Raw genomic sequence first — 111,931 nt, 5'->3', positions numbered from 1 at the left:
GGCTCGCCCTCGCGGTACTCGCCACCCGCCCCGATCCCGACGCGATCACCGGGACCGTGCACGCGGTGCTGCCGGTCTTCGAGGCCGCGGACGACGCGACCGGACAGGCCAGGGCCCATCTGCGACTGGCCCAGCAGCGGCAGCGGGCGGGCCGCCACGACGAGGCGTACCGCTACCTCGGCCGCGCCCTGCGGCACGCCGTGCGCGCCGAGGCCGAACCCGAACGCGCCGCCGCGCTCGGCGCGATGGGCGTCTCGCTGTGGCGCGGCCCCGAACCCGTACCGACCGCGGTCGCCCGCTGCCGGACCCTGCTCGCCGAACACGGCGGCGGCAGACGGACCGTGCGCGTCACCCTCAACTGCCCGCTGGCCGTCCTGCTCGCCCTCCAGGACCGCGCCGACGAGGCCCGGGACTGCCTCGCGGAGGCCGACCGGCTCGCCGGTGAGCTGGGATACGCCGAGGCCGAGGTCTTCCTGCCCGTCTTCCGCGCCACGGTCGAGGCACTGCTCGGCCGCCGTCAGGAGGCGCTGGACCTGGTCCGCCGGGCGGACGAGGCGGCCCGCGCCCTCGGCGCCCCGGGGATGCTGGCCGCCGTCGGCCTGGACACCGCCCGTCTGCTGCTCGACGCGGGCCGCCCGGCACGGGCCCGGCAACGGCTGACCCTGGTCGGCCCGCCGGAGGCACTGCCGTACGCCGACACGATCGACCTCGACGGGCTGCTCGGCCGGCTGGCCGCCGCCGAGGGCGCCGCCGAACGGGCCCTGCGCCACGTGGAGTCGGCGGTGGCGGCCGCCGCGCGGACCGACTCCCCGCTGGTGCAGGCGGTCGCCGCACTGGACCGGGCGGAGACCCTGCTGCTGCTGGGCCGCCGCACGGAGGCCGCGGCTTCGGCCCGGGTGGCGGGCGCGCGGTTCTCGGACAAGGGCCATCTGCCGGGCGTACGACGGGCCGGACGGCTCGCCGCACGGGCGGCCGGGGCCACGGACACGGAAAGGAGCTGACGGATGAGGACAACCGGCACGGCGCCGGGCCACGGGCTCACCTGGAGTCTGCGTGGCCGCAGCCCAGACGACGTACCCGTCTCGGCCGACTACGGGCCGGTGCCACCGGCCCGTACATCGCCGGAGGCGACCGGGCGGGGCATTCGCGTCTGCGTGGTCGACTCCGGAGTCGAACGCGACCATCCGCTGGTCGGAACGGTCGACGGCTCCTGGGTCGTCGTCAAGGACCAGGACACCGGGACGATCACGGTCGAACCCGCCGGACCCGCCGACATCGGCGACACCTGCGGACACGGCACCGCCTGCGCGGGGATCATCCGCCGGACCGCCCCCGACTGCGAACTCCACAGCGTCCGGGTGCTCGGCGAGCGGTTCTCCGGCACCGGGGACGTACTCATCGGCGGCCTGCGCTGGGCCGTGGAACAGGGCTTCGACGTGGTGAACCTGAGCCTGTCCACCACCCGCGCGCGGTTCGTCGAGGAACTGCACTCCCTGGCCGACAGCGCGTACTTCGCCCGCACGGTGATCGTCGCGTCCGCGCACAACACCCCGGTCGAGAGCTTCCCCTGGCGGTTCGCCTCGGTCATCTCGGTGGGCAGCCACCAGGAGGACGACCCCGGCCTCCACCTCTACAACCCCGAACCGCCGGTGGAGTTCTTCGCCCCCGGCCAGAACGTCTCCGTGCCCTGGCTCGGCGGCACGACCATCCGCACCACCGGGAACAGCTTCGCCACGCCCTACATTTCCGGCCTCTGCGCCCGCATCCTCTCCGAACACCCGAGGATGACCAGTTTTCAGCTCAAGAACGCCCTCTATCTCTCCGCGGCCAATGTCCGATACGGCCCGCGGCAGTCCACGTCGGCAGGAGAGGTGTCCGATGACTCCGAGAAGTGAACCCGCCCTTGTCACCGAACCGCCCACGGCGGCGGAGCACCCCTGCCGGGAACTGCTCCAGTCGGTCGTCGACGTCGCCCGCGCCATCTTCGGCGCCCAGGCCAGCTCGGTGTTCCTGCTCGACGAGGAGGCCGACGAACTGGTCTTCCAGGCCGTGTCCGGCCAGGGCGAGGAGTTCCTGGTCGGCCGCAGGTTCCCGGCCGGACGCGGCATCGCGGGCTGGGTGGCGACCTCCGGCGAACCGATGGTCGTCGACGACCTCACCGCCAACACCTCCTTCGACCGCTCCCTCGCCGAGTCCACCGAGTTCGTACCCGACTCCCTGATGGCCGCCCCGCTCATCCACGGCTCCCGTGTGCTGGGCGTCCTGGAGGTGCTGGACCCGTCCCCGCAGGCGCGTTCCAGCCTCCAGGACCTCGATCTGCTGGCGCTGTTCGCCCGGCAGGCGGCCGCCGCGCTGCGGGTGGTGACCGACCGCGCCACCGATGTCCCCGCTCGCGGGACATCCTGGCGAACCGGCCCCTCACTCGGCCCTGACCAGCGGGCGGACGCGCTGCGACTGCTCGGAACCCTGGAGGAACTGCTCCGCGAACCGAGCTGAACCGCCCCGCTGCCGGAAGGTGGCCGGGCGAACCGGTCCGCGGGCGGCGGGTGCTCGCTATTCTTCCGAGCTATGACCCATCAGCGTGGGCACAGACGCGGCCGGGACGCGGCGGCCGGGAGGACACCGGGCACACCGCGCCCTCCCCGGTGCGACGCCCCAAAGGGCGGCCCCCCGCTCCGCCGGCCGGGGCCGGGGGCCGCCACCGGTACGGAACGGGTCCGCCCATGAGCGCGGACACAGCACCCGTACCGCCGGACGCCCGCACGTCCGAGCCCTGGCGCGAGTTCGGCGTCCGGCTGCGGCAGTGGCGCAGACGGGCCGGACTCACCCAGGCCCAGGTCGGAGCCAGGGTCGGATACGACCACACCGCCATCAGCAGGCTCGAACACGGGAGCCGGAAGGCGCCACCGAGGCTGGCGCGCAGGCTGGACGACCTGCTGACGGCGGGCGGCGAACTGCTGGCCGCCTGCGAGGCGGCCGACACCGCCGGGCGCACCGGCCCCGCCGAACCGGACCCCGCGCCACGGCCCCCGGCCGCCGTCGCGCCGCGCCCGCTGCCCGGTGAGCCCGAGGGCGACGCCTCGCTCTTCGCGCTGCCGCCCGGGGTCACCCTGCCCACGAGTCTGCCCGCGTACGGGCTGAGGTGCCCGGTGCACGGCGACAACGGCTGCTCGGTACCCCGCCTCACGGACGCCGTCGCCCTGCACTCCGCGTTCTGCGCCCTCGGCCCGGCCACCACGTCGAGCCCGGCCCTCGACGACGACACCGTGCACGCGCTGACCGCGCTGCTGGCCGCCTGTCTGCGGGCCGACGAGGAACGGGTCTGGCCGGACGCGGCCGCCCTCGTCGAACGCACCCTGCACGCGATCACCCGCTGGATGGCCGTGCCCTCCATGCCGTACCACCGCAGACTGGCGCCGCTGGCCGCCGAGTACGCCCAGTCGGCGGGCTGTCTTCGGCTGTTCTGGGGCCGCAACGGGACGGCCATGGCCTGGCTCGACACCTCCCTGGGCTGGGCCGCCATGGCGGGTGACGCCGGAGTGGAGGTGGCCGCCCTCGGTGACATGAGCACACTGGCCCGGCTGGAGGGGGACGGACCCTCGGCACTCGCGTACGCGCGGGCGATGGGGCGGGCCGCCGAGGGCCGGTACTGGGCGGGGGCGCTCAGCGAGCTGTACCAGGCACGCGGGCACGCCGTCCGGGGGGACGCCCCGGCCACCCTGAGCCACATCGACCGCGCCCGGTCCCTGACGGACCTGGCGGACGAGCGGGACGGGACGCGGGCACCCTGGCTGTCCGTCGCCTCGCTGCGGCTGCGCGTGGAGTCCGGTGCGGCCGGAGCGCTCCGGGACATCGCGGCGGCCATCGGCGACCGGCGGCTGGCCCTGCGCGCGGTCGAGTCCGGCCGGACCGCGCTGAGCCTGCTCGCGCCGGGGATGCACGCGTCGCGGGCGCTCTTCACGATACGGATGGCGGACAGCTACGCCTGCGCCGGTGACCCGCAGGCCGCCCTCGCCGTCGCCGAACCGGTACTGGCCGTCGCCACGGCGGGCGAGTCGACGCTGCTGGGGCAGGAGGTGCGCGGTCTGCGTCTGAGGCTGGCCCCGCGGTGGGCCGGCCGGGCCGAGACGGCCGACCTCGCCCGCCGGACCGGGGCCGGGGTCCGGCGACCGGCCGCCGCCCGGGACGCGTGACGGTGCGGGATCGGGGCACCGGACCGGAGGAGCGACGGTGCGCAACCGTCGGGCGCGCGGCCCGCGCGGCCCGCGCGACCGGCCGGGCCGTCCCGCCCACGACCGTCCCACGCCCTGGCCGCCGCCCTGCGGTCCGGTCGGACGATGGGATGATTGACACGCCGCTCACCCCGCACGGCACCTGTCCGCGCCCAGGCCCGGTTCCCCGGTGAGGGCGGCCGGCCGGGGCGGGACGACCGATGAGTATTGAGGAGAAGCGATGGTGCACGAACGGGCCGGGAAACCGGCGCAGTCCGGGGATCTGGTGGACGTGGCGCGACTGGTGACGGCGTACTACGCCGGCCACCCCGACCCGGCGGACCCGGACCAGCGAGTGGCCTTCGGCACGTCGGGGCACCGGGGCTCGTCCCTCGCCGCGGCCTTCAACGACGACCACATCGCGGCCACCACCCAGGCGATCTGCGAATACCGGACCCGGCAGGGCACCGACGGGCCGCTGTTCCTCGGAGCCGACACCCACGCCCTGTCCGAACCCGCCAGGGTCACCGCACTGGAGGTACTGGCCGCCAACGGCGTCACCGTCCTCATCGACTCCGACGACGGATACACCCCCACCCCCGCCGTCTCGCACGCGATCCTGACCCACAACCGGGACCGCTCCGGCAACGGCCGGGCCGACGGCATCGTGGTCACGCCCTCGCACAACCCGCCCGCGGACGGCGGCTTCAAGTACAACCCGCCGCACGGCGGGCCGGCCGGCTCGGACGCCACCTCCTGGATTCAGGACCGGGCGAACGCCCTGATCGAGGGCGGTCTGAAGGAAGTACGCCGGATCACGTACGCGAAGGCACTGGCCGCCCCGACGACCGCGCGCCACGACTTCCTCACGGCGTACGTGGACGATCTGCCCGCCGTCCTCGACCTGGACGCGGTCCGCGACGCCGGGGTGCGGATCGGCGCCGATCCGCTGGGCGGCGCCTCCGTCGCGTACTGGGGCAGGATCGCCGAACGCCACCGCCTCGACCTCACCGTGGTCAACCCGCTCGCCGACCCCACCTGGCGGTTCATGACGCTGGACTGGGACGGCCGGATCCGGATGGACTGTTCGTCGCCGCACGCCATGGCCTCGCTGATCGAGCGGCGTGACGCGTACACCATCGCCACCGGCAACGACGCCGACGCCGACCGGCACGGCATCGTCACCCCCGACGGCGGGCTGATGAACCCCAACCACTACCTGGCCGTGGCCATCCGGTACCTCTACTCGCACCGTGACGGCTGGCCGGGCGATGCCGGCATCGGCAAGACCCTGGTCTCCTCCTCCATGATCGACCGGGTCGCCGCGGACCTGGGACGCCGGCTGGTGGAGGTCCCGGTCGGCTTCAAGTGGTTCGTCGACGGCCTCTTCGACGGCGGCCTCGGTTTCGGTGGCGAGGAATCGGCCGGCGCGTCGTTCCTCCGCCGCGACGGGCGGGTGTGGACCACCGACAAGGACGGCATCCTCCTGGCCCTGCTGGCCTCCGAGATCACCGCCGTCACCGGCAGCACCCCCTCCCAGCACTACGGCGAACTCACCGCCCGCTTCGGTGACCCCGCCTACGCCCGGGTGGACGCCCCGGCGACCCGCGAGGAGAAGGCCGTCCTGGCCAGGCTCGCCCCGGACCAGGTCACCGCGGACACCCTGGCGGGCGAACCGATCACCGCGGTCCTCACGGAGGCCCCCGGGAACGGCGCGGCGATCGGCGGGCTCAAGGTCTGCACCGAGAGCGCCTGGTTCGCCGCCCGCCCCTCGGGCACCGAGGACGTCTACAAGGTGTACGCCGAGAGCTTCCAGGGCCCCGGCCATCTGGCCAGGGTCCAGGAGGAGGCCCGCACCCTGGTCTCGACCGCACTGGGCACGGCCGGCTGAGACACCGCCCGCCCCTGCCGGGCGGCCGGGCCCGCACGGTCCGGCCGCCCCACGGCGGCGCGCCCGGACACGGCCGTGAACGCGCCGCGCCGCTCACCTCGGGCGACGATGGGTCCATGACTGTACGAGGTATCGATCACGTGGGTCTCACCGTCCCCGACCTGGAGACGGCGACCCACTTTCTCGTCCGCGCGTTCGGTGCCAAGATCCTGTACGACACCCTGCGCCGTGAGGAGGAGCCCAGGAAGGGTCCCGACCTGGAGAAGCGGCTCGGTGTGCCGAAGGGCACCCGGCAGCGCGCCATCCGGATGCTGTCCCTGCCGAACGGACCCGGCGTCGAACTCTTCGAGTTCAGCGGCCCCAGGCAGGAACCCCCCGTACTGCCCTGCGACTTCGGTTGGCAGCACGTCGCGCTGTACACCGACGAACTGGACGAGGCCGTGGAGAACTGTGTGTCCGCCGGGGCCGCCCTCCTCGCCCCACCGCATCCGTTGCCCGGCCCGGAGGAGGGCGAGCGCAACAGGTTCGCCTATCTGCGCACTCCCTGGGGAAGCATCCTGGAGCTGGTGAGCTACCCCGATCCGCAACCGTACGAGCGGACGACGGCCGAACGGCGCTGGCGCCCCTGAGGACGACGGCCGACCGGCAGGGCACCGGCCGGAGCACATCCGCTCCCGGCGCCCGCGACCGTCCGGCTCAGGCGTGTTCGCGCACGTCGGTCACCACGTCCTTGTCCAGCGCCGCCCGCACCAGACCCGCCGCGAGGACGGCCGGCCCCCGGTCGCCCGCCAGGTCCGCCAGTTTCTCCGGCGCGGACGGCAGTCCCAGCCGCTCCGCGCCCTGAAGGGCCTTCCCGTCCAGGTAGGGCGCCGTCTCCGGCCATACGGCCTGTACCTCGCGGAGGAAGATGTCCGCCCCGGCCGGACCCATGCCCGGCGCCCGGCGCAGCCCCGCGCGCAGCGCGTCGAGGTCGCCGTCGGCCTCCTCGCGCAGGTGCCGCAGATCACCGCCGTACGCGTCGAGCACCAGATGGGCCCCGTCGCCGAGCTGGGTCGCGGTCCGTTCGTCGTAGCGCCGGTAGCCGCCCTCGCCGAGGGCGTCGACGCGCTGCTGCCAGGTCGCGTCCGCCATCTGCCGCGGACCGCGCATGCCGTGGCCGAACAGGGCGCGGGCGGCGGCGACGGCCACCGACGCCCGAATCCGGGCGCTGAGGAGGTCGCTCAGCACCAACAGCTGGTACAGCGGCTGCGGGGTGTCTCGCAGCCGGATGCCCGCCTCGGCGGCGTAGGTCTCACCGTGCCGGGTGAGCAGGGTGTCCACGGTCTCTCGGCTGGTCACGAAGAGCCTCCCGGGGCCTCGTGGGCGACTTGGCGCAGGGTGCGTCCGGTCCTGGCCGAACGCGCGTGGTGGGGGTCGGGCGTCCCGGGACGGTCGTGGACGGCCCGCTTGTCGTTGGCCTTGATCAGCAACCAGGCGTCCTCGCCCATTCCGGCGCCCTCGTGGCCGCCGCGGAACCGGGTGAGGGCGAACTCGCCGCGCAGTTTCGCACCGTCCAGCCAGAACGTGGCGTGGCCCTGTTCAAGGGATTCGTCGAACGGTACGGGCGCTCCGCGCCGGTCGTGGCTGAGCGGCCGGTAGGTGCCCTGGTCCCAGACGATGACCGTGCCGCCCCCGTACTCGCCCCGGGGGATGACGCCCTCGAATTCGCGGTACTCCAGCGGATGGTCCTCCGTCGGCACCGCCAGCCGTCTGTCGCGCGGATTCCCGGAGGGGCCGCGCGGTACCGCCCAGGACTTCAGTACGCCGTCGACCTCCAGCCGGAAGTCGAAGTGCATACGGCGGGCGTCATGGATCTGTACGACGAACCGTGGCGCGTCCCGCGCCGCGCCGCCCGATCCGCGCGGCTCCGCCGTCGTACCGAAGTGTCGTCTGCCGCGGTAGGTCCGCAGCGCGTCGTGGTCGCTCACGTCCGGTTCCTTCCTCCGACGCCCGTCCCGTGGCTCCTCGGTCCTCCCGCCTTCCGGTCTTCTCTCCTCCACTGTTCCCCACTGTGCCGCTGTCGGCCACGGACCGCACAACGGCACCGCGCGGCCCGCCCGTGCCGCGCGCCACGGCTCCCGCGATCACACCATCCGCATTGGTGCTGTTTGCGGCTTTCGTCATCGGGCACTCGGGGGCTGAGCGCGGAACCGGTAGTTCCGCCGTACGTTCCCACCACCCCTTGGAGTTCCGATGCCGGAGCAGCACACCAGCCCGTTCGCCACGGTCGACCCGTCCTCCGGGAAGACGCTCGCGGAGTTCCCCGTGATCGAGGGGGAGACGGTCGACGCCGTTGTCGAGGACGCCGACCGGGCCTTCGGCGAATGGCGGCGGAAGACGATCGGGGAGCGGGCCGCCGTGGTCGGCCGGGCCGCCGGGATCATGACCGAACGCAAGGAGGAGCTGGCCCAGCTCGTCACGCTCGAAATGGGCAAGCTGATCTCCGAGGCGCGCGGCGAGGTCGACCTCGCCGCGTCGATCCTCACCTACTACGCGGAGCACGGCCCCGGGTTCGCCGCCCCGGAGACCCTGGAGGTCGACGAGGGCGAGGCGTACCTGCTGCACGAACCGCTCGGGGTGCTCCTGGGCGTCATGCCGTGGAACTTCCCGCTGTACCAGGTGGTGCGCTTCGCGGGCCCGAACCTCGTCCTCGGCAACACCGTTCTCCTCAAGCACGCGGGCATCTGCCCGCAGTCCGCGCTGGCCGTGGAGGAGATCTTCCAGGACGCGGGCGCCCCCGGCGGCGTCTACACCAACCTCTTCGTCACCCACGACGAGATACCCCGCGTCATCGGGCACCCGGCGGTACGCGGCGCGTCGCTGACCGGCAGCGAGCGGGCCGGCTCCCAGGTCGCCGAGCAGGCGGGGCGGGCGATGAAGAAGAGCCTGCTGGAGCTGGGCGGCAGCGATGTGTTCATCGTGCTGGACGGGGAGAACCTGGAACGCACGATCGGCGCGGCGACGGCGGGCCGCATGTCCAACACGGGGCAGAGCTGCGTGGCCTCCAAGCGCTTCGTGGTGGTGGACGAGGTCTACGACCGGTTCGTCGACGGCATGCGGACCGCGTTCGCCGCGCTGCGGCCCGGCGACCCCGCCGACGAGAACACCACGCTCGGCCCGCTCTCCTCCGAACGGGCGGCCGTCGGCCTGGTCGAGCAGATCCGTGAAACCGTGGAGCAGGGAGCCGAACTCGTCATCGGCGGGAACCGGATCGACCGGCCGGGCGCCTACGTCGAACCGACCATCCTCACCGGGGTGAGGCCCGGGATGCGCGCGTACGCCGAGGAACTGTTCGGTCCCGCCGCCGTCATCCACCGGGTGGCCGACGAGGACGAGGCGGTGGCTCTGGCCAACGACAGCCAGTACGGCCTCGGCGGCTCGGTGTTCTGCGCGGACGTGGAGCGCGGCCGCGCGGTGGCGGAGCGTGTGGAGACGGGCATGGTGTGGGTGAACCACCCGACCTCCACCCAGGCCGACCTGCCGTTCGGCGGGATCAAGCGCTCGGGGTACGGGCGCGAGCTGGGCAAGCTGGGCATGCAGGAGTTCGTCAACAAGAAGCTGGTACGGGTCCTGCCGCCGGACGCCGAACTGCGCGCCATCGCGGGCTGACCCCGCGGCGCTCCCGGGCCCGCGACGGGCCCGTACCGACGCGGAACGCCGGATCGTCGGCCGTCGCGGCAGCATCCACAGTGGCGGCACGCCGTTCAGCCCGGTGTGCCGCCCGCCGCCCGGCCCACCGATTCGACCAGTGGAAGCAGCCGGTGCGGCACCCGCTCGCGCAGCGCCACGTCCGTCCGGGTCCTGACCACACCGGGCAACCGGATCAGCCGCTGGATCACGTCCTCCAGATGCCCGTTGTCCCGCGCCACGACCCGGGTCAGCAGATCCCCGTCCCCGGTGGTCGAGAACGCCTCCACGATCTCCGGGACGACGGTGAGCGCGTCACCCACCTCGTCCAGACGGCCCTGGGTCACCTCCAGACGGACGAACGCGAGCACCGGGTGACCGAGCGCCGCGGGTGACAGGACCGGGCCCGTACCGGTGATCACCCCGTCCCGCTCCAGCCGGTCGAGCCGGGCCTGGAGAGTGCCCCGGGCGATCCCGAGGAGACGTGCGTACTCGCGCACGCTGGTTCGCGGCCGCTCGATGAGCAACGTCAGGATGCGGGCGTCGAGGGCGTCCACCGCCATGATCCGTTGGCCTCTCCGTGGTCCGTCGAAAGGGATCGTCACTGTACCAATGGCGCAGTGCTGTCCCGTCGATTTGAGCCAGTGACCGGTGGGGTGCTTTGCTCTGTCCGACGATGGCGCCGCGCGGCGCCGGACGGCGACGAAGCCGCTTTCCGGAGACGCGGCGCCTTCGCTGTGCGAAGAGGTGTATGACGAGCCGGAGGGGGCGGTCGGACCGTCGTGAGGACCATGCGGAACGCGCGGACGGCGCGAGGGGCGCGGAGCGGGAACACCGGGACGGCCCGTACGTCCCGGACCGTCGCCACGGGAACGAAGAAGCTGTTCACGGCCCCCGATCCGGGCCGGCTGCGATTGCGCAGTGCCGGCCGCGCCGTTCTCGGCGTCGGTCTGGCCGTCGCTGTCTCCGGGGCGGCGGACCGGTCATTGATCATGGCTGTCACCGGGGGACTGGTGGCGCTCCTCGCGCTCTTCACCGTCACCGATCCCACGGTCAGGAACCAGGCGATCACCACGGCGCTGCTTCCCGTGGTGGGCTTTCCCGTGCTCGCGCTGGCGACCGCGCTCCATGACCGGCCGCTGTCGCGGGACGCCCTGTTCCTCGCCGTGATCGGTGCCGGGGTGCATGCCCGCCGGTGGGGCCCGCGTGGTCACGCCCTGGGGGTCTTCGCGTTCATGACGTTCTTCCTGGCGCAGTTCCTGCACGCGGTGCCGGCTCAGCTGCCCCAGCTGTACGCCGCCGTCGCGGTGGCCCTTCTCGCCTCGTCGTCGGTCCGCTTCGGGCTCTGGTGCTACGAGCGGGGCCTGCCGACGCCCCGCCCGCCGGCCCCGCCCGGTGGCCGTGGCATCGAGCGTCCCGCCACCCGCCAGGCCGTGCAGGCCACGGTCGCGTGCGCGTTCGCGCTGGCCGTCGGCCAGTTCCTGTCCCACGACCGCTGGTACTGGGCGGTCGGCGCCGCCTGGTGGATCTTCGTGAACACCGCCTCACGCGGCGAGACGCTTGTCCGCGGCTTCCGGCGGGTCCTCGGCACGGCCCTGGGCATCGTCGCCGGGCTCGCGATCGCGGTCCCGCTCCACGGCAACGCGGTCCTCACCTCCTGCCTGGTCGCCGTCTGCGTGGGAGGGATCTTCTACGCGGCCGCTGTCTCCTACAGCTGGATGATGTTCTTCGTGACCGTGCTGGCCGGGGTGCTCTACGGCCTGCTCGGGGTCCTCGACCCCGGACTCCTGGTCCTGCGGCTCGTCGAGACCGTCACGGGGGCCGTCGGCGCGGCACTGGCCGTGCTCCTCGTTCTGCCGCTCACCACCCATGCCACGACCGACGCCTGGATTCAGCGCGCGCTGCGTTGTGTCCATCTGTGCACGGCCGAGGCGGCCGCCCGGCTCGCGGGTTCTCCGTCCGCCGACCCCACAGACCGCATCGTCGAGCTCGACCTGCTGCTCGAACGCGTACGCGTCTCCGTCGCCCCTCTCGTGCACCCGCTGAACCCGTCGCGGGCCCGTAAGGCCCGCGCCCGACGAGTTCTCGCGCTGCTCGACGACTGCGCCGGCCAGGTGCGCGGGCTCGCCTCCGTCGCCGCGGACCCGGACGCCTCGCACGACGCCCGGCTGGCGGCTGCCTGCCGGCGCGTCGAATCCGCGCTGAAGGCCCTCACCACGCCGGCCCTCACGACACCGACCCGTACAGCACCGACGCTCACGGCGCCGGACGCGAATTCCGGGTCCACGGCCCCCGGTTCCGTTCCGCCTCCCCTGGGCGCCGGGCCCGCTCTGACCCACCTTCACGGCCTGGAACACGCCCTCGCGGAACTCGTCACCCCCCTGAGGAGTGCGCCGCGCGCTCCCCTCGTACCCTCGTAGTCGGTCGTGACAGGCACCCGAGCGGTGCTTCGTACGCCGGACGTACACGGGCGGTACGGGTGGGATGTCGGCAGGCCGACGCGGCGAGCGGGACCGACCGCCGTTCAGACCGCGCGCCGCGCCGGGGACACCGGGTCGGCCCTGTGCGGGACGGTCCCGGGCAGGCGTTCGCGCTGGGTCCCGGTGAGAGTACGGACGACGAGGACGCCGGCCACGGCCGCGCCGACGACGGCCGTGTCGGCCGTCAGCAGGAACGGGAGGTCCGTGTACGCGCGTGCGATGACGCCGTCGGCGCTCTCGGTGTACATCAGACCCACCCCGCTCAGGGAGCCGGCCAGCCACAGGCCCCACCACCAGTTCACGACGCGGGGCAGCCGTTCACCGGGGGCACTGGCGCGGTGGATGTCCACGACGATCCCACGGGGTACCCACAGATTGACGACAGGGACGATCCAGCCCGCGTAGACCCATGGCCAGGCACGGCGCGGGCGCTCTCCCGAGAGTGCCCGGGCGTTGTCCCGGGCACGCGACAGCCACATCAGGAAGGCGATCGCGCAGAGCACCGTGGCCGCGTCCCCCAGGGAACTCACGAAATGGTAGGTGTTCTCCAGCGCGGTCAGCGGGCGGTGCCGGCCGCCGCCCTGCTCCGGCGGCCCGGACGACGGCTGCCCCGCCGCGGCGAGCCGGATCTGCCATACGGCCCGAGCCGCCCAGGCCGCGCCGGCGAGAGCGAGGGTGGTGACGGCGCAGCGCGCCGGTCCCCGGACCGAGCGCACGGCGGACGGCTCTGTGTGATCCTTCATGCGGTCATCCTCCCGTACGGGAGGACACGTCCTCCGTACGCCGCCGGTTCCCAGCCCTCAACCCGGACCGGAAACCGGGAAGTCGGGCGAACGGCCGGCGTGCCCGACCGGATCAGCGGGCAGGAGCGGCCGGCCCGCGTGCGGGACGGCCGAGGCGGACCGGCACACCGGGGGAGTGGAGAACACTGACCGGAGCACCGCTCGGCGCCGGAAGGCCGGCGGACACGATCAGGTTCTCCTCGCACGTGATGAGTTCGGCGCGGTACAGGGGCCAGCGCGGGTGCTGGTTCGACAGGTACCCCGTTCTGCCGAAGAACCGGTTGTGCATGCCCCATCGCGCCGTGAGGAAGTGCTCAAGCTCAGTGGGCTCCCGAACGCGCTCCCCGGTCCGTACGCTGATCCGGCTGTACGCGCCCCGGGGGCCCGGCCACCGGCGGGAGCCGGCGTAGGTGACGGTGTCGCCGGCGGTGCGGACGCTCATACGGGACCACAGATACGGCAGCCGGAAGCAGATCCGGCCCATCACCACCGGAATCAGCCGCGAGGCGTCCATCGAACGGAAGACCACACCCCGCCGCCCGTGCCCGTCCACGGAGTACAGGCGCACGTTGGTCTCCGGAAAGGAGCCGAGGTAGGGCACTGCGGGCAGCCGGAGCCATCCGACCCGGTGCATCCGGAAGGCGACGAGCCCGATGTACGTGAGCCCGTCGTGGGTGTCGGGAACGGTCCCGCGCGGCAGCAGGCCCGCGACGACGTCCGGCTCGACCGCCCAGTGGATGAAGGTCAGGTCCAGCCACTGCTGGGTGAGGAGCGGGGCGGGTATCGCGACAGGAGGGTCGAGGGCGACAGCGGTCGGCTTCTGCACGGTCTCAGGATGCCAAAGGGAACAGCCCCCCGGCCGTTCACGGGGCCGCGCCACCGCGCTCGCCCGCCGTCCGCCCTCCCGGGGCACCGATCGCCGCCCCGGTGGGGGGACGGCGTCCTCGGCCATCGGTGCCGCGCGACGGATCGGGTATACGGCCCGCGTGAAAGAACCACGTGCCACGACAGAGGCGTCAGCCACTTCGGCACCCCTCAAGAAGACCCTCACGACATCGCTCCTGTACTTCTTCATCCTCGGGGACGTACTGGGCGCGGGCGTCTACGTGCTGGTGGGCCAGGTCGCGGCGGAATCGGGCGGCGCCGTCTGGGTACCGCTGGGTGTGGCGCTCTGCCTCGCTCTGCTGACCGCCGCCTCGTACGCCGAACTCGTCACGAAATACCCCCGCGCGGGCGGGGCGTCCCACTACGCGACCCTCGCCTACGGGCCCTTCACCGGATTCCTGGCGGGCTACTGCATGCTGGCCGCCGGTGTCGTCTCGGTCGCCGCGCTGACCCGCGGTTTCGGCGGGGACTACCTGACCGAGTTCGTCACCCTTCCGGTCGTCGTCGTCTCGATCGTCTTCCTGGCCGCTCTCGCCCTGCTCAACGCCCGCGGCATCAGTGAGTCGACCCGGGCCAACGTGGTGGCCACGGTGATCGAGGTGGGCGGGCTCCTGCTCGTCATCGGGCTCGGCGCCTGGGTCATCCTCCGCGGCGACGGCGAACTCGGCCGGCTGACGGATCTGGGCACCGGCGGGAAAGGACCGGCCGCGGCGGTCCTGAGCGGGGCCGTGCTGGCGTACTACTCGTTCGTCGGCTTCGAGACGTCCGTCAACGTGGCCGAGGAGACCCGTGACCCCCGCCGCTCCTACCCACGGGCGCTCTTCGGGGCCCTGATCACCGCGGGTGTCGTCTACGTCCTGGTCGGCATCGCGGCCTCGGCCGTCGTACCGACCAAAACCCTGGTGCGGTCCAGCGGCCCGCTGCTGGAGGTGGTCGACGCGGCCGGCGGGGTACCCACGTGGATCTTCAGCGCCGTCGCGCTCGTCGCCGTCGCCAACGGGGCACTGCTCACCGGCATCATGTCCTCACGCCTCGCCTACGGCATGGCACGCGACGGGCTGCTGCCGTCCTTCCTGGCCCGGGTCCTTCCCGGCCGCCGCACGCCCTGGGCGGCGATCGCCACCACCACGGCGCTCTCCCTGCTGCTGGCCCTGACCGGTGACGTGGCCGCCCTGGCCGCCACGCTCGTCCTGCTGCTGCTCGTGGTGTTCTTCATCGTCAACACCGCCGTTCTCGTGCTGCGCCGGGACCGGGGAACACGCGATCACTTCCGGGTGCCCGCCGTGCTCCCCGTGCTCGGCGCGGCGTCCTGCGTCCTGCTCGCGACCCGGATCGAGGCGGAGATCTGGCTGCGGGGGCTGCTCGTGCTGGCGGTCGGTGTCGCGCTGGGCGTGCCGGCCGCGCTACGCGAACGCCGCGAGCGGAGCTCCGGTCCCGAGGGAACGGGCGGCTCCGGTACCGGCTGAACCGAGCGGAACACCCGTCAGCTCTTGCGGCGCGACAAGTATTCTCACCTGTGGATGTTCCTTCCGCCCCGTGAGGCGGCCAGAGCGGAAGTAGGGAAGAGCGTGCGGCCCATCGGTCCTCCGTCCCCAAGAACAGGCGGCCTGCCACTGCCCGTACCGGACGAGGGAACACCCCCGGCCGGCACCGTCCTCACCATGCTGCTCGTGGAGGACGACGACGGGGACGCGCTGCTGGTGGAGGAGATGCTGACGGACACCGGGCTGGTCACCGAGCTGCGGCGGGCCCGGTCGCTGGCGGAGGCGGAGGCCGCCCTGCGGAGCACACACACGCCCCAGTGCGTACTGCTCGACCTTCACCTGCCCGACGCGCAGGGCCTGGACCTCGTCCGGGCGATCCTGCGGGCATCGCCCCGTGCCGCCGTCGTCGTCCTGACAGGGCTGGCCGAAGAGAGCACCGGGCTGTCCGCGGTCAGTGCCGGAGCCCAGGACTACCTCCTCAAAGGGCTCATCGAACCTTCCGCCCTCGGAAGGTCGATCCGCTACGCGGTCCAGCGCCGCCAGAGCGAGCGGGCCGCGTCCGCCATCCAGGCGAGCCGGCTGCGCGCCGAGGAGAACGCCCGCCTGGAGCGAGGGCTGCTCCCTTCCCCGCTCCTGCGTTCCGACACCATCCGCGTCCACGCCCGGTACGAACCAGGCCGCGAGCAGGCACTGCTCGGAGGCGACTTCTACGACGTGGTGGAATCGTCGGACGGCAGCGTCCGCGCCCTGATCGGCGACGTCTCCGGCCACGGCCCCGACGAGGCCGCCCTCGGCGTCTGCCTCCGTGTCGCCTGGCGCTCCTTCACCCTCGCTGGAGCGCGGGGCGACACCCTGATGCATCTGATGGAGGAGATCCTCAACGCCGAGCGCGCCCGGGAGGAGATCTTCGCCACGGTCACCAGCCTGACCTTCTCGCCCCGGCTGGACACCGTGACGTCACAGCGCGCGGGGCACCCGCCCGCGCTCCTCATCTCCCACACACGCGGCGCGGAACTGGTGGAGACCGAGGGCGGGCCGGCCCTCGGTCTGCTGCCCGCCGGGCTGGCCCGCTGGCCCGAGACCGAACTCGCCCTGCCCCCGTCAGGAGCCCTGGTCCTGTTCACCGACGGCCTGTTCGAGGGGCGCACCGGTCCCGGGGGGCAGCGCCTGGGCGAAGAGGGACTTCTGGCGCTGGCCCGGAAGCACGCAGGGCTGCTCGCCGGAAGCCTCGTGGACACGCTCATCACCGAGACGCAGGAGCTGTCGGCCGAGTACGGCGGGCACAAGGACGACCGGGCCGTCGTGCACCTGGAATGGGGCAGGTGAGCGAGCACCGCGCGGCTCCGCCCGCTACCGGTGGAGGACACCGCCCGGCCGGCCGGTCCTTCCCCGGCGGGCCGGCGGTTCGAGGAAGGGCCCACCGGGCCCTCGGAGTGATGGGGGACGGGCCGCCCCGGCGCTCCGGGGCGGTGTGGGATGATGCCCCGGTCCTGAGACAGGGGGAGGTCGGAGGGTGGACGACTCACACGGTGCGGACCCGTTCACGGCATCCGCGCCGCCGAGGGCGGCCGTGCTGGAACTGCGTTCGCTGACGGACCCGCCAGGGGTGCGCGCGGCCGGTGAGGTCACGCTGACCACACGCGCCGCGTGGGAGCACGCGCTGGAGAGCCTGGTGGGAGGGAGCGGCGATGTCTATCTGGACCTGTCGTCCGTGTCCTTCGTCGATGTCGCGGGCGCGTCCGCCGTGGCGGTCGCGGCCCAGCAGCTCGGCACCGGACGATCCATGGTCCTCAAGGCACCGCCACGCCCGCTGCGGCGCGCGTTGGAACTGTTCTGGCCCGACTTGTCAGCGATCGAGGTGACGACGTGACGCAGGTGTCCGAACCGTTCGTTCATCCGGCGCTGTTCTACCGGGACGACCAGGAATACCTCGCCGGGACGGTGCCGTTCGTCCAGGACGGTCTCGCCGCGGGCGAGCCGGTGGCGGTGGCGGTCCCGGGCAGCAGGCTCGGTCTGCTGCGCACCGAACTGGGCACGGACGCCGGGGCGGTGCGGTTCATCGACATGGCCGACGCGGGGCGCAACCCGGGTCGGATCATTCCCAAGGTGCTGCGGGCCTTCGCCGACGCCCATCCCGCCGGACGGGTGCGCATCATCGGGGAGCCGATCTGGCCCGGCCGTACCGAGGCCGAATACCCCGCCTGTGTGCAGCACGAGGCGCTGATCAACGCCGCGTTCCACGACCGGGACGTCACCATCGTCTGCCCGTACGACGCCGCGCGGCTGGACGAGGCGGTGCTCGCCGACGCGTACGCCACACATCCCGTGGTCGTCGACGCGGGACGTGAGGAGCGCAGCGGGACGTACGACCCCGACCATGTCGTCGCCGTCTACAACCAGCCGCTGGCCCGTCCGTCGCGTGCGGCCGCCTTCGCCTTCGGAGCCGAGCTCCTGCCCGGCGCGCGGGACTTCGCGGTCGACCGGGCCAGGCGTCTGGGCCTGACGGACGAGCGGCTGGAGGACTTCACCCTGGCCGTCGCCGAGCTGACCACGAACAGCGTGGTGCACGGTGGTGGATCGGGCACGGTACGCGTCTGGACACAGGACGGACAGGTCCTGTGCGAGGTCACGGACGCGGGGCACCTGGCCGACCCGCTCGCGGGCCGCCGCCCGCCGCCGCCCGAACAGATCGGCGGCCGGGGACTGCTGATAGTCCACTACCTCACCGACCTGGTCCGCGTGCACACCGGCCCCGAAGGCACCACGATCCGCTTCCACCTGGCGAACTGACGCCCGGCGCCCCTCCCGCGCACGCACCGCGGAGAGGGGAAGGGCGGGCGGGATCGCGGCACGCCGCTCCGCGCTCCAGCCGTGCCCGGCCGACGGCCGGACGACGCGTCCGGTGCGGACCGGACAGTGGTCAGGTCCGGACCAATACGGGCACGGCTGCTACCGTCTGCGCGGAAGAGCGCGGTTGTTCGAACGACCGCGGCCACTCGGCGAAAAGGGGATGCACGGTGGGCGGCAACGGTGTGGGGCGGCGGGCGTTCATCGGTTCCTTCACTTCGGCGGGCGGGAGCGGCATCACCGCCGCCGCGGTGGACCCGGAGACCGGCGCGCTGACCGTACTGGGTGCCACGGACACCGTCCCCGACCCCTCGTTCCTCGCCCCGGCCCCCGACGGCGCCGCGCTCTACGCGGTCAGCGAGACCGGCCACGGGGCCGCCGCCGCGTTCGACATCAGCGGCGAACTGCCCCGCCCGGCCGGTGAGGTCCGTCCGGTGGACGGCGAGGCACCCACCCATCTGGCCCTCGCGGGCGGCCACCTCGTCACCGCCAACTACGGCTCCGGAAGCGTCACCACGGTCCCGGTCCTGGCCGACGGCACCCTGGGCGCAGCCGTGTCCGTACTCCGGCACCAGGGCGGGGGCCCGGACCCCGACCGTCAGGAAGGTCCGCACGCCCACCAGGTGCTGCCCGACCCCTCCGGGAACTGGGTGCTGAGCGTCGACCTCGGCACCGACTCCGTACGGGTGTGCGCGCTCGACGCGCACACCGGCGCACTGCGCGTGCACAGCGAGACACCGCTGCGCCCCGGGACCGGGCCGCGTCATCTGGCCTTCCACCCCGGCGGCGGTCACGCGTACGTCGTCAACGAGCTGGAACCGACCGTCACGGTCTGCCACTGGGACTCCTCCGCCGGAACACTCGAACCGCTCGGCGAGACGGCCCTCCTGCCCGACGACGCGGTCACCGACCCCGAGGTACGTGTCTATCCGTCCGAGATCGTCGTCGCTCCCGGCGGACGGTTCGTCTGGACCGCCAACCGGGGCCACGACAGCATCTCGGTCCTCGCCCTCGACGCGACGGGCGAGCGGCTGTCCCTGGTCACGACCGTGGACTGCGGTGGCCACTGGCCGCGCGACCTGGCCCTCGACCCCACCGGCCGGTGGCTGTACGCGGCCAACGAGCGCTCCGGGGACGTCAGCTGGTTCGGCGTCGACCCGGCGACCGGAGTTCCTGCCCTCGCGGGCTCGGTCGACGTACCGGCCGCCTCCTGCGTCGTCTTCGTCTGAGGCCGTACGCGTCCGCGTACGCCTTCCACGACCGGCGCGGACACCCCGTCGGGCGCGGAACGCGACGGCGGGGCCGGTACCGGTTCATCCGATCGGTACCGACCCCGTCGCACACCGTGCTGACCGGCTGAAGCTCCCCCTCACCTGCCCGGCGGACCGGGGTCAGTGGACCTGTACTCCCTGCTGGACCGCCGGGGAGATGCCGAGCGCCGCCGTGTACTTGGACAGGACGAGCTTCCCGATCGCCGGATAGGCGCCGAGCGCGTCGGCCGTCGCGCAGCCTGCCTCCTTCGCCGCGGAGTCCAGCAGTCCGTCGGCGATCTCGGGACCGACCAGGTACGGCGCCAGCGCGAGCTGGGCGGAGCCCGAGTTCTTCAGCTGCTCGGCGATCGAGGCGACCGAACCGTCCACGTCGAGTGCGGCGGCCATGACCGGCACCGCGAGCCGGGCGGCCAGCAGCATCCCGGTGATCCCGGCGGCCCGCACGGCCTCCTCGCCGCCCACGGTGGCCAGCACGATGCCGTCGGCGGCGGTGGCCACGGTGAACAGCCTGGCACGGTCGGCGCGGGCCAGGCCCGCCTCCGCCAGCCGTACGTGAAGGGCTTCCGCGAGCAGCGGGTGCGGACCGAGCACATCGGTCAGTTCGACCGGCGCGCGGCTGTCCATGACGGCCTGCCGTATCCGCCGGATCAGCGCGCTGTCCGGACCGGCGAGCAGGGGCACGACCACACCGGCCGGACCCTCGGGTGCGGAGACCTCATGGCCCGCGGCCTTCGCCTGCTCGAAGCGCGTGACACGCTCGGCCGCGGCGTGCGCGAGCACGGACGTCAGCGTCGGGAACTCCTCGTCGTCGCCGTCGAGGTACCCGATCCGTGCGTTCAGGCCGGGCAGCTCGGAACGGGCGATGCTGATGACCTCTTCGGCGAGGCTACGAGTGGCCGGCGAAGGGGGGCCGGGAACGGCCAGGACGAGCGCGGCGGCGCCCTCGGGTGCGACCACGGGCTCCGGGCGGCGGTGCCGTCCGGACTGGCGAGGTCGCGGCATTCGTACAGGCAGGCCGGAAGCGGGCCCAGTGGGGGTGCTCATGGCGCCGCATGCTACTGGTTTTGGGTGGTCTGCCGCGCGGGGAGGGCCCGGTCAAACGTTATCTGTCCGCTTTTATCCGATGAGTGGCTTAACTTCCGAATGCCCCGCTCTGTCTCATGACTGTCTCCGTCTGTTCGACCCGCTGTGGGCGGTGTTCCTCACCCGCCCGGCTCCGGCCCGGTGTGGGCGCCCGGTATGTGAAGCAGTGTCGGATGGAGCGGCAGCCGCAGACCGTCCGTGGCCAGCGCCCGGGCGATCCGGAACGCCCCCGTGAGGGGACCGTCGGTGGCGGTCACCGGCGTCGCGTACGGGAGCTGCCGCGCCAGTTCCTCGCGCAGCGGTACCAGGAGCGGAGCGCCCATCCGGAACAGTCCACCGGTCAGCGCCACTTCGTACGGCCCGTGCCCCTCCCCGGCCTCGTACGGTCCGGCAGCCGCTCCGGTGTCCGGGCCGCTGTCCACGCCGGTCCCGGGTGCCGGTGGGCAGACCGCGACGGCGGCCTCCGCGATATGACGCGCCGCCTCCCGCAGGATGCCCGCCGCGACGGGATCGGCCGCCGCGCAGCGGGCCACCTCCGGGGCGAAGGAGGCGAGCAGGGCCGGCCGGTCGGTACGCGGATAGAGCAGACCGGGCAGTTCGGACGCCGGACCGAACACCGCTCGCAGCCGGGCCAGCAACGTGGCCGACCCGCCGCGCCGCCCGTCGTGGGCGCGCATCGCCGCTTCGAGCCCGGCCCGGCCGATCCACGCCCCGCCACCGCTGTCGCCCAGCAGATGACCCCAGCCGTCCGCCCGCCGCCAGCTCGTCAGATCCGTGCCCAGCGCGATCATGCCCGTGCCCGCGGCGACGACCGCCCCGGGCCGTTGGCCGACCGCTCCCGCGTACGCGGTCACCGCGTCGGCGGCCAGTGCGAGCCTTCGTACACCGAGGGCGTTCTCCAGCGCGGCGGGAAGTTCCGCGCGCAGCCGGTCACCCAGCGTCGCCATCCCGGCGGCCCCCACCGCAGCCGCCACGACCGGCACCTCGCCGTGTCCGGCCCCCCGGGCCTCCGTGCGCAGTTCCGCGACGGCGGGCAGCAGCTGTGCCAGCAGATGTCCGGCGTCGATCCCCGACGGACCCGTGCGTACCGGTTCGGCGCAGCCGGCCGTGACCACCGGCACGTCGCCGTCGCCGGAGCCGGCAACCGGCCCGAGGGCCACGCGCAGCCCCGAACCTCCCGAGTCGACCCCGAGCACCCATGGCACTCCGGCGCCCGCCGTGCCCTTCACGACGGCGGCCCGGCGGGGAGGAGGGCGCCCCGTGGTCCCGGAAGCCGGCGGCGCCCACCGCTGCCGTCCGAGGAGCCGCGCGACCTCATGGACCGTCCCCAGGAAGAAGTGACGAGTGACGACGGCAGCCTAAGGGCTGTCCCGAGACCCGCCTCTCCCGGGGCTCCTCCCGGGAGTCGCCCTCCGGGCCGGCGGACGGAGACAGGGGCAGGAGGAACACCCCCGCTACGCCGGTAGAGTGATCTTCCGTGACAGCACGACCGTTGAACGAAGTTGTCGAGCCCGGCTGGGCCGAGGCATTGCGCCCGGTGGCCGGACGTATCGCCGAGATGGGTGATTTCCTGCGTGCGGAAGTGGCGGCGGGACGCACCTATCTGCCGGCCGGGGCGAACGTCCTGCGTGCCTTCCAGCAGCCCTTCGACGAGGTACGCGTCCTGATCATGGGTCAGGACCCCTATCCGACACCGGGAATGGCCGTCGGGCTCAGCTTCTCGGTCGCCCCCGAGGTCACCCGGCTGCCCGGCAGCCTGGAGAACATCTTCCGGGAGCTGCACGCGGACCTGGGGCTGCCGCGCCCGTCGAACGGCGACCTGACGCCCTGGACCCGACAGGGTGTGCTGCTGCTCAACAGGGCGCTGACCACCGCGCCCCGCAGGCCGGCGGCGCACCGGGGCAAGGGCTGGGAGGAAGTGACCGAGCAGGCCATCCGCGCTCTGGTCGGGCGGGGAACGCCGCTGGTGTCCGTGCTGTGGGGGCGCGACGCCCGCAACCTGCGCCCCCTGCTGGGCGATCTGCCCGCCGTCGAGTCCGCCCATCCGTCCCCCATGTCGGCGGACCGGGGTTTCTTCGGTTCACGGCCCTTCAGCCGCACCAACGATCTGCTGGCCCGCCAGGGCGCCCTGCCCGTGGACTGGCGCCTGCCCTGACCGGCGGTGATCCCGGCGGCGCGGGTCACAATGGGCCCATGGACACCTGGGCGGAAGAGAGCGGTACGGCCGGGGACGGCACCGGGCACCGGCTGACACTGGAGGTCCGTCCCGGCGCGGAAGGCGGCGGGATTCTGATCGGGCTGCGAGGACGGGACGGGGAGGAGGACGTCACCCTGTCCCGTACTCCCGCGGCCGTACGGGAACTGGCCGCCGCCCTGGTCCGCGCCGCCGACGAGGCGGAGCGCGTGCGGTCGGCGGACCCGGTGACCGTCGAGGCGCGGGAACTGCGGCGCGGTGACGTGCGCGACGGTGAGCGTGTGATGACCGTGGAGCGGGTCAGGGTCGACGGGGACGACGCGCACATCACCTGGGTGTCGAACGGCGGACGCACCTGGACCCAGAGCTACGCCGCCGACGCGGGGATCGGTCTCCGGCGCCGGGGCTGAGCCCCGCGTCGGCGGCCCGGCCGGAGCGGTCAGCGCGACGACGTCTCCGGCCGGAACGGAACCGTCCGGAGCGGTGATCCGGGACGCGGACCGGTTCAGACCGATCGGTGGTACTGCTGGGGGACGCGCACGTCGCCGCCCAGTTCCCGCGCGGCGCGGTGCGCCCACGACGGGTCCCGCAGCAGTTCACGGCCGAGGAGCACCGCGTCCGCCTCGCCGTTGGCGAGGATCTTCCCGGCCTGCCCGGCCTCGGTGATCAGACCTACGGCGGCGACCGGCAACCCGGTCGCGCTCCTGACACGGGCCGCGAACGGCACCTGGTACCCGGGGCCTACCGGGATGCGTACCCCGGCGGCGTTGCCTCCGGTGGAGACGTCCAGGAGGTCCACGCCGTGCTCCTTGAGCAGGGCCGCGAACCGCACGGTGTCGTCACCGGTCCAGCCGTCCCCGTCCAGCCAGTCGGTGGCGGAGATCCGGAAGAACAGCGGCTTGTCCCGCGGCCACACGGCCCGCATGGCGTCGACGACCTCAAGGGCGAAGCGGACGCGGTTGTCGAAGGAGCCGCCGTAACCGTCGGTGCGGTGGTTGCTGTGCGGGGAAAGGAACTCGCCGATCAGATAGCCGTGCGCGCCGTGCACCTCGGCGACCTCGAAACCGGCGTCCAGCGCACGCCTGGCCGCGTCGGCGAACTGGCCCACGATCCGCTGGATCTGATTTGCCGACAGCTCTGTGGGTACCGGATGACGCTCGTCGAAGGGCACCGGGCTGGGACCCAGCGGCTGCCAGCCACCCTCCTCCGGGCCGAGCGGCGCGCCGCCCGTCCAGGGCGCCGCTGTCGACGCCTTGCGCCCGGCATGAGCGATCTGGATGCCCGGAACGGTGCCCTGCGACTTCAGGAAGTCGGTGATCCTGCGCAGCGCGGCGACCTGGGTGTCGTTCCAGATGCCGAGGTCCGAGGGGCTGATCCGGCCCTCCGGGCTGACGGCCGTCGCCTCGGTCAGGATCAGACCGGTCCCCCCGATGGCGCGCGCCGCGTAGTGGGCGAAGTGCCAGTCGGTGGCGACGCCCGTCCCGGGGCCGGAGGACGCGGCGGAGTACTGGCACATGGGTGCCATCCAGACCCGGTTCGGGAAGGTCAGCGACCGGAGGGTCAGAGGCTCGAACAACGCGCTCACGGGGGCTCCATTCTCGTGCGGGGGAGGGCAGGGAGCTGCCGCCCCGTCTTGTACGATAGACCTCGTAGTACGCTAAGTGTCAAACTACGATGGTTCTCGTACAACGGGGCCCGGACGAAGTGGAGTCACCGTGACCCTCGCACCCGCCGCCGCTGACGGTGCGGCCCCGGCGACCGGCGCTCGCGCGCTCGCGCACCCCGACCGCGGCGACATCAGGATCGAGGACGTGCTCCACGCGCTGTCCGACCCGACACGACTGCTCGTGGTCCGGGAACTGGCCCTCGCCGAGGGTGAGCTGAGCTGTTCCTGTTTCGGGCTCACGGTGTCGAAGTCGACGACCACGCACCACTTCCGGGTGCTGCGCGAGAGCGGCGTCATCCGGCAGACCTACCGGGGGACCGCCAAGATGAACGGGCTTCGCAGACACGACCTGGACGCCCTCTTCCCCGGACTGCTGGACAGCGTTCTCGATGCGGTCGAGCGCCAGGCCGGGCGGATCGACCGCGGCTGACCGGTGACGCCGTACGGTCCGTACCGCCGTCCGTACCTGGCCGCGTCCCGTACCGCCGTCCGTACCTGGCCGCGTCCCGTACCGCCGTCCGTACCTGGCCGCGTCCCGTACCGCCGCCCGTACCTGGCCGCGTCCCGTACCGCCGTACGTACTCCGGCCGCTTCCGCACGGCCGGTCAGCCGCGCCGGGGGCCATCGGTGATCAGGCCGCCTCGTACCGGTGCGCCCGGCCGCCGCGCCACTCCGTCCACTCGGGACTGTCCAGGACCCGCTCGGGGTCGTCGAGCCCCGCGGTCGCCAGGAACACGATCACATCATGGTCGGAATGGGCGAGGCCCAGGATCTGGACGCGTCCGTCGCGCTGCACGGTGACGCGTCGGCCACCCGAGGGGGACGGGCGGGATATCACGATCGGGGGAGTAGCCATGTCTCCATGGTGCGCCAGATCCGCTGTCCGGGCCGTGGGACCGGCTCAGGCTGCCGACCTGTCGCTCGAACCGGTCACCGCGGCCCACTCGACGAGCAGGCGCTGGTACTCGGCCTCGTCCTCGGGGGACAGAGAGCCGTCGGCGTGCTGCCACAGATCGCGAATCTCCTCATTGACCACGGTGGCGGAACGCACGGAACCGGACGAGGGCGGAGAAGAGGACATACGGACCAGGCTACGGCCCCGGCGCGGCAATCCCACCCCCGCTGCGACGGGATATCGCTCACACATCCCTCACATGGGTTCGTCCGTCCTCACCAGACCGAGGGACCGCAGTCCGTCCGGCCGTTCGGCCACCGGCAGATGGTCCACGAAGCGCACCGCACAGCCCAGTTTCGCCGCGCCGCCGTCCGCGCGACGGTCGTCGCCCACCATCACCACGTCCGCCGGAGCGAGGCCCAGCAGCGAGCACGCGGTGCGGAAGACGCGCGGATCGGGCTTCTGGACCCCGTGTTCGTACGACAGGACGTAGGCGTCGATCAGCGGGTCCAGTCCATGCGCGCGGAGCACCGGGCGCAGATCCCAGCCGATGTTGCTGACCACACCGACCCGGACACCGGCGCGGCGCAGCCCGGCCAGGACCTCGGCGGCGTCGGGGTAGGGCGTCCACGCGGCGGGCGACCTGTGGCGTTCGTACAGCGCGTCGTACAGCCCCGGATCGGGCAGCCCGGCCTCCCTGGCCAGCCCCGTGTACACGGCCCGGTGAAGCTCCGCGCTCTCGTCCCGGACCTCCCAGGCCGGGGCGAGCCGTGGGGGAACCCGTCGCGGCGGCGGCCCGCCGGGCAGAGCGCCCGCGGCCGTCAGCCGCGCGGTGTACCGGGCGAAGTCCGCCGGGTCGAGCACCAGCCCCCGCTCCCTGAGCGCCGCCCGCAGCCAGGACTCGACCGATTCGATGCGGAACAGGGTCCCGGAGAAGTCGAAGAGCGCGCCTTTGACCGCCATGCGGCGATCCTGCCCTCCTCAGGAGCGGGGCGGCAACAGGGCCCGTCCGTCCGAGGTGTACCTGGCGTGGGCCGCGACCGAGAACGCCACCAGCGCCGCTCCCAGCAGCCAGCCGCCCAGCACATCGCTCATCCAGTGCACCCCCAGGTACACCCGGGTCGCCCCCACCCCGGCCACCGAGACCGCGGCGGCCACAGCCGCGGCCCGCCACACCGGCGGTGTCACCGCGTGGCGGCGCAGCAGCCACAGCAGCAGCCCGCAGCTGACCGCCGCGGTCATGGCGTGCCCGGAGGGGAAGGCCGCGTAGTGCGCGGAGTCCACCGGGTCCGGCCACCGCGGACGGTCCCGGCCGACAGCGGACTTCAGCCCCTGCTGGACGACGGCGGCGAGCGCGCTCGTCACCGCCACCCAGAGGGCGAGCACACGGGCACCGCCCCTCCACAGGGCGATCACCGCGACCGCGATCAGCGCGCGCATGGTCCAGGGGTCCCACACCCAGTCCGTCAGCACCCGGCTGACCCCGACGAGACCGGGTTCCGCCACCGCCCGGCGGTGCAGGGCGTCGGCGACCGTACGGTCCAGTGACATCAGCGGCGACCAGCGCGCGGTGACCAGGACCGTGAGTGCCACCGCGAGGAAGGCGCAGACGGCGCCCGTCCGGAGGCCCGCCGGGGGCGGGGTCGCACGGTCCGGCGGGGAGAGCGTGGGGGAGTGCATAGGACGATCCTCGCGGATGGGCGCGGCGTCCGGGCAGGATCTTCCGCCCGGATCGGTGTGGATCGGGGTAGATCCGCGGGGGCCGGTGAGCGGTGGCCGGTGCCTGCGGGCCGGTGCCGCGGGCCGCGAAGCGGGAAACGGACCCACCGGGAGCGGTCGGTGGCCGGGGCCGGCACCAGCGGCGCGTGCCGGGGCGGTGAGCCCGGCGCGCACCAGGACGAGTGGCCCTGAGAGAGCCGCCCCATCAGGGAGAACGGGACAGCTGCCCTCAGCTCAGTGCGCTGAGTCCCGGAACGAAGGCGACCAGCAGGGGGACGACCGGCACCAGGGCGGCTGCCGCGGTGAGCCGCAGCCGACGGCCCGCCGTGAGCCGGTTCACCGGAGCGAGCAACCGGTTCACCCGCAGCGGTAGTTGTGCGCCCGGGGCCGGGCAGGGGCCGAACACGCCCCGGTCCTCGTTGAGTCCGACCAGCGCCAGCGCGGTGGTCAGCCGGCCGAAGCGGCGCGACGCCATGTCGTCGGCGGCCAGTTCGACGAGCCGGTGCATCTCGTCACGGAACGCGGCGAACACCGGCACCTGCGGAAAACCCGCGGCCAGCGCGCCGGAACAGTGCAGCAGCCAGTCGTGCCTGGCCTGCGCGTGGCCCTGCTCGTGCGCCAGGACCGCGTCCAGCTGGCGGCCCTTGAGACGACCCAGTGCCGCCGTCGTGATGACCAGCCGGGGCGCGGCGCCGGGCAGCCACCAGGCATCGGGGCGTTCGCCCTCCAGGACGACGAGCCGGCCCGCGCCCGGCTCCTCACCGGGCAGCAGCGGAGAACGCACCAGCAGCTCCGCCCGGCTGCGCCTGCGCCGTACCCGGGCGCGCCGGATCTCCCGGGTCAGCATCGCGGCGGTCCACACACCGCCGAGGGCCAGCAGCACGGCGATCACGGCCGACCACGGCCCGTACGCGGCCAGGGCGTACGCCTCGACGACGGCGCGCGGCGCGGGAGCGAAGACCTGGCCGCGCACCTCCTGCCAGGCGGCCGAGGCGCTGAACGTCATGGAGAGGCCGAACGACAGCAGTACCCCTGCCACCACGCACTGCCACACCCACAGCGCCACCACGGGCTCGCGCTCCGGCCACTGGGCCCGCGCCATGAGCCGTGGGGTCACGACGGCGGCCAGTGCGCCGAGCAGCAGCAGCGCGAGGGAGACCAACATGCCGTCAGCCTATGAGGGGTGTGGCCCCGCTGGTACGGCTGCGCCCGGCAAGTGACGTACGCCACGTCGCTGTGGCGTTTCCCGCGAGCCGCCCGCCGCACGGGCCGCCGCAGCTCAGCCCGCCAGGCGTCCCCGTCGCCGCGCCGCATTCCGCGACCGCGCTCACAGCGGCAGCAGCATCGCCAGCATCCCGATGCCCATCGTCAGCCGGCAGGCGGGGACGAGTTCGGGACGGGCGCCCCAGGCGCCCCACCCGTTCCCCCTCCCGGCCCCCGCACCGCCGCCGGCCTCCGCCCCCGGGGCGCCGGCCGGTATCAGCCGGGCCCCCGAGCGGAGCACGTAGACGGCGTAGTAGACGAGCAGCAGACCGGTCAGCAGCGGTATACCGCCCGCCGTCGGCGCGACCGCCCCGGAGCCGTGACCGGCGTGCGCACCACCCGCACCGTGCCCGGCCCCGCCGATGCCCGGCGCCATCGTCAGCGCCATGTAGACCATCGCCAGCGAGCCGACCAGATGGTGCAGATGGTGCCCGCCCCGCCGTGCGGTCCGCAGCGCGCGCAGCGCGGCCGCGCCGAACAGCACCGCGTACGCCACCCATGCCCAGGCCGGCGGGGGCACGACCGCCGCGGGTAACGCCATCGCGGCCATGCCGAAGCCCATCAGCGCCTCCGCGCGAGCCGTCCGGCGCTCCTCCGCCGCCTCGCACCGCGCCCGCAGCAGGCAGTACGCCCCCGTCGCGGCGCACAACGCCATCAGCAACCAGCCGGACATGGCCGAACCATGCACAACGCACCCCCCACCGTCGGACGTACGTCGCCGACAACCTCGACCAGTTCGATGCCCGGACCCCGGGGGACGTACGCGGCGCACACGTGTACGGCGGGGGTACGCCGGGAGCGCACGTGACACACGGAGGGGCACGGGGGGCGTGCGATGTGGTCCGGTCTGCCGCCGGGGCGCGGCGCGGCACCCCAGGACGCCCGGCGGGCCCGTCCGGCCCCGTCCAGGCCCGTCCAGGCCCGTGCGGGACCGGTGGCGCGGGGGGCCGGGGCCGACGGGCGCGGGGTTCAGGGCCGGTGGCGCAGCGGATGGTCGGCGGGTACCTCCACCACCGCCAGGCGCACTCCGTCCGGATCCGCGATCCACATCTCGATCAGCCCCCACGGCTCACGCACCGGCGCACGGAGGACCGGCACGCCCTGGGCCCCCAGTTCCTCGTGCGCCGCCCGTACGTCCGCGACCTGGAGCCACAGCTCCGTGCCGGGCGCGGGCGGCTCGGCCGATCGGCCGGAGACCTCCAGGAAGCCGCCGCCCAGGAAGTACACCGTGCCCCGCTCGGGACCGGTGCCGAACTCCCGGTAGACCGGCAGACCCAGGGCCTCTCCGTAGAATGCCCGCGATCGTTCGGGATCGGTCGGACGCAGCAGGACGCGACTGCTCAGTACATGAACCATGCCAGGACACTAGTGTCCTGGGCCCGCGCCGGGGCCGGCCGAAACGAGCCACGGTGCGACGGACCACGCGCCGCGGGAGGCCGCGGCGGAAGAACGGAGAGTTCCCCATGGACACCGCACTGCCCCGGGAGACCGGCCGAACCGCGTTCCGCGACGCGACGGACGCCGATGTGCCCGAACTCGTGGCGCTGATCGAATCGGCGTACCGCGGGGATTCCAGCCGCGCCGGCTGGACCACCGAGGCGGACATCCTGGAGGGACAGCGCACCGACCCGGACGGGGTGCGCGCGACACTGTCCGCGCCCGGCAGCCGCGTGCTCGTGGTCGAACGGGACGGCGCCATGGTCGCCTGCTGCCACCTGGAACACCGGGGTGAGGCCGCCTACTTCGGAATGTTCGCGGTCCGCCCCGGTCTCCAGGGCGCAGGACTCGGCAAGCTGACGATCGCGGAGGCCGAGCGCTCGGCCAGGGAGGACTGGGGGGTGTCCGAGATGCAGATGACCGTCATCTCGGTCCGCGAGGAGCTGATCGCCTGGTACGAGCGGCGTGGCTACCGCCGTACGGGAAGGATGAGCCCCTTCCCGTACGGCGACGAGCGTTTCGGTATTCCGCGACGCGACGATCTCGCCTTCGAGCTCCTGGTCAAGGATCTGGGTCAGGGCTGACGGCCGTCCGTCGGCCACGGGCCCGGTGACGCGACCGGCCGAGCCGTGCCGGCACGTTCCACCCGCCGGCCTCGCACCCGTACGTCTGCGCTCACAGGCACGCCACCTGCCCGGGGACGCCCCTCGGACGCGACCGCCTCCGCGGACCGGGGACGCCCCTCGGACGCGATCGCCTCCGTCCCCTTCGCCGGGGGTGACGCCATCCCGCCCCCGTTTCTCCGGCCGCCTCAGGCGGTGAAGCGGCCCGCCCGGCGGATCTCGGGGAAGTCGGTGGTCGCCCCGTCCAGCTCGAAGGCGCGCGCCAGCCGGAGGTGTTCCGGGGTGTTCACCACCCAGCCGATGACCCTCAGCCCCGCGCCATGCGCCTGTTCGACCACCTCCAGCGTGAGACGGCGGATGTTCAGCGCCAGCGTCGCCGCGCCCACGGCCTTGGCCCGGTCCACCACGTCCGCCCGCCAGCGGCTCGCGATGAGAACGGTCCGCACGTCGGGCAGCAGTTGTGCGATCTCGGCGACCGCCTCGTCGTGGAACGACGACACCTCGATCCGGTCGGCGAGGTCCCGCCGCCTGATCACCTCCGCGAGCGCCCGCGCCGCCGCGACGTCCTTGATCTCCGCCTGCACGGGGGAGCGGACGGCGTCGAGCACTTCCTCGAAGACGGGAACCCGTTCGCCCTGTCCGGCGTCGAGCTCACGCAACTCGGCCAGGGTCATCCCGGCGACGGCCCCCGTGCCGTCGGTCGTACGGTCCACGTCGGCGTCGTGCATGACGGCGAGTGCCCCGTCCTTGCTCAGATGCAGATCCAGCTCGATGGCGTCCATCCCGGCGCGCTCCGCGTGGACGAAGGAGCGCAGTGTGTTCTCGGGTTCGACTCCCATGACGCCGCGATGACCGATGGTGACAAAAGACAAGACGACTCCCGCTTCCGTGAGAAGGCTGACTCCCCGCGCGAGAGGGTTCCTACCCAGGCGTGGCCCCGCAACCGTGCTGAGGTGTCCCACTCGGAGGGCCTGGTCGCCACCGCGACGGAAGATGCCGTTTCATCGCCGAACAACCGGAAGAACTGCGGTGATATCAAGGTCGGACAGGATAACTTTCTGATCCGCACTTGTCTCAAGGAACCGCACATGGATACGGTGGCGTCACGGAAGGTTCTCCCGTGGAGGAAGTGTTATGACGGAAATTCTTGCGCACGACGCCCCGGCCGGCGGCGCGGCTGCCGCCCAGCGGGTGGTCGAGCACCCGGCCTGGCCCACGCTCAAGGATGCCGTCGAGGAGATCCGTCCCTGGCAGTCCGAGGACGGCTCCGTCGACTTCGCGGCGGACGGCGCGCCCTCCCGGACGGCCGTGGAGGCGGTTCTCGGCCGGATCACCGGCGCGGTCGAGGAGCTTTCCCCGCTGCTCCCGCACGACGCCGCGTACCACCGTGCCCTCGTCGCCGATCTGCGCCGCTGGGCGGCCGACGGATTCGGCGTGCCCGACTTCCTCGACTCGCTGCTCGCCTTCCAGCCCGCCAAGGAGCGCGCGGACGGCCTGCAGCACCTGGTCGTCTTCGCGATGTACACGCAGAACGGCAACCCGGACCGCAACCTGGAAGCGGTCGTGCTCCGCATGGTCTGGCCGGACTGGCTCGCCCACCTCGAAGCCACCCGCTACGACAACCCGCTCTTCTGCGGCATCACCTTCGAGGACTTCACCTCCGGCTACGACACCAACTCGGCGGTGCTCTTCCCGGAGACGATCGCCGTGCGCGAGGCCCCCGAGCGGTTCAGCTGGGGCGGCATCTTCTGCGACCGTGAGGCCGCCAGGTTCCGCCGTGTCACCGAGGCGTCCGTGGACCTCCTCGGGCTGGGACTCCCCGACGACATCCGTGCGATGGTCGGCGACCAGCGGCGCTGCGAGCAGGCCTTCGTGCTGTGGGACATGATCCACGACCGCACGCACAGCCACGGCGACCTGCCGTTCGACCCCTTCATGATCAAGCAGCGCCAGCCGTTCTGGATGTACGGACTGGAGGAACTGCGCTGCGACCTCACCGCCTTCAAGGAGGCCGTGAAGCTCGAAGCGGACGGTGTCGAGCAGGGGCGCGACGTGCAGTACGCCGTGCTGTTCGACCGGATGTTCCGCTTCCCGGTCACCGGCGAGCGCGTACGCAACTACGACGGACTCGGCGGCCAGCTCCTCTTCGCGTACCTCCACAGGCACGACGTGGTGCGCTGGACCGACAACACCCTCACGATCGACTGGGCGCGGGCCCCACAGGTCACCAACCAGCTCTGCGCCGAGATCGAGAAGCTCTACCGCGACGGCATCGACCGCCCCAAGCTGGTCCACTGGTTCGCCGCGTACGACCTGGTCGCGAGCTATCTCGCCCCGCACCCCGGGTCCCGCTGGGCCAAGGGCCCGGACGCGCTGGACCTGACGCAGCCGCCCCGCAAACTCGTCGACGACGTGCTTCCGGACGAGTTTCCGCTGAGCATGTTCTACGAGGCACTCGCCAAGAAGCTGAAGCACGTGATCGCCTCCACCAAGGGGATCACCGCGGCGGGCGCCGAAGGCGCGGCCGCGTGAACACCCATGACGAGGAGGCGGTGGCCATGAACGGCGACGACAGGCCCGATGTGAGCGGCACGCTCGAAGGCGCGGTGATCGCCGTGGCCGGAGCGGCCGGAGCGGCCGGCCGGGCCACCCTGCTCAGACTGGCCGAGGCGGGCGCGACCGTGGTCGCGTCCGACGCCGACGCCGCCCGTCTCGCCGAGGCCGTCGACGCCGCCCGGTACGCGCACGGCGGCGCCACGGTGACCGGCGACACCGTCGACCTGCTCGACATCGGCGCCGCCCGGGAGTGGGCGGAGAAGACCGAGCAGGAGTTCGGCGGGATCGACGGCATGGTCCATCTCGTCGGCGGTTGGCGCGGCAGCGCCACGTTCGCCGAGACCGACCTCGCGGACTGGGACCTCCTGGAGAAGCTGCTGATCCGCACCGTCCAGGCCACCTCGCTCGCCTTCCAGGAAGCCCTCCAGCGCAGCGACCGGGGCCGCTATCTGCTGATCAGCGCCGCCGGCGCGAGCAGGCCCACCGCGGGCAACGCCGCCTACGCGGCCTCCAAGGCCGCGGCCGAGGCGTGGACGCTGGCCCTCGCCGACGCCTTCCGCAAGGCGGGGGGCGAGGACGGGCCGAGGACCGCGGCTGCGATCCTGGTCGTCAAGGCACTGGTGCACGACGCGATGCGCGCCGAGCGCCCCCATGCGAAGTTCGCGGGTTTCACCGACGTCCGGGATCTGGCCGATGCCATCGCCGGCGTCTGGGAGCGGCCCGCCCCGGAAGTGAACGGAAAGCGCCTGTGGCTGACCCCGCAACCCTGAGGACCGACGCGCGGCGTCACCATGACCCGCTGGTACGAGGATTCGCCAGCGACAACTACGCGGGGGCCCACCCGGAGATCCTGGCCGCCCTCGCCCTGGCCAACGGCGGTCATCAGGTCGCGTACGGCGAGGACGACTACACCGGACACCTCCAGCGAGTCATGCACAGCCATTTCGGCCCCACGGCCGAGGCGTTCCCCGTCTTCAACGGAACCGGCGCGAACGTCGTCGCCCTCCAGGCGCTCACCGACCGCTGGGGCGCCGTGATCTGTGCCGACTCCGCACACGTCCATGTCGACGAGGGCGGCGCCCCGGAACGCGTGGGCGGCCTCAAACTGCTGACCGTGCCCACCCCGGACGGCAAGCTCACCCCCGAACTCATCGACCGGGAGGCGTACGGCTGGGACGACGAGCACCGCGCCATGCCGCAGATCGTGTCGATCACACAGAACACCGAGCTGGGCACCGTCTACACCCCCGACGAGATCCGCGCCATCTGCGAGCACGCCCACGGGCATGGCATGAAGGTCCATCTCGACGGGGCGAGGGTGGCCAACGCCGCCGCGTCGCTGGACGTACCGATGCGCGCCTTCACCAACGCGGCCGGCGTCGACGTCCTCTCCTTCGGCGGCACCAAGAACGGGGCGCTCTTCGGTGAGGCCGTCGTCGTGCTCGACCCGGACGCCGTGCGGGCGATGAAGCATCTGCGCAAGCTCTCGATGCAGCTCGCCTCCAAGATGCGCTTCGTGTCCGTGCAGTTGGAGGCACTGCTGGCGCGTGACCTCTGGCTGCGCAACGCCCGTCACGCCAACGCCATGGCGCAGCGGCTCGCCGAGGGCGTACGCGCGGTGGACGGGGTGGAGATCCTTCACCCCGTTCAGGCCAACGCGGTCTTCGCGCGGCTGCCGCACGCGGTCGGCGAACGTCTCCAGAAGCGCTTCCGCTTCTACTTCTGGGACGAGAAGGCCGGGGACGTCCGCTGGATGTGCGCCTTCGACACCACGGAGGACGACGTCGACGCGTTCGTCCAGGCGCTCAAGGAAGAAATGGCCGCCTGACAGCCCGGCCGCCTGACACTCCAAAGTGCATAGGTATGCGCTCGACCGGAAAATCATTGCACCGGCTCGCGCGCACACCTACGCTGGGCGGTCATGGAACTGATTCAGCGCGCCCCCGGTCTCGCGCCCTATCTCGCGGCCGACGAGGCCATCGACCATGAACACCCGCTGGTGCGGAGGACCGCCGCCCGCCTGGCAGCGGATGCCGGGGACGCATACGCATACGCCGAAGCCGCCTTCGAGTTCGTACGCGACACGATCGCGCACTCCGCGGACTCGGGCGACCTCCGGGTCACCTGGCGGGCCTCCGACGTCCTCGCCACCCGCACCGGCATCTGCCACGCCAAGGCGCACGCCCTCGCCGCGCTGCTGCGCGCCGAGGGCGTCCCCACCGCCCTCTGCTATCAGCGGCCGAGCACCGAGGAGGGCGAACGCCCGATGCTGCACGGACTCGTCGCCGTCCGGCTCCCCGGGCGTGACCGCTGGGACCGGCAGGACCCACGAGGCAACGGGCCGGGCGTCGACGCCCGGTTCTCACTGGACGGGGAACGACTGGCCTGGCCGGTGCTCCCGGGCACCGACGGGGTGGACCATCCCGGCCTCCACGCGGCGCCGCACCCGGGAGTGCTGCACGCCCTGCGCTCCGCCCGGGACCGCCCGCACCTCTGGCAGATCCTGCCCGCTGAGCTCTGACGGCCATGGGTGGCCGCCGCCCCGGCCCACCGCCGTCAGGCTTCAGGCCCCTTGTCAGGCACGCCCGCGCAGCTCGGCGGGCGTCGGAGCCGTACCGCCGAGGTGCGCGGGCACCCACCAGGTGTCGCCGGCGTCCTTCGGGCGTACGGGGTAGGCGCGCTGCGCCGCCTCCAAAAGTTCCTGCATCCGCCCCCGCAGCCGTCGGGTGATCGCGCCCGCGTACTGGTCCGTCGGTGCCTCCATGGGCTCGCCCACGCGGAGCGTCACGGGAATGTGGCTGCGCCTGAAATTGCGCGGCCGCCCCTTCGTCCACAGCCGCTGGGTCCCCCACAGGGCCATCGGGATCAGCGGAACGCCCGCCTCCTGCGCCAGCCGCGCCGCGCCGGACTTGAAACTCTTCAGCGTGAACGACTGCGAAATGGTCGCCTCGGGGAACACACCCACGATCTCACCGGAACGCAGCGACGCGAGCGCGTGCGCGTACGCGTCCTCGCCCTGCTCGCGGTCCACCGGGATGTGTTTCATGCCGCGCATCAGAGGCCCGGAGATCCTGTGCCGGAAAACGGATTCCTTCGCCATGAACCGGACCAGCCGCTTCTGCGGCAGCGCGGCGAGGCCGGTGAAGATGAAGTCCAGATAGCTGATGTGATTGCTCACCAGCACCGCGCCCCCGGTCCGCGGGATGTGCTCCGAACCCTGAGTGTCGATCTTCAGGTCCAGCGCCTTGAAAAGAGTGCGAGCGGCGCCGATGACCGGCCGATAGACGAGTTCTGCCATCTGGAGAGGACCCTTCTTCAGCGCCTGGGGAGGGGTCTCCCGGGCGGAAGTTACGCAGCCGTAGGTTTTCGGCATTGGGCCGATCGTGCCCCATGCGCGTCGCGGTCGCCAGTCTCGAAAGGCCCGGGGCGCGAGATTCTCGTCACGTGGAACCGTCGGGAATGTATGAGGTGCGCGCGGTGCTGACCTCTTACGAAGAGCTCTGAGGGGAGGCCGGAAGTGGACGGGCGGGCAGGTGCGGACAGACTGGACTCCGCCGAACTCGGCGCGGAACTGGGGGAAAAGGCGACACTGGTGCAGTTCTCCAGCGCCTTCTGCCAGCCCTGCCGCGCCACCCGGCGGACCCTCACGGAGGTGGCGGGGATGGTGGACGGGGTCGCCCATGTCGAGATCGACGCCGAGGCGCATCTCACTCTCGTACGGAAGCTGGGGATCAGCGGCACCCCGACCGTCCTGGTGCTCGACGCCACCGGCCTGATCGTGCGCCGCGCGGCCGGGCAGCCGCGCACGGCCGACGTCGTGGCGGCTCTGGGAAGGGTGATGTGACGGACCGTGACACATCTCCCACCTTGTGGAACGCTCTTGACCGCGCGGTCCTCGCCTCGTCAGCCTGACGCCATGCCGTCAGAACCCCTTCTGTACGGGCGCGTCCATGTGGACCTCGCCCGAAACGCGAGCGCGCGCTGTCCGGGTCCCCGAACGACCAAGGCCCCGTAGACACCCCTCACAGAAGGACAGTTCCATGACGGCTTCGCCCGACCTCGGCGCCCGGACGGCCTCACCCGACCTCCTCCGTTCCGTCTTCCGACAGCACGCCGCGGGCGTCGCGGTGATCACGGCGGCCGGTGACCACCCGGTCGGCTTCACCGCGACCTCGCTCAACTCCGTCGCCGCCGATCCGCCGCTCATCTCGTTCGGTGTGGGTGTCTCGTCCTCCAGCTGGCCGGTCCTGGCGGAGGCCGAGCACGTCGGTGTCCACATACTCGGCGAACACCAGCGGGAGCTGGCCACCACCTTCGCGCGCAGCGGCGCCGACCGGTTCGGCCCGTCCACCGACTGGCACGAGGGACCGCACGGGGTGCCGGTGCTGGCAGGCGTCCCGGCCTGGCTGGTGTGCCAGGTGGTGGCACGGGTACCGGCGGGCGACCACCGGATCGTCATCGCGCGCGCGGTGATCGGCGACCCCTCCGGGGGAGGACGGCCGCTCCTCTACCACCAGGGGCGCTTCAACGCTCTGCGCGACTGAGGGTTCCCGGTCGGTGTGGGGAGAACCGCGTTGGGAAGGTCACAGTTCGAAGCGCTTGCCGACGGGGAAGGCAATGGTTGTACTGGCGAGTAATATTTCGCCCGGTGCGCCGGTCGCCCCGACCGGAAACCGCCCCATCAGGCGCCTATGCTGCGTGCAACAAGGCAGCCCGGAAATGACGATGCAAGTAGGAGAGCCGGCGTGAGCTTGAGGATCGTTGTCTGTGTGAAGTACGTGCCCGACGCCACCGGCGACCGGCATTTCGCCGATGACCTGACCCTGGACCGTGACGACGTCGACGGTCTGCTGTCGGAGCTCGACGAGTACGCGGTCGAACAGGCGCTCCAGATCGCCGCCGAGGCGGACGACGCGGAGATCACCGTTCTGACGGTGGGCCCGGAGGACGCCAAGGACGCGCTGCGCAAGGCGCTGTCGATGGGCGCCGACAAGGCCGTCCACGTCGAGGACGACGACCTGCACGGCACCGATGTCATGGGCACCTCGCTGGTGCTCGCCAAGGCCGTCGAGAAGACCGGCTACGACCTGGTCGTCTGCGGCATGGCGTCGACCGACGGCAGCATGGGCGTGCTGCCGGCGATCCTCGCCGAGCGCCTCGGCGTCCCCCAGGTCACGCTGCTCTCCGAGGTCTCCGTCGAGGACGGCACCGTCAAGGGCCGCCGCGACGGAGACAGCGCGAGCGAGCGGCTGGAGGCGTCCCTGCCGGCCGTGGTGTCCGTGACCGACCAGTCGGGCGAAGCCCGCTACCCGTCCTTCAAGGGCATCATGGCGGCGAAGAAGAAGCCGGTCGAGTCGCTGGACCTGGAAGACCTGGAGATCGAGGCGGACGAGGTCGGCCTGGCGGGCTCCTGGACCGCGGTGGACTCCGCGACCGAGCGCCCGGCCCGCACCGCGGGCACGATCGTCAAGGACGAGGGCGAGGGCGGCAAGCAGCTGGCCGAGTTCCTCGTGGGCCAGAAGTTCATCTAGTGCCGCTCCCGGCAAGCTCTGCCCCGTCGCGTCGCCCAGCACCCGCGCTCGCGGCGTTGGCCGAAAGCCCTGGTGGTTCCTCCCCCAAGGTCTTGAGGACCAGGGGGACCCCCTCCAGGACTGCCGGCCGCCGTGCGATCGCACGCACCGGACGACGCTCCTTCCGGGTGGACATTGCCGGTCACGGCGCCAGTGCCGCTCCCGGCGGGCCCTGCCCTGTGGCGCCGCCCGGCACGCACGCCGGCGGCCTCGGCCGAAGCCCGGACAGCTCCTCCCTCACGGTCCTGAGGACCGGGGGGCCTCATCGAGGAGTTCCGGCCGGCCGGCGACCGCACGTACCGGGCGACGCCCCGTCCGGGCGGACACCTCCGGCCACGGCAGTGGTCGCGGACCTGTCCCGGCCTCCGGCCCGTCACCCTCATCGCCCCAGATCCCTCGCATCCGCAGGAGTGCATTCCCATGGCTGAAGTTCTCGTCTATGTCGACCACGTGGACGGCGCCGTCCGCAAGCCCACGCTGGAGCTGCTGACGCTGGCCCGCCGGATCGGCGAGCCCGTCGCCGTCGCCCTCGGTACCGGCGCCGAGGCCACCGCGCCCGCGCTCGCCGAGCACGGCGCGGTGAAGGTCCTCACGGCCGACGCCGCCGAGTTCGCCGATTACCTCGTCGTACCGAAGGTGGACGCGCTCCAGGCCGCCTACGACGCCGTGTCCCCGGCCGCTGTGCTGGTGCCGTCCTCCGCCGAGGGCAAGGAGATCGCCGCCCGCCTCGCGGTCCGTATCGGGGCCGGTCTCATCACCGACGCCATCGACCTGGAGGCCGGCGAACAGGGGCCGGTCGCCACGCAGTCGGCGTTCGCCGCCGCCTTCACGACCAGGTCCCGCGTCTCCAGGGGCACCCCGGTCATCACCGTCAAGCCGAACTCCGCCGCCGTCGAGGCCGCCCCGGCCGCGGGCGCCGTCGAGGCGCTGTCCGTCTCGTTCTCGAAGAGCGCCACGGGGACCAAGGTGGTCTCCCGCACCCCCCGCGAGTCGACCGGTCGTCCCGAACTGACCGAGGCCGCGATCGTCGTGTCCGGTGGCCGAGGTGTCAACGGCGCGGAGAACTTCCAGGTCATCGAGGCGCTCGCCGATTCGCTCGGTGCCGCCGTCGGTGCCTCCCGCGCCGCCGTCGACGCCGGCTGGTACCCGCACTCCAGCCAGGTGGGCCAGACCGGCAAGTCCATCTCGCCGCAGCTGTACATCGCGTCCGGCATCTCCGGCGCGATCCAGCACCGGGCGGGCATGCAGACCTCGAAGACGATCGTCGCGGTCAACAAGGACGCCGAGGCCCCGATCTTCGACCTCGTCGACTACGGCGTCGTCGGCGACCTCTTCGCCGTGGTGCCCCAGCTGACCGACGAGATCAAGACCCGCAAGGGCTGATCCCTTCTCCCGGGCGCCCGGCGTCCGACCGAAGGCCCGGGGCCGCGTGGTGTTCTCACCACGCGGCCCCGGATCGTTTCCGGGCACCACTGACCGGGCACGGCCGCGCGCCCGCTCCGCCACCCGGATCATCGCTTCCGGCCGGGCGGACCTGGACGCCTGTGCCCAGCCGTGGCGCGCCCTCCGGCCAGGGCCGAGACGGGGACGGGCGGCCGGGCAGGGAGGAGGGCGACTACCGGCCGGCGCCGGGCACGTATCAGTCGGCGGTGGGGCGGGCGCGTACATGCATCCGCTCGCCCTGCTGGCCGAACAGACTGAGGTACTCCACCGGCTCCGTCCCCGCGTTGGCCCACGCGTGCGGGGTACGGGTGTCGAATTCGGCGGCCTCCCCGGCCGTGAGGACCAGGTCGTGCTCGCCCAGGATCAGCCGCAGCCGGCCGGACAGCACGTACAGCCACTCGTACCCCTCGTGCACCCGCTGCTCCAGCCTCTGGCCGGAGCGGTCCCATCCCACGGGCATCACCTGCTTGTAGGCGTGCAGCCCGCCGAGGTGACGGGCCAGTGGAATGAAGGTCATCCCGTCGTGACGGGTGAAGGGGCGCGGGTGGATGCGCGGGTCACCGGTCGCGGGAGCCCCCACCAGTTCGTCCAGCGGCACACCGTACGCCTTCGCCAGCGGCAGCAGCAGCTCCAGCGTCGGCTTGCGCCCACCCGACTCCAGGCGCGAGAGGGTGCTGACGGAGATCCCGGTCGACTCGCTGAGCCCGGCCAGGGTCGTACCGCGCTCGCGGCGCAGCGCGCGCAACCGGGGACCCACGGAGGTCAGGACGGACGAGAGGGCGTCATCAGCGGTCATACCTCCATTTGCCATACCGGCAACGAAGTTTGTCAAGTGGTGAAGTGCTGACGGACCATCCCGGTGGATGGAGGTGCTTCACATGGACGAGCACACACGGAACACACGAGGCGGGGCGACAGCCGCTTACTCGACGGGGGAACGGCGTTACGACGTCGTCGTCCTGGGCGGCGGGGCCGCCGGGCTGAGCGGGGCGCTGACCCTGGCCAGGGCCCGCCGCTCGGTACTGGTGATCGACTCGGGAGAGCCACGCAACGCCCCGGCCGGTCACATCCACAACTATCTGGGCCGTGAGGGGGTTCCGCCCTCGGAGCTGCTGGCCACGGGGCGGGCCGAGGTGACCGGGTACGGCGGCGAGATCATGGCGGGCACGGTGGTGACCGTGGAGCGGTCGGCGGGCGGTGGCTTCCGTGTCGTCCTCGCCGACGGGAGCGCGGTCGAGGCGGCGCGGCTGCTGGTGACCACCGGTCTGGTCGACGAACTGCCGGAGGTGGCGGGGCTGGCCGAGCGATGGGGACGTGACGTGCTGCACTGCCCGTACTGCCACGGATGGGAGGTCCGCGACCTGCCGATCGGCATTCTCGGCGGCGGCCCCATGGCCGTGCACCAGGCGTTGCTGTGGCGGCAGTGGAGCCCGCGGGTGTCCCTGCTGTCGCACACCGGTCCCGAGCCGGCCGACGAGGAGTACGAGCGGCTCGCCGCTCGCGACATCGCTGTCGTGGACGGAGAGGTGGCCGGGCTGGAGATCACCGATGACCGGTTGACCGGGGTGATCCTCAGGGACGGCCACGTGATCGCGTGCCAGGCCGTCGTGGCCCCGCCGCGCTTCACCGCCCGAGGCGGCATGCTCGCGGATCTGGGTCTGAAGACCACCGGCCAGGAGTTCGCCGGGGAGGTCGTCGGCCGCTACCTGCCCACCGATCCGTCCGGAGCGACCGAGGTGCCGGGCGTGTGGGCGGCGGGCAACGTCGCGACCCCGTCGGACACCGTCGTCGGGGCCGCCGCGGCGGGAGTACGAGCGGCCGGGGCGATCAACGCCGACCTGGTCGCGGAGGACACCCGCCGGGCCGTCGCCGCCCGGCGCGCCCCGTTCTCGGCCCAGGCCGAACGGGACGTGTGCGGCAGAGTGCTCGGCGACAGCCGGCACGGCCTGTGACCGTGCCGCCCGGCGGCCACCACACCCGGTGTCCTGGCCGGGAGCGACAGCACGGCGCAGGCGGACACGGCACCCGTGACCGCGGTACGCGTTCACACCGCGGCACGGCCACGCGTGAACGCGGCACCACACACACCACGACACACACCGGCACACCAAGGAGGACACGTCGATGACCGATGACCGCACCGCCACGGAGGCGGAGTACTGGGACGGCCGCTACCTGGAGAGCGAGCGGATGTGGAGCGGCGAACCGAACACCGTCCTGGTCCGCGAGGTCACCGGCACGGAACCGGGCCGGGCGCTGGACCTCGGCTGCGGTGAGGGGGCCGACGCGATCTGGCTCGCCCACTAGGGGTGGCGGGTGACCGCGACCGACATCTCCAGGGTCGCCCTCGGCCGGGCGGCCGGGCACGCGGCGGCGGAAGGGGTCGCCGACCGTGTCGACTGGCAGCGCCACGACCTCGGAGTGACGTTCCCGGAGGGCCCCTTCGATCTCGTGTCCGCCCATTTCCTGCACTCCGTGGGTGACCTGCCGCGTGAGCGGATTCTGCGGACGGCCGCCTCGGCCGTCGCACCGGGCGGGGTGCTCCTGATCGTCGGGCACGCCGGGCACCCGGCCTGGGAGCAGCACGACCACCCCGAGGTGCGGCTCCCCACGCCGGACGAGGTCCTGGAGTCGCTGGAGCTGGCCGAAGGGGAGTGGGAGGTGCTGCTCAGTGAGGAGCACGAGCGGACCCGGACCGGTCCGGACGGGGCGCCGACCGTCCGCACGGACAACACGCTGAAGGTACGGCGGCTGCCTGCCTGAGAGAGGCGGGCGGGTCCCGGAACGGTCGCCCGGAAGCGGGCCCGCCCGCCGCTCGGCGCGGCACGAGTCGCCGGCCGCGGACGGTGAGCGCGGATACGCGACCGGCGTCCGCGCTCCGCGCGGTACCCACCCGTGGCCGGGCGCGAAGGCGGCCGGGCCCGCGTGCCCGGCCGCCTTCACACGGGCGGCAGTTCGCCCGAGCCCCGGGGGATGAGCGCCGTCGGGAGCTCCACCCGGGCGGGTGCGTCGTCCGCGCCGTCGAGGCGGCGGAAGAGGCGTTCGGCGGCGGTCCTGCCGACGGCCGCCGCGTCCTGAGACACCACGGTGATGCCGAGCAGATCGGCCAGCTCGATGTCGTCGAAGCCGACCAGGGCGACCGGGCGTTCGCGGTCGGCCAGGACCCGTACCGCCGTCACCGTCACCCGGTTGTTGCCCGCGAAGAGGGCGGTGACCGGTTCGGGACCCGCGAGGACGGACTCGACATCGGCCCGGACCCGCGCGGGGTCGGTGGGTCCGAGGGAGACCCAGGACGGTTCGACGGCTATCCCGGCGTCCGCCATGGCGGCGTGGTAGCCGCGCAGCCGTTCCGCCGCGGTGTGGATGCGCGGCCGGTCACCGATGAAGGCGATCCTGCGGTGGCCGTGCGCGATCAGATGGGCGACGCCGGCGCGAGCGCCGCCGAAGTTGTCGGAGAGGATCACGTCCGCGTCGATCCGGCCCGCCGGGCGGTCCACGAAGACCGTGGCGATCCCGGCCCGGATCTCCGGCTCCAGGTAGCGGTGGTCGTCACCGGCCGGGATCACGATCAGACCGTCCACCCGGCGGGCGCACAGCGCCAGGACGAGTTCCCGCTCACGCCCCGGGTCCTCCGCGCTCGACCCGTTGATGAGGAGGGCGCCGTGCGCGCGGGCCACCTCCTCGACCGCGCGGCTCAGCGGCCCGTAGAACGGGTCGGCCAGATCCTCCAGGACGAGACCGATCGAGGCGGTGCGGCCCTTGCGCAGCACGCGCGCGCTGTCGTTGCGGCGGAAGCCGAGCGAGTCGATCGCCTCCTGGACCCGGCGTTCGGTGTCGGGCGTGACACCCGGTTCGCTGTTCACCACCCGGGACACCGTCTTGAGACCCACTCCCGCCCGGGCCGCCACGTCCTTCATGGTCGGCCGATTGCCGTAGCGGGAGTCGGAATGACGAATGGTCTCGGCCACGTGCGCTGTCCTGTCGTCGAATGCGGGCGTCCCTGACGCTCCGGGTCCGCAGCCGGGGACGGCCGGGGACCGGGGAGGGAAGCCGAAGGCTGTGGCGTCGAGCATAGGCCCTGGACAACGTTGTCATGCGCAGGGAGACTGGGCGGACTGCTGACAGACTCCACAGGTCCCGTACTCCGCTTCCGTATTCTCCTCACATTGTCACCGCACCCCTTCGGAGAGCACACGCCGATGCATACCGACCTCGTCGCCGCGCTCGACATCGGCGGCACCAAGATCGCCGGTGCGCTGGTGGACGGGAGCGGTGGCATCCTGGTGAGGAACCAGCGGCCCACGCCCGCCCGCGAGCACGGCGAGGCGGTGATGGACGCGGTGACGGACGTACTGGTAGGACTCACCGCCTCCCCGTACTGGCCGCGGGTGGCGTCGCTCGGCATCGGCAGCGCGGGCCCGGTGGACGCGTCGACCGGCACGGTCAGCCCGGTCAACGTCCCCGGCTGGCGCGGTTTCCCGCTGGTGGACCGGGTACGCCGGACGATCGGCGGACTCCCCGTCGCGCTGGTCGGCGACGGGGTCGCGATGACGGCGGCCGAACACTGGCTGGGCGCCGCCCGGGGCCACGACGACGCGCTGTGCCTGGTCGTGTCGACCGGTGTCGGCGGTGGCCTGGTGCTCGGAGGGAAGCTCCACCCGGGAGTCACCGGGAACGCGGGTCACATCGGCCACATCAGCGTGGAACTGAACGGGGACCTGTGCCCGTGCGGGTCGCGCGGCTGCGTCGAACGCATCGCCAGCGGTCCGAACATCGCGCGCCGCGCGCTGCTGGGCGGCTGGCTGCCCGGTCCGGACGGAGACGTCACGGCGGCCGGAGTGGCCGCTGCCGCACGGAGCGGGCACCCGGTCGCGATCGCCTCGTTCGAGCGGGCCGCCCAGGCGCTGGCCGCCGCGATCGCCGCCACCGCCACCCTCGTGGAGATCGACATCGCGGTGGTCGGCGGCGGAGTCGCCGGAGCGGGCGACGTGCTGTTCACCCCGCTGCGGCGCGCTCTGCGGAACTACGCCACGCTCTCCTTCGTACGCGGCCTGACGGTGGTCCCCGCCGTCATGGGCACCGACGCCGGACTGGTCGGCGCCGCCGCCGCCGCGCCGGTCCGCCCGGCCGGAGCCGTGGCGCTCAGCACATGACGGCGAGACGGCCCCGCCGCCGCGTCCGTCGGCGCCGGGCTTCTCCACGCGCGGTTTCCACGCCTCCTTCCCGCCCGTCCCAACAGGCCGGCCGCGGGGGCTGGAGGCGGTTCCTGTCCCACATCGTCACCGAGGACGGGTTTTCGCGGCATGGTGTTGCGGGCAAGCCTCAGAGGGCTACGGAAGAGGGGGAACCGTGATCGTCTGGGTTAACGGCGCGTTCAGCGCGGGCAAGACCAGCGCCGCGCGCGAACTGGTCGATCTGCTCCCGAACAGCACTTTTTACGACCCCGAGCTGACCGGCGGGGGGCTGCGCCACCTGCTGCCGCGCAAGAGACTGGCAGAGGTGACGGACTTCCAGGACCTGCCGATCTGGCGGCGGCTCGTCGTGGACACCGCCGCCGCCATGCTCGCCGAGGTCGGCGGTGTGCTCGTGGTACCGATGACCCTGCTCCGGCAGGAGTACCGCGACGAGATCTTCGGCGGACTGGCGTCCCGGCGCATCTCCGTCCGGCATGTGCTGCTCGCCCCAGAGGAAACGATCCTGCGCCGAAGGATCGCGGACCGCGAGGAGACCGCCGACGACCCCGTCCGCAACGACCGGATTCGGCAGTGGGCGTACGAACACATCGAGCCCTACCGGGCGGCACTCGGCTGGATCACTCACGACGCCCACATCATCGACACCAGCGCGCTCACCCCGCACGAGACGGCGAAGCGCATCGTCGAGGCCGTGGACAGCGGGGCGGCGGCCGACTGCGAGATCGTCCAGACCCCCGAACCGACCGCCGAGACCCTGGCCGCCGGAGTGCTGCTCTTCGACGAACACGACCGGGTGCTGCTCGTCGACCCGACCTACAAACCCGGATGGGAGTTCCCCGGCGGTGTGGTCGAACCGGGTGAACCGCCCGCACGGGCGGGGATACGCGAAGTGGCGGAGGAGATAGGCATCCATCTCGACCGGGTGCCGAAACTGCTGCTGGTGGACTGGGAGCCGCCGAAGCCCCCGGGCTACGGCGGCCTGCGGATGCTGTTCGACGGCGGCCTGCTGAACTGCGAGGACGCGGGCCGGCTGCTGCTGCCCGGGTCGGAGCTGCGGGGCTGGCGGTTCGTCACCGAGCAGGAGGCGGCAGATCTCCTGCCGCCCGCCCGCTACCAGCGGCTGCGCTGGGCGTTGCGGGCGCGGGAGCGGTCAACCGTGCTCAACCTGGAGGCCGGAGTCCCGGTCGGCTGACGCGCGCAGGACCGCGGCGGAGACGTGGGTCAGTTCTTCCTCGACTCCGCGTAGTTGCGCAGGAACAGCGCCTCGGCGACCGAAAGGCGCTCCAGTTCCTCGGGCGACACGCTCTCGTTCACCGCGTGGATCTGCGCCTCCGGTTCGCTCAGGCCGATCAGCAGGATCTCCGCCTTCGGGTAGAGCGCGGCGAGGGTGTTGCACAGCGGGATCGAACCGCCCATGCCCGACGTCTGCATCTCCTCACCCGGGTAGGCGACACGCATCGCCTCCGCCATCGAGGTGTACGCCGGACTGGAGGTGTCCGCGCGGAACGCCTGGCCCTGGCCGACCTGTTCCACCGAGATCCGCGCACCCCAGGGGGTGTGCGCCTCCAGGTGCGCGGTCAGCAGCTTCGTCGCCTCGGCCGCGTCCTGGCCGGGCGGCACGCGCAGACTGATCTGGGCCCGCGCACTGGCCTGCAGCGACGGGGTCGCGCCGACCACCGGCGGGCAGTCGACACCGATCACGGTGACGGCGGGCCTGGCCCAGATCCGGTCGGCGACCGTACCCGTACCGATCAGTTCCACCCCGTCCAGGACCCGTGCGTCCTTGCGGAACTCGTCCTCGGGGTACTGAAGACCGTCCCAGTCCGCATCCGACACGAGTCCGTCGACCGTCGTCGTGCCGTCCTCGGCGCGCAGCGAGGCCAGCAGCTGGATCATCGCGGCGAGGGCGTCCGGCGCGGCGCCGCCGAACTGCCCCGAGTGCAGATTGCCCGCGAGCGTGTCCAGCCGCACCCGAAGCATCGTCATACCGCGCAGCGTCGCCGTGACGGTGGGCAGGCCGACCCGGAAGTTACCCGTGTCACCGATGACGATCGTGTCCGCGGCGAGCAGCTCCGGGTGCGCCTCGGCGTACCGCTCCAGACCGCCCGTGCCCTGCTCCTCGGAGCCCTCCGCGATCACCTTGACGGAGACCGGCACGCCGCCGTCGGCCCGAAGGGCGCGCAGCGCGAGCAGATGCATGATGAGGCCGCCCTTGCAGTCGGCCGCCCCACGCCCGTACCAGCGGCCGTCGCGCTCGGTCAGTTCGAACGGCGGGGAGAGCCAGGCGGACTCGTCGAGCGGCGGCTGCACGTCGTAGTGGGCGTAGAGCAGCACGGTCGGCGCACCGGCCGGGCCGGGCAGGAAGCCGTAGACCGATCGGGTGCCGTCAGGCGTGTCGAGCAGGGCGACGTCCTCGAAGCCCTCGGCGCGCAGCGCGTCGGCGACCCAGTCGGCGGCCGCTTCGCACTCGCTCCTCGGGAACTGCGCGGAATCCGCCACCGACCGGAAGGCCACCAGCTCGGCCAGCTCCGCCTTGGCCCGGGGCATCAGCGACGCGATGGTCTCGAATATCGGACGGGCGGTCATGGGCACGCTCCTCGTGGGTGCGACGTTGAATGGACGACTCGTCGTGCACCATGCCGTGTGTGTGGCGGCGGGCGCGCGGTCGGGCCGGCGGGAACCACCGCAGATCCTCCCACAGCGGGGGTCGGTCGCAACGCGCCGTAGGATGCCGTGAGCAGCTTGGGCCACTGGTCGGATCGGGAGCAGAAGCACATCGTGAGCAGCGAGAACGCAGACGCCGGACGTGAGCACGAAGAGTCGTCGGTGTGGGACGTCGTCGTAGTCGGCGCCGGACCGGCCGGAGCCTCCGCGGCGTACGCGGCGGCGGTCGCGGGCCGGCGGGTGTTGCTGCTGGAGAAGGCGGAACTGCCCCGGTACAAGACCTGCGGCGGCGGGATCATCGGATTTTCGCGCGATTCGCTGCCTCCCGGGTTCGAACTTCCCCTGAGGGAACGCGTCTACGCGGTCACCTTCTCGCTCAACGGCCGGCTGACCCGTACCCGGCGCTCGAAGCGGATGCTCTTCGGACTCATCAACCGGTCCGAGTTCGACGCGGGCCTGGTCGAGCAGGCGCAGAAGGCGGGCGCCGAACTCCGTACCGGCGCCGCGGTGACGCGGGTCGAGCAGCACGGGCCGGCCGTGCCGGACCGGCGCACGGTCGCGTTGGTGCTGTCCGACGGCGAGACCGTCCTCGCCCGCTCCGTGGTGGGCGCGGACGGCAGCGCGGGCCGGATAGGAGCCCATGTCGGGGTGAAGCTCGACCAGGTGGACCTCGGCCTGGAGGCGGAGATCCCGGTGCCGGAGACCGTCGCCGAGGACTGGGCGGGGAGGGTGCTCATCGACTGGGGCCCGATGCCCGGCAGTTACGGCTGGGTGTTCCCGAAGGGCGACACGCTGACCGTCGGTGTGATCTCGGCGCGCGGTGACGGAGCGGGGACCAAGCGGTATCTGGAGGACTTCATCGCCCGGCTGGGACTCGCCGGGTTCGAGCCGCGGATCTCGTCCGGGCACCTGACGCGGTGCCGCAGCGACGACTCGCCGCTGTCGCGCGGGCGGGTGCTGGTCTGCGGGGACGCGGCGGGACTGCTGGAGCCATGGACCCGGGAGGGCATCTCGTTCGCCCTGCGCTCCGGGCGGCTCGCCGGGGAGTGGGCGGTGCGGATCGCGGAGTCGCACGACGCGGTCGACGCGCGCCGTCAGGCCCTCAACTACGCCTTCGCCATCAAGGCCGGGCTGGGGGTCGAGATGGGTGTGGGACGACGGATGCTGAAGCTGTTCGAGCGTCGCCCCGGGATGCTGCACGCGGTGCTCACGGGGTTCCGTCCCGCATGGAAGGCGTTCGCGGGCATCACCCGTGGGACGACGTCACTGGCGGAGCTGGTCCGTACGCACCCGCTGGCCCAGCGGGCGATGTCGGCGATGGACCGCTAGGTACTCCCGTTCTCGTTCGGCCAGGCGGGAACGGAACGGCGAGTGGCCGGCCCGCGGTCAGCGGGCCGTGGTGCGGTGGGTGGTGGCGAGTGCCCGGTCGACGGCGGCGGACAGTGCGGTGTCGTCCTCATCGGCGCCGGCCCAGGCGACGTGTCCGTCGGGGCGGACGAGAGCGGCGCGCACGGTGGCCCATGCGTCCGGGGTCCGGTCGAGGGTTGAGGTGTGGACCACGAGCCCCGGCCGCGTCCGGTCCGTCAGGACGCCCGCCGTCAGGTCGAGCAGCAGGTAGCTGTCCGGGCGCGACCGGGAGAACAGGTGGTTCTCCGAGCCGGTGAAGGCCAGGTCGGGGGCGCGGGTGCCGACGAGGGGGTGAGCTGTCGGATCTGGCGTGGGGTAGCCGACGGCAAGCGCGGTGAGACGTTCGGACAGGGCCTTGTTGAGTGCCGGCTGGGTGGCGATCATCCCGCTGAACAGGGAGCGCAGGTCGAGGGCTTCCGGGGTGAAGCCGGTCATCAGTGCGGTCTGCGCGCGGCTGTGTTCCATCAACTGGGCGCCTACGGGGTGGCGCTCGGTGTGATAGGTGTCGAGCAGGTGGTCGGGTGCCCAGCCGCGGAGGGTGGCGGCGAGCTTCCAGCCGAGGTTGTGCGCGTCCTGGATGCCGACGTTCATTCCGACCCCACCCGCCGGGAAGTGCTGGTGGGCGGCGTCACCGGCGAGCACGATCCGGCCTCGCCGGTACCGGGCGGCCAGCCGGGTGGCGTTGCCGAATCGGGAGAGCCAGATCGGGTCGCGCATGCCGAAGTCCTCCCCCGTGATGGCGACGGTCCTGGCCCGCAGCTCCTCCAGCGTGAGGTCGCCGGGCCATTGCGTCGTGAGGCTGTCGGGGCTGGCACCGACCACGCGGTACCGACCACCGGGCAGCGGCGCGACCATCACCCCGCCCCGGAGCCCGAAGGTGCTGAACCCGGGACGCGGCGGGCTGTCAAGGGTGACGTCGCCGAGCCAGCCCAGGACGGTGGAGGGCGTACCGACGAAGTCGATGCCGGCGGCGGTGCGCACGGTGCTGCGGGAGCCGTCGCAGCCGATGATGAACGCCGCCTGGAGTTCGTACGGCCCGTCCGGCCCGTCGACCCGCACGGTCACCGACTCCGCGTGCTCGGTGAACCCGGTGACGCGGTGACCGCGCACGATCGTGGCGCCGAGTGCGAGCGCGTGCTCCTCCAGCAGTTCCTCGGTGCGGGCCTGGGGCAGGGCGAGGGTGTACGGGAACGGGGTCTCCAGCGCACGAAAGTCGAGCCGGTCGTCGAGCATGGCGAAATGGCCGCTCGGAATCGGCATCCCCTCGGTGAGGAAGGGCTTGTGCACGCCGCGCGAGGCCAGGATCTCGATGGTGCGTGGGTGGATGGTGAGGGCCTTGGAGCGCTGGTCGATGTCTGCACGCTCCTCGACGACGGTGACGGAAACCCCGCCCAGCCGTAGTTCGGCGGCGAGCCAGAGCCCGACCGGGCCCCCTCCGGCGATGACAACCTGCTGTTCCATGAACCCATCCTAGGTCGGTGACCAATAACGTGTCCCGTAGTAAACTAGGTCAATGACCAATAAGCAAGCGCGTGAGGACCGCGGCCCGCGGCTGGACCCTGGAACGGTGATTCGTGCAGCGCTTGAACTGCTGGACGAAAAGGGCCTGGACGGCCTGTCCACCCGGGCGGTCGCCGACCGGCTCGGCGTACGGATGAACACCGTGCTGTGGCATGTGAAGACCAAGGCCCGGATGCTGGAGCTGATGGCGGACGCCGTCGTCGGCGAAGCCCCGCTCGACGACCTTCCGGCCCCCTGGGACGAGCGCGTCCGCGAACTGGCCCGCCGGTACCGCCGCGCCCTGCTCGCCCACCGCGACGGCGCCACGCTCGTCGTCGGCACCTACGCCGCCGAACCGCATACCCTGCGTCTCGCTGATGCCCTGGTGGGCGCGTTGCTGGACGGTGGCCTGGACGAGCGTGAGACCGCCTGGACCACGTGGACGATCATCTACTTCGTCCTCGGCCTCACCCAGGAAGAACAGGCGGCGGCGGGCCGGCCCCTGAACGACCGTCTGGCCGACGCGGTTTCCGGGGCGGCCCACCCCGCACTCCACCGCGTCCTCGGCCATCTCGACGCGGAATCATTCGGCGAACGCTTCGAGTTCGGCCTGTCCGCGATCCTCGCGCGAGGGTGACCGAGGGCAAGGCTCGCCGGCCCGGCGGTGGCCGTCCGGCGGTGCACGGGCGCGGCGGGTGTGTCCGGCCGCGGGTCCGGAGCGGCGGCCGTCGTGGCGGGGACGGGCTTCACGGGCGCGGGCGTCAGGACGTGCAGGGAGGGGATGTTCGCGTCCGGTCCCTTCTCGTTGGCTGCGGAGATCGGCTCCGGCGCACTCCGGCGCGGCTTCGTGCCGCGACCGTCTTGTGTTCAGGTGCTTCTGAGGGCTCTTCAGCTGTGGATCGTGCGGTCGTGGAAGCGGTCGACGAGGTCACCGCGGGCGATCAGCCCTTCACCACGCCCGCCGCGACGACGTCCTTAGTCACGCGGTCGAGTTTGGACCTGGTCCGGGTCAGGTCCTGGATGTGTTCGGCGATGCGATCGCGTTCCGTGGTGAGCTGATCGAGCATGGTGGGGGTGGCGACTCCGGTGCTCACGCATGGCATGAGTTCGGCGACTGTACCGTTCGCCGAGCCGGGCCCGGAGGGCCGCGCGGGTGAGGGAACCACCCGTCGGCTGGATGCTGCCGTTCGGCGGAGAGTCCGGCTGGTTGGACATGCCGCGCCAGAGCCTGTCCCACGGTGGTGGATCACCGGTCGGTGACCTGCCCCGACCGATCCGGCTGTTCCGGTGTGAGGCGACGCCGGTAGGGGCCGGCTCCGGTCGTGACCGGGCGTCAGGCGCGTACCGTGATCCGGAACACGGGATGGTCCGCGCAGGCCGCGAGCAGTTCGGTGTCGGAGGACTTGGCGGTGACACCCCGGAAGTACTGGTCGACCTCCCAGCCCCACCGCTCCAGATAGGCGCGGATGACACGCGCCTTCCGCTCCTCGTCCGGGATCTCGGCCGCGTCGAAGGCGCGGACCTTGCGGCCGACGCGCAGTTCGCCGCCGCCCGCCACCCGCATGTTGCGCACCCACTGGGAGTGGCCGCGCGCCGAAACCAGGTACTGGACGTCCTCGTGCGTATGCGGGTTCACCGGCACGCGCTGGAGCTGCCCGCTCTTCCGGCCACGCACGGAGAGTTCGGCGGTACCGAGAAGGCTGACGCCGTGTCGGGCGAGCCGGCCGATCACGTTGTTCATCCGGGTGTTGAAGGTGCTGCTCTTGAGGTAATACGGCTGCTGCGACACGGTGACCCCCAGGTTCCGAGAGCGGCGCTCTCGCTTGAGATCAGTGTGTACGAAAGCGCCGCTCGAAAACAAGAGCGCCGCTCACATTGTCGATCGGCGCTCTGTTCGCATGGCAAACTGGGGCCATGAGTACGATCCGAGGGGCCCGCGAGCGCGCCCGTATCGAAGTGACCGCAGCCATCAAGGAAGAGGCGCGGAGGCAACTCATGGCCGAGGGCGCCGCGAAGCTCTCGCTCCGGGCCGTCGCCCGTGAGCTGGGCATGGTCTCCTCGGCGCTGTACCGCTACTTCCCCAGCCGGGACGAACTGCTCACCGCGCTCATCATCGACGCGTACGACGCCGTGGGGGAGGCCGCCGAAGCGGCCCGCGCCGGCGCGCGGAGCGGCGACTCGCACGCCGCCCGCTGGATCGCCGTCAGCCGTGCCGTCCGCGACTGGGCCCTCGCGCACCCCCATGAGTACGCCCTGATCTACGGCTCGCCCGTGCCCGGCTACATCGCGCCGCAGGACACCGTCGGTCCCGCCTCCCGGGTCGGCCTCGTCCTCATCGGCGTCCTCCGCGACGCCCACCGCGGTCACGGCCTCGCCGTGCCCCCGCTCGCGGCCGAGTTGCGTCCCGAGGCCGAACGCATCGCCGCGGACCTGGCCCCTGATCTGCCCCCGGCGGTGGCCGCGGCCCTCGTCGCCGCGTGGGCCCAGCTCTTCGGGCTGATCTCCTTCGAGCTGTTCGGTCAGTTCAACCGGGTCGTCGAGGCCCGTGACCTGCTGTTCGGGCAGGCGGCCGCTGAACTGGGCCGGTCCGTCGGGCTGATCGACGCCCGCCCCGGCCCGCGAGCGGGGGACTGAACCCGTAACCGGAAGGCGTGAGCGGTACGGCGCCGCCGACGGCGCGTGAATGAACTCAGGCGCCGCGCGCGGCCGTCGAGCGGTTCCGGTGGCCGCCGGTCAGCAGGCGTACGAACCAGCCGATGGCCAGCGACTGCACCAGTACCGACACGGTCAGCCCGAGCAGGAGGAACCACGTCGGCCCGCCCGATTCCGCACCGCCCAGGGAACTGCCGACGAGAAACACGAACACGGTGGGTGCGGCGAGGAAGAACAGCCAGACCCCCGCGAACGACGCGTCCTCGTGGTGGACGAACAGTGTGTCCACGGTGACGAACCCGGCTGTCGCCAGGACGATACCGAGATAGATCATCGAGGCCGGGTTGGCGAAGGTCAGCCGGACCAGCGTGCGCAGTCGCCGTCCCCCCGCGCTCCGCCCGCTCGTGCCACGCCCGCTCGTGCCATGCCCGTTCGTGCCATGCCCGCTTCTGCCCTGGCCGCGCGTGGCGTTCCCGTTCCGGCTGCCCGTACCGTGCCCGGCACCGTTCCGCTCGTTTCCGGCCGACTGGTTCACGGCGTTGCTCCCTCGGTTGTTCCCATGCCTCCAGCGTGCGTCAGGGGTGTCCGTTCCGCCTGAGTACATCTACTCACCCCGTCGTATGTACGAGATTCGACCATGTGGTCCCGTGTTCCTCTTCGGTCGGCGTGGCCCGGTCGGTGCGGCGCGGAGGGGAGAGGGGAAGGGGGAGCCGGTAGGGAGCGGTGCGCGGCACGGACTGCGGGGTCCGGCGCGCTGCCCCCTGGTAGGGTCGGCCCGGGTTTGTTTATTTGCGGCACAAAGGGAGTCCGGGTGCCATCGACGACGGGGCCGAAGTGAGGCCCGAACCCCTCGGACCTGGCGGGAACCGTGCCGGAGGACCGTCGGCGGCTCCTCGGGATCATGGGAGACTCGCCTCCATGAACGGCAAGGTGACGACCGCCCGGACGAAGCTGGAGAGAGGCCGCAGCGCGCTGGGGCCCGCCCTGGAACTGGTCCACACCGGACGCGCGCCCACCCGGGCCGTCCTCACGTCCGAGCTGGGCGTCACCCGCGCCACGGCCGGTGCGGTCGCCGCCGAACTGGAAGCACTCGGACTCATCCGCGTCGATTCCCGGCCGGGTTCCGCCGCCGGGTCGCAGGGCCGACCCTCCCACCGGTTGGCGATCAGTGAGACGGGGCCGGTCGCCCTTGCCGCCCAGGTGCACTCCGACGGGTTCCGCGCGGCGCTCGTCGGGCTGGGGGGCCGGATGGTCGCCACCGCGCCGGGATGCGTCGCCGTCACCGCCGACCCGGCGCAGGTCGTCGGCGAGGTCGTGGACGCGTGCGCCCGGCTGCTGCGGGACAGCGGACTGCGTTGCGTGGGCGCGGGTCTCGCCGTGCCCTCCGCGGTCGCCGAACCGGAGGGCACCGCCCTCAACCCGCTGCACATCGCCTGGCCGGCGGGTGCCCAGGTCCGTGAGATCTTCGCCGCCTGCGTACGGGACGCGGGTATCCCGGGGCCCGCGTTCACCGGTAACGACGTCAATCTGGCCGCGCTCGCCGAGCACCGGCACGGCGCGGGCCGCGGCGCCCAGCACCTGCTCTGCGTGGCCACCGGACACCGTGGCGTCGGCGGAGCCCTGGTCCTCGACGGCCGTCTGCACACCGGCAGTTCCGGACTGGCGCTCGAAGTGGGCCATCTGACCGTGCACCCGGAAGGCCGCCCCTGCCACTGTGGCGGACGCGGCTGCCTCGACGTCGAGACCGACCCGCTCGCCTTCCTGACCACCGCGGGACGCGCGCCCGGCCCCGAGGAGTCACTGCTCAAGCAGGCCGGTGATCTGCTCCGTACGGAGTACGAGGACGCGGCCGTCCGCAACGCCGCCGAAGCGCTCATCGACCGGCTCGGCCTCGGACTCGCCGGGCTCGTCAACATCCTGAACCCGGATCGCATCATCCTCGGCGGACTGCACCGGTCCCTCCTCGACGCCGACCCCGAGCGGTTGCGTGCCGTCGTCGCGGACCGCAGCCTGTGGGGGCGCAGCGGCAGTGTTCCGATCCTGCCCTGCACACTCGATCACAACAGCCTGGTCGGCGCGGCCGAACTGGCCTGGCAGCCGGTGCTCGACGACCCGCTCGCCGCGCTCGCCTGACCGAGGGGTCTCCCGTCCGCCCACCGATCCGGCCCGTTCCGGACGGACGACAAGGGATCAGCCGTCCCGTGGTGGCCCGAACGAGAAGGCGCGGCCCGGGTTGTCGATGAGTATCAGCTCCGACAGCTGTTGCCCCAGGGAGTGTTCAAGGCGGGGACGGAGCCGTCGCAGCAGATGTGGCATGCCCGGTGTCTCCGGCACGGTCCTGTCCCCGCCGAGGAGCAGCTGTCCGCCGTACCCGGCGTCGGCGAGCTCCGCCAGCTCCCGTGGCAGCCGCCAGTCCGTCGCATGGGTGGCCCGGGACGGCCCGTCGAACGCCAGGAACGCGCCCTCCCGCGCCACCTGGGCCTGCACGACACCGTCGGGCGACCGGCCGAGATGGCCGAGGATCACGCGGTGCGCGGGCACCCCCAACTCCCCGCAGAGCAGGTCCAGTACGTCGAGCGCACCGGTACCGAGCTCCAGATGGACGGCGATCGGCGCCCCGCCCGTGCGGTGGTGGGCCTCGGCGGCGGCCGTCATGGTGATCCGGGCGTGGTCGTCGACGCCGTGGAAGGCGCCCGCGACCTTGATCAGCCCGGCTCTCACCCCGGTCGTACCGATGCCCTCCGTCAGCTCCCGGACGAACAGACCGGCGAGCCCGCCGCTGACGCGACGGATCAACTCCGGTGCGTAATGCGCCGCTCGGTGCAGCCCGGTCGCGGCCACGATGTGTACGCCCGTGGTCCGCGCGAGCGCGGCCAACTCCCGGGCGCCGCGCCCCATTCCGTACGGCGTCCACTGCACCACCGATCGGCCGCCCAGCCGTTGGAAGTCCCGCAGGGTCCCGGCGGCACGCGCCGGGTCGTCCAGTGCCTGTCCCGGGAGCAGCGGACTGCGCAGGAACAGATGATCGTGCGCGTCGCACACGCCCAGCTCCGTGGCGGGTACGTCCCCCAGGACGGTCCGGACCGTGCTCACCACTGCCTGCCCCGGGGCAGCTCCGCCCGGTGCGGGGCGCACAGTCGCAGCACCTCGAAGCGGTCGCCGGGGGCGGTGGGGGACTCGTGGTCCCAGAGGGAGAAGCGCACCAGCTCCCAGTGGCGCGGATCCACGGCCAGCGCCGCGCACACCGCGCCGTCGAGCCCGGCCAGACGCTCCGTCTCCCGTACCGCCTCGTCCATCAGCTCGGGGAGCCCCGCTGACGGCGGCAGTCGCAGGATGTCGCGCACCGCCGTACGGGCGACGGACGCGGGCCCCTCCTCGTACGCGAGACCGGTCCAGTGCCGGACCTCGGGGCGCCCGAAGTCATCGACGATGCCCTGGAATCCGGGGCCCCAGAGGAAGGAGTTCATGCCCTCGGGCGCCGTCCAGAGGTAGAACGGGGCGTACTGGGCGACCGGTGACAGGGCGCCGCGTTCACGGATCAGATACGCCTTGAGGCCGAGGCCCGGGAAGCCGTCGAGGAGATGGCCCCTGGTCGCGACGCGCTTGCGGATGATCTCCATGTCGTAGTCGGCGGGAAGAGTGATGTCGTACTGCATGGCGTGCACCGGATGACTCCTCAGACGGACGGCGTGGCGCCGGCCGGTGCGCACCGGCCGGCGCCACGGGGGGCGAGCAGGGAGAGCAGCCCTCGGACGCCCGCGTCGAACGCGGCCGTCGAGCCCGACGCGCGGGCCAGCACATAGCCGCCCTGCACCGTCGCGACGATCGTCGACGCGACCTCCCCGGGCACCACGGCCCGGTCGAACTCGCCCCGGTCCACGCCCTCCCGGACGATCTCCGTGAGCCGCGAGCGCAGTCGGCCGATCGTCTCCTCCACCGGAGCGCGCAACTCGTCGCTGGCCATGACATCCGGGTCCATGGTCAGCCGGCCGACCGGACAGCCCCGCAACACCTCACGCTCGCGCAGCAGATACGCCGCGATCCGCTCGTAGGCCGTCCCGGGACCGTCCAGCGACCGGTCGGCGGCGGCGCGCAGTTCGTCGGCCGTGCGGCGGATGGCCGCGAGGGCCAGGCCGGACTTGCCGGGGAAGTGGTGGTACATGCTGCCCTGGCCCACGCCCGCGTGCTGCTGGATGGCCTTGGGACTCGTGCCCACGTAGCCACGCTCCCAGAGGAGTTCCCGGGTGGCCTCGATCAGACGGTCAGGGGTGCTCATGACGTCACTGTACATACCAGTAGGTACAGCAGTCGAGGGGCCGGGAGAGCGCGAGTACGGGGACGGGTGGCGGGCGGGCGGCACCACCACCGCCCACTCCGGGCTGGCGGGGGCGCCCCGCCCGGTCAGCCGACCACGGCCGACCGGGCCGAAGCCCCTGTCTCCCCTCGCGCGTGCCCGGACGCCTCACCGCCGAAGGGGCCCTCGGTCGTCGCGCCGTACACCGGATGCGGCGTCAGTATCCCGCTGTACGAGGCGGGGAGGGTGAACCACACGGCCTTGCCGGTACGGCCGTCGGGGCGCACCCCCCAGCTCTCGCTGACGGCGGCGATGAGGGCGAGCCCGCGCCCCGACGTGCTGGACGCGTCGGCGTCCCGCAGGGTCGGCAGCCGTGGGTCGCGGTCGTGGACGGAGACCGTCAGCCGGTCGAGCAGCAGCTCGACGTCGACGGTGCACGTCTTGTCCGGCCGGGCGTGCCGGTGGACATTGGTCAGGAGTTCGGTGACGCCGAGCGCGGCCGGATCGATCAGAAGATCGAGATGCCAGTAGCGCAGGTGCGCCGAGATGATCCTGCGGACCTGACCGATCCGCGACGGCAGGGCCTGGAGCTCCACCGTGCAGTGCCTGCTTGGCTCGCTGATCACGGCTGCGACTCCCCGAAATAGGTCCGGAAGAAGACGGAGGAACGCTCCCAGCAGATGGCCGGCTGATCTGCCGGGGCCGGCGGACCGGACCCCGATCGGTCACTACCGGTCAACGGCGGGTGACACAGGACCAGCGTCGCTCAGGGGGCGAGCCTCCGCAACTCGCGGCGGGCCCGCCCCGCCCCGTCGGCCCCCCTCGCCGGTCCTGCCCGTCGACCCGCTTGCCCGGCTCCGGTCTCGTGTCAGGCTCGGCTCCGGCGCCCCCTCCCCGGCCCCGGTCCTCGGTCGCGACCCCCGCCCGACCTCCGACCGTGGCGGCCGCCCTGACCCTCACGCACACCCGGACCCGGGCCTTCCCCCATCGGACCTCGGCAGGTCAGCCCCGGCGTCCGGCCGCGCCGCGCAGCGCCTCCAGGAAGCGCCGCGCGGGCGCCGCTCCGCTCGGCCGGCGTTCGCGCTGTCCCATCGTGAGCCGGTAGCGCCGCCCGTTGACCCGCGCCACCGCGGAGTCCGCGCCCGTGAACCACCATCCGCGGCCCGCGCTGACGGCTCCCAGCGGGGCACTGTCGATCTCTCGTCCGTAACTCGTCAGCAACGCCAGTCTGCCGTCCTTCACGATCACTTGTCCGGCTCTGGTGAGCGATCGCGCCCACCGTTCGATCCGGACCCCGGTCGCGCTGAACTCCGCTTCCTTCACCGTCACTTCGCCCCCTCGATTCCGGTCCCTGCTGGGAAGTCTGCACAAACGCGGCCCCGTGCACCAGAGGCCATCGGGGCCGAATGCCCAAAGACGGGGCCACAGAACACCAAAGTGAACGTTTGTGCAGGTAGGAGGAATATTGTTGGGAGCGGGCGAAGCCCGTGAACCGAGGAGGATGCGCTGATGGAAACCGGTGAGGACAGGCGTGTCGGCGGGGCGGCGGCGACGGTCGACGTCGATCGCAGCGACCCGGAGTACCGCGCCTGGCTGAAGGAATCCGTACGGAGGGTCCAGGCGGACGCCAACCGCTCCGCCGACACCCACCTGCTGCGCTTCCCGCTGCCCGAACAGTGGAACATCGACCTCTACCTCAAGGACGAGTCGACGCACCCCACCGGCAGCCTCAAGCACCGGCTGGCCCGTTCGCTCTTCCTCTACGGGCTCTGCAACGGCTGGATCCGGCCGGGCAAGCCGGTGATCGAGGCGTCCAGCGGCTCCACGGCCGTCTCGGAGGCGTACTTCGCGAAGCTGATCGGCGTGCCGTTCATCGCCGTCATGCCACGCACCACCAGCCCGGAGAAGTGCCGGCTGATCGAATTCCACGGCGGACGCTGTCATTTCGTGGACGACGCGCGGAAGATCTACCAGGAGTCGGCGGCTCTCGCCGCGGACAGCGGCGGTCACTACATGGACCAGTTCACCTACGCGGAACGGGCCACGGACTGGCGCGGCAACAACAACATCGCGGAGTCCATCTACCAGCAGTTGAGGCTGGAGCGCTACCCCGAGCCCACCTGGATCGTCGCCACCGCGGGGACGGGCGGCACCTCTGCGACCATCGCCCGCTACGTGCGCTACACGCAGCACGACACCCGGATCTGTGTGCCCGATCCGGAGAACTCCTGTTTCTTCGACGGCTGGACCCGCCACGACCCGCTCGCCACCAGCGACCGGGGCTCCCGTATCGAGGGGATCGGACGGCCCCGGATGGAGCCCAGCTTCGTACCCGGCGCCATCGACCGGATGATGAAGGTGCCCGACGGGGCCAGCGTCGCCGCCGTACGGGCCCTGGAGCGGTCCATCGGGCGCAAGGCGGGCGGCTCCACCGGCACCGGGCTGTGGAGCGCGTTCAAGCTGATCGCCGAGATGCTGCGGCAGGGCCACGGCGGCAGCGTCGTCACCCTGATCTGCGACCCGGGCGACCGCTACCTCGACAAGTACTACTCCGACGGGTGGCTGGCGGAACAGAGCCTGGACATCACCCCGTACACCGCCACGATCAACCAGTTCCTCGCGACCGGGGAGTGGACGGGCTGACCTCACCCGCTGAACGCGCCCGCACGGGCCACCGGGCCACGGACGCCTGAGCCACCGGCCGTAGGGCCGTACGGGGGATGGAGGCGTCCTGGTCGCCGATCCGTACCGGCCGCGCCCGTCACGCGAACCGATGCGCGGGCCACGCGAGCAGATCGTCGAGCACCCGTCCGAAGACCTTCCGGCCCGCCGTCGCCAGCAACGGATCACCCCATCGCGGCAGCCGGCGCACCCGCAGCTCCTCCACCCACACCACATGCGCTCCGGACTCCGTCGGGTACACGTCGATCGACGCCCGCCCGCGCACCACCCGGCCGCGCTTCTCCAGCCGGCACAGCCCCGCCCGGCCCACCGACGGGGGTGTCCACCGCACCACTTCCATCGGGTCGTCGAACCCCAGCGGACCTATACCGGTGCGGGCCACGAAGACGGTCCCGGTCCGCGTGGGCGGGGCCGTCGTGACGGTGATCGACGTCAGTGGCACCCGCGTGGCGTGCCGCTCCCAGTCCGTCACCCGGTGCCATGCGTCGGTGACGGACAGGGCGGTGAAACGCTCGATCCGGAAGACGGCCACAGCCCGATCCTAGTGCCGTGACCGGCGATGTTCGCCCGGAAGGGCCGCGCGCGACCGGCTGCGCGACGTGACAGAGCCTGCCTGGAGCACCACCGGACCGCCCCGGCCCTGCGGCCCGCCGAGCGGAACCGCACACCTGTCCGAGGTCAGTTCTCGGCGGACTCGTCGTGCGCGCCGCCGCCCGCGACCACCAGACCGGGCAGCCACTCCTCGATCTCCTCGCGTGCCCCGGCCGACAGACCCGCGTCGGTGACGAAGGTGTCCACCTGCCCCAGCGTCGCGAACGAACTCAGGCCCACCGTCCCCCACTTGGTGTGATCCGCGACCACCACCACCCGCCGCGCCGACCGGACGAAACGGCGATTGGTCTCCGCCTCCGCGAGATTCGGTGTGGACAGGCCCGCCTCGGCCGAGATGCCGTGCACACCGAGGAACAGCACGTCGAAGTGGAGTGAACCGATCGCCTGATCGGCGACCGGACCCACGAGCGAGTCGGACGGTGTGCGCACCCCACCGGTCAGCACCACCGTCGCGGCCCCCGATCTCGCCCCGCCCGCCGACCGCGAACGCTGCGCGGTGTGGAACACGTCGGCGACCCGCACCGAGTTCGTCACCACCGTCAGATCCGGCACGTCCAGCAGGTGCCGGGCCAGCGCGTACGTCGTGGTGCCCCCGGACAGGGCGATCGCGCTGCCCGGCACCGCCATCGCCGCCGCCGCCCGCGCGATCTCCTCCTTGGCGGTCAGCTCCAGCGTCGACTTGGCCTCGAACCCCGGCTCGTGCGTACTGGCCTCGACCACCGGCACGGCGCCGCCGTGCACCTTCTCCACGACACCCTGCCGGGCCAGCGCGTCCAGGTCCCGGCGGACGGTCATGTCGGAGACGTTCAACTTCCGGGTCAGCTCGTTGACCCGTACCCCGCCACGCCTGCGCACCTCGTCGAGGATCAGAGCACGACGCTGTTCCGCGAGGAGATTCTGATTCTCGGTCAACGCCGGGCCCGCTCCTTCTCGATGGCTTGCAGCCGTCCTTCGAACGTGGTTCATCCTGCCACGCAGGAGTGGCCGCCGTCCCATTGGGGAGATTCATGGTGAGCGACACCGCCGGCAGCGGTTCTCCGCGATTCAGGTGTCGCCCGCACCTTCCGCCGTCCCGCACGGCCCCCTCCTCGCACTGCCCTCTCCCCGCGCGTCCGTTCCCACCCGTCGCGCCCCAACTCCCCCCACTCGTAAGCCGAGAGAGCGAGACACCGAAGTGCCCCCTGTCACCCGGTCCGCACGGGCCGCCGGGTCCGCCCTGGAACTCCTCGTCCACGGCGTCGGCGGAACCACGCCCCAGGAAATGCTCGACGACCCCCGCATCACCCGGGTCACCGGTGACGCCACGGCCGCCATATACCGGCGCACCGAGGACCTGGGGGCCGAACAGCGCCCCGGCTGCGACGAGCACAAGCCCGTCGCCGAGGCATACTGCTGGGCCAACCTCACCTCCGGCAACGGCTCCCGCGCCCTGTGGCTGCTGCTGCTCCCGTTCATGGTGGTCAACCTCGCCCACTGGATGCGCCCCACCGCCCGGGGACGCACCCGCGCGGTCCGGCTGTACGGCGTGGTCGTACGCCTCCTCGCGCTCAGCCTCACCGTGCTGTTCACCGCCGCCGCCTGCGAGGTCGCCCTCGATCTGACGGCCTGGCAGTGCGCGGGCGTCCCCGACTGCTCGAACCAGCGGTCCTGGCTCGGTTTCCTCTCGACGCAACAGGGCGGCTGGTGGTCGCAGCCGGGCCGACGGCTCGCCGTCGCCGCCGTCGTGCCCGTGGCACTCGTGGGACTGCTCTGGTATCTCTCCAACCGCACCTGGAGCGCGTACGAGTCGCAACGTCCGCTCACCGGCTCCGAACCCGACGACGAGTACGGCACGGAGACCGAACGGCCCGAGAGCACGCGCGGCACCGCTGGAACCGCTCCGGTCGTCCGCCCCGCCCTCGGCAGGCCCGGCTTCTGGTACGGGCGCCGGCTGGTCGCCCGGCTGCGCGCCGCCCACACCGCCGCCGGATTCCTCACCGTCGCCGCCGCGGTGGCGGGCGCCGCGGCCCGGCACGACCGCACCGAGGACAGCCCCGTCCCCGGCCTCCTCGGCAGACTGATCGAGGTGACCCTCGTACTGTGCTGGTGCGTCGTGCTCTGGGTGGTCTGCCGCCGGGGCCGCAGCGAACGCCGGCTCGACAACCGCATCGACCGGGTGGTCGTCTCCTACCTCCCGGCCACCGCGCTCGCCGAACTCGTCCTCGCCCTGGTGTACGCGGGCTGGTCACGCCCCGGCTGGGTCTCCCACGACACACTCCCCGGCAACGCCGTCACCTTCGTCGCCATCACCCTCGGCCAGGGCGTGATGGTCGTCGTCCTGGCCGTGGTGTCGCTGCTCCTCTACCACCGCACTCCTGAGGCCCGGACCGCTCTGTACGGCCTCGGCGGGCCGTCCGTCGCGATGCTCGCCTGCGCGCTCGGCGGGGTCATGACCGGCGGGCTCGCGCAGCGCGTCGGCGACTGGCTGGACGGCTCGGGCAGCCCGGGCATGGGGGGCGGCTCCGTCATCGACGGGCCGCCGGTCCTGCTCAGCTGGCAGGCGTCCGTCATCCCCGTACTGCTGGCCCTGCTGCTCGTGCCGGCCGTCGCGGTGGTCCTGCGCACCTCGCGGCGCGGCCGCGCCATGGAACCCGTGGTCGACGCGGAGTACGGCGAAGCCCGTCCCGACCCGGCCCGTACCCGGCGGATCGCCGCGACCCGGGCCAGGGCCGCCCTCACCGACTCCGCCCCCTGGATGGTCGGCCTGGTGTCCGGCGCCACCCTGCTGCTCGGCTCGGGCGCCGTCGCCGGCACCTGGATCACCGGGGAGGTGCCGGGCCTGGCGTTCGACGGCGCCGGCCCGGTGGTCGACTCCGCCGCCGAGGCGGCCCAGTCGACCGGCTCCTGGCTGATCGGCTTCGGCTTCATACTGTTCATCACCTGGGGAAGGCGTGCCTACCGTGACGCCTCCGCCCGGCGCACCATCGGCATCCTCTGGGACGTCGGCACCTTCTGGCCGCGCGCGGCCCACCCCTTCGCACCCCCCTGCTACGCGGAACGCGCCGTCCCCGACCTGGCCTCCCGGATGTCGGCGTGGACCGGACACACCCGCGGCAGACTCGTCATCTCCGGCCACTCCCAGGGCAGTGTCCTCGCCGCGGCCGCCGTCTGGCAGCTGCCCGCCAGAACCAGGAGCCGGGTCGCCCTGCTCACCTACGGCTCGCCGATCGAGCGGCTGTACGGGCGGTGGTTCCCGGCCTACTTCGGGCCCGTACCGCTGCGCGGCCTGCACCACGAGGTGCACTGCTGGCGCAATCTCTGGCGGCCCACCGACCCGATCGGCGGCCCGGTGCGGGTGAAGGAGGAGGGCCGTCCGGTCGTGGACGAAGGGCCACTGGCGGACCCGCTGGTCTACGGCCGCAGCAGCGCGCACCCGCTGCCCGAACCGATCCTCGGCCACTCCGACTACCAGGCGGACCCGGTGTTCGCCCGGGAACGCGCCGCACTCCTCGAACGCCTGAACCCGGTCCTGCCGCGCCAGGGCGGCACCGCGGAGGAGGTCAGGGAAGCTCCGGCAGATCCTCCGGATAGAGCAGGGTGAGATCGTCCGTGCTGGTCTCGGCCAGCTGGGCGACCCGCCCCGCGTGCCGTTCCACCATCGACTCGAAGGTCTGCCGGGCCGTGCGCCCGTTGCCGAAGGCGGGGCCCTTGGGAAGCGCCGTGAAATACGTGAGCAGGGCCTTCCCGGTCCCGGCCGCCAGGCTGTACTCGTGTTCCTCGGCCTGCTGTTCCACGATGCGCAGCAACTCCTCGGGAAGGTAGTCGCTGAAGGTGATGGTCCGTGAGAACCGGGACGCCACACCGGGGTTGACGGTCAGGAACCGCTCCATCTCGTGGGTGTACCCGGCCACGATCACCACCACCGCCTCCCGGTGGTCCTCCATCAGCTTCACCAGCGTGTCGATGGCCTCCCGGCCGAAGTCACGCCCGGAGTCCTCCGGCGACAGGGCGTACGCCTCGTCGACGAACAGCACCCCGCCGCGCGCCCGGTCGAACGCCTCCTGGGTGCGGATGGCGGTGGAGCCGATGTGTTCACCGACGAGGTCGACCCTGGACACCTCGACGAGGTGTCCGCGCTCCAGCACACCGAGCGAGGCCAGGATCTCGCCGTACAGCCGGGCCACCGTCGTCTTCCCGGTGCCGGGGGAGCCGGTGAACACCAGATGGCGGCGGACCGACGCGGCCTTCAGCCCCGCGAGTTGTCTGCGGCGGCCGACCTCGATCATGTCGGTGAGGGCGCGCACCTCGCGCTTGACACTGTCCAGGCCGACCAGCGTGTCGAGTTCGGCGAGCACGTCGGCCGGACCGCGGGCCGGCTCGGCGGGAGCGTCGAACACCGGAGCGGCTTCGGCGGTACGGCCATCGGGGGCCGCGCCGAGCGGCCTCGGCGCGGACTCGGTGGCGGTGAGCACCGTCGGCGCGGGCGCGGGGGTGGCGCGCAGCCCGCTCTCGTCGCTGGTGCAGTCCTCGACGACCGGGCCGCCGCCGTGGCCGTCGGTGTGCGGGCCCGCGTCCGCGAACTCGTACCCGCCGCGGGCGCACCGTTCCGTGCGGCAACGGGTCAGCGTGGTGCGGCAGCCGTCCAGCACGTGGAAGCCGTACCCCTCGCTGCCGGTGACGCGACAGCCGTGGAACGTGCCCCGGCCCTCCGCGGAGACGTAGAAACCGGCTTCGGCGGGGGAGATGACGGTGCACCGCTCGATCGTCGGATCGGCGCCCTTGGTGACGATGACCCCGGTCTGCGCCGAGTCGATGGTGCAGTTGTTGAGCGTGCCGCCGCTGCCGTGGTCGCGGAACCAGGCGCCGGTGGACGCCTCACGGATGCGGCAGTCGTCGAGCTGGGCGGTCGCACCGTCGCTCACCGACACCGCCGTGTTGCGGATCTGGGAGAGATCGCTGTCCACCACATCGGCGCGCGAGCCGCGGTCGAGCACGAAGATGGCGTCCGGGACGTCGTGCACCCGGCAGGAGTCGAGGACGGCGGTCGCCCCGTCGCTGACCCAGACCGCCGGGTAGTCGCCCGTGCTGTCGTGTATCTCGCACTGGTCGGCGTCGACCCGGGTGCCCGGGTCCCACACCGAGAGCCCGTTGCGGCCGAACCTGCGCACCGTGGACCGGGTCAGGGTGAGCACCGAACGGGACCGCAGATCCACCGCGTTCTCCGGGATGTCGTGGATGTCGCAGTCGGCGAGCGTCAGCACCGCGTCGGTGTCGAGGGTTATCCCGTCCGCCGAAGTGCGGTGCACGGTGCAGTCGGTGAGGTGGGCACTGGCCCGCGCGGTGACATGGACGCCGCTGCCCTTGATCTCGTACATCTCGCAGCCGACCGCCTCCAGACCGCTGCCCTCACCGGTGACGCTCAGCCCCGCGCCGGAGGCGTGGTGGATGCGGCAGCGGTCCAGGCGCGGATGCGCGCCGTCGCGTACCGAGACGCCCGACTGCCCCGCCGAGACGACCTCGCACTCCTCGAACACGCCGCCCGCGCCGTCGAGTACGGCGATGCCCACCCCGGCCGGGTTGTCCACGGTGCAGCGGCGCACGGTGGGCCTGGCCGCGCCGCGCACCTCTATCCCGGCGGCGGAGCGGGTCACGATCCGCAGGTCGGAGAGTTCGGCGGCGCCGTCCTCTATGAGCAGGGCCGGGGCGGCGGAGTCCTGGCCCTCCACATGGAGGTCCTGGACGACGGCGGAGGCGCGGACGGTCAGCGGAACACCGTCGGCCGGCGCTATGCGCACGGAACCGACCGAGCCCTCCGGGCCGCGCAGGGTCACCGCGCGGTGGACGACGAGGTTCTCCCGGTAGGTGCCGGGTGCGACGGTGAGCACGTCACCGTCCGCCGCGGCCTCCAGGGCGGCGGTGAGGGAGGCGTACTCGCCCGTGCGGCGCCGCCACCGCGATGTGCCGGTGTGCGTCACCTGGACCGTGCCCTGTGCCATGGCGCTGTCGTGCCCCCGCCTCGTGTGTGTCATGCCCGTGCCACCGGCCCGGCGGCTGCGACTCCGGGTCCGCCCGCCGAAGCGGCGGGCCGGCCGGTCCACCGTAGCGCGCGTGACGGACCGGGGTTGACGGGTCCGCCCCCGCGCCGGGCCTCCGGGGAGACCGGGCCCGGACCTGTCCCGGCCACCGCGTCCCCGCCCTGTCCCCGGCCGGGGACGCGCTGCGGGGCTTTGCGCCGCCGGAGGCGGACCTCCATGACCGCCCGCACACGGTCCCGCGCCCTCTCCCGTGCCGGCGCGGCGGAACCGTCACCGGCCGTCAGTCCAGAATCCTCACGGAGTCGCCGACCCTGATGCGCCCGGTCCCCTCCGGGATCAGATTCTGGCCGAACAGCAGGCCCAGCTGGAACCTGCGGTGGCGGGCCAGGGTGCGGAGCGGTTCCTTGCCGCGCTCCGCCGTGCGCTGGTCGGTGGTGGTGATGACGCAGCGGCCGCTGGGCTTGGCGACCCGGAAGGTGACCTCGCCGACGGCTATCCGCCGCCAGTCGTCCTCCGCCCACGGAGCGGTGCCCTCCACCACGACGTTCGGCCGGAACCTGTTCATCGGCAGCGGCCCCTCGTCGGGGTGGTCGCCCTGGGCGATCAGCGAGTTCAGGGCGTTCAGCGAGGCCCGGGTGGTGAGGAGCAGCGGATAGCCGTCGGCCAGGCTGACGGGCTCTCCGGGCAGCGAGTACACCGGGTCGATGAATCTCCGGTGCCGTGGCGCGTCGAGATGGACCAGCCGTACCGGGGCGCCGAGGCGGTCGCTGAGCCACCCGTGGGCCGCCTCGGCCGCCTCGACCACCTCCAGCTTGTCCCTGTGGAGCGTCACGGTGACCGTGCCGACCGGTGCGGGCACGGCCACGGTCAGCGGCGCGCTCCCCGGCGCGGACAAGGTGAGACCACCGTCCGGGAGCCGCATCGCGGACAGCAGGGCCATGCGCGGCTGCTGACGCTGCGTCACCACTGTGCCCGCCGGATCGACCAGCATCCAGCGTCGGTCGCCGTCGAGTCCCCATGGCTCGACGACGGCCTCGTCGGTGGCGCACGCCGCCAGTGATTTGACCGGGTGGACGCGGATCGCGCGCAGCACTGGAGAAGGCATGGACACATCCTGCCAGCCGACTCGGTCCGCCCGCGGCCGATCACCGGCAGCCGTCCGGGCGCCGGCCGTACCGGAGCTGCCGCTCAGTACCCCCGGCCCTGGTACGGGCGGTTGTACGGGTCCTCGTACGGCGACGGCGACGGCGCGGGAGCGGGCCGGGGGGCCGCGGGCCGCATCGCCTCGTACCCCGTGCCGGTCGCGGGCCGCGGCTGCTGGGGCGCGGGGGCCGGGTAGCCGCGGCCGCCGCCCTGCTGCTGCGGAATGTACGGCGCCGGCGCGTGCTGGAGCTGCGCGGGCTGCGCCGGCTGCATCGGCGCGGGCTGCTGCTGGTACGCCTGCTGCTGCGGATAGCCGTACGCCGGGGCCTGGTACGACGGACCCGACGGCAGGGCGGGCAGCGCCGACGGGAGGGCCGGCAGGTAGCTGTTGCCGGGCTCGTACGCGGAAGGCACCCGAATCGGGGCGATCTGGGGCGTGCCGCGCTCCGCGACCAGCGAGTCGTAGATCGGGGTGTCGGCGAACGACGGCGCGGCGTAGTAGCCGCCACCGTAGGTGGAGCGAGGGGAGGTCATGGCACCTAAGTTAAGCCCACGATGTGCCGGTTGGGGAGCCCGATAAGACGGTTGTTTTACGGGTTGTGGGTGGGTGACTATCCCCAATGCGAGCGAACTTGGGAAAATGGGGCGCCACGATGCATCATGATCGCGTAAAGGCGACTTCAGGGAGACTGTCGCGGGTCGCCACGCGTGACGGGCGCATCACCGGGAGTTCCGTGGCGCTCCTGGGATTAGGTTGGCGTCGAAAGTCATCGACAGCCGGACTCACGATGGGGGCGAGCATGACCATGCTAAAAGGAACCAATGTTCCGGTGCCGACACAGGCCGTGCGGGTCGAATTGGGGTGGCGCACCTCACCGGGTACCCCTGATGTCGACGCCTCGGCACTCCTGCTCGTGTCGGGAAAGGTGCGCGACGACGCGGACTTCGTCTTCTACAACCAGCCGGCGCACGGTTCGGGCGCGGTGCGCCACGACGGCAAACGGACGGAGCGGGACGCCGTCACCGACGGTCTCACCGTGGACCTCGCCCGGGTGGAGCCCGTCGTCGACCGCGTCGTCCTCGCCGCGTCGGCCGACGGAGGCAGCTTCGGACAGGTGACCGGTCTGTACGTACGGATCACGGACGCCGCGAACGGCTCGGAGATCGCCCGCTACGACAGCGCGGACGCGACGGTCGAGACCGCGTTCATCCTCGGTGAGCTCTACCGCCGCCAGGGCGCCTGGAAGTTCCGCGCGGTGGGCCAGGGGTACAGCACCGGACTCGAAGGTCTCGCGACGGACTTCGGCATCTCCGTCGACGAGCCGCAGCAGCCGGTCCCCGCGGCCCCGTTCGCGACGCCGGCTCCGCCGCCCCCGCCCGCCGGTCCGCCCGTCGCACCGCCCCCGCCCGGGGGCCCGCCGGTACCCCTGGCCCCGCCCGCCCCCCACGCACCCCCGGCGCCCCCCGCGGCCCAGCCAGTCCGGCTGACCAAAGTGACGCTCACAAAGGAGGCCCCGTCCGTCTCGCTGACGAAACAGGGCGGCACTTCGGGAACGCTGAGCGTCAATCTCAACTGGGAAGTGCGCAAGCAGTTCAAGGGCTGGGGAGCGAAACTCGGCAGAGCGGTCGCCATGCACGGCGATCTCGACCTCGATCTCTGCGCCCTGTACGAACTGACCGACGGAAGCAAGGGCGTCGTGCAGGCACTCGGAAACGCTTTCGGCTCTCTCCGGCAGCCGCCCTATATCCATCTCGACGGGGACGACCGCACCGGCGCCGTCTCCACGGGTGAGAACCTCACCGTGAGCCTCGACCACAAGGACCGTCTCCGCCGCGTCCTGATCTTCGTGACCATCTACGAGGGCGCCCGGAGTTTCGCCGATCTGCACGCCACGGTCACCCTCGAACCCCAGCACGGCGCGGCGATCGACTTCTCGCTCGACGAATGCACCGTCCCCTCCACCGTCTGCGCGCTCGCGCTCCTCACCAACGACGGCGGAGACCTCACCGTGCAGCGCGAGGCCCGCTACCTCGTCCCCGAGCGAGGCGTGAGTCCGCAGCGCACCATCGACCAGGCATACGGCTGGGGCATGAACTGGACCCCCGGCCGCAAGTGACGCCCCGCCCGACGCGCCGGACCGGCGCGCCGGGCGCGCTCACCGGTCCGGCGCGGCCTCCGGGCGGGCATACGTCCGCCCCTTCCAGGCCGCGCCCCGGCCGCGGTGGTGCTGGACCGCGGAGTCGACCGTCATCAGCAGGTACAGCACCGCCGTGAACGGCAGCAGCGGCGCCAGCCACAGCGACTGCCGGTAGTACCCCAGCATCGGCATGTACGTCCCCGCCATCACCACCCACGCCGCGCCTCCGGCCCACGCGGCCACCGGATCGTCGCCCAGTACCCCGAGGACGAGTGTGACGGGCGGCGCGAGGTACACCAGCGCCAGACCCAGCACCGTCCCGAGGAGCACCGGCGGACTGTGCCGCAGCTGCGCGTACGCGCTCCTGGAGACCATCCGCCACAGATCGGCCAGCCGGGGATACGGCCGTACACTGTCCACCCGCTCCGCCAGCCCCAGCCAGATCCGTCCGCCGGAGCGCCGCACCGCACGCGCCAGCGACACGTCGTCGATCACCGCCTGCCGGATCGACGCGGGCACCCCGGCCCTGACCGCCGTCTCGGTGCGCAGCAGCACACAGCCGCCCGCCGCGGCCGCCGTGCGTCCGCCCGCCCGGTTCACCCAGCGGAACGGGTACAGCTGGGAGAAGAAGTACACGAAGGCCGGCACGACGAGCCGTTCCCAGACGCTCGCCACCCGCAGCCGCGCCATCTGCGACACCAGGTCGAACCCGTCGGCGCGGTCCGGGCCCGCGGCGGCCACCAGTTCCCGCAGACTGTCCGGCTCATGGGCGATGTCGGCGTCCGTGAGCAGCAGATACCGCGGCTCCCCGGCCTCCCTGGCACGCGCCAGCGCGATGCCGTGCCGTACCGCCCAGAGCTTGCCCGTCCAGCCGGGCTCCGGTTCGCCGGGCGAGGCCACCGTCAGCGGCAGCCCCCCGCACCGCACGGACAGCCGCCGGGCGAGGTCCCCCGTACCGTCCTCGCTCCCGTCGTCGACGAGGAAGATCTCCGCCTCGCCCGGATAGTCCTGGGCAAGGAGGGACGGCAGGCCCACCGGCAGCGTCTCGGCCTCGTCACGCGCCGGGACGACGATCGCGACCGACGGCCAGTGCGCCGGGTCCGTCCGGCGCGGCAACCGCTGGTCGGTACGCCAGAAGAACCCCTGCCCCAGCAACAGCCACACCCACGCGGCCAGCGAACCCACGGCGATCCAGGAAACGGCGCTCATCTGCCGCAGTCTGCCCCACTCCCGCGGGACCGCAAGGGCGGTCGACTATGGTGAGCGAGTGAAGATCGCGCTCATGGACTCCGGAATCGGTCTGCTCCCGGCCGCCGCCGCGGTACGCCGGCTGAGGCCCGACGCGGATCTGGTGCTCTCCTCCGATCCCGACGGGATGCCCTGGGGACCGCGTACACCGCAGGACGTCACCGCGCACGCGCTCGACGCCGCCCGGGCCGCCGCGCAGCACCGCCCGGACGCCCTGATCGTGGCCTGCAACACCGCCTCCGTGCACGCGCTGCCCGCCCTCCGCGCGGAGCTGGAACCCACGCTGCCGGTCATCGGCACCGTCCCGGCGGTCAAGCCCGCCGCGGCGGGCGGTGTGCCGGTCGCCATCTGGGCCACTCCCGCCACCACGGGCAGCCCGTACCAGCGCGCGCTCATCCGTGACTTCGCGCAGGGCGTCGCCGTCACCGCCGTGCCGTGCCCCGGCCTCGCCGACGCCGTCCAGCACGCCGACGAGGACGGGATCGACCGGGCTCTCGCCGCCGCGGCCGCCCTCACCCCGCCGGACGTCCGGACCGTCGTCCTGGGCTGCACCCACTACGAACTCGTCGCGGAGCGCATCCGAGCGGCCTTGCGCGGTCCCGGTCGGGCCCCCGTCGTCCTGCACGGTTCGGCCGGAGCCGTCGCCGCTCAGGCACTGCGCCGGATCGGGGCCCGTCCCGCCCCGTCGGCCGAACCGTCCTCCGCGCTCACCGTCATCCTCAGCGGGCACGTCCGTGAACTGCCGGAGGCCGCTCTGGCCTATGCCGAGGGCCGTCTGCTGAAGGCCATGAGCCCCGCCCGCTGAGGGCTGAAACGATACGGCGGACGCCGTCGGGTCCGTGCCCGGCCCGCGGAACCTGAGTACGCTTCCTCCCATGAGGGACGACCCCCGAACCCCGTCGCGCCCCGTCTCCGGGGCCCACCCCGCCGTCTGGACCGGTCGCGCCACCAACCGGGTGCAATGGCTGCTCGCGGCGGCGGGCGCGGCCTGTCTGGCGCTCGGGATCGAACTGGCCGTCGACTCCTCCTGGACCGGTGGCTCCGTCGCGCTGCTGATGTCGGTGACCGGCTGTGTCGCGGCGGGACTCCTGATGCTGTTCGGCACACTCGCCTTCGTCCATGTGGCCGTCCGGGTCGACGGGGACGCCCTCGAAGTGCGCTGCGGGCACATGGGACTGCCGCGTCGCCGCATTCTGCTGACCCACGTGGTGGGCGCGGACTTCGAACCCAGGGTCACTCCGCGTCAGTGGGGCGGCTGGGGCTACCGCTGGCGTCCCGAGCAGGGCACCGCCGTGGTGGTCCGCAGAGGAGAGGCGCTGGTGGTCAGGCTCGGCGACGGCAGGACGTTCACCGTCACCGTGGACGACGCGGAGGCCGCCGTACGGTTCATCCGCGCCCGGCTGAGGCTGCGCCCCGCCGGCAGACCCGCCGACGCCTGAACCGCGACCGGAGGCATCACCGGACCGTGGCACACGGCGCCCGGATCAGCCGCCCTCCCGGGCCGTCACACCCCCGCCCCGGGCCGCGGCGGGCGACGCCCGCACCGGCCGGGGACGCGGACGGCGGACCGCCGTCCGCACAGCCGCCCACCGTAGACTCCGGCAGGTGAGCGCCACCATCACCTCTCTCGACACCCCGCAGCCCACCCCCGCGCCCCGCGGCAGGCGGCTGCCCCCGAGGCTCGTACGGCCCGCCGCGGCCGTGCTGTCCGGTGCGCTGCTGTACCTGAGCTTCCCGCCCAGGCCCCTGTGGTGGCTGGTACTGCCCGGATTCGCCCTGCTCGGCTGGTGTCTGCACGGCCGCGCGCCGCGCGCCGCCTCCGGGCTCGGCCTCCTCGCCGGACTGGGCTTCATGCTGCCGCTGCTGCACTGGACGGGAGAGGACGTGGGCCCGGTGCCGTGGCTGGCGCTGGCGCTCGCCGAGGCGTTGTTCGTCGCGGCCGGCTGTGTGGGCATCGCGGTCGTGTCACGGCTCGCCGCGTGGCCGGTGTGGGCCGCCGCGGTCTGGACACTGGACGAGGCCGTCCGCTCCCGGGTCCCGTTCGGCGGCTTCTCCTGGGGCAAGATCGCGTTCGGACAGGCGGACGGCGTCTTCCTGCCGCTCGCGGCGGTGGGCGGCACCCCGCTGCTCTCCTTCGCCGTGGTGCTGTGCGGTTTCGGGCTCTTCGAAGCGGTACGCCAGTTCCGTACGTACCGCGCGACCGGTGAGGTGCCGCGCGCCGCCGCCGCGGTGGCGGCCGCGACCGTCGTCGTCCCCCTCGCCGCGTCGCTCGCCGCGTTGCCGCTCGTCGACGACTCCGCCGAGGACGGTACCGCCACCGTCGCGGCGGTCCAGGGCAATGTGCCGCGCCTGGGACTCGACTTCAACTCCCAGCGCCGCGCCGTCCTGGACAACCACGCCCGCCGCACCGAACAGCTCGCCCGGGACGTCAGGGCGGGCAAGGTGGCCAGGCCCGACTTCGTCCTGTGGCCGGAGAACTCCTCCGACCTCGACCCCTACCGCAACCCCGACGCCCGGACCGTCATCGACGACGCGGTGAGGGCGATCGGCGTGCCCACGGTCGTCGGCTCGGTGATCGAGACCGACTCCGGGACGCTGCGCAACACGCTGATCCAGTGGGACCCGCGCAAGGGCCCCGTCGCCACCTACGACAAGCGGCACATCCAGCCGTTCGGCGAGTACATGCCGATGCGGTCCGTCGCCCGTGTCTTCAGCTCCGACGTCGACCGGGTGGAGCGGGAATTCGTACCGGGCCGCCAGGTCGGTGTCTTCGACCTGGCGGGCACCTACGTCGGCCTCGTCACCTGTTACGAGGCGGCCTTCGACGACGCCGTACGGGACACGGTCACGCACGGGGCCCAGATGATCGCCGTACCGAGCAACAACGCCACGTTCGGCCGCAGCGAGATGACCTACCAACAGCTCGCGATGTCCCGGGTGCGCGCCGTCGAGCACAGCCGCACGGTGGTCGTCCCGGTCACCAGCGGCGTCAGCGCGGTCATCCGCCCGGACGGCACGGTCGTCAGCAGGACCAAGGTGTTCACCCCCGACGTGCTGGTGAACGAGGTGCCGCTGCGCTCCTCGCTCACGCCCGCCACCCGGATGGGCCCGCTGCCCGAAGGAGTGATCGCGCTGGTCGCCGTGGCCGGGCTCGGCCTGGTGACCTTCCGGCGCGTACGGGAGCGACGCCGGACGGCCACCGACACGCAATAGGGTCGGTTCCATGCCGACTCCGGACTTCATCCGCGACATCAGGGCCACCGCGGGCCATCAGCTCCTCCTGCTGCCGGGGGTCTCCGCCGTCGTCTTCGACGACGCGGGGCGGGTCCTGCTGGGGAGACGCTCCGACACCGGCAAGTGGTCCTTGATCGGTGGTATCCCCGAGCCGGGGGAGCAGCCCGCGACCACCGCGGAGCGGGAGGTGTACGAGGAGACGGCCGTGCACTGCGTCGCGGAACGGGTCGTCCTCACCCAGGCCCTGAAGCCGGTGCAGTACCCCAACGGGGACCACTGCCAGTACCTCGACATCACCTTCCGCTGCCGGGCGACCGGCGGCGAGGCCCGGGTCAACGACGAGGAGTCGCTGGAGGTGGCCTGGTTCGAGCTCGACGCGCTCCCACCGCTGAGCGACTTCGCGCTGCTGCGGATCAAGCAGGCCACGATGGAAGGACCTGCCTGGTTCGAACACACCACCGGGAGACGCTGACGGGTGGTCCCCGGCGGTTCGCCGGGGGCGGTGAGGGCGGCCTTCAGCGGGCCGGTGGACCGGCCGACCTGGATGAGAGCGGCCCGGTCGTCGGCGCGGGCAATCGGTCCGGGGGCACGGCGCCCGCCCTCCTCGTCGTCGGCGGCCGGGGAGAGCTGGGCGGCCCAGGTTTCCCCAGCCCCGTGCTCAGCAGCACGCGCGCACCGCTCCTGGGACCCGTCGGCCGGGGGCGAGCGCGGGCCCGTGCCGCTTCGCGCCGAGGCCCGGCAGGTCACGAACGGTGGCGACCGCCGTCACACGGACCGCGGGCCGTCCGGCTCCGGGGCCCGTCCGGTGAGGCAGTACACGCCGCCCGCCGGGTCCCGCATGACGATCCAGTGCTACTCGTCCGCGACGAAGGACGCCCCGCGCTCCTCGTGCCACGCGCGAACCGCGGCCGGGTCGGAGCAGGCCAGGTCCAGGTGGCCGGACGCGGGGCGGTCCTCGTCCAGGCGCTGGACCAGGAGACGTACCGGCAACTGCGCCGGTGGTGCGAGCGAGTGGAATCCGTCGCCGGCCCCCGGGCGGGATTGCCAGCCGGTCAACGCCGCCCAGAACCCCACCTCGGCGTCGAACGCCCCCGGTGCGACATCCACACACACCTGGTCCGGTCGCGCGACACCGTCGCCGGGACCACCGAACACCGGCGGCCTTCGGCGCTGTCCACGCCAAGCCACGACGCAGAACGGCATACCGCCGGGGGAGCGCAGCACGGTCAGCCCCGGCCGGCCGGCCACCACCGCGGCACCGAGCGTGGCGGCACGGGTCGTGAACACCGACGGGTCCTCCACCGCGAAGTCCATGTGCGCCCCGGACGGTCCGCCCACGGCCTGCGTGGCCAGACAGGCGTCCGCGGCCTCCGGCTCCAGCGTGGTGAACTCGCCCCGCTCGCCCCACGGCGCGGACGGATGCGTTCCGGTGACCGTGCTCCAGAAGGCGGTCGCACGCGCCACGGCGGGTGCCGGCCGGTCGATGAAGGCGAACGTCCAGCCGATCACGCCGGTCCTCCTCGGGTCTGTGGCTTTCCGAATTCTCGGACCCACCGGGGTCCGCCGGGACCCACCGGGGTCCGCCGGGACCCACCGGGGTCCGCCGGGACCCACCGGGGTCCGCCGGGGTCCGCCGGGCTCTCCGCCGGTGACGGCTCCCGGTACCGGCGATCCGGCCCGTCAGGTACCCAGCAGCGCCGAACCGAACCAGTCCGACGAGTCCCGGACCCCCGGCAGCGTGAGGAAGTAGCCGCCGCCCGTCGTGGTGATGAAGTCGGCGAACGGCTCGCCTTCGAGGCGTCGCTGCACGGTGGCGAACTGGCGGCCGATGTCCCGCTGGTAGCAGCAGAAGACGAGGCCGACATCGAGCGAACCGTCCGGTGCCAGCCCCCGGTCGTAGTTGTAACTACGGCGCAGGAAGAGCGAGTCGGCGGTCTCCGGGGTACGGGGGTTGGCCCGCCGGATGTGGCAGTCGAGCGGGATCGTACGACCCTCAGGGTCGGCCCGGAAGTCCGGGACCTCCGACTCCGTCCGGCCGCCCAGCGGCGCACCGGTCGCCTTGTGCCGGCCGAGGAACCGTTCCTGCTCCGGTGTCTCCACCCGGTCCCACGCCTCCGCCCGCAACCGGATGAGCCGGATCACCTGGTAGCAGCCGCCCCGCGCCCACCCGGGCTCCCCGGCCGCGGACCCCAGCCAGGTCAGCCGACGCATCTCACGGGACGAGGAGGTGTCCGGGTTCACGAGCCCGTCCTTGAAACCGATGAACGAGCGGGGAGCCCCGTCCGGCCGGGGCGGGTTGAGGAAGCCGTCCGTGCGCCACCTCGGCCGCAGCAGCCCCCGTGCCTCACGCGTCAGGTCACGCAGGACGTGCAGGACGGCGTCGGGATGCCGCGCGCAGACCTGCACGGACAGATCGCCGTGACAGGCCGAGGGGTCGAGCCGGTCGCCCCGGAACGCGGGCATCGTGGTGAGTCCCACCGGTCTGACGGACCCCAGCCCGAAGCGGTCGTCGAAGAGCGAGGCGCCGACCCCCACCGTGATGGTGAGCCGGTCCTGCTCGGTCGTGAGAGCGGCGACGTCCGGCTCGTCGGGCTTCACCCCGGCGACGAGGGTCCGGGCCCGCCCGGTCAGTCTCCTCAGGAGGTCCGCCAGCTCGTCCCGGGTCCCGGCCCGCACATCGAACGCGGCGAACGCGGCGAACTGCTGCTGCGGGGTGAGGACGCCCGCCTGGTGCTCCCCGTGGAAGGGCACTGCCGCCCCGGCCTCCGGGACGACACCCCGGTGCGGTGCGTCCGCCGCGCGGGCGGCGGACTCCGGGCCGGCCGCCACCGCCCCCGCGAGGCCGGCGGCCCCGAGGATGAATCTTCTCCGCCCCTCCCGGCGAGGGTTCGGGTGGTTTCCGGACGCGTCGCTGCATTTCATGGTGGAGCCTCGTCCATGCGCTTGGGTGACCTGGGTGTGCGGGGAGAGGGCCTGGTTCGGGCGGGCCGTCCCGGACATGTCTTCTCGCCGCCGCGCGAACGGCGCGGCGCGCCCGGGAAATTCATGCGTGTGTGTGCCGGACGCTGCGCCCAACGGCCCTGCGCGGAAGTCCCGTCACCCTCTGATCGGCTGATTACCGACCGTGGAGGACATCTTCCTGCCACCCCCAGGGGAGATACGGGTGGTCTGTCCCCGGGCCCCGCGCAGACACCCCCATGAATTCCGCGATCCGACGAATGGGAGCTCCTCGGTGGAGACCACGGAGACCGCTTTGTCCTGTCCGTTCGACTACGCGCAGCAGCTTGAGTTCGACCCGCAGCTCAAGCAGTTCCTGACCGAGGCCCCCGTGGCCCGCATCCGCATGCCGTACGGAGAGGGCGAAGCCTGGCTGGTGACCCGGTACGAGGACGTCCGGACCGTGACCACCGACCGGCGTTTCAGCCGCAACGCCGTCCTGGGCAGGGACTTTCCACGGATGACGCCGGAGCCGATCGTGCAGGACGAGTCCATCAACCTGATGGACCCGCCGGCCAGCAGCAGACTGCGGAGCCTGGTCGCCAAGAGCTTCACTCCGCGCCGGGTGGATCAGATGAGGGTACGGACCCAGGGGGTGGTGGACCGGCTGCTCCAGGAGATGGCCGACGGCGGCTCCCCGGCCGACTTCGTCCAGCGGATTTCCGCGCCGCTGCCGCTGATCACGATCTGTGAAGTGCTCGACATCCCCGAGGACGACCGGCCCTGGCTGCGCGGCCACGCGCTGACCATGATGAACACGGGCGCGGCGGGCCGGGAGGCGGCCGTCGTCGCGAAGTCCGAACTCCGCTCGTACTTCACGGACCTGACGGCCGAACGCCGGGGCGCCCCCGGCGAGGACCTGATCAGCACCCTGGCCACGGCGAGGGACGGCGACGAACTCCTCAACGACCAGGAACTCGCCGTCATGGCCATGGTCCTGCTGATCACCGGCCAGGACACCACCACGTACCAGCTCGGCAACATCGCCTACACCCTGCTCACCCGGCCCGAACTCGTCGACGCGCTGCGGACCTCACCGGAGGAGTTCCCCCGGATGCTCGAAGAGCTCCTGCGGTACATCCCGTTCCGCAAGGGCGTCGGCATCCCGCGCATCGCCACCGAGGACGTACAGCTCGGCGGGGTGACCATCCAGGCGGGCGACGTCGTGCACGTCTCCTACCTCACCGCGAACCGGGACGGCCGGAAATTCGAGCGGCCCGACGAACTGGACCCCTCCCGCCCCTCCATTCCGCACATGACCTTCGGCTGGGGCGCCCATCACTGCCTGGGCGCCCCGCTCGCCACGATGGAACTGGAGGTCGCCTTCATGTCGTTGCTGGCGCGGTTCCCGGACCTGCGCCTCGCCGTACCGGTGCAGGACGTCCGGTGGAACACGACGTCCATCTGGCGCTACCCGCTCGCGCTGCCCGTCACCTGGTGACGACGAGCTCCGCATCCCCGAACGAGGAGACCCCATGGCGACCCTGTGTCGACCGGCCATCGCTGTGCCCGAGCACGTCATCACGATGGAGCAGACCCTGGACCTGGCACGTGAGACCCACGCCGACCACCCGCAGCGCGACCTCGTTCTCCGGCTCATCCAGAACACCGGGGTCCGCACACGGCACATCGTCCAACCGATCGAGGACACTCTCCGCCACCCCGGTTTCGAGGCCCGCAACCGGCTGTACGAGGCGGAGGCGAAGACCCGGGTGCCGGATGTCGTACGCCAGGCCCTCGACCACGCCCAGGTCGCTCCCGGTGACATCGATCTGATCGTCTACGTGTCCTGCACGGGCTTCATGATGCCGTCGCTGACCGCCTGGCTGATCAACACGATGGGCTTCCGTCCGCAGACCCGTCAGCTGCCCATCGCCCAGCTCGGCTGCGCGGCGGGCGGTGCGGCCATCAACCGGGCGCACGACTTCTGTCTCGCGTACCCGAAGTCCAATGTGCTCATCGTCTCCTGCGAGTTCTGCTCGCTCTGCTACCAGCCGAGCGACGTCGGCGTCGGCTCGCTGCTGTCCAACGGGCTGTTCGGGGACGCGATCTCGGCGGCGGTCGTACGGGGGCAGGGCGGCACCGGCATGAAGCTGGAGCGCAACGGGTCCCACCTCGTCCCGGACACGGAGGACTGGATCGCCTACGCGGTCCGCGACACCGGGTTCCACTTCCTGCTCGACAAGCGGGTGCCCGGCACCATGCAGATGCTGGCCCCGGTCCTCCAGACCCTTGTGGCCGAGCACAACTGGACCGTGGGGGCGATGGACTTCTTCATCATCCACGCTGGTGGCCCGCGCATCCTCGACGACCTGTGCCACTACCTCGAACTCCCCCCGGAGATGTTCCGCTTCAGCCGTCGGACACTCACCGAACGCGGCAACATCGCCAGCTCGGTGGTGTTCGACGCCCTCGGCCGACTGTTCGACGAGGGTGGTCCCGCGGAGGACGCCCAGGGGATGATCGCGGGTTTCGGTCCGGGGATCACGGCCGAGGCCGCCGTGGGCCGCTGGGTGAGCGACAGGACCGGGAGCAGCCGGGTGGCGTCGTCGGAGGCCGACGCCACGCTGCTTCCCCTGGTGGCCACCTGACGCCCGGTCACCCGTGCCGCGTGACGCGGCGCCGTCCGGCCCGCTCCACCGGCAGGCGCGGGGACCGTCCCCCAGGACCCCGCTTCCCGGCCTCTCCGGGGCGCCCGCAGGCCGGTTCGGTCCGGCGACCGCGTGCCCCGGGCCGGAACCGGGCGCTCCCGGAAGACGCATCCGCGCGGCGACTACGGCACAGTGGGCGTATGAACGACTTGAACGCCCTCGCGGACGAACACCTGGCCGCCGCTCACAGCTCACCGCACGGACGCAGCGCCCACCTGCTGCTGCGGGAGGAGCCGCTGCGGCAGACCGTCATCGCGCTCGTCTCCGGTTCCTCGCTCGACGAGCACAACGCCCCGCCCGCCGCTTCCCTCCAGGTGCTCCGGGGCGCGGTCCGGCTCACCGCTGCCTCCGGCGACGTGGAGCTGACCGCCGGTGCGCTGCATCCCATCCCGCAGGAGCGCCATGGCCTGCTCGCGCTGGAGGACGCGGTGGTGGTGCTGACCGCCGTCAACGACTGACGGCCGGCCGTTCAACGACTGACGTCCGGCCGTGAACGACTGTTGTCCGGCCGCTCAACGACTGACATCCGCAGCGGAGTCCGGCGTCACGACCGGCCGTCGTCGACGACCGATCGGCGGCGTGCGACTTCTCCGGGGGCGCTGCCGGAGGGTGTGACACCCGGAAAACCGGAGAAGGGGAGAGAAGAGACCTCGCGCCGGGGCCGTCCGGGCGCGGGCACCGCCTCCGGAGGGTGCCCACGCCCGGACGGCCCCGGCGTACCCCCTCCCCTTCCCCGTCACGCCTTCACGCCCCGGAGACCACCACGTGCTCGACAGGCCCACCGCACCCACCGTCACCGCAGGCGGGCGTTCCGGTAGTGCGGCGCGCTGGCGCGGCGCGTTGCGCCGGACCCCCGTGTCCCTCTGGAACGACGACATATCCGACTGGGCGGCGGCCCTGACGTACTACGCGATCCTCGCGCTGCTCCCGGCGCTCCTGGTGACCGTCTCGCTCATAGGTCTGACCAACCCCGGCGCGACGGACGCGCTGATCGCCGATCTCACGTCCTTCGCCCCGGCCGAGGCGGGCGCCGCGTTGCGGGAACCCCTGGAGGCGGCGACCCGCCAACGGACCGCGGTCTGGATGCTCGCCGCGACCGGCGCGGTCAGCGCGGTGTGGTCGGCGTCCAGCTATCTCGCCGTCTTCCGCAGGGCGCTGCACGCCATGCACCACGTGCGGGACAGCAGGCCCGCCCTGCGCAAGGCCCATGTCATCGTGGCCACCGCCGTCGGACTGCTGCTGCTCCTGATGACCAGCGCCTTCGTCCTCGTCCTCACCGGACCGCCGGCCCGGCGGCTGGGGGAGCGGCTGGGCCTCGCGCACATCGGTGACGCCATGTGGGTGGTGCTGAAGTGGCCCTTCCTGCTCTGTCTGGTGGCGTGTCTGATCACGGTCCTGTTCCGTACCGGGCCGCGGTCGGCGCGGGGTGTGCGCAGGGCGCTGCCCGGGGGTGTGCTGGCCGCGCTGCTGTGGCTCGTCGCCTCCGCCGGATTCGCCCTGTACGCCACCCGGATCGGCGCCTACAGCAGGCTCTACGGTTCGCTCGCCGGGCTCGTCGTCTTCCTGATCTGGATCTGGTTCAGCAATCTGGCGCTGCTGGCGGGTGCCCAGTTCAACGTGGAACTCATCGGGCGGGGGCGGCCCGTCGAGCCGTCCCCGCCCGCGAGGACTACGGACGCAGGATCAGCCGGATCGGGTCGCCCTCCTTCGTGACCATCCGCCGAACGGCGTCCGCGACGTCGTCGAGCGCGAGCACATCCGTGATCGAGCGCGAGAAGTCCAGCCGGCCGCCCTCGGCCAGCCTGACGAGCTGCGGCACGTGGTGCTCCTCGGAGCCGTAGTGCCCGAGGATCTGGTGCTGCAAGTAGCTGAACAGCGTGCCGTTGCCGACCGTCAGCGGCTGGTCGGTGAGCCCCACCAGCACCAGGCGTCCCTTCGGAGCCAGTACGGTCAGCGCCTGTTCGCGCACGGCGGGGACCCCCGCGAAGTCGAAGGCCGTCTCCAGACCGGCGCCGCCGGCCGCCGTCAGCACCTTCTCGCGCAGTCCGGGATCGCTGGAGTCCAGCGCCAGGTCCGCGCCGAAGGCGAGCGCCCGCTCCCGCGCGGCGGGCGACGGGTCCACGGCGATCACCGGATGGGCACCGATGGCGCGCAGCAGCTGCACGGCGTGGACGCCGAGGCCGCCCGCGCCCCACACACCCACGGCCTGGGCGGGCCGGACCCCGCCCGTGGCCGTGACGGCCGCCCACGGGGTGGACACCGCGTCCGGAATGATCGCCGCCTGGTCGAAGGGCAGCGAGTCCGGCAGGGCGATCAGGGTCCCCACGGTCGCGAGGGCGTACTGCGCCCAGCCGCCGTCGTAGTCGACCCCTCGGGTGTGCGTCCTGCCGTCGCGCGTCTCGCCCGCCTGGAGCACGACGCGCCGGCCGGGTTCCCAGTCACTGACCCCGGGGCCGGTGGAGTCGACGACGCCCGCCACCTCGTGGCCGAGGGTGACGGTGTCCCCCGTGGGGTACAGCGGGCTGAGACTGCCGTCGATCAGATGGACGTCCGAGAGGCAGACACCTGCGGCCTCGACCTTCACCAGGACCTCGCCGGGTCCGGGCACCGGCTTCGGCACCTCGACGACCGACAGCGTGTGGGTGGGGACGTGCAGTCGCGCGGCACGCATGTGTTCCATGGCGAAGTTCTCCAATACGGCGGTACGGCAGGCGGCCCACGGCTATCGCAAGTCACCCTGCTTTAGAACGTACGTCCGCCGCCGGGGTAACGCAAATGGCCTTGCGTTACGGTGGTGCGGTGATTTCCGAGAGCGGTCCCGCGCCCCTGCGGCGACGAGGCGAACGCATGCGGCAGGCGGTCCTGGCCGCGACGGTCGGCCTCCTCACCACCGAGGGGCTGTCCGGCACCACCATGTCCGCCGTGGCGCACGCCGCGGGCGTGCACGAGACCTCCCTCTACCGGCGCTGGGGGACCCGGGAGAACCTGATCTACGAGGCCCTCGCGGCCCACACCGACGACGCGCTGCCGATGCCCGACACCGGGGACGTCCGCGAGGACCTGGCGCGGCTCATGGAGGCGGTGGCGCGCTACCTCGCCACACCGGAGGGATCAGCGCTGCTGCACCTCGGCGCGGCGCCGGACGCCGAAGTCGTGGAGGAAGGGCGCCGCCCGTACTGGAACGCCCGTCTCGAACGCGGCGAGGCCATCGTCCGTCGCGGCGTCGAGCGCGGTGAACTCGCCGCCGGTACCGATCCGCGCCTGGTGGCCGAGTTGTTGGCGGGCCCGCTCTTCTCACGGGTGCTGCTCACCGGCGATCCGCTGGAGGAGGGGCTCGCGCGCCGGGTGGTCGATCTGATCCTCGACGGGGCCCGGCCGCGCGCACGGTGACGCGCGCGCCGGGGTGGCCGGGCCCGCCCGTCCGGTCCGGTGAACCCGCCGTGGGGAAAGGGGTGTTCGCGGCCCCGGCCTCCGGGGCCGCGAACACCCGGTGGACGTCAGCGGGCCGTGCGGTACCCGGCGACGATGGGAAGTGTTTGACGCAGCACGCGCACACTGTCGTTCGCCGCGTCCCCCAGCGGCTGGCCCTTCCAGGTGTTGTCCGGGTTGGAGAACTGGCTGACCCTCGTGCACCCGGAGCCGCAGGACCGCTGGTACGCCATGATCGTGTAGTACTTGCGATCCGGCGTGATCCAGCCGGTGTTGTACGGTCGGACGGGGCTGACCCTCATCGCGCCGATCGCGTCGTTCCGCACGGTCTCCCGGTCGTGGGCGAGCCCCAGATTATGGCCGATCTCATGACTCACCGAATCCAGCGGAATTCCCTGGACATCGGCGACCGAATAGGCGTAGTCGTCGGAGGAGCTGTCGAGTGTCGGCGAGTAGTCACCGACTCCGCCGCCTCGCTCCGCCCTGTTCACCATCAGGGTGACCAGATCCGCGCCGTACCGCTCGCGGAGTTCATGGGCCTCCCGTCCCAGAGTTGAGTGCGTACGGCTCTTGAGATTCCGGTGCGCGTCCAGGAACTCCTCCGAACCGTTGTACCGCTTGGCCGTGTAGGAATGGACGATCCTGATCGAACCGCACACACCGCCGGCCTTGAGGGACTTGTTCATCCGGGTGGCGATCTGCTGCGCGGATGCGGAGACCCGGTGTCTGCCCCCGACCTGATGCGCGGCCTTGGGGGTGTAGACCGCCAGCACATCGACGACCGGGCAGCCGGCCGAGGCGGGCAGCACCGGGCCGGGCCATGTGCCGTCGAACCCGAAATACCCCTTCGCGGCGGAGGGCGGCTGTTCGTCGGAGGGAATTCCTCGCGCCAGGGAGGCGGTTGGGGAGGCCGCACAGAGCGAACCCCCCAGGGACACGGTCAACAGGGCTCTCAATGCGGTTGTCTGCATGCGTCATTTCCCTTTCTCCATCGTCTGGGAATTACGACGTGTACGTCCTCCCTAACAGACCGTGAGTAATTCGTCGCCCTGGCTCGTCCTCCGGGTGAACCACCTTCACCCACATGCTTAGGCTTGAAACGAAGGGGAAACCGGCACAAAGAGCACCGACCGGAAAGGACACCCCATCATGCAGGTGGCATTCCTCGTGGCCCCCGAAGGCGTCGAGCAGACCGAACTGACCGATCCCTGGCAGGCCGTTCTCGACGCGGGCGGCACGCCGTGTCTCGTCTCGACGGAGGCCGGACGGATACAGGCGTTCAACCACCTTGACAAGGCCGACACGTTCGCCGTCGACCGGACCCTGGACGAGGCGCGGGCCGAGGACTTCACGGGGCTGGTGATGCCCGGCGGTGTGGCCAATCCGGACGCGTTGCGCATGGACGGCCGGGCCGTCGCGTTCACCAAGGCGTTCTTCGAAGCGGGCAAGCCCGTCGCCGCGATCTGCCACGCGCCCTGGACGCTCGTCGAAGCCGACGTCGTACGGGGCAGGACGCTCACCTCCTGGCCCAGCCTGCGGACCGACATCGCCAACGCGGGCGGCAACTGGGTCGACGAGCAGGTCAAGGTGTGCACGGGCGGTCCCAACACCCTGATCACCAGCCGTAAGCCGGACGACCTCAAGGCGTTCGACGCCGCCTTCCTCGACGTCTTCCTCCCGGCGGGCCGGACCGGGAGCTGACCGGAGATCCTTCCGGTCCCGGGCCCCGTTCCCGGACCACGCTCGGGGAACGGGGCCACCGAACTCTCCGGCTGAGGGATGTCCACGCGGCCCGCTGGGCAGGTACAGCTGTGCGACGCCCGAAGAGGGCGTAACGGACGGAAGCGGCGGACGGACACGGAGAGGCGTGAGACGTGATGGACCGGACGGGATGGCAGTTCACCGATGACCGTGGACAGGTTTCGACAGCGTTACGGCGGCCCGCGCGCGTGGTCGCCTACGTGCAGGCCGGGGCGACCCTCTGGGACTACGGCATACGCCCGCTGGGCATCTTCGGCTCCGACCACGACGGTGAGGCCCCCGACCCGGCGAAGACCGGCGCCCTTCCCCTGGACTCCGTCCACTACCTCGGCGCGGGCAGCGCACTGGACGTGGACACACTGCTGGGGACGGGACCCGACCTGGTCGTGGCCGTCAGCTACGGCGGCGGGCACGTGTACGGAATCGCCCCGGAGACCGCCAAACGCCTGGAGGAACACCTCCCGGTCGTCGTCATCGACGTCGGACAGACACGCACCCTCACCGGTATCGGTGACCGCTTCGCCGAACTGGCCCGCGCGCTCGGAGCGGACGAGCCGGCGGGAGCGGACGAACTCGCCGCCGCACGGCGCCGACTGCGGGCCGTCGCCGAGCGGGGCGAGCACCCCCGGGTGCTCGCCCTGTCGCCGGCCGGTCAGGAGAGCGCCCATCTCGCCCGTCCCCGCATGTGGCCGGAACTGCGCGTCCTCGCGGAACACGGCGTCGACCTGGTGGAACCGGCCGAGGGGCCCGGCGCCAACTGGTCCACCGTCGGCTGGGCCGAGGCGGCGGCGCTCGGCGCCGACGTCGTGCTCACCGACGTCCGGTCGAACGCCACCCCCGTCGAGCGGCTCGCGGACAACGCGGCCTGGGCCGCCCTCACGCGAGACGCGCACGTGGTCGCGTGGAACCCCGAACCGGTCTGCGGCCCTCGCGCCCACGCCCGGTTCCTGACCCTCGTCGCGGACGCGCTGGAGGCCGCGCGGCGGACCTGACGGCCCCGCTCCCCCCGGCACGGCCCGCACCCCGTACGGACGTCTGGGATCGCGCACAGCGCCTCCCTTGGCGACGCTGGACACGGAAGAGGGGGGCACGGACCTGTCCGCGGAAGCCCGGCCGCCGGGGAGCGCTCTCGCCGACACGCGGGGCGCGGCCTTCCGGCTCCCTGCCCGACCGCCACCGCCTCACCCACAGGAGCAGATATGCAGCAGGACAAGCACCCTCCCTATCGCCCCGTGGTGTTCCGGGACCGGGCGGCGGGATACGCCTTCCTCACCCGGTCCACGGTGACGAGTGAGCGGACGATCGATTGGGACGACGGGGTCACCTATCCGGTGATCGACGTGGAGATCTCGGCCGAGAGCCATCCGTTCTACACGGGCAAGGCCCGGGTGGTGGACTCGGAGGGGCAGATCGCGAAGTTCGAGCGCCGTTACCTCGGTGAGGACGCGCGCGGGGGCACCGACGCCCGGGTGACCACCCCCGACGAGGAACTGCACACGAGCGGGGACGAGGTCTCGCCGGAGGACCTGGTGCTGGCGAGCGGCCGGGACGTGACCCCGGAGAACCTGGAGTGGGCGCGCCGCCGCCTCGCCGAGGAGGGGCGCGCGGCCATCGAGAAGGAACTTCCCTGACCCCTCCGGGACGGACTCCCGCCCCGGTTCCTGGCTTCCGGCCCGGCCCGGTCCACCGCCCAGGTGTACCGGCCCCGGGCCGGGCTCCGTATGTTCGTGTCCGCTCCGCCGACCACGGCACGTACCCGCGCGCACGCCAGGAGGCCCCGACCGCATGCCCGACACCCTCGACCTGCTCGTCATCGGCGAATGCGTCGCCGACATCGTCCGGCTGCCGGGAACGGCCGACCGGGTCCACCCGGGCGGCAGCCCGGCGAACGTGGCGTACGGCCTGGCCAGACTCGGCCGGACCGTCACCCTGCTCACCCAGCTCGGCCCCGACGGACACGGTGCGCTGATCCGCCGCCACCTGGTGTCGGCGGGCGTCGACGTCCGTACGGACCGCTCGGCCGCGGCGACCCCGTCGGCGTTGGTCACCCTGGACGACGCGGGCGGGGCGGCCTACACGTTCGATGTCACCTGGACACTCGCCGCCACCCCGCCGCCCCGGCCGCCGCACCACGTCCACACCGGATCCATCGCGGCGGTGGCGGAACCCGGAGCCACCACCGTGCGGGCCGCGATCGAGTCGCTGCGGGCGACCGCGACGGTCAGCTACGACCCCAACGTGCGCCCCGACCTGATGGGCGATCACGCCCGGGCGGTCCGGCACGCCGAGCGTTGCGTCGCCCTCAGCGATCTGGTCAAGGCGAGCGACGAGGACCTCGCCTGGCTGTATCCGGGACGGCCTCCCCAGCGGGTCGCCGAGGACTGGATCGCCACCGGGGGCCCCGGCCTGGTCCTCGTCACCCGGGGAGCCGCCGGGGCGCTGGCCGTCACGGCTCAGGGCGGGACCGCGATCGCGGCGCCGCCCACGGCGGTGGTCGACACCGTCGGTGCGGGCGACGCGTTCATGTCGGGCGCGCTGCACGCCCTCGCCGCGCGCGGGCTCCTCGGCCCCGCGGGACGGGACGGGCTGCGCGCGCCGGACGCCGGCACGCGGGCCGACGTACTGCGCCACGCGGTGGCCGCCGCGGCCGTGACGGTCGGACGGGCCGGTGCCAGCCCGCCCGACCCGGCGGAGCTCCAAGCGGTGCTGGCGCGCGTCTGAGCGGCCCTCTCCCCATCGACATCACCCATTCGGCCTAATGGGACGCATCCTCATCACCGCTACGGCCGTTCGTCACCCGGTTGCCTTGATCGATTACGCGATCGGGGCGGCGCGTGACGGGAGGACACGCGTTCGGCACCGGCTCCCGGACGTGGAGGCCGGGACTTCCGCCGCCCGGACACGGCCGGACGGGCGCCGGTGGCGGAAGTGACGGGGACGAGGGAAGGAACGGAAGATGGCGCGGGTGACTGACAAGGGCGTCGCGGTGACCGGTGTCGGGCTGGTGACCTCTGCGGGAGCCGACGAGCACACATTCTGGGCAGGGCTGTGCGCGGGACGCTCGACGGCCCGGCGCTGTGACGAACTCGCGGGCCTGCCCGTCGACTTCGCCTGTCCGATCGACGGCATCGACCTGGACCGGGCGGTGGGCGGACGTGCGGTCTGGCGGATGGCGCGGTTCGTGAAGCTCGCCGTGGTCGCCGCCCGGCAGGCGGTGGCGGACGCCGGGCTCTCCCCGGCGGTCTGGGACGGTGACCGCGTGGGCGTGGTGCTGGGGGTCGGGGTCGGCGGGATCTCCGCACTCGTCGACAACGCGCGGAAGTTCGACGAGCGGGGTCCGGACGCGGTCTCACCCGTCCTGGTGCCGATGATGATGCCGAACGCCGCCGCCGGGGAGGTCGCCATCGCACTGCGGGCCTGCGGGCCCAGCCTGGCACCCGCCACGGCATGCGCCTCGGGTGCCACCGCGATCGCCGTGGCCAGGGACCTGCTGGCGAGCGGTCGGTGCGACGTGGTGGTGGCGGGCGGCGCCGAATCCGTACTGACGCCGCTCGTGGTCACGGCGTTCGCGCGGGCCGGCGCCCTGTCCACGCGTACCGACGACCCGGCGGGCGCCTCCCGGCCCTTCGCGGAGGACCGCGACGGATTCGTCGTCGGCGAGGGCGCCGCGCTCGTGGTGCTGGAGCGGACGGCGGACGTGCGGGCCCGTGGCGGCCGGTCCCGCGCGCTGCTGACCGGGGCGGGGTCCAGCACGGACGCCTACCACCCCACCGCACCCGCGCCCGACGGCCGCGGCGCCCGGCTGGCCGTGGAAACGGCGCTCGGCCAGGCCGGCTGGTCCTCCGGCGACGTCGACCACGTCAACGCGCACGGCACCTCCACCCGGCTCAACGACGCCATGGAGAGCGCTCTGATCACCCAGCTCTTCCCGCACCGCCCGCCGGTCACCGCGCCCAAGGGCGTTCTCGGCCACACCCTGGCCGCGGCCGGGGCCATCGAGGCGGTCGCCACGGTCCTGACCCTGGAACACGGCGTCATCCCGCCGGTCGCCAACCTCGACTCCCCGCCGGGCGGCTTCGAGCTGGACTGTGTGACGAAGGAGCCGCGCCGGCGGTCCGTGGAGCGGGCGGTCAGCCATTCCTTCGGCTTCGGCGGGCACAATGTCGCGCTCGCCTTCCAGCGGGCCCGTCCCCCCGCTGGGTCATGATCCGCTTCTGACCTGCGTACATTCCATGACGGCGGGGGTGTCCTCGCCGTTCCAGGATCGTTGTTCATGCCATGACCGCAATCATCGACAGCGCGGCCACCGAGCCCGCCACCGATCTGCTGACCGGTGTGCTCTTCGGCCGCGACTTCCGCCGGGAACATGGATTCTGGCGGTGGCTGATCACTACAGAACCGTTTCGCCGCCGAGCCGGGTCCTCGGTGGACGGCCGGCTCCCTCTGGCGTACGAACGGCTGGGAATCCTCAACGACGCACTCGACAGCGGTGCCCGGCTCGCCTCCGACCCCCGCGCCCTGGCGGCCCTGCACGAATGGCTGGCCCCGGTCGACCCGGCGCTCACCACCATCGCGGGCATCCACTACAACCTCTTTCTCGGCAGTCTCCTCGACCACCAGGGCGATGCCCCGAGGGACCTGTCGGACTTCCTGCGGCTGCGGCGGACCGGCACCTTCCTCTGTACGGAGGTGGCGCACGGCAACGACGCGGCGGCGGTCGAGACCACCGCGACGTACGACCGTGAACGGGACGGATTCGTCCTGCACACGCCGTGCGCCGGGGCGCAGAAGTTCATGCCCAACACGGGCCCGGCGGGCGGCCCCAAATCCGGGCTGGTCGCCGCCCGACTCCTCGTCGACGGCGCCGACCTCGGCGTCTTCCTCTTCCTGACCCCGCTCACCGACGGCGAACGGACCCTGCCGGGGGTGCGGGTCCGGCCGCTGCCCGCACGGCTGGGCAGCGCGGTCGACCACTGTCTGACCTCCTTCGACCAGGTCTTCGTGGGACGCGGCGCGCTGCTCGGCGGCGAGCACGGCCGGCTCGGCGCGGACGGAAATTTCAGCAGCTCGGTGAGCAATCGCAGACGCCGTCTCCTCGTCTCGATCGGCCGGGTCACCCCGGGCAAGCTCTCCATGAGCGCCTGCGCGGTCGGCTCCGCCCGCGCCACCCTCGCGATCGCCGTCCGCTACGGCGGGCACCGGTACATCTCCGGACCCCGCGCCTCGCGCCGCGTCCCGGTGATGGCCCACCGCAGCCACCACGGGCCGCTCGCCACCGCCCTGGCCACCGTCTTCGCGATGAGCCTGCTGCACCGCAGGGCGCTCGACCGGTGGACGGCCCACACCACCGCGGACCGGGACGAGGCGGAACGCCTGGTCGCCGTCGCCAAGGGGTGGATCACCTGGCAGGCCCGCACCGTGATCGTGGAGTGCCGTGAACGGTGCGGTGCCCAGGGCCTGTTGGAGGGCAACGGCATGACCGAACTCATCACCGGCATCGAGGGGGCGATCACCGCGGAGGGCGACAACCTCGCCATCCACGCGAAGGCCGCGGCCGAGATACTTTTCACCAGCGCGTCCGGCGAGCGGCGTGCCGCCCCGGCCGCGCGGTACGGCGACCTCTTCGACCCCCGGTTCCTCGGGAGCCTCCTCGCGGCCGTCGAGGAGATCTGGTTCGCCAGGGCCGCCGCACGGATGGGCCGGGCGCCGCACGGTGATCCGCTCGGCCGGTGGAACGCCGCGTCGGGAGCGGCGCTGCGGGGGGTGGAGGCGCATGCGTACCGGCAGGCTGCCGAGGCGTACGCCGAGGCGGTGACCGGTCTCCCGGAGGGACCGGCCCGCGAGCGGCTGCGGGAGCTGGAGCTGCTGTTCGCGCTCCAGTGGGTGGCCCGCAACAGCGGCGATCTCCTGGCGGCCGGGTGGCTGACCGCCGGCCAGGTCGACGCGCTGCCGGAGACCACCGAACAGCTCATCGCCGCCGTCGCCGCGCACGCGGGCGAACTGGTCGAGTCCTTCGCGCTTCCGGATGAACTGTTCGGCGACTGGCCCATCGCGGGTGCCGACTACACGGACGCGTACGAAGATCCGGAAGGTGCCTGGCGAACCGGCCCGGAGCGGCCCCGGACGCCGGGGACGCGATGACCCCGGTGGCCGGGGCCCCGGTGCGGTCGATGAAGGAGGCCGCGGCGGCGCTCGGCGTCAGGGCCGTGCTGCTGGCGTACTGGGGCACGGCTTCCACGCTGGCGCGGTGGTTCGCGAAACCGCGCCGCGGCGGTGACGAATCGGTTCGCCCCAAGGCGTAACCGGCGGTTCGTCGTCGAGTTGTTCCGGCGGCGGAGTGTCTGATGCGCGCTTCATCCACATGGTCGCATACATATGCGCACGCAAGCGAAAGGAAGATCATGTACGAGATCCACCCCAAGATCAACGAGATTCTCATCGGCACCTTCAGGGTGCCCGCGGCGGAGATCCTGCCGCACTCCACGATGGACAGCCTGGAAATGGACTCCCTCGCCGTCGCCGAGTTCGCCGTCATCCTGAGGGAGACGCTGGACGTGGACGCGGGCTCGGACAGGCTCTACCGCGATGCCACCCTCGCCGAACTCACGGCGTTCATCGACGAGTCGCTGCGGGGCGAACTGCCGGTGGGCAACGCCCGATGAGCCGTCACACCGTCGTCGTCACCGGCCTGGGAATGATCACTCCGGCCGGCCACGACACCGAGACCACCTGGAACGGCGTGTGCGCCGGGGTCTCCTCGGCCCACACCGTGCCGGAGCTCGACGGATGCGTGGTCGACTTCGCCTGCACGGTCGACGACACCGGCCTCGACGCCCGGATCGGCGGAAGGACCGCCTTCCGGATGGGGAAGTACGTCAAGTTCGCCGTCCTCGCGGCCAGGGAGGCGGTCGCGGACGCCGGACTCGACCCCGCCGACTGGGACGGCACCCGGGTCGCGGTGGTCGTCGGCACCAGCAGCGGCGGCTCGGCCGGACTCACCGCGCAGGCCGTCACCCTCGACCGGCGCGGCCCGAGCGCCACCTCACCGTCGGGCATCCTGCTCACCATCCCCAACATGCCCGCGGCGGAGATCGCCATCGACATGCGGGCCACCGGCCCCAGCCTGGCGCCGTGCACCGCGTGCTCGTCCGGCGTCACCGCGCTGTCCGTCGCCCGCGACCTGCTGGTCACCGGCCAGTGCGACATCGCGGTCGCCGGGGCCACCGAGTCGATCATCTACCCGGTCGCCATGACGGGCCTCGCCCGCTCCGGCGCCGCCGCTCCCGCGGACGGCGACCCGGCCGGGCTGTGCCGCCCGTTCGCCGCCGACCGCCGCGGACTGGTCATGGGTGAGGGCGCCGCCATCATGGTGCTGGAACGGGCCGACGACGCGCGCGCCCGGGGCGCGGCCCCCCGCGCGCTGCTCGCCGGTACGGGCGCCACCACCGACGCCCACCACCCGACCAGCCCGCTTCCCTCGGGCGCCGTCGCCCAGGCCGCGGTCGAGTCGGCGCTGCGTGACGCGGGGTGGCGGCCGGAGGACGTCGAGCACGTCAACGCCCACGGGACCGCGACCCCGATGAACGACGCGACCGAGGCCGCCCTCATCAGCCGGGTCTACCCGCACCGGCCGCCCGTCACCGCCCCCAAGGGCGTGCTCGGCCACTGCATGGGGGCGGCGGGCGCGATCGAGGCCGGGCTGACCATCCTCACCCTTCAGCACGGCGTCGTACCACCGATCGCGAACCTCGACGCGCCCGCGCCCGAGTTCGACCTCAACTGCGTCACCAAACAACCGCTGAGGCAACCCGTCGGACGGGCCGTCAGCCACTCCTTCGGATTCGGCGGACACAACGCCGTACTGGCGCTCCAGCGTCCCTGAACCGGGTCGACGGGCCACGGAACGGGGGCGGAACGCCGGGCCACCGGCCTGGCGTACTGCCCCCGCGCACACCCCCGCCGGGCGGTCATCGACCGCGTGACAGTTCGCTAAATGCTGGTGAAGCCCCATGCGGGGGTCAGGAAATCCGGTGCGAGTCCGGAGCTGACGCGCAGCGGTCAGGGGACGGGCGGGGCCAAGGCCACTGGGACGCCCACGGGTTCCCGGGAAGGCGCCTCCTCCGTGTGAACCCGAGTCCGAAGACCCGCCGGCGGCCGCGCCCGGGACCGGACACGGCACACGGACACCAGGCTCCGCGCACGAGCCGTGGGACGCCGGGGAACTGCCGTCGTCGCGCCGCACGACCCCAACAGTCTCCCGGCGGTGTTCTGCGAGCGGATCGTCGTCACGGAACAGGGCCGGGTCGTCGCGGGCGGTGTCCCCGCACGAGGTGATCACCGCGGAACCCATCGCGGACGTCCACCGCGTGACCGCGGCGGTCCCCCGGACCGGTTGGACGCCCGGCCCTCGGTGCGCTTCCTGCCCGGGCGGGGCCACGCGGCGGACCTGAGAGGCCGCCCCGGCGCCCGCGCACGGGCCGGTGCCGGGGCGGCGAACACCCCGGCACCGGCCCACGGGGTGAGGGGCGGACCCTGCGGCCCGCCCCTCACCCGGTGTGTGTGACTGTCCCCGCCGATGCGGAGGGTCAGCGGCGACGACCGCGGCCGAACTCGCCGCCCGCGTCCTTGCCGCCCTTCTCCGAGCCGTCCGCGTAGTCGACCTGCTCCTTGCGGACCTCGGCGGAGACCTCCTTCTGTTCGGTGACCCGGTCGGTCTCCAGACGCACCCGTTCCACCGGCACGGCCTCCTTGCGGACCGTGGCACGCTCCGCGTGCAGCGTGACCTCCACGTCCTGCTCGCCGATGTCCGACGCCCGGGTCGACTTCTCGTCGCCCCGCAGAGGTTCACGGACCATCCGCACCTCTTCATGGCTCACGGGCACCGTCCTGGTGACGTTCTCGGTCACCACGTACTTGCGCAGATGCGCCTTGCCGCTCTCGTACTCCTCCGTGCCGACGCGCAGCTGCTCCTCGGACCGGATGACCTCCTCCTTGCCGCCCATGCCGGGAGCCGACCGCTCCGCTCCCGCCCCCGCCATCGGACGGGACATGGCGGACGCGTCCGCGTTCCGGTGCTTGCCCGTACCGGCCGGATCACCGGCGGTACGCGCGGTACCCGCCGCTCCGGCGCCCGCTCCGGCGCCCGCGGCACCCAGAACACCCGCGCGGGACGCGTCGGGCGTCCCGGTGCCGGTGCCGGACCGGTCGCCGAGCTTCGTCGTGCGGTTCCGGGTCAGTCCGTAGTGCCGGTAGAGCTCTTCCTCCTCCGAGACGGACAGATGCGCGTCCGCGTCGACCCTCGGGGCGTCCTTGACGCGGTCCTTGGGATGCGAGATGTGCAGGTCGGAACCCGACCGCCGGGCCCCGGAGAGCGGTACGAAGCTCTCCTTCATGCCGAACAGACCGGTCTTGACCGTGATCCAGTCCGGCTTGCCGGTGTCGTCGTCGACGTACACCCGCCCCACATTTCCGATCTTCTCCCCGTCACTGTCGTAGACCGTCAGGCCGTCGAGCTCTCCGGAATCCGTGAAACCGTCAGCGGCACCCATGACCGATTCCTCCTCGCCCGAGCGCGTCCTGTGGGTGAGTCCCCCAGGGGAGGCGCGCCCGACTTCCATCGCGCCTCACCCCGTAGGACCGTGCAACCGCCGGGCACCGGAGGACGGCCTCCGGCGGACCCGCCAGGTGCGGGGACGCCCATCACGGCCCACCACCGCGCGCCTGCGGCCGCCGCCACCCGCACTAGGCCGTTCGAGTGAAGCGAGGGGATGGTGACGGGGCCGTGGGCGCGGGCAGCGACGGTCACCGGCCCGGCCTGGGAACGGGTCCGGTGCGCCCCATATGATCGGCGGGCCGTTGCCCGAACCCGTGCCCAGGGAGTGCGCCATCACCGACGTACGGACCTTCCCGCCCCAGCGGCGCGGCGAGCTGCTGGGGCGGCACGAGGGCGGCGTCGGTCTGCACCACCTCGTGTGGCGGCTGGGACCCGGCTGGCGGGTGTGCGGCAGCGCCGTGCTCGGCGGCGGACTCGGCCCCCGGCGATGGATCGTGAACGCCCAGGTGCCCGGTGGGTACCCACGCCTGGACCCCGACCGGCATCTCGCGGAGATCGCCGCGGCCGAGGGCCTGACCGGCCCCGGCGCGGGACTGATGACCGCCGCCGACGTCACCGCCCGCACGGTCGCCACCGACAAGGGTGCGACGGCGACCGTCACCTGCGGTCTCGGTGTCCGGGGCTGGGCCGCTGCGCCGGACGGCGACACCGGGCCGCGGCCGCCCGGCACCGTCAACATCGTGGTGACCCTGCCGGTCGCCCTGTCCGACGCCGCGCTGGTCAACGCCGTCGCCACGGCCACCGAGGCCAAGGTGCAGGCGCTTCTGGACGCCGGACTCGACTGCTCGGGGACCCCCACCGACGCCGTCTGTGTCGCCTCGCCCGCCCCGGGCGCCGACGGCGGGGAACCGTTCGCCGGGCCCCGTTCACCCTGGGGGGCGCGCCTCGCCCGCGCCGTGCACCGGGCGGTTCTCGACGGCGCGCGGGGGGAGCGGACGGCGGGGCGGATCTGACGGGACGCGTACCGAAGAGGTCCACGGCCGGGCGGAGCGGTCCCGTGGGACCGGCCTCTCCGGGCATCACCGTCGCGTGCCCGCCCCGGCCGGCCGTGGGTGTCAGGTGCCGGGCAGCACCTCGCGCAGCAGGCGCCCGACCTGCTCGGTCTCGATCAGGAATCCGTCGTGCCCGTACGGCGAGTCGATGATCCGGAGCCTGCCTGCGCCGGGCAGCGCGGCCGCCAGCCGTGCCTGCTGCGCGAGCGGGTAGAGCCGGTCGGACTCGACACCCGCGACCAGGGCGGGCATGCGTGCCGCGCGCAGGGCCGGGGCGGCGCCGCCCCGGCCCCTGCCGACGTCGTGCCCGTTCATGGCCTCGGTGAGCGTGACGTAGCTGCCCGCGTCGAACCGGCGCACCAGCTTCGCGGCGTGATGATCGAGGTACGACTCCACCCCGTAACGCCCGCCCCGACAGGGGTGTTCGCCCGGCTGCGGCCGGCCGCCGAACCGGGTTTCCAGCTCCTGTTCGCTGCGATAGGTGACATGGGCGATCCGCCGAGCCAGCCCCAGGCCCCGGTGGGGTCCTTCGCCGGGCGGTGCCTCGTGGTAGTCCCCGCCCCGCCAGCCCGGGTCGGCGCGGATCGCGGAGATCTGGAGCGATCCCCAGGCGATCTGCTCCGCCGAGGCGGCGGCGGTGGTGGCCAGCACCGCCAGGGCCCCGGTGCGTTCCGGCCGGCTCACCGCCCATTCGAGCGCCCGCATCCCGCCCATCGAGCCGCCGATGACCGCGGCCCAGCGTCCGATGCCGAGGGCGTCGGCCAGCTCGGCCTCGGCGGCCACCTGGTCACGGACCGTCAGACGGGGGAACCGGCTGCCCCACCGGGCGCCGTCCGGATGCGGCGACGAGGGTCCGGTGGTGCCCTGGCAGCCGCCGAGCACGTTCGGCGCGACCACGAACCAGCGGTCGGTGTCCAGGGCCTTCCCAGGGCCGATCAGGGCGTCCCACCAGCCCGCCGTGGGGTGTCCGGGCCCGGCGGGGCCGGCGGCGTGGCTGTCACCCGTCAGCGCGTGCAGCACCAGCACCGCGTTCGCCCCGTCCGGGTCCGGCCGTCCCCACGTCTCGTACGCCATCCGCACGCCGGGAAGCGTGTCGCCGCACTCCAGCGGCAGCGGCCGGCCGAGCGGCGCCCAGGACCTGCGGCCCGGCGGGTCCCCGTCCCGGTGGCCTCCCGTGGCCGGGACGGGGAGCGAGGGGGGTGCGGCCGTCCGGTTCAGGACGCCGCCTTCGCCGCCCGGAAGCCCGCTTCCAGATCGGCCTTCAGGTCCGCCACGTTCTCCAGCCCCACCGACAGCCGCACGAGCCCCGGGGTCGCCCCGGTGGCGGCCAACTGTGCCTCGTCCAGCTGGCTGTGGGTGGTCGACGCGGGGTGGATGATCAGACTTCGTACGTCACCGATGTTCGCGAGGTGGCTGAACAGCTCGACCGCGTCCACGAAACGCTTGCCCGCCTCCACCCCGTCGCGCAGCTCGAACGAGAACACCGCGCCGGCGCCGCGCGGCAGATATCGCTGCCCCGCCTCGTACCACCTGCTCGACTCCAGGCCCGGGTAGTGCACGGCGGACACCTCGTCGCGCCCCTCCAGCCACCGGGCGAGGGCCAACGCGTTCGAGGTGTGCCGCTCCACCCGCAGGCTGAGCGTCTCCACACCCTGGAGCAGCAGGAACGCCGAGTGCGGCGAGAGCGCCGGACCCAGGTCGCGCAGCAACTGCACCCGCAACTTCACGGCGAACGCACCGGGTCCCAGGTCGGGCCAGTAACGCAGCCCGTGGTAGCTGGGGTCGGGGGAGTGGAAGTCGGGGAAGCGCTCGGCGTGCGCGCCGAAGTCGAAGGTGCCGCCGTCGACGACCACCCCGCCGATGGTGGTGCCGTGGCCACCGAGGAACTTCGTCGCCGAGTGGACCACGATGTCCGCGCCGTGGTCGAGGGGACGCAGCAGGTACGGGGTGGGCAGGGTGTTGTCGGCGATCAGCGGCAGTCCGGCCTCGTGCGCCGCGTCGGCCACGCCCCGGATGTCGAGCACGTCGCCGCGCGGGTTGCCCAGCGTCTCGGCGAAGAACGCCTTGGTGTTCGGCCTGACGGCTGCCCGCCAGGCGTCCGGGTCGTCGGGGTCGTCGACGAACGTCACCTCGATGCCGAACCGGGGGAGGGTGTGGCGGAACAGGTTGAACGTACCGCCGTAGAGGGAGGTGCTGGAGACGATGTGGTCGCCGGCCCCCGCGAGCGTCAGGACGGCGAGGGTCTGCGCGGCCTGCCCCGAGGCGACCGCGACGGCGGCGACTCCGCCCTCCAGCGCGGCGATCCGCTGCTCCAGGACGTCCTGGGTCGGGTTGTGGATGCGGGTGTAGATGTTGCCGGGCTCGGCGAGCGAGAAGACGTCGGCCGCGTGCTGGGTGTCCCGGAAGACGAACGACGTGGACTGGTAGATCGGCACCGCGCGGGCGCCCGTCGTCGGGTCGGGGACGGCGCCCGAGTGGATCTGCTTGGTCTCGAAGGACCAGGCGGGCCCGGCGTCCGGCCGGTCGTGGTCCTGACCCTCAGGGGTGTGGCCTGCGGTGACGGAGTCCAGGGGCTGGCTCATGACGTTCCTCGCACGGGTAGCTCAGTGGTGTGGGGCAAAGCCTCACGACCGTCCGGCTTCGGACCGTAGAGGGCGCCGCGCGCGTGCGGAAGCATGTCACCGGTTTGGCCACGAACCCGCAATGTCCTGGCAACACCGGGCGGTGGGGCGGGACACCTTCGCGGAGCGGCCGAGGCGCGGGGGAGCCGTCACGCGCCGCCGCCGGCCCGCGTCCCCCGCCGTACGGTCCTCTGCGGGTACGGGGAGTGGTCGCGGGCCGGCGGATGGTCGCCGAGGGGCCGGGCGCCGCCGGTCGGACCGGCGGCCGGCGGCTCAGTCCTCGGTGAACATCCCGTTGCGGAGCTTGCGGAGAATCCGGCTGAGCAGCCGTGACACATGCATCTGCGAGATGTCGAGTTCGGCGCCTATCTGGGCCTGGGTCATCTCCTGGCCGAACCGCATGTCGATGATGCGCCGCTCGCGCGCGTCCAGGTTGCTCAGCAGGGGAGCGAGCGTGTGCAGGTTCTCGACGCTCTCCAGCGCGGGGTCCGTGTCGCCCATGGCGTCGACGACGGTGCGGCCCGGGGTGTTGAGCCGTCCCGCGTCCGTCGCGTCGGTCGGCATGTCCAGCGATCCGGCCGTGTAGCCGTTGGCGGCGACGATGCCCTCGCTGACCTCCGACTCGTCGATCCCCAGGTGCTCGGCGAGTTCCCGGACGGTCGGGTCCCGGTCCAGGTCGCCCGCCAGGGTCTCCTTGGCCTTGGCGATGTCGACCCGCAGCTCCTGGAGCCGGCGCGGCACGTGCACGGCCCAGCTGGTGTCCCGGAAGAACCGCTTGATCTCGCCGACGATGTACGGGACCGCGAAGGAGGTGAACTCCACCTCGCGGGAGAGGTCGAACCGGTCGATCGCCTTGATCAGACCGATGGTGCCGACCTGGACGATGTCCTCCATGTCGCCGCTGCCCCGGTTGCGGAAGCGGCCCGCCGCGAACCGGACGAGGGAGAGGTTCATCTCGATAAGGGTGTTGCGCGCGTACTGGTACTCGTGCGTGCCCTCCTCAAGCACCTGGAGCCGGTCGAAGAACAGCTTCGACAGATTCCGCGCGTCCTTGGGAGCTATCTTCCCCGCGTCCTCGATCCACGGAAGGTCGTCGGTGAAGCTCGTCACGCCCTTGATACCAGCGATGTCCGAGGTGCCCGGTACGACCGATGTGCTCGTCGCCGTCGACCGTGCACCCTCCGCTCGCTCCATGTGGGCCGTCTGCGCGGTGTGCGCCGTCATCTGGTCACGCTCCCCTGGGTTATGGGCCATGAGGTGTGTTCGCCTGCCCCCGGGGGAAGCGCGTATGCGTGTTCGGGGAAGTTGATCACGTCACAGCGAGGATGCGACCGATATGCGAGGTGAGGGTCCGTCACTCCGGGAGGCCGAACGGAGAGAACGGGAAGGGGGACCGGGGGAGAGCGCGGAACACCCGAAACCGCCCCACCGGTACGGGGGAGCCCGGTGGGACGGCCGGAACCAGAGTGCCACAGGGATCACCTGAATGGGATCGGACAGCCCTGTCCCGGGCGGTAGTTGAGTGGTTCTCGACGGTCGGACGAGGCGTCCACCCCCCGCGGTCCGCGCCTTCGGCCGTCAGCGTCGGCGACCACGTCCACGCGCGGGGAGGGCGGCGCCGATGCCGCTCACCTGAAGCGCGAGAAGGACCAGACCGAACAGCATCAGGCTCGTGGGGCTGAACAGGATGGACGTCGAGGTCTCCGTCGCGTTGATGACGAAGGCGATCCCGAAGAACACTGCCGCTGCGATTCCCAGCATGTTTTCTCTCTCCAGCCGGTCGGCGGCGTGCGGCGGCGGGGTGCCGCGGCAGCGCCGCTCTTGGTGAGCTGTTCGAGTTCCCGCCCTGGCTCAGAACAGTCGTCCGGGGCGGCTCGGGAACGGATCCGCCGCTTCGCCGACGGCTCGCGTGCTCATCGCGACGGCGGGGAAGCGGCTGCGTTCGCCCCCGCCGCTGAGCGCCGTACGGGAGAAACCGGCCCGTCACCCGAGCGAAAGTGACCGAAGGGCGGCCAAAAGGTATCAAGTCCGGGGAAACGGGGACTCGGGAGCGGAGGAACCGCAGCTCGGGGGCAGAGAAACTACAGAAGGACCGAGGTCGATCCCATGAAAGCCGTCCAGTACCGCAGCATCGGCGCCGCACCCGAGGTGGTCACCGTTCCCGATCCCGAGCCGGGACCAGGACAGGTGCTGCTGAAGGTCGCCGCCGCAGGCGTCTGCCACTCCGATGTCGCCGTGATGAGCTGGTCCGCGGAGCAGCTCCCCTTCCCGCTGCCGCTCACCCTCGGGCACGAGGGCGTCGGCACCGTGGCCGCGCTGGGGGACGGAGCCACCGGCTTCTCGACCGGCGACCCGGTCGCCGTGTACGGCCCCTGGGGATGCGGTACGTGCGTCAAGTGCGCCCAGGGCAAGGAGAACTACTGTCTGCGTGCCAAGGAACTCGGCATCAACCCGCCCGGACTCGGCGCCCCCGGCGCCATGGCCGAGTACATGATCGTCGACGACCCGCGTCACCTGGTCCCGATCGGTGACCTCGACCCGGTGAGGACCGCACCGCTGACGGACGCCGGGCTCACCCCGTACCACGCGATCAAGCGGTCCATGCCCAAGCTGGTGCCCGGGGCCACCGCCGTCGTCATCGGCACCGGTGGCCTCGGCCATGTGGCGATCCAGTTGCTGCGTGCCATGACGGCCGTCCGGGTCGTGGCCCTCGACGTCAGTGAGGACAAGCTCGCCCTGGCCCGCAGCGTCGGCGCCCACGAGACCGTGCTCTCCGACGAGCACGCGGCGGCCAGGGTCCGCGAGCTCACCGGAGGCATCGGGGCGGAGGTCGTCCTCGACTTCGTCGGCGCGCCTCCCACCGTGCGCACGGCCGGGGCCGCGGCCGCGATCGACGGCGACGTCACGATCGTCGGCATCGGGGGCGGTGAACTGCCTGTCGGATTCGGCAGCCTGGCCTACGGTGTCACGGTGACGGCGCCCTACTGGGGCTCCCGCAGCGAGCTGACCGAGGTGCTCGATCTGGCGCATGCCGGAGTGGTCGACGTGCACGTGGAGACGTACTCGCTCGACGAGGCGCCGAAGGCGTACGAGCGACTGCACGCCGGGAAGATCAACGGGCGCGCGGTCATCCTGCCCAACGGCTGATCCGCCTCCCCGCGATCCGCCTCCCCTTCCGTACGGGCCGACGCCGTGGAGCGCCGGTCCGTACGGCCGTACGGTGGCTGTGGCTGTGGGCCGTCGGACCGGGGCGCGTGGGTTCGCCGCCCCGCCGGTTCCCTGGACCGCGCACTCCCGGGAGGCCGTGGTCGGTCGCTCCTTCCGCGCCACCGCGGGAACTCCCCGCCCACATGGCATGTCGCCCAGGCCGGAGCCGGACGACGCTACGCCGAGGACGCGCCCTCGCCTTCGACGTGGCCGATCAGGCGCTCGACGAAGACGCGCTGGCCACGGACCAGGCGCTCCTCGGCCTCCTCCGGGGTGCACCAGGCGAACCGGTCGATCTCCGGGAACTCCCGCCATTCACCGGAACCCTTCGGCCACTCCATGCCGAACGTCCCGGGAACCGCCTTCGACACATCGAGGTCGGCGGCCACCGCCCACACGGTCACCAGCTTGCCGCTGGGCTGCCGGGCCTCGCCGAGCGGTACCCACGCGCCGTCCGGCACCGGCAGCCCCAGCTCCTCCTCGAACTCCCGGCGGGCGGCCGAGGCGGGCTCCTCGTCCGGCCCGTAACCGCCCTTCGGGATCGACCAGGCGGCGGCCTCGCGCCCCGCCCAGAACGGGCCACCCATGTGCCCGATCAACACCTCCGCGCCTCTCGTCCCGGACCGGAAGAGAAGAAGCCCCGCGCTGCGCCTGCCTGTCGACATGCCGTCAAGCCTGCGCGCGGGAAACACCGACCGCCACCACCGACCGCCACCACCGACCGCCACCACCGGACACCGGCGGAGGGAGCGGGCCGTGGCACCGGCAGGGTCACGGCCCGTCCGACGCGCTACACCTTCCGGTAGTCGTACGCCTCCGAGGCCGCTGCCACGACCACCGCCGGATCACCGCCCACCGACGCGGTGACCACGGCGGCCACCGCCCCCTCCGCCTGCCCTTGCGCGTCCGAGGACGAGCCGATGGACCCGCGCCGCCTGCCGCCGTCGATCATGGACCGGGGGAGGACAGGCGCCGCTGAAGGTCCTTGTCCAGCGTCTCGGCCACGAGCGGGTCCGTCGGGGCCGTTCCGGTGACGGTGTTCACGGTGATGCGGCCGGACCCGTGCCCGACGGCCGGGTGTCCGGTGTCGGTGGTCGTCACCTCGCCGCCGTTCGTGAAATCGTGGGTACCCCCGGTCCGCCACGATCCTGGAGAACGCAGCCATGTCGCTTCCTCCCCTCGGACGGCAGTCGGGCGCCGCCCACCACGAGTACTGCAACACAGCCCTCTGCTGCCGGTGCCAGCAGCGTTCCTGGACGACCAGGTCCGGAACCGAACGGCTCTGTGGTCCGTGCGCCGCCTGCTGCCGCGACTGCGGCAGGGCTCCCGCACCCCACGTGGACGGACTGAACGACGGACTGTGCGCCGAATGCCGCGGACTGTGCGGGCGCTGCCACGCCCAGCTCCCGTTCGACGGAGCGTGCCCGTGCCGCAAATGGCGCGAACGAGCGGCCGGCGATCCGGTCGCGTACATCCTTCAGGCCCTGCCGCAGCCCTTGACACAGGCGTTCTCCCACCGCATCCCGCACACCCTTCACGAGCTGATCCACCAGGAGCTGTCCCATCGCAGCGCCGATCAGCTGCTGGACCGCCTGGAGCGCCGCTGGAACACCCGGTGGGCCCACGCGCTGTACGAGAAGGACGAGGACGGCAGGCGCCGCTGGACCGCCCAGGACATCGCCGAACAGCTGCTGCGTCCCGGCCACTGCCAGAACCCGCCGTGCGAGGACGGCTATCTCGTCACCACCGGCACCGCCTGCGGTCACTGCCGCCGGCCCCTGCACCGGTTCGTCCCCTCGGTGGCGGAGAACACCGCGACGTCCGAGCACGCCAGGACCGCCGCGGCCGGGATCAGACGGGCGCTGCTCGCCAACCGCGGCGCCCGCAAGAGCCCCGGGACCGGCTCACCGCCCCGGCAGCGCGGGTCCCACTGACCGGGCGCGGCAGCGACTGCCCCGTCGCCCCGGCCTGCGCCCGCACCTTCGCTCGTCGAGGGCGTGCACGGGCCCACCCGACGGACCGGAGGCCACCCGGCCGGGGGACGGCGTGAAAAGGGCCGCGCCCCGGCCGGCGGCCCTGTCGGCCATCGGCGCGCGGTGGGCACGCTGATCGGGATCTCGGCGACCTTCGGATACGCCACGTACCAGAGCCGGCCGTCGTCCTGCCCGGGGCGGTCGTCGCGGGCACGGCCGGGGCCGTGGCGGCCGGGGTCCACCCCTCGGTCCGCGCCTCCCGCCCCGCCCCGACCGGGACTGGCGGCCACCTGACCGCGGACACCCTCGACGTCCTGTCGAGTGAAAGTCGCACGACGACAGCCGCCGGGCCGTACAACACGGCCCGGCGGCTGCTTTGCTGCCGGAAGGGGACCGGCGCGGAGCGCCGGAGGAACCCGTCGGCCGTCCGAACGGACGCGGTGCGGACACCGAATCCCGCGAAAGACAAGCGAAGGAGCGTCGCAGTGACGACGATGGGTGAAGCAGGGGCGGACGAGGCGGAGGGGGAGGAGTACGAGAACGAACTCCCGCTGCGCCCGAAACAGCCGGGCAACGTCGTGATCAGGTGGCTGACCACCACGGACCACAAGACGATCGGCACGCTCTACCTGACGACCTCGTTCGCGTTCTTCTGCATCGGCGGTGTGATGGCGCTCCTCATGCGCGCCGAGCTCGCCAGACCCGGCACGCAGATCATGTCGAACGAGCAGTACAACCAGGCGTTCACCATGCACGGCACGATCATGCTGCTGATGTTCGCGACGCCGTTGTTCGCCGGGTTCGCGAACTGGATCATGCCGCTCCAGATCGGCGCGCCCGACGTGGCGTTCCCTCGGCTGAACATGTTCGCGTACTGGCTGTACCTCTTCGGCTCGCTGATCGCGGTGGCCGGTTTCCTGACCCCGCAGGGGGCGGCCGACTTCGGCTGGTTCGCCTACTCCCCGCTGACCGACTCGGTGCACTCGCCCGGGGTCGGATCCGACCTGTGGATCATGGGTCTGACCTTCAACGGCTTCGGTACGATCCTCGGTTCGGTCAACTTCATCACCACGATCGTCTGCATGCGGGCGCCCGGGATGACGATGTTCCGCATGCCGATCTTCACCTGGAACGTCCTGCTGACCGGTGTGCTGGTCCTGCTCGCCTTCCCCGTACTGGCCGGCGCGCTCTTCGCGCTGGAGGCGGACCGGAAGTTCGGGGCACACATCTTCGACGCCTCCAACGGCGGCGCACTGCTCTGGCAACACCTCTTCTGGTTCTTCGGCCATCCGGAGGTGTACATCATCGCCCTGCCGTTCTTCGGCATCGTCAGTGAGATCATCCCGGTCTTCAGCCGCAAACCGATCTTCGGCTACATCGGTCTGGTGGCCGCGACCATCTCCATCGCCGGTCTCTCGGTGACGGTGTGGGCGCACCACATGTACGTCACCGGCGGGGTGCTGCTGCCGTTCTTCTCCTTCATGACGTTCCTCATCGCGGTGCCCACCGGGGTGAAGTTCTTCAACTGGATCGGCACGATGTGGAAGGGCTCGCTCAGCTTCGAGACGCCCATGCTGTGGTCGATCGGCTTCCTGGTCACCTTCCTCTTCGGTGGTCTGACCGGTGTCATCCTGGCCTCGCCGCCGATGGACTTCCACGTCTCGGACTCGTACTTCGTGGTCGCGCACTTCCACTACGTCGTCTTCGGCACCGTGGTCTTCGCGATGTTCGCTGGCTTCCACTTCTGGTGGCCGAAGTTCACCGGCAAGATGCTGGACGAACGGCTGGGCAAGATCACCTTCTGGACGCTGTTCGTGGGTTTCCACGGCACGTTCCTGGTCCAGCACTGGCTCGGCGCCGAGGGAATGCCGCGTCGGTACGCGGACTATCTGGCCGCCGACGGATTCACCGCGCTGAACACGATCTCGACGATCTCCTCGTTCCTGCTCGGACTGTCGATGCTCCCGTTCTTCTACAACGTGTGGAAGACCGCCAAGTACGGCAGGAAGATCGAGGTCGACGACCCGTGGGGCTACGGCCGTTCGCTCGAATGGGCGACGTCCTGCCCGCCGCCCCGGCACAACTTCGTCACCCTGCCGCGCATCCGCTCCGAGTCCCCGGCCTTCGACCTGCACCACCCCTCGGTCCGGCTGCTCGACGACGCTGTCAACCACCCCGGCGCCTCCGTGACGGTGGCACCCGGGGACAAGCAGGCATGAGCCGCCGGCCCGGGGAGAGGGGGCGGGTGAGACCCGACGACGACCCCGTCCGCGGCCTGGCCCAGCTCGAAGGACACCTGCTCTGGAACGCCGAGCTGACCGACGCGCGCGTCCGGGCGGACCGCTTCACCGAGGCACTGCCCTGGCTCACCACCGCCCAGCGCGAGGACGTGGAACGCGTCTACGTCGCGGACCGTGTCGCCGCGTCACGGGCCACGCTGATCCGAATCCGCGCCCGCGCCGTGGAACTGCGCGGCGAGTACGAGGAGCGCTACCGCAGGCTCAGGGCCCGCTGCGTCATGGGCGCCGTACTGGCGGTCGGCGCCGCGAGCGGCACCTGTACGGCGCTGACCTGCCTGACACGCTGACGTGTCCGGTGACCGCCGGGCGGCGGGCGCGGCACGGGCGGTGGCCCGCACCGCCCGTGCCGCCCGTGCTCCGGAGCCGCCGCCCGTTCTGCCGTACCCAGCGGGCGGACTCCTGGACGGCTGGTCAGGATGAGGGGGTGAGGGACGCGTGTGACGGGGCAGGCGGAGAGACGACCGTGCAAGCCCGAGAAGGGACGAACACTGTGGCACGACCCAGGATTCTCGTAGTGGGCGCCGGATTCGCCGGAGTCGAGTGCGTGCGCCGTCTGGAGCGCAAACTCGGACCGGGGGAGGCCGACATCGCTCTGGTCGCGCCTTTCTCGTACCAGCTCTACCTGCCGCTTCTGCCCCAGGTGGCCTCCGGCGTGCTCACCCCGCAGTCGGTCGCGGTCTCGCTGCGCCGCAGCAGGCGCCACCGCACCCGCATCATCCCGGGCGGCGCCATCGGGGTGGACACCCGGGCGAAGGTCTGTGTCGTACGCAAGATCACCGACGAGATCGTCAACGAGCCGTACGACCACATCGTGCTCTCGCCCGGCAGCATCACCCGGACGTTCGACATCCCGGGTCTTGTCGAGAACGCCCGGGGCATGAAGACGCTCGCCGAGGCAGCCTACGTCCGGGACCACGTGATCGCCCAGCTCGATCTCGCGGACGCCAGCCACGACGAGGCCGAGCGGGCCTCACGGCTCCAGTTCGTGGTCGTCGGCGGCGGATACGCGGGCACGGAGACTGCCGCCTGTCTGCAGCGGCTCACGACCAGCGCCCTGCGGCACTATCCGCGCCTCGATCCGAAGCTGATCAAGTGGCATCTGATCGACATCGCGCCGAAGCTGATGCCGGAGCTGGGGGACAAGCTCGGTGAGAGCGCTCTGAAGGTCCTGCGCGACCGGGGCGTCGAGGTGTCGCTCGGGGTGTCCATCGCCAAGGCGGGCCCGGAAGAGGTGACCTTCACCGACGGCAGGGTGCTGCCCTGCCGCACCCTGATCTGGACGGCGGGTGTCGCGGCGAGCCCGCTGGTCGGCACACTCGGCGCGGACACGGTACGCGGCCGGCTCGCGGTGACACCGGAGATGACCCTGCCCGGGTTCGACGGGGTGTTCGCGCTGGGCGACGCGGCGGCTGTTCCGGACCTCGTCAAGGGCGACGGAAGTGTCTGCCCGCCCACCGCGCAGCACGCCATGCGCCAGGGACGGAAGGTGGCGGACAACGTCATCGCCTCGCTGCGCGGAACACCGTTGCAGCCGTACACCCACCGGGACCTCGGGCTCGTCGTCGACCTCGGGGGGAAGGACGCCGTCTCCAAGCCGCTCGGTGTCGAACTGCACGGCATCTCCGCGCAGGCGGTGGCGCGCGGGTACCACTGGTCGGCGCTGCGGACCAGCGTCGCGAAGACGCGGGTCCTGACCGACTGGATGCTCAACGCCGTGGCGGGCGACGCCTTCGTGCGGACCGGTTTCCAGGCCCGTAAGCCCGCCACACTGCGCGATTTCGAGTACACCGACGCCTACCTCACCCCGGAGCAGGTGCGGGAGCACACCGCGTCGATGAGCGCCCGGCACTGACGGGCGGTGGGGTCAGGCGCCGGGGACCGTGCGGTGGACCTGGCGCAGGAAGGCGGCGTTGTCGGGTGTCTGCCGGATTCTCTCCAGCAGCGTCCCCAGCGCCGTCTGTCCGTCCCTGCCGTGCAGGGCGCGGCGCAGGCCCCGGACGGCTGCCAACTCCGCCGCCGGGACGAGGAGTTCATCACGGCGGGTGCCTGAGGACATGATGTCGACGGCCGGGAAGATCCGCTTTTCCGCGAGGGCGCGGACCAGACGCAGCTCCATGTTGCCGGTGCCCTTCAGCTCTTCGAAGAAATAGTCGTCGGCGCGGGAGCCGGTCTCCACGAGCGCGGTGGCGAGGATCGTCAGCGAACCGCCTTCCTCGGCCGCCCGCGCGGCACCGAAGAGACGTTTGGGGCCGGTCAGCGCGGCGGCGTCGACGCCACCGCTCAGGGTGCGTCCGCCCGCCGACGCGGCGTTGTTGTGCGCCCGGCACAGCCGGGTGAGCGAGTCCAGCAGCATCACGACGTCCCGGCCCTGTTCGACCAGCCGCCTGGCCCGCTCCACGGCGAGGTCGGCGAGCGCGATGTGTTCCTTCGCAGGCCGGTCGAAGGTCGAGGCGAACACCTCGCCACGGACCGATCTGCGCATGTCCGTGACCTCCTCGGGGCGTTCGTCGAGCAGCACGACCATCAGATGGCTCTCGGGGTGGTTGGCGGCGACCGAGGCGGCCAGTTGCTGCAGCAGCACCGTCTTGCCCGTCCGGGGCGGTGCGACGATCAGCCCGCGCTGCCCCTTGCCGACCGGCGCGATCAGATCGACGAGGCGGGTCGCGGCGGTTCTGGACGCGGACTCCAGCCGGAGCCGTTCCCGGGGGTGGACCGGGGTGAGGTCACGGAAGTGCGGCCGGTCCCGAACGGCCTGCGGGGGAAGGCCGTTGACCCGTTCGACCGTGCTCAGCGTCAGGGGCCGGTCGCAAGCGCCCTCGACGACATCGCCCTTGCGCAGGGAGTGCCGGCGGACGAGGGCGACGGACACGTGCACGTCGTGCGGGGTGGGCAGGCAGTCGCCGGTACGGAGCACGCCGTGTCCCTGCGCAGTGAGGTCGAGGACACCGGCCGCGTGGGCCGGAGGCTGTTCCCGTCGGACGACGGGGCGTTCGAGTGTGGTGGTCATGGAGGAGTCCTTTCGCGGACATGGCGAATGAGGAGTCCGGTGGGTACGGTGCGGCTGAGTCACGCACCGGGCGTCGGGCACAGGCCCGGACCGGACGGTGTGGAAGGGTGCCGGGAGCCGGTTCGCCGGTCGAAGAAGGACAGGCGCAGCGGCGGCACGGAGAAGAATTGCGAAGAGGAAGTGGTACCTGCCCCGAACGGGACGTACACGCTTTCTCTTCGGACTGTAACACCTCGGGCCCCGGCCGGGAAGAGGGGGCACATGACAGCGGCCCCGGTCGCGCATGACCGGGGCCGCTGTCGGACGGGTGGGGTGTGGGGGTGTGCCGGTGCCGGAGGAACCGGGTCGCCGAAGCCGTGACCTCGGTGGTCTGCCGGAGTCCGCAGGCCGGGACCACGCCGTGGAGGGCCGCCTCAGGGCATGAATACCACCGCACCTCAGGGCGTGGGCGCCGCCGCCTCAGGACGTGAGTACCACCGCCTCAGGGTGTGGGCGCCGCCTCGCTCACTCTTCGGCGAAGACGGCGTCGGCCGTGGTGACGACCGCGCACTTCCCGGCCGCCCAGCGCAGCGCCATGGCGTGGTCGGCGGCGGAGAAGTCGGCGACGGCGTCGGCCACCACGAAGGCCTGGATGTCCCGCATCCAGGCGTCGCACGCGGTCATCAGCACGCCGATGTGGGCGTAGACACCGGTGACGACGATCTGGTCACGGCCCTGCTCACGCAGCCGCTCCAGGAGGTCGGTGCGGACGAAGCCGCTGTACTTCCACTTGGTGAGGACGGTGTCGTCGGGGCCGGGAGCGACCGCGTCGGCGATCGCGGCGGCGTGGGCGTCGTCGGGCAGTCCCGGCCCCCAGAAGTCCTGCTGGAGTCCCCTCTCCTCGGGGCTCTGGCCGCCGGGCTGGGCGGTGTAGAGGACGGGGACCGCCAGCCGCTCCGCCTCCTTCCTCAACGCCGCGACATTGGCCAGCAGTTCGGGAACGGGCTCGGCTTCCCGGTCGAACGCCGACAGGAAGTAGTTCTGCAGATCGTGGACGAGCAGGACCGCGCGGGACGGGTCGACGGTCCAGCCGACCCGGTTCGCGGGCAGTTCGCCGGCGGTCGGCATGGGGTACGGGGCGATGGCGGGCAGAGCCATGGTGCGTTGCGTTCCGTTCAGGGGTGCGCGGATGTGGGAGGGACGGACGTGCGGGCGGCGGTGGTGCGGAGGTCCTTCTTGGAGATCTTGCCGACACCGGTCTGCGGGAAGGTCTCCACGAACTCGATCCGGTCGGGCACCTTGTACGCGGCCAGGCCGCGTTCGCGGACGAACTTCTTGACGGCGAGCGGTTTCACCGGGCCGGCGCCCGCCCGGAGGATCACATAGGCGCAGGTGCGCTCACCGAGGTACGGGTCGGGCTCGGCCACCACATTGGCGTCGTGCACGGCCGGATGGGCGAGGAGGTGGTTCTCGACCTCCTCCGCGGCGATCTTCTCGCCGCCCCGGTTGATCTGGTCCTTGGCCCGCCCCTCGACCACCAGATGGCCCGTCCCGGTGACGCGTACGACGTCCCCCGTACGGTAGAAGCCGTCCTCGGTGAACGAACGGGCGTTGTGCTCCGGGGCGTTCCAGTAGCCGCGGATGGTGTACGGGCCACGGGTGAGGAGATGCCCCGTGCCGCCGGCCGGCACCTCGCGGTCCTCGTCGTCGACCACCCGGATCTCGTCGTCGGGGGAGATCGGCCGTCCCTGGGTGGTGACGACGGTCTCCTCCGGGTCGTCGAGCCGGGTGTAGTTGACCAGGCCCTCGGCCATGCCGAAGACCTGCTGGAGGGTGCAGCCGAGCGCGGGCCGCACCCGGCGGGCGGCCTCCTCGCTGAACTTCGCGCCGCCCACCAGCAGGACCTGGAGGCTGCTGAGATCGTGCGGGGACTTCGGCGCCGCCTCCGTCCACACCAGGGCCAGCGGCGGGACGAGCCCGGTGTGGGTGATCCCCTCGCTCTCGATCAGCGGGAAGGCGATGTCGGGGCTGGGCTGCGGACACAGCACCACCCGGGCGCCCGCGTACAGCGCGCCCAGTGAACCGGGCGAGGACAGCGGGAAGTTGTGCGCCGCCGGCAGCACGCACAGATAGACGCTGTCCTCGTCGACGTCGCAGATCTCGTTGGAGCCGCGCAGCGAGTAGATGTAGTCGTCGTGGGTGCGCGGGATCAGCTTCGGTACGCCGGTGCTGCCGCCCGAGAGCTGGAGGAACGCCAGGTCGTCCGGGGCGGGACCGGCCACCTCGGGCGGCCCGTCCTGGTGGACGTCGGCCAGTGCCTCGAACGGGCCGGGGTCGTCCGACGCGACGAACACATGGCGCAGCGTGGGGACTTCGACCCGTGTTCTGGCCGCCAGTCCCCGGTAGTCGAATCCGCCGTGCTCGGCCGGGATCACATAGGCGACGGCCTCGGTGAACGAGCAGAAGTACCGGATCTCGCTGTCGCGGTGCGCGGGCAGCGCGAACACGGGCAGCGCGCCGATCCGGAACAGCGCGAAGACGACCTCGAAGAACTCCGCGATGTTGGGGAGCTGGACGACGACCCGGTCGCCCCTGCCGATGGAGCGGGCGACCAGTCCGGCGGCCAACCGGTCGGCTCTCCGGTCGAGTTCG

106 protein-coding genes, 5 pseudogenes and 1 riboswitch (2 of these 112 cut by a window edge) are annotated in these 111,931 nt (G+C 72.4%); of the genes and pseudogenes, 61 read left to right on the top strand and 50 right to left on the bottom strand.

Annotation, left to right across the window (positions count from 1 at the left end; translation table 11 throughout):
- From PZB75_RS01630 to PZB75_RS01605, 6 genes are all read left to right on the top strand, one after another.
- On the top strand, positions 1 to 1,001 hold the final stretch of the coding sequence (locus PZB75_RS01630) for an adenylate/guanylate cyclase domain-containing protein (protein ID WP_275533475.1). The gene continues 2,209 nt to the left of window position 1, outside the view; only the last 1,001 of its 3,210 coding nucleotides appear in the window; the start codon falls outside the window, past its left edge; its stop codon occupies positions 999 to 1,001.
- A gap of 3 nt (positions 1,002 to 1,004) precedes the next feature.
- Entirely contained in the window at positions 1,005 to 1,895 is an 891-nt protein-coding gene (locus PZB75_RS01625) for a S8 family serine peptidase (RefSeq protein ID WP_275533474.1), read from the top strand.
- Positions 1,879 to 2,496 (top strand): GAF domain-containing protein, encoded by a 618-nt coding sequence (locus tag PZB75_RS01620; protein WP_275533473.1) that lies wholly within the window; start codon positions 1,879 to 1,881, stop codon positions 2,494 to 2,496. Before PZB75_RS01625 ends, PZB75_RS01620 begins: the two co-directional genes overlap by 17 nt.
- A 227-nt stretch (positions 2,497 to 2,723) precedes the next feature.
- A complete protein-coding gene (locus PZB75_RS01615; protein WP_275533472.1) occupies positions 2,724 to 4,193 on the top strand; it encodes a helix-turn-helix transcriptional regulator in 1,470 nt (489 codons plus the stop codon).
- Positions 4,194 to 4,452: 259 nt separating this feature from the next.
- Positions 4,453 to 6,102: a phosphoglucomutase (alpha-D-glucose-1,6-bisphosphate-dependent) gene (pgm, locus tag PZB75_RS01610; protein ID WP_275533471.1), complete on the top strand. Its 1,650-nt coding sequence runs from the start codon at positions 4,453 to 4,455 to the stop codon at positions 6,100 to 6,102.
- Between the two features lie 116 nt (positions 6,103 to 6,218).
- Positions 6,219 to 6,731 (top strand): VOC family protein, encoded by a 513-nt coding sequence (locus tag PZB75_RS01605; protein ID WP_275533470.1) that lies wholly within the window; start codon positions 6,219 to 6,221, stop codon positions 6,729 to 6,731.
- Between the two features lie 67 nt (positions 6,732 to 6,798).
- Here the strand turns inward: PZB75_RS01605 and PZB75_RS01600 are convergent, their stop codons facing one another.
- Positions 6,799 to 7,440 (bottom strand): endonuclease, encoded by a 642-nt coding sequence (locus PZB75_RS01600; protein WP_275533469.1) that lies wholly within the window; start codon positions 7,438 to 7,440, stop codon positions 6,799 to 6,801.
- Positions 7,437 to 8,069 carry a DNA polymerase ligase N-terminal domain-containing protein gene (locus PZB75_RS01595; RefSeq protein WP_275533468.1) on the bottom strand — a complete coding sequence of 211 codons (633 nt, stop codon included), beginning with the start codon at positions 8,067 to 8,069 and terminating at the stop codon, positions 7,437 to 7,439. The genes PZB75_RS01600 and PZB75_RS01595 overlap by 4 nt, the downstream gene beginning before the upstream one ends.
- A gap of 265 nt (positions 8,070 to 8,334) precedes the next feature.
- On the opposite strand from PZB75_RS01595, the gene PZB75_RS01590 reads away from it, so the two are divergent.
- On the top strand, positions 8,335 to 9,750 hold the full coding sequence (locus tag PZB75_RS01590; protein ID WP_275533467.1) for an NAD-dependent succinate-semialdehyde dehydrogenase: 1,416 nt from the start codon (positions 8,335 to 8,337) through the stop codon (positions 9,748 to 9,750).
- Between the two features lie 95 nt (positions 9,751 to 9,845).
- On the opposite strand, the gene PZB75_RS01585 is transcribed toward PZB75_RS01590, so the two are convergent.
- Positions 9,846 to 10,331 carry an Lrp/AsnC family transcriptional regulator gene (locus PZB75_RS01585; RefSeq protein WP_275533466.1) on the bottom strand — a complete coding sequence of 162 codons (486 nt, stop codon included), beginning with the start codon at positions 10,329 to 10,331 and terminating at the stop codon, positions 9,846 to 9,848.
- Positions 10,332 to 10,559: 228 nt separating this feature from the next.
- On the opposite strand from PZB75_RS01585, the gene PZB75_RS01580 reads away from it, so the two are divergent.
- The gene (locus PZB75_RS01580; protein ID WP_275533465.1) at positions 10,560 to 12,188 is read left to right on the top strand and encodes an FUSC family protein; all 1,629 of its coding nucleotides are present in this window, start codon (positions 10,560 to 10,562) and stop codon (positions 12,186 to 12,188) included.
- A 104-nt stretch (positions 12,189 to 12,292) separates the two neighbouring features.
- Here the strand turns inward: PZB75_RS01580 and PZB75_RS01575 are convergent, their stop codons facing one another.
- Together PZB75_RS01575 and PZB75_RS01570 are read right to left on the bottom strand one after the other, a co-directional pair.
- Positions 12,293 to 12,991 carry a DUF4328 domain-containing protein gene (locus PZB75_RS01575; RefSeq protein ID WP_275533464.1) on the bottom strand — a complete coding sequence of 233 codons (699 nt, stop codon included), beginning with the start codon at positions 12,989 to 12,991 and terminating at the stop codon, positions 12,293 to 12,295.
- A 112-nt stretch (positions 12,992 to 13,103) separates the two neighbouring features.
- Positions 13,104 to 13,856 (bottom strand): DUF2071 domain-containing protein, encoded by a 753-nt coding sequence (locus tag PZB75_RS01570; RefSeq protein ID WP_275533463.1) that lies wholly within the window; start codon positions 13,854 to 13,856, stop codon positions 13,104 to 13,106.
- A 160-nt stretch (positions 13,857 to 14,016) separates the two neighbouring features.
- On the opposite strand from PZB75_RS01570, the gene PZB75_RS01565 reads away from it, so the two are divergent.
- The 5 genes from PZB75_RS01565 (at position 14,017) to PZB75_RS01545 (ending at position 19,475) form a co-directional block, all read left to right on the top strand.
- A complete protein-coding gene (locus tag PZB75_RS01565) occupies positions 14,017 to 15,381 on the top strand; it encodes an APC family permease (protein ID WP_275533462.1) in 1,365 nt (454 codons plus the stop codon).
- Positions 15,382 to 15,576: 195 nt separating this feature from the next.
- A complete protein-coding gene (locus tag PZB75_RS01560; protein ID WP_275533461.1) occupies positions 15,577 to 16,725 on the top strand; it encodes a SpoIIE family protein phosphatase in 1,149 nt (382 codons plus the stop codon).
- Between the two features lie 187 nt (positions 16,726 to 16,912).
- Positions 16,913 to 17,269 (top strand): STAS domain-containing protein, encoded by a 357-nt coding sequence (locus PZB75_RS01555; RefSeq protein WP_275533460.1) that lies wholly within the window; start codon positions 16,913 to 16,915, stop codon positions 17,267 to 17,269.
- A complete protein-coding gene (locus PZB75_RS01550) occupies positions 17,266 to 18,189 on the top strand; it encodes a sensor histidine kinase (protein ID WP_275533459.1) in 924 nt (307 codons plus the stop codon). Before PZB75_RS01555 ends, PZB75_RS01550 begins: the two co-directional genes overlap by 4 nt.
- A gap of 227 nt (positions 18,190 to 18,416) precedes the next feature.
- Positions 18,417 to 19,475 (top strand): lactonase family protein, encoded by a 1,059-nt coding sequence (locus PZB75_RS01545; protein WP_275533458.1) that lies wholly within the window; start codon positions 18,417 to 18,419, stop codon positions 19,473 to 19,475.
- 162 nt (positions 19,476 to 19,637) lie between these two features.
- On the opposite strand, the gene PZB75_RS01540 is transcribed toward PZB75_RS01545, so the two are convergent.
- A complete protein-coding gene (locus tag PZB75_RS01540; protein WP_275533457.1) occupies positions 19,638 to 20,561 on the bottom strand; it encodes a hypothetical protein in 924 nt (307 codons plus the stop codon).
- Positions 20,562 to 20,719: 158 nt separating this feature from the next.
- Positions 20,720 to 21,829: a BadF/BadG/BcrA/BcrD ATPase family protein gene (locus PZB75_RS01535; RefSeq protein ID WP_275533456.1), complete on the bottom strand. Its 1,110-nt coding sequence runs from the start codon at positions 21,827 to 21,829 to the stop codon at positions 20,720 to 20,722.
- A gap of 248 nt (positions 21,830 to 22,077) precedes the next feature.
- Between PZB75_RS01535 and PZB75_RS01530 the strand changes: the two genes are divergently transcribed.
- A complete protein-coding gene (locus tag PZB75_RS01530) occupies positions 22,078 to 22,755 on the top strand; it encodes a uracil-DNA glycosylase (protein ID WP_275533455.1) in 678 nt (225 codons plus the stop codon).
- A 38-nt stretch (positions 22,756 to 22,793) separates the two neighbouring features.
- On the top strand, positions 22,794 to 23,204 hold the full coding sequence (locus PZB75_RS01525; protein WP_275533454.1) for a hypothetical protein: 411 nt from the start codon (positions 22,794 to 22,796) through the stop codon (positions 23,202 to 23,204).
- A gap of 95 nt (positions 23,205 to 23,299) precedes the next feature.
- Here PZB75_RS01525 and PZB75_RS01520 read toward each other — a convergent pair whose 3' ends face one another.
- Positions 23,300 to 24,379 carry an NADH:flavin oxidoreductase/NADH oxidase gene (locus PZB75_RS01520; protein ID WP_275533453.1) on the bottom strand — a complete coding sequence of 360 codons (1,080 nt, stop codon included), beginning with the start codon at positions 24,377 to 24,379 and terminating at the stop codon, positions 23,300 to 23,302.
- Between the two features lie 130 nt (positions 24,380 to 24,509).
- Between PZB75_RS01520 and PZB75_RS01515 the strand changes: the two genes are divergently transcribed.
- Positions 24,510 to 24,890, top strand: coding sequence for an ArsR family transcriptional regulator (locus PZB75_RS01515; RefSeq protein ID WP_275533452.1), 381 nt, complete (start codon positions 24,510 to 24,512; stop codon positions 24,888 to 24,890).
- Between the two features lie 201 nt (positions 24,891 to 25,091).
- Here the strand turns inward: PZB75_RS01515 and PZB75_RS01510 are convergent, their stop codons facing one another.
- The 7 genes from PZB75_RS01510 to PZB75_RS01480 all read right to left on the bottom strand — a co-directional run bounded on the left by PZB75_RS01510 (position 25,092) and on the right by PZB75_RS01480 (position 29,693).
- Complete coding sequence (locus PZB75_RS01510; RefSeq protein WP_275533451.1) at positions 25,092 to 25,316, bottom strand: hypothetical protein; 225 nt, start codon at positions 25,314 to 25,316, stop codon at positions 25,092 to 25,094.
- Positions 25,317 to 25,361: 45 nt separating this feature from the next.
- Positions 25,362 to 25,541, bottom strand: coding sequence for a hypothetical protein (locus PZB75_RS01505; protein ID WP_275533450.1), 180 nt, complete (start codon positions 25,539 to 25,541; stop codon positions 25,362 to 25,364).
- A 69-nt stretch (positions 25,542 to 25,610) separates the two neighbouring features.
- Positions 25,611 to 26,318 (bottom strand): HAD family hydrolase, encoded by a 708-nt coding sequence (locus PZB75_RS01500; protein WP_275533449.1) that lies wholly within the window; start codon positions 26,316 to 26,318, stop codon positions 25,611 to 25,613.
- A gap of 18 nt (positions 26,319 to 26,336) precedes the next feature.
- On the bottom strand, positions 26,337 to 27,035 hold the full coding sequence (locus PZB75_RS01495; protein ID WP_275533448.1) for a phosphatase PAP2 family protein: 699 nt from the start codon (positions 27,033 to 27,035) through the stop codon (positions 26,337 to 26,339).
- 268 nt (positions 27,036 to 27,303) lie between these two features.
- The gene (locus tag PZB75_RS01490) at positions 27,304 to 28,239 is read right to left on the bottom strand and encodes a M56 family metallopeptidase (protein ID WP_275533447.1); all 936 of its coding nucleotides are present in this window, start codon (positions 28,237 to 28,239) and stop codon (positions 27,304 to 27,306) included.
- A gap of 162 nt (positions 28,240 to 28,401) precedes the next feature.
- A complete protein-coding gene (locus tag PZB75_RS01485) occupies positions 28,402 to 29,025 on the bottom strand; it encodes a DUF5134 domain-containing protein (protein WP_275533446.1) in 624 nt (207 codons plus the stop codon).
- Between the two features lie 281 nt (positions 29,026 to 29,306).
- Positions 29,307 to 29,693 carry a VOC family protein gene (locus PZB75_RS01480; protein WP_275533445.1) on the bottom strand — a complete coding sequence of 129 codons (387 nt, stop codon included), beginning with the start codon at positions 29,691 to 29,693 and terminating at the stop codon, positions 29,307 to 29,309.
- A gap of 107 nt (positions 29,694 to 29,800) precedes the next feature.
- On the opposite strand from PZB75_RS01480, the gene PZB75_RS01475 reads away from it, so the two are divergent.
- Positions 29,801 to 30,358, top strand: a complete 558-nt coding sequence (locus PZB75_RS01475; RefSeq protein ID WP_275533444.1) for a GNAT family N-acetyltransferase — start codon at positions 29,801 to 29,803, stop codon at positions 30,356 to 30,358.
- A gap of 227 nt (positions 30,359 to 30,585) precedes the next feature.
- Here the strand turns inward: PZB75_RS01475 and PZB75_RS01470 are convergent, their stop codons facing one another.
- Positions 30,586 to 31,236: a glycerophosphodiester phosphodiesterase family protein gene (locus tag PZB75_RS01470; RefSeq protein ID WP_275533443.1), complete on the bottom strand. Its 651-nt coding sequence runs from the start codon at positions 31,234 to 31,236 to the stop codon at positions 30,586 to 30,588.
- A 295-nt stretch (positions 31,237 to 31,531) separates the two neighbouring features.
- On the opposite strand from PZB75_RS01470, the gene PZB75_RS01465 reads away from it, so the two are divergent.
- The 4 genes from PZB75_RS01465 to PZB75_RS01450 all read left to right on the top strand — a co-directional run bounded on the left by PZB75_RS01465 (position 31,532) and on the right by PZB75_RS01450 (position 35,474).
- Entirely contained in the window at positions 31,532 to 32,929 is a 1,398-nt protein-coding gene (locus tag PZB75_RS01465; protein WP_275533442.1) for a DUF6421 family protein, read from the top strand.
- 26 nt (positions 32,930 to 32,955) lie between these two features.
- Complete coding sequence (locus PZB75_RS01460; RefSeq protein WP_275538541.1) at positions 32,956 to 33,723, top strand: SDR family NAD(P)-dependent oxidoreductase; 768 nt, start codon at positions 32,956 to 32,958, stop codon at positions 33,721 to 33,723.
- Positions 33,720 to 34,781, top strand: a complete 1,062-nt coding sequence (locus PZB75_RS01455) for a low specificity L-threonine aldolase (protein WP_275538540.1) — start codon at positions 33,720 to 33,722, stop codon at positions 34,779 to 34,781. Before PZB75_RS01460 ends, PZB75_RS01455 begins: the two co-directional genes overlap by 4 nt.
- 93 nt (positions 34,782 to 34,874) lie before the next feature.
- Entirely contained in the window at positions 34,875 to 35,474 is a 600-nt protein-coding gene (locus PZB75_RS01450; RefSeq protein ID WP_275533441.1) for a transglutaminase domain-containing protein, read from the top strand.
- 54 nt (positions 35,475 to 35,528) lie between these two features.
- Here PZB75_RS01450 and PZB75_RS01445 read toward each other — a convergent pair whose 3' ends face one another.
- On the bottom strand, positions 35,529 to 36,251 hold the full coding sequence (locus PZB75_RS01445; protein ID WP_275538539.1) for a lysophospholipid acyltransferase family protein: 723 nt from the start codon (positions 36,249 to 36,251) through the stop codon (positions 35,529 to 35,531).
- 219 nt (positions 36,252 to 36,470) lie between these two features.
- On the opposite strand from PZB75_RS01445, the gene PZB75_RS01440 reads away from it, so the two are divergent.
- The 4 genes from PZB75_RS01440 to PZB75_RS01425 all read left to right on the top strand — a co-directional run bounded on the left by PZB75_RS01440 (position 36,471) and on the right by PZB75_RS01425 (position 39,906).
- Positions 36,471 to 36,797, top strand: coding sequence for a thioredoxin family protein (locus PZB75_RS01440; protein WP_275533440.1), 327 nt, complete (start codon positions 36,471 to 36,473; stop codon positions 36,795 to 36,797).
- Positions 36,798 to 36,993: 196 nt separating this feature from the next.
- Positions 36,994 to 37,497 carry a flavin reductase family protein gene (locus PZB75_RS01435; RefSeq protein WP_275533439.1) on the top strand — a complete coding sequence of 168 codons (504 nt, stop codon included), beginning with the start codon at positions 36,994 to 36,996 and terminating at the stop codon, positions 37,495 to 37,497.
- Positions 37,498 to 37,698: 201 nt separating this feature from the next.
- Complete coding sequence (locus tag PZB75_RS01430) at positions 37,699 to 38,484, top strand: electron transfer flavoprotein subunit beta/FixA family protein (RefSeq protein WP_275533438.1); 786 nt, start codon at positions 37,699 to 37,701, stop codon at positions 38,482 to 38,484.
- 459 nt (positions 38,485 to 38,943) lie between these two features.
- A complete protein-coding gene (locus PZB75_RS01425) occupies positions 38,944 to 39,906 on the top strand; it encodes an electron transfer flavoprotein subunit alpha/FixB family protein (protein WP_275533437.1) in 963 nt (320 codons plus the stop codon).
- Positions 39,907 to 40,162: 256 nt separating this feature from the next.
- On the opposite strand, the gene PZB75_RS01420 is transcribed toward PZB75_RS01425, so the two are convergent.
- The gene (locus PZB75_RS01420) at positions 40,163 to 40,762 is read right to left on the bottom strand and encodes an XRE family transcriptional regulator (RefSeq protein WP_275533436.1); all 600 of its coding nucleotides are present in this window, start codon (positions 40,760 to 40,762) and stop codon (positions 40,163 to 40,165) included.
- Positions 40,763 to 40,844: 82 nt separating this feature from the next.
- On the opposite strand from PZB75_RS01420, the gene PZB75_RS01415 reads away from it, so the two are divergent.
- Together PZB75_RS01415 and PZB75_RS01410 are read left to right on the top strand one after the other, a co-directional pair.
- On the top strand, positions 40,845 to 41,918 hold the full coding sequence (locus PZB75_RS01415) for an NAD(P)/FAD-dependent oxidoreductase (protein WP_275533435.1): 1,074 nt from the start codon (positions 40,845 to 40,847) through the stop codon (positions 41,916 to 41,918).
- Positions 41,919 to 42,090: 172 nt separating this feature from the next.
- Positions 42,091 to 42,729: pseudogene (locus PZB75_RS01410) on the top strand (class I SAM-dependent methyltransferase).
- Between the two features lie 176 nt (positions 42,730 to 42,905).
- On the opposite strand, the gene PZB75_RS01405 reads toward PZB75_RS01410, so the two are convergent.
- Positions 42,906 to 43,934, bottom strand: coding sequence for a LacI family DNA-binding transcriptional regulator (locus PZB75_RS01405; RefSeq protein WP_275533434.1), 1,029 nt, complete (start codon positions 43,932 to 43,934; stop codon positions 42,906 to 42,908).
- A 231-nt stretch (positions 43,935 to 44,165) separates the two neighbouring features.
- Here PZB75_RS01405 and PZB75_RS01400 point away from each other — a divergent pair, with 231 nt between their 5' ends.
- On the top strand, positions 44,166 to 45,119 hold the full coding sequence (locus PZB75_RS01400) for an ROK family protein (RefSeq protein WP_275533433.1): 954 nt from the start codon (positions 44,166 to 44,168) through the stop codon (positions 45,117 to 45,119).
- Between the two features lie 196 nt (positions 45,120 to 45,315).
- Complete coding sequence (locus tag PZB75_RS01395) at positions 45,316 to 46,353, top strand: NUDIX domain-containing protein (RefSeq protein ID WP_275533432.1); 1,038 nt, start codon at positions 45,316 to 45,318, stop codon at positions 46,351 to 46,353.
- Between the two features lie 29 nt (positions 46,354 to 46,382).
- Here the strand turns inward: PZB75_RS01395 and PZB75_RS01390 are convergent, their stop codons facing one another.
- Complete coding sequence (locus tag PZB75_RS01390; RefSeq protein ID WP_275533431.1) at positions 46,383 to 47,747, bottom strand: dipeptidase; 1,365 nt, start codon at positions 47,745 to 47,747, stop codon at positions 46,383 to 46,385.
- Positions 47,748 to 47,939: 192 nt separating this feature from the next.
- On the opposite strand from PZB75_RS01390, the gene PZB75_RS01385 reads away from it, so the two are divergent.
- Complete coding sequence (locus PZB75_RS01385) at positions 47,940 to 49,154, top strand: geranylgeranyl reductase family protein (protein WP_275533430.1); 1,215 nt, start codon at positions 47,940 to 47,942, stop codon at positions 49,152 to 49,154.
- Between the two features lie 57 nt (positions 49,155 to 49,211).
- On the opposite strand, the gene PZB75_RS01380 is transcribed toward PZB75_RS01385, so the two are convergent.
- On the bottom strand, positions 49,212 to 50,693 hold the full coding sequence (locus PZB75_RS01380) for an FAD-dependent monooxygenase (RefSeq protein WP_275533429.1): 1,482 nt from the start codon (positions 50,691 to 50,693) through the stop codon (positions 49,212 to 49,214).
- A gap of 52 nt (positions 50,694 to 50,745) precedes the next feature.
- On the opposite strand from PZB75_RS01380, the gene PZB75_RS01375 reads away from it, so the two are divergent.
- Entirely contained in the window at positions 50,746 to 51,369 is a 624-nt protein-coding gene (locus tag PZB75_RS01375) for a TetR/AcrR family transcriptional regulator C-terminal domain-containing protein (protein ID WP_275533428.1), read from the top strand.
- 304 nt (positions 51,370 to 51,673) lie between these two features.
- Here PZB75_RS01375 and PZB75_RS01370 read toward each other — a convergent pair whose 3' ends face one another.
- A complete protein-coding gene (locus PZB75_RS01370; RefSeq protein WP_275533427.1) occupies positions 51,674 to 51,835 on the bottom strand; it encodes a hypothetical protein in 162 nt (53 codons plus the stop codon).
- Positions 51,836 to 52,065: 230 nt separating this feature from the next.
- On the bottom strand, positions 52,066 to 52,521 hold the full coding sequence (locus PZB75_RS01365; RefSeq protein WP_275533426.1) for a nitroreductase family deazaflavin-dependent oxidoreductase: 456 nt from the start codon (positions 52,519 to 52,521) through the stop codon (positions 52,066 to 52,068).
- Between the two features lie 125 nt (positions 52,522 to 52,646).
- Between PZB75_RS01365 and PZB75_RS01360 the strand changes: the two genes are divergently transcribed.
- The gene (locus PZB75_RS01360; protein ID WP_275533425.1) at positions 52,647 to 53,366 is read left to right on the top strand and encodes a TetR/AcrR family transcriptional regulator; all 720 of its coding nucleotides are present in this window, start codon (positions 52,647 to 52,649) and stop codon (positions 53,364 to 53,366) included.
- A gap of 55 nt (positions 53,367 to 53,421) precedes the next feature.
- On the opposite strand, the gene PZB75_RS01355 is transcribed toward PZB75_RS01360, so the two are convergent.
- Complete coding sequence (locus tag PZB75_RS01355) at positions 53,422 to 53,718, bottom strand: hypothetical protein (protein ID WP_275538538.1); 297 nt, start codon at positions 53,716 to 53,718, stop codon at positions 53,422 to 53,424.
- Between the two features lie 584 nt (positions 53,719 to 54,302).
- On the opposite strand from PZB75_RS01355, the gene PZB75_RS01350 reads away from it, so the two are divergent.
- Positions 54,303 to 55,517 carry an ROK family protein gene (locus PZB75_RS01350; protein ID WP_275533424.1) on the top strand — a complete coding sequence of 405 codons (1,215 nt, stop codon included), beginning with the start codon at positions 54,303 to 54,305 and terminating at the stop codon, positions 55,515 to 55,517.
- 57 nt (positions 55,518 to 55,574) lie between these two features.
- Here the strand turns inward: PZB75_RS01350 and PZB75_RS01345 are convergent, their stop codons facing one another.
- From PZB75_RS01345 to PZB75_RS01325, 5 genes are all read right to left on the bottom strand, one after another.
- The gene (locus PZB75_RS01345; protein ID WP_275533423.1) at positions 55,575 to 56,480 is read right to left on the bottom strand and encodes a phosphotriesterase; all 906 of its coding nucleotides are present in this window, start codon (positions 56,478 to 56,480) and stop codon (positions 55,575 to 55,577) included.
- Positions 56,474 to 57,049, bottom strand: a complete 576-nt coding sequence (locus tag PZB75_RS01340) for a DUF4865 family protein (RefSeq protein ID WP_275533422.1) — start codon at positions 57,047 to 57,049, stop codon at positions 56,474 to 56,476. Before PZB75_RS01340 ends, PZB75_RS01345 begins: the two co-directional genes overlap by 7 nt.
- Positions 57,050 to 57,060: 11 nt before the next feature.
- Entirely contained in the window at positions 57,061 to 57,660 is a 600-nt protein-coding gene (locus PZB75_RS01335; protein WP_275533421.1) for a TetR/AcrR family transcriptional regulator, read from the bottom strand.
- Positions 57,661 to 57,785: 125 nt separating this feature from the next.
- Positions 57,786 to 58,304: an ATP-binding protein gene (locus PZB75_RS01330; RefSeq protein WP_275533420.1), complete on the bottom strand. Its 519-nt coding sequence runs from the start codon at positions 58,302 to 58,304 to the stop codon at positions 57,786 to 57,788.
- Positions 58,305 to 58,680: 376 nt separating this feature from the next.
- Positions 58,681 to 59,001: a hypothetical protein gene (locus PZB75_RS01325; RefSeq protein WP_275538537.1), complete on the bottom strand. Its 321-nt coding sequence runs from the start codon at positions 58,999 to 59,001 to the stop codon at positions 58,681 to 58,683.
- 186 nt (positions 59,002 to 59,187) lie between these two features.
- Here PZB75_RS01325 and PZB75_RS01320 point away from each other — a divergent pair, with 186 nt between their 5' ends.
- On the top strand, positions 59,188 to 60,321 hold the full coding sequence (locus PZB75_RS01320; protein WP_275533419.1) for a PLP-dependent cysteine synthase family protein: 1,134 nt from the start codon (positions 59,188 to 59,190) through the stop codon (positions 60,319 to 60,321).
- A 118-nt stretch (positions 60,322 to 60,439) separates the two neighbouring features.
- On the opposite strand, the gene PZB75_RS01315 is transcribed toward PZB75_RS01320, so the two are convergent.
- Both PZB75_RS01315 and PZB75_RS01310 read right to left on the bottom strand, forming a co-directional pair.
- Positions 60,440 to 60,892 (bottom strand): SRPBCC family protein, encoded by a 453-nt coding sequence (locus tag PZB75_RS01315; protein ID WP_275533418.1) that lies wholly within the window; start codon positions 60,890 to 60,892, stop codon positions 60,440 to 60,442.
- A gap of 146 nt (positions 60,893 to 61,038) precedes the next feature.
- Positions 61,039 to 61,884, bottom strand: a complete 846-nt coding sequence (locus PZB75_RS01310; RefSeq protein WP_275533417.1) for a DeoR/GlpR family DNA-binding transcription regulator — start codon at positions 61,882 to 61,884, stop codon at positions 61,039 to 61,041.
- Between the two features lie 262 nt (positions 61,885 to 62,146).
- Here PZB75_RS01310 and PZB75_RS01305 point away from each other — a divergent pair, with 262 nt between their 5' ends.
- Entirely contained in the window at positions 62,147 to 64,552 is a 2,406-nt protein-coding gene (locus PZB75_RS01305; protein WP_275538925.1) for a hypothetical protein, read from the top strand.
- Here the strand turns inward: PZB75_RS01305 and PZB75_RS01300 are convergent.
- The 3 genes from PZB75_RS01300 to PZB75_RS01290 form a co-directional block, all read right to left on the bottom strand.
- Positions 64,512 to 66,947, bottom strand: a complete 2,436-nt coding sequence (locus tag PZB75_RS01300) for a right-handed parallel beta-helix repeat-containing protein (protein WP_275538536.1) — start codon at positions 66,945 to 66,947, stop codon at positions 64,512 to 64,514. The two genes, PZB75_RS01305 and PZB75_RS01300, sit on opposite strands and share 41 nt — an antisense overlap.
- Before the next feature lie 319 nt (positions 66,948 to 67,266).
- Entirely contained in the window at positions 67,267 to 68,091 is an 825-nt protein-coding gene (locus tag PZB75_RS01295) for an MOSC N-terminal beta barrel domain-containing protein (RefSeq protein ID WP_275533416.1), read from the bottom strand.
- A gap of 83 nt (positions 68,092 to 68,174) precedes the next feature.
- The gene (locus PZB75_RS01290) at positions 68,175 to 68,663 is read right to left on the bottom strand and encodes a DUF6643 family protein (RefSeq protein WP_275533415.1); all 489 of its coding nucleotides are present in this window, start codon (positions 68,661 to 68,663) and stop codon (positions 68,175 to 68,177) included.
- A gap of 254 nt (positions 68,664 to 68,917) precedes the next feature.
- On the opposite strand from PZB75_RS01290, the gene PZB75_RS01285 reads away from it, so the two are divergent.
- Positions 68,918 to 70,246, top strand: coding sequence for a TerD family protein (locus tag PZB75_RS01285; protein ID WP_275533414.1), 1,329 nt, complete (start codon positions 68,918 to 68,920; stop codon positions 70,244 to 70,246).
- A 39-nt stretch (positions 70,247 to 70,285) separates the two neighbouring features.
- On the opposite strand, the gene PZB75_RS01280 is transcribed toward PZB75_RS01285, so the two are convergent.
- Positions 70,286 to 71,476 carry a glycosyltransferase gene (locus PZB75_RS01280; RefSeq protein ID WP_275533413.1) on the bottom strand — a complete coding sequence of 397 codons (1,191 nt, stop codon included), beginning with the start codon at positions 71,474 to 71,476 and terminating at the stop codon, positions 70,286 to 70,288.
- 58 nt (positions 71,477 to 71,534) lie between these two features.
- Here PZB75_RS01280 and PZB75_RS01275 point away from each other — a divergent pair, with 58 nt between their 5' ends.
- The 4 genes from PZB75_RS01275 to PZB75_RS01260 all read left to right on the top strand — a co-directional run bounded on the left by PZB75_RS01275 (position 71,535) and on the right by PZB75_RS01260 (position 75,221).
- Positions 71,535 to 72,320 (top strand): aspartate/glutamate racemase family protein, encoded by a 786-nt coding sequence (locus PZB75_RS01275; RefSeq protein ID WP_275533412.1) that lies wholly within the window; start codon positions 71,535 to 71,537, stop codon positions 72,318 to 72,320.
- A 70-nt stretch (positions 72,321 to 72,390) separates the two neighbouring features.
- Complete coding sequence (locus PZB75_RS01270) at positions 72,391 to 72,954, top strand: hypothetical protein (protein ID WP_275533411.1); 564 nt, start codon at positions 72,391 to 72,393, stop codon at positions 72,952 to 72,954.
- 166 nt (positions 72,955 to 73,120) lie between these two features.
- Positions 73,121 to 74,728, top strand: a complete 1,608-nt coding sequence (gene lnt, locus PZB75_RS01265) for an apolipoprotein N-acyltransferase (protein ID WP_275533410.1) — start codon at positions 73,121 to 73,123, stop codon at positions 74,726 to 74,728.
- A gap of 10 nt (positions 74,729 to 74,738) precedes the next feature.
- Complete coding sequence (locus tag PZB75_RS01260; RefSeq protein ID WP_275533409.1) at positions 74,739 to 75,221, top strand: NUDIX domain-containing protein; 483 nt, start codon at positions 74,739 to 74,741, stop codon at positions 75,219 to 75,221.
- A 293-nt stretch (positions 75,222 to 75,514) separates the two neighbouring features.
- Here the strand turns inward: PZB75_RS01260 and PZB75_RS01255 are convergent.
- Together PZB75_RS01255 and PZB75_RS01250 are read right to left on the bottom strand one after the other, a co-directional pair.
- Positions 75,515 to 76,258 (bottom strand): annotated as a pseudogene (locus PZB75_RS01255) (VOC family protein).
- A gap of 171 nt (positions 76,259 to 76,429) precedes the next feature.
- Complete coding sequence (locus PZB75_RS01250) at positions 76,430 to 77,671, bottom strand: Dyp-type peroxidase (RefSeq protein ID WP_275533408.1); 1,242 nt, start codon at positions 77,669 to 77,671, stop codon at positions 76,430 to 76,432.
- A gap of 310 nt (positions 77,672 to 77,981) precedes the next feature.
- On the opposite strand from PZB75_RS01250, the gene PZB75_RS01245 reads away from it, so the two are divergent.
- From PZB75_RS01245 to PZB75_RS01230, 4 genes are all read left to right on the top strand, one after another.
- Positions 77,982 to 79,187 (top strand): cytochrome P450, encoded by a 1,206-nt coding sequence (locus PZB75_RS01245; protein ID WP_275533407.1) that lies wholly within the window; start codon positions 77,982 to 77,984, stop codon positions 79,185 to 79,187.
- A gap of 34 nt (positions 79,188 to 79,221) precedes the next feature.
- Positions 79,222 to 80,337, top strand: a complete 1,116-nt coding sequence (locus tag PZB75_RS01240) for a type III polyketide synthase (protein ID WP_275533406.1) — start codon at positions 79,222 to 79,224, stop codon at positions 80,335 to 80,337.
- Between the two features lie 200 nt (positions 80,338 to 80,537).
- Positions 80,538 to 80,855 carry a cupin gene (locus tag PZB75_RS01235; RefSeq protein ID WP_275533405.1) on the top strand — a complete coding sequence of 106 codons (318 nt, stop codon included), beginning with the start codon at positions 80,538 to 80,540 and terminating at the stop codon, positions 80,853 to 80,855.
- 307 nt (positions 80,856 to 81,162) lie between these two features.
- Positions 81,163 to 82,110, top strand: coding sequence for a YihY/virulence factor BrkB family protein (locus PZB75_RS01230; protein ID WP_275533404.1), 948 nt, complete (start codon positions 81,163 to 81,165; stop codon positions 82,108 to 82,110).
- On the opposite strand, the gene PZB75_RS01225 is transcribed toward PZB75_RS01230, so the two are convergent.
- Positions 82,067 to 83,077 (bottom strand): zinc-binding dehydrogenase, encoded by a 1,011-nt coding sequence (locus PZB75_RS01225; RefSeq protein WP_275533403.1) that lies wholly within the window; start codon positions 83,075 to 83,077, stop codon positions 82,067 to 82,069. The genes PZB75_RS01230 and PZB75_RS01225 overlap by 44 nt on opposite strands.
- Before the next feature lie 167 nt (positions 83,078 to 83,244).
- Here PZB75_RS01225 and PZB75_RS01220 point away from each other — a divergent pair, with 167 nt between their 5' ends.
- The gene (locus PZB75_RS01220; protein ID WP_275538535.1) at positions 83,245 to 83,787 is read left to right on the top strand and encodes a TetR/AcrR family transcriptional regulator C-terminal ligand-binding domain-containing protein; all 543 of its coding nucleotides are present in this window, start codon (positions 83,245 to 83,247) and stop codon (positions 83,785 to 83,787) included.
- A gap of 107 nt (positions 83,788 to 83,894) precedes the next feature.
- Here the strand turns inward: PZB75_RS01220 and PZB75_RS01215 are convergent, their stop codons facing one another.
- The gene (locus PZB75_RS01215; RefSeq protein WP_275533402.1) at positions 83,895 to 84,797 is read right to left on the bottom strand and encodes a M12 family metallo-peptidase; all 903 of its coding nucleotides are present in this window, start codon (positions 84,795 to 84,797) and stop codon (positions 83,895 to 83,897) included.
- Between the two features lie 178 nt (positions 84,798 to 84,975).
- Between PZB75_RS01215 and PZB75_RS01210 the strand changes: the two genes are divergently transcribed.
- From PZB75_RS01210 to PZB75_RS01165, 10 genes and pseudogenes are all read left to right on the top strand, one after another.
- On the top strand, positions 84,976 to 85,527 hold the full coding sequence (locus PZB75_RS01210; RefSeq protein ID WP_275533401.1) for a type 1 glutamine amidotransferase domain-containing protein: 552 nt from the start codon (positions 84,976 to 84,978) through the stop codon (positions 85,525 to 85,527).
- Positions 85,528 to 85,700: 173 nt separating this feature from the next.
- Positions 85,701 to 86,579 carry an ABC transporter substrate-binding protein gene (locus PZB75_RS01205; protein WP_275533399.1) on the top strand — a complete coding sequence of 293 codons (879 nt, stop codon included), beginning with the start codon at positions 85,701 to 85,703 and terminating at the stop codon, positions 86,577 to 86,579.
- A 207-nt stretch (positions 86,580 to 86,786) separates the two neighbouring features.
- A pseudogene (locus tag PZB75_RS01200) lies at positions 86,787 to 87,035 on the top strand (type B 50S ribosomal protein L31); the annotation flags it as partial.
- Between the two features lie 337 nt (positions 87,036 to 87,372).
- Positions 87,373 to 88,308 carry a carbohydrate kinase gene (locus PZB75_RS01195; RefSeq protein ID WP_275533398.1) on the top strand — a complete coding sequence of 312 codons (936 nt, stop codon included), beginning with the start codon at positions 87,373 to 87,375 and terminating at the stop codon, positions 88,306 to 88,308.
- A gap of 235 nt (positions 88,309 to 88,543) precedes the next feature.
- Positions 88,544 to 89,794: a beta-ketoacyl-[acyl-carrier-protein] synthase family protein gene (locus PZB75_RS01190; protein ID WP_275533397.1), complete on the top strand. Its 1,251-nt coding sequence runs from the start codon at positions 88,544 to 88,546 to the stop codon at positions 89,792 to 89,794.
- Positions 89,795 to 89,865: 71 nt separating this feature from the next.
- Entirely contained in the window at positions 89,866 to 91,728 is a 1,863-nt protein-coding gene (locus tag PZB75_RS01185; protein ID WP_275533396.1) for an acyl-CoA dehydrogenase, read from the top strand.
- 29 nt (positions 91,729 to 91,757) lie between these two features.
- Positions 91,758 to 91,889, top strand: a complete 132-nt coding sequence (locus PZB75_RS01180; RefSeq protein ID WP_275533395.1) for a hypothetical protein — start codon at positions 91,758 to 91,760, stop codon at positions 91,887 to 91,889.
- A 99-nt stretch (positions 91,890 to 91,988) separates the two neighbouring features.
- Positions 91,989 to 92,249 carry an acyl carrier protein gene (locus PZB75_RS01175; RefSeq protein ID WP_275533394.1) on the top strand — a complete coding sequence of 87 codons (261 nt, stop codon included), beginning with the start codon at positions 91,989 to 91,991 and terminating at the stop codon, positions 92,247 to 92,249.
- Complete coding sequence (locus PZB75_RS01170; RefSeq protein WP_275533393.1) at positions 92,246 to 93,469, top strand: beta-ketoacyl-[acyl-carrier-protein] synthase family protein; 1,224 nt, start codon at positions 92,246 to 92,248, stop codon at positions 93,467 to 93,469. Before PZB75_RS01175 ends, PZB75_RS01170 begins: the two co-directional genes overlap by 4 nt.
- Positions 93,470 to 93,567: 98 nt before the next feature.
- A riboswitch (cobalamin riboswitch) is annotated at positions 93,568 to 93,754 on the top strand.
- 54 nt (positions 93,755 to 93,808) lie between these two features.
- Positions 93,809 to 94,018, top strand: a pseudogene (locus PZB75_RS01165) (ABC transporter ATP-binding protein); the annotation flags it as partial.
- A gap of 154 nt (positions 94,019 to 94,172) precedes the next feature.
- Here PZB75_RS01165 and PZB75_RS01160 read toward each other — a convergent pair.
- Positions 94,173 to 95,135 carry a PRC and DUF2382 domain-containing protein gene (locus PZB75_RS01160; protein ID WP_275533392.1) on the bottom strand — a complete coding sequence of 321 codons (963 nt, stop codon included), beginning with the start codon at positions 95,133 to 95,135 and terminating at the stop codon, positions 94,173 to 94,175.
- Positions 95,136 to 95,427: 292 nt separating this feature from the next.
- On the opposite strand from PZB75_RS01160, the gene PZB75_RS01155 reads away from it, so the two are divergent.
- Positions 95,428 to 96,153, top strand: a complete 726-nt coding sequence (locus PZB75_RS01155) for an adenosylcobinamide amidohydrolase (protein WP_275533391.1) — start codon at positions 95,428 to 95,430, stop codon at positions 96,151 to 96,153.
- Positions 96,154 to 96,255: 102 nt separating this feature from the next.
- Here the strand turns inward: PZB75_RS01155 and PZB75_RS01150 are convergent, their stop codons facing one another.
- The 4 genes from PZB75_RS01150 to PZB75_RS01135 form a co-directional block, all read right to left on the bottom strand.
- On the bottom strand, positions 96,256 to 97,410 hold the full coding sequence (locus PZB75_RS01150) for a homoserine O-acetyltransferase (protein WP_275538534.1): 1,155 nt from the start codon (positions 97,408 to 97,410) through the stop codon (positions 96,256 to 96,258).
- A complete protein-coding gene (locus PZB75_RS01145) occupies positions 97,407 to 98,774 on the bottom strand; it encodes a bifunctional o-acetylhomoserine/o-acetylserine sulfhydrylase (protein WP_275533390.1) in 1,368 nt (455 codons plus the stop codon). The genes PZB75_RS01150 and PZB75_RS01145 overlap by 4 nt, the downstream gene beginning before the upstream one ends.
- A gap of 312 nt (positions 98,775 to 99,086) precedes the next feature.
- The gene (locus tag PZB75_RS01140) at positions 99,087 to 100,037 is read right to left on the bottom strand and encodes an RNA polymerase sigma factor SigF (protein ID WP_275533389.1); all 951 of its coding nucleotides are present in this window, start codon (positions 100,035 to 100,037) and stop codon (positions 99,087 to 99,089) included.
- A 354-nt stretch (positions 100,038 to 100,391) separates the two neighbouring features.
- On the bottom strand, positions 100,392 to 100,574 hold the full coding sequence (locus PZB75_RS01135; protein WP_275533388.1) for a hypothetical protein: 183 nt from the start codon (positions 100,572 to 100,574) through the stop codon (positions 100,392 to 100,394).
- A gap of 345 nt (positions 100,575 to 100,919) precedes the next feature.
- Here PZB75_RS01135 and PZB75_RS01130 point away from each other — a divergent pair, with 345 nt between their 5' ends.
- Positions 100,920 to 101,960, top strand: a complete 1,041-nt coding sequence (locus PZB75_RS01130; RefSeq protein WP_275533387.1) for an NAD(P)-dependent alcohol dehydrogenase — start codon at positions 100,920 to 100,922, stop codon at positions 101,958 to 101,960.
- Between the two features lie 236 nt (positions 101,961 to 102,196).
- Here PZB75_RS01130 and PZB75_RS01125 read toward each other — a convergent pair whose 3' ends face one another.
- From PZB75_RS01125 to PZB75_RS01115, 3 genes and pseudogenes are all read right to left on the bottom strand, one after another.
- Complete coding sequence (locus PZB75_RS01125; protein ID WP_275533386.1) at positions 102,197 to 102,685, bottom strand: NUDIX domain-containing protein; 489 nt, start codon at positions 102,683 to 102,685, stop codon at positions 102,197 to 102,199.
- A 125-nt stretch (positions 102,686 to 102,810) separates the two neighbouring features.
- Positions 102,811 to 102,909 (bottom strand): annotated as a pseudogene (locus tag PZB75_RS01120) (PTS fructose transporter subunit IIA); the annotation flags it as partial.
- 59 nt (positions 102,910 to 102,968) lie between these two features.
- Positions 102,969 to 103,121 (bottom strand): hypothetical protein, encoded by a 153-nt coding sequence (locus PZB75_RS01115; protein ID WP_275533385.1) that lies wholly within the window; start codon positions 103,119 to 103,121, stop codon positions 102,969 to 102,971.
- 62 nt (positions 103,122 to 103,183) lie between these two features.
- On the opposite strand from PZB75_RS01115, the gene PZB75_RS01110 reads away from it, so the two are divergent.
- The 4 genes from PZB75_RS01110 (at position 103,184) to PZB75_RS01095 (ending at position 108,145) form a co-directional block, all read left to right on the top strand.
- Positions 103,184 to 103,954: a hypothetical protein gene (locus tag PZB75_RS01110; protein WP_275533384.1), complete on the top strand. Its 771-nt coding sequence runs from the start codon at positions 103,184 to 103,186 to the stop codon at positions 103,952 to 103,954.
- Positions 103,955 to 104,487: 533 nt separating this feature from the next.
- Positions 104,488 to 106,212 (top strand): cytochrome c oxidase subunit I, encoded by a 1,725-nt coding sequence (gene ctaD, locus PZB75_RS01105; protein WP_275538533.1) that lies wholly within the window; start codon positions 104,488 to 104,490, stop codon positions 106,210 to 106,212.
- Positions 106,213 to 106,238: 26 nt separating this feature from the next.
- Positions 106,239 to 106,580, top strand: a complete 342-nt coding sequence (locus tag PZB75_RS01100) for a hypothetical protein (RefSeq protein WP_275533383.1) — start codon at positions 106,239 to 106,241, stop codon at positions 106,578 to 106,580.
- A gap of 203 nt (positions 106,581 to 106,783) precedes the next feature.
- Positions 106,784 to 108,145 carry an FAD-dependent oxidoreductase gene (locus tag PZB75_RS01095; protein WP_275533382.1) on the top strand — a complete coding sequence of 454 codons (1,362 nt, stop codon included), beginning with the start codon at positions 106,784 to 106,786 and terminating at the stop codon, positions 108,143 to 108,145.
- A 12-nt stretch (positions 108,146 to 108,157) separates the two neighbouring features.
- Here the strand turns inward: PZB75_RS01095 and rho are convergent, their stop codons facing one another.
- The 3 genes from rho to PZB75_RS01080 all read right to left on the bottom strand — a co-directional run.
- The gene (gene rho / locus PZB75_RS01090) at positions 108,158 to 109,300 is read right to left on the bottom strand and encodes a transcription termination factor Rho (RefSeq protein WP_275533381.1); all 1,143 of its coding nucleotides are present in this window, start codon (positions 109,298 to 109,300) and stop codon (positions 108,158 to 108,160) included.
- 504 nt (positions 109,301 to 109,804) lie between these two features.
- Positions 109,805 to 110,437: an isochorismatase family protein gene (locus PZB75_RS01085; protein WP_275533380.1), complete on the bottom strand. Its 633-nt coding sequence runs from the start codon at positions 110,435 to 110,437 to the stop codon at positions 109,805 to 109,807.
- A gap of 17 nt (positions 110,438 to 110,454) precedes the next feature.
- Positions 110,455 to 111,931, bottom strand: partial view of a (2,3-dihydroxybenzoyl)adenylate synthase gene (locus PZB75_RS01080; protein WP_275533379.1) — the 3' portion only. It continues 170 nt past the right edge of the window; the window shows 1,477 of its 1,647 coding nt (coding positions 171-1,647); its start codon lies beyond the right edge, outside the window — the gene reads right to left on this strand; the stop codon is at positions 110,455 to 110,457.

Origin of the sequence: Streptomyces sp. AM 4-1-1, assembly GCF_029167625.1 — a bacterium.
Classification (GTDB): Bacteria; Actinomycetota; Actinomycetes; order Streptomycetales; family Streptomycetaceae; genus Streptomyces.
The sequence above is the reverse complement of the archived record's forward strand: the minus strand, read 5'-3'. Positions and strand labels throughout refer to the sequence as shown.

What these genes read in the sequence shown, in the direction of transcription:
- PZB75_RS01625 (WP_275533474.1), top strand. Translation starts at nt 1,005, where the DNA reads ATGAGGACAACCGGCACGGCGCCGGGCCACGGGCTCACCTGGAGTCTG.
- PZB75_RS01620 (WP_275533473.1), top strand. Translation starts at nt 1,879, where the DNA reads ATGACTCCGAGAAGTGAACCCGCCCTTGTCACCGAACCGCCCACGGCG.
- PZB75_RS01615 (WP_275533472.1), top strand. Translation starts at nt 2,724, where the DNA reads ATGAGCGCGGACACAGCACCCGTACCGCCGGACGCCCGCACGTCCGAG.
- pgm (WP_275533471.1), top strand. Translation starts at nt 4,453, where the DNA reads ATGGTGCACGAACGGGCCGGGAAACCGGCGCAGTCCGGGGATCTGGTG.
- PZB75_RS01605 (WP_275533470.1), top strand. Translation starts at nt 6,219, where the DNA reads ATGACTGTACGAGGTATCGATCACGTGGGTCTCACCGTCCCCGACCTG.
- PZB75_RS01590 (WP_275533467.1), top strand. Translation starts at nt 8,335, where the DNA reads ATGCCGGAGCAGCACACCAGCCCGTTCGCCACGGTCGACCCGTCCTCC.
- PZB75_RS01585 (WP_275533466.1), bottom strand. Translation starts at nt 10,331, where the DNA reads ATGGCGGTGGACGCCCTCGACGCCCGCATCCTGACGTTGCTCATCGAG.
- PZB75_RS01580 (WP_275533465.1), top strand. Translation starts at nt 10,560, where the DNA reads ATGCGGAACGCGCGGACGGCGCGAGGGGCGCGGAGCGGGAACACCGGG.
- PZB75_RS01575 (WP_275533464.1), bottom strand. Translation starts at nt 12,991, where the DNA reads ATGAAGGATCACACAGAGCCGTCCGCCGTGCGCTCGGTCCGGGGACCG.
- PZB75_RS01560 (WP_275533461.1), top strand. Translation starts at nt 15,577, where the DNA reads ATGCTGCTCGTGGAGGACGACGACGGGGACGCGCTGCTGGTGGAGGAG.
- PZB75_RS01540 (WP_275533457.1), bottom strand. Translation starts at nt 20,561, where the DNA reads ATGAGCACCCCCACTGGGCCCGCTTCCGGCCTGCCTGTACGAATGCCG.
- PZB75_RS01525 (WP_275533454.1), top strand. Translation starts at nt 22,794, where the DNA reads ATGGACACCTGGGCGGAAGAGAGCGGTACGGCCGGGGACGGCACCGGG.
- PZB75_RS01510 (WP_275533451.1), bottom strand. Translation starts at nt 25,316, where the DNA reads ATGGCTACTCCCCCGATCGTGATATCCCGCCCGTCCCCCTCGGGTGGC.
- PZB75_RS01505 (WP_275533450.1), bottom strand. Translation starts at nt 25,541, where the DNA reads ATGTCCTCTTCTCCGCCCTCGTCCGGTTCCGTGCGTTCCGCCACCGTG.
- PZB75_RS01500 (WP_275533449.1), bottom strand. Translation starts at nt 26,318, where the DNA reads ATGGCGGTCAAAGGCGCGCTCTTCGACTTCTCCGGGACCCTGTTCCGC.
- PZB75_RS01495 (WP_275533448.1), bottom strand. Translation starts at nt 27,035, where the DNA reads ATGCACTCCCCCACGCTCTCCCCGCCGGACCGTGCGACCCCGCCCCCG.
- PZB75_RS01490 (WP_275533447.1), bottom strand. Translation starts at nt 28,239, where the DNA reads ATGTTGGTCTCCCTCGCGCTGCTGCTGCTCGGCGCACTGGCCGCCGTC.
- PZB75_RS01480 (WP_275533445.1), bottom strand. Translation starts at nt 29,693, where the DNA reads ATGGTTCATGTACTGAGCAGTCGCGTCCTGCTGCGTCCGACCGATCCC.
- PZB75_RS01475 (WP_275533444.1), top strand. Translation starts at nt 29,801, where the DNA reads ATGGACACCGCACTGCCCCGGGAGACCGGCCGAACCGCGTTCCGCGAC.
- PZB75_RS01470 (WP_275533443.1), bottom strand. Translation starts at nt 31,236, where the DNA reads ATGGGAGTCGAACCCGAGAACACACTGCGCTCCTTCGTCCACGCGGAG.
- PZB75_RS01465 (WP_275533442.1), top strand. Translation starts at nt 31,532, where the DNA reads ATGACGGAAATTCTTGCGCACGACGCCCCGGCCGGCGGCGCGGCTGCC.
- PZB75_RS01460 (WP_275538541.1), top strand. Translation starts at nt 32,956, where the DNA reads ATGAACGGCGACGACAGGCCCGATGTGAGCGGCACGCTCGAAGGCGCG.
- PZB75_RS01450 (WP_275533441.1), top strand. Translation starts at nt 34,875, where the DNA reads ATGGAACTGATTCAGCGCGCCCCCGGTCTCGCGCCCTATCTCGCGGCC.
- PZB75_RS01445 (WP_275538539.1), bottom strand. Translation starts at nt 36,251, where the DNA reads ATGGCAGAACTCGTCTATCGGCCGGTCATCGGCGCCGCTCGCACTCTT.
- PZB75_RS01435 (WP_275533439.1), top strand. Translation starts at nt 36,994, where the DNA reads ATGACGGCTTCGCCCGACCTCGGCGCCCGGACGGCCTCACCCGACCTC.
- PZB75_RS01425 (WP_275533437.1), top strand. Translation starts at nt 38,944, where the DNA reads ATGGCTGAAGTTCTCGTCTATGTCGACCACGTGGACGGCGCCGTCCGC.
- PZB75_RS01420 (WP_275533436.1), bottom strand. Translation starts at nt 40,762, where the DNA reads ATGACCGCTGATGACGCCCTCTCGTCCGTCCTGACCTCCGTGGGTCCC.
- PZB75_RS01415 (WP_275533435.1), top strand. Translation starts at nt 40,845, where the DNA reads ATGGACGAGCACACACGGAACACACGAGGCGGGGCGACAGCCGCTTAC.
- PZB75_RS01400 (WP_275533433.1), top strand. Translation starts at nt 44,166, where the DNA reads ATGCATACCGACCTCGTCGCCGCGCTCGACATCGGCGGCACCAAGATC.
- PZB75_RS01390 (WP_275533431.1), bottom strand. Translation starts at nt 47,747, where the DNA reads ATGACCGCCCGTCCGATATTCGAGACCATCGCGTCGCTGATGCCCCGG.
- PZB75_RS01380 (WP_275533429.1), bottom strand. Translation starts at nt 50,693, where the DNA reads ATGGAACAGCAGGTTGTCATCGCCGGAGGGGGCCCGGTCGGGCTCTGG.
- PZB75_RS01375 (WP_275533428.1), top strand. Translation starts at nt 50,746, where the DNA reads ATGACCAATAAGCAAGCGCGTGAGGACCGCGGCCCGCGGCTGGACCCT.
- PZB75_RS01370 (WP_275533427.1), bottom strand. Translation starts at nt 51,835, where the DNA reads ATGCCATGCGTGAGCACCGGAGTCGCCACCCCCACCATGCTCGATCAG.
- PZB75_RS01360 (WP_275533425.1), top strand. Translation starts at nt 52,647, where the DNA reads ATGAGTACGATCCGAGGGGCCCGCGAGCGCGCCCGTATCGAAGTGACC.
- PZB75_RS01355 (WP_275538538.1), bottom strand. Translation starts at nt 53,718, where the DNA reads ATGATCTATCTCGGTATCGTCCTGGCGACAGCCGGGTTCGTCACCGTG.
- PZB75_RS01350 (WP_275533424.1), top strand. Translation starts at nt 54,303, where the DNA reads ATGAACGGCAAGGTGACGACCGCCCGGACGAAGCTGGAGAGAGGCCGC.
- PZB75_RS01335 (WP_275533421.1), bottom strand. Translation starts at nt 57,660, where the DNA reads ATGAGCACCCCTGACCGTCTGATCGAGGCCACCCGGGAACTCCTCTGG.
- PZB75_RS01320 (WP_275533419.1), top strand. Translation starts at nt 59,188, where the DNA reads ATGGAAACCGGTGAGGACAGGCGTGTCGGCGGGGCGGCGGCGACGGTC.
- PZB75_RS01300 (WP_275538536.1), bottom strand. Translation starts at nt 66,947, where the DNA reads ATGGCACAGGGCACGGTCCAGGTGACGCACACCGGCACATCGCGGTGG.
- PZB75_RS01295 (WP_275533416.1), bottom strand. Translation starts at nt 68,091, where the DNA reads ATGCCTTCTCCAGTGCTGCGCGCGATCCGCGTCCACCCGGTCAAATCA.
- PZB75_RS01290 (WP_275533415.1), bottom strand. Translation starts at nt 68,663, where the DNA reads ATGACCTCCCCTCGCTCCACCTACGGTGGCGGCTACTACGCCGCGCCG.
- PZB75_RS01285 (WP_275533414.1), top strand. Translation starts at nt 68,918, where the DNA reads ATGGGGGCGAGCATGACCATGCTAAAAGGAACCAATGTTCCGGTGCCG.
- PZB75_RS01280 (WP_275533413.1), bottom strand. Translation starts at nt 71,476, where the DNA reads ATGAGCGCCGTTTCCTGGATCGCCGTGGGTTCGCTGGCCGCGTGGGTG.
- PZB75_RS01270 (WP_275533411.1), top strand. Translation starts at nt 72,391, where the DNA reads ATGAGGGACGACCCCCGAACCCCGTCGCGCCCCGTCTCCGGGGCCCAC.
- PZB75_RS01260 (WP_275533409.1), top strand. Translation starts at nt 74,739, where the DNA reads ATGCCGACTCCGGACTTCATCCGCGACATCAGGGCCACCGCGGGCCAT.
- PZB75_RS01250 (WP_275533408.1), bottom strand. Translation starts at nt 77,671, where the DNA reads ATGAAATGCAGCGACGCGTCCGGAAACCACCCGAACCCTCGCCGGGAG.
- PZB75_RS01240 (WP_275533406.1), top strand. Translation starts at nt 79,222, where the DNA reads ATGGCGACCCTGTGTCGACCGGCCATCGCTGTGCCCGAGCACGTCATC.
- PZB75_RS01235 (WP_275533405.1), top strand. Translation starts at nt 80,538, where the DNA reads ATGAACGACTTGAACGCCCTCGCGGACGAACACCTGGCCGCCGCTCAC.
- PZB75_RS01225 (WP_275533403.1), bottom strand. Translation starts at nt 83,077, where the DNA reads ATGGAACACATGCGTGCCGCGCGACTGCACGTCCCCACCCACACGCTG.
- PZB75_RS01220 (WP_275538535.1), top strand. Translation starts at nt 83,245, where the DNA reads ATGCGGCAGGCGGTCCTGGCCGCGACGGTCGGCCTCCTCACCACCGAG.
- PZB75_RS01215 (WP_275533402.1), bottom strand. Translation starts at nt 84,797, where the DNA reads ATGCAGACAACCGCATTGAGAGCCCTGTTGACCGTGTCCCTGGGGGGT.
- PZB75_RS01210 (WP_275533401.1), top strand. Translation starts at nt 84,976, where the DNA reads ATGCAGGTGGCATTCCTCGTGGCCCCCGAAGGCGTCGAGCAGACCGAA.
- PZB75_RS01195 (WP_275533398.1), top strand. Translation starts at nt 87,373, where the DNA reads ATGCCCGACACCCTCGACCTGCTCGTCATCGGCGAATGCGTCGCCGAC.
- PZB75_RS01190 (WP_275533397.1), top strand. Translation starts at nt 88,544, where the DNA reads ATGGCGCGGGTGACTGACAAGGGCGTCGCGGTGACCGGTGTCGGGCTG.
- PZB75_RS01185 (WP_275533396.1), top strand. Translation starts at nt 89,866, where the DNA reads ATGACCGCAATCATCGACAGCGCGGCCACCGAGCCCGCCACCGATCTG.
- PZB75_RS01180 (WP_275533395.1), top strand. Translation starts at nt 91,758, where the DNA reads ATGAAGGAGGCCGCGGCGGCGCTCGGCGTCAGGGCCGTGCTGCTGGCG.
- PZB75_RS01175 (WP_275533394.1), top strand. Translation starts at nt 91,989, where the DNA reads ATGTACGAGATCCACCCCAAGATCAACGAGATTCTCATCGGCACCTTC.
- PZB75_RS01170 (WP_275533393.1), top strand. Translation starts at nt 92,246, where the DNA reads ATGAGCCGTCACACCGTCGTCGTCACCGGCCTGGGAATGATCACTCCG.
- PZB75_RS01160 (WP_275533392.1), bottom strand. Translation starts at nt 95,135, where the DNA reads ATGGGTGCCGCTGACGGTTTCACGGATTCCGGAGAGCTCGACGGCCTG.
- PZB75_RS01155 (WP_275533391.1), top strand. Translation starts at nt 95,428, where the DNA reads ATGATCGGCGGGCCGTTGCCCGAACCCGTGCCCAGGGAGTGCGCCATC.
- PZB75_RS01145 (WP_275533390.1), bottom strand. Translation starts at nt 98,774, where the DNA reads ATGAGCCAGCCCCTGGACTCCGTCACCGCAGGCCACACCCCTGAGGGT.
- PZB75_RS01140 (WP_275533389.1), bottom strand. Translation starts at nt 100,037, where the DNA reads ATGACGGCGCACACCGCGCAGACGGCCCACATGGAGCGAGCGGAGGGT.
- PZB75_RS01135 (WP_275533388.1), bottom strand. Translation starts at nt 100,574, where the DNA reads ATGCTGGGAATCGCAGCGGCAGTGTTCTTCGGGATCGCCTTCGTCATC.
- PZB75_RS01130 (WP_275533387.1), top strand. Translation starts at nt 100,920, where the DNA reads ATGAAAGCCGTCCAGTACCGCAGCATCGGCGCCGCACCCGAGGTGGTC.
- PZB75_RS01125 (WP_275533386.1), bottom strand. Translation starts at nt 102,685, where the DNA reads ATGTCGACAGGCAGGCGCAGCGCGGGGCTTCTTCTCTTCCGGTCCGGG.
- PZB75_RS01110 (WP_275533384.1), top strand. Translation starts at nt 103,184, where the DNA reads ATGTCGCTTCCTCCCCTCGGACGGCAGTCGGGCGCCGCCCACCACGAG.
- ctaD (WP_275538533.1), top strand. Translation starts at nt 104,488, where the DNA reads ATGGGTGAAGCAGGGGCGGACGAGGCGGAGGGGGAGGAGTACGAGAAC.
- rho (WP_275533381.1), bottom strand. Translation starts at nt 109,300, where the DNA reads ATGACCACCACACTCGAACGCCCCGTCGTCCGACGGGAACAGCCTCCG.
- PZB75_RS01085 (WP_275533380.1), bottom strand. Translation starts at nt 110,437, where the DNA reads ATGGCTCTGCCCGCCATCGCCCCGTACCCCATGCCGACCGCCGGCGAA.